The sequence below is a fragment of the Rhodovulum steppense genome (assembly GCF_004339675.1).
Lineage (GTDB): Bacteria > Pseudomonadota > Alphaproteobacteria > Rhodobacterales > Rhodobacteraceae > Rhodovulum > Rhodovulum steppense.
On sequence record NZ_SLVM01000002.1, the window covers coordinates 112,165 to 224,954 of the forward strand.

Annotated in this window: 103 protein-coding genes, 2 tRNA genes, 1 pseudogene, 1 riboswitch and 1 other annotated feature (1 of these 108 running past the window's edge); of the genes and pseudogenes, 65 read left to right on the forward strand and 41 right to left on the reverse strand. The window is 67.8% G+C overall.

Annotation, left to right across the window (positions count from 1 at the left end):
* Positions 1-65: 65 nt before the first annotated feature.
* The 3 genes from phnD to EV216_RS01720 all read right to left on the reverse strand — a co-directional run bounded on the left by phnD (position 66) and on the right by EV216_RS01720 (position 2,921).
* Positions 66-1,013, reverse strand: coding sequence for a phosphate/phosphite/phosphonate ABC transporter substrate-binding protein (gene phnD / locus EV216_RS01710; RefSeq protein WP_132693325.1), 948 nt, complete (start codon positions 1,011-1,013; stop codon positions 66-68).
* A 112-nt stretch (positions 1,014-1,125) separates the two neighbouring features.
* On the reverse strand, positions 1,126-1,704 hold the full coding sequence (locus tag EV216_RS01715; protein ID WP_132693326.1) for a c-type cytochrome: 579 nt from the start codon (positions 1,702-1,704) through the stop codon (positions 1,126-1,128).
* Positions 1,704-2,921, reverse strand: coding sequence for a PQQ-dependent sugar dehydrogenase (locus EV216_RS01720; protein ID WP_243641939.1), 1,218 nt, complete (start codon positions 2,919-2,921; stop codon positions 1,704-1,706). The genes EV216_RS01715 and EV216_RS01720 overlap by 1 nt, the downstream gene beginning before the upstream one ends.
* A 745-nt stretch (positions 2,922-3,666) precedes the next feature.
* Positions 3,667-3,724 (forward strand) — a sequence feature (sul1 is cis-regulatory element that is thought to sense ions involved in sulfur or methionine metabolism; They are found in Alphaproteobacteria).
* Positions 3,725-3,792: 68 nt separating this feature from the next.
* Between EV216_RS01720 and EV216_RS01725 the strand changes: the two genes are divergently transcribed.
* The 3 genes from EV216_RS01725 (at position 3,793) to EV216_RS01735 (ending at position 6,509) form a co-directional block, all read left to right on the forward strand.
* Positions 3,793-5,283 (forward strand): SulP family inorganic anion transporter, encoded by a 1,491-nt coding sequence (locus tag EV216_RS01725; RefSeq protein ID WP_132693328.1) that lies wholly within the window; start codon positions 3,793-3,795, stop codon positions 5,281-5,283.
* Between the two features lie 19 nt (positions 5,284-5,302).
* Positions 5,303-6,157 (forward strand): universal stress protein, encoded by an 855-nt coding sequence (locus EV216_RS01730; protein WP_132693329.1) that lies wholly within the window; start codon positions 5,303-5,305, stop codon positions 6,155-6,157.
* A 64-nt stretch (positions 6,158-6,221) separates the two neighbouring features.
* A complete protein-coding gene (locus tag EV216_RS01735) occupies positions 6,222-6,509 on the forward strand; it encodes a TraR/DksA family transcriptional regulator (protein WP_243641933.1) in 288 nt (95 codons plus the stop codon).
* A 40-nt stretch (positions 6,510-6,549) separates the two neighbouring features.
* On the opposite strand, the gene EV216_RS01740 is transcribed toward EV216_RS01735, so the two are convergent.
* The 3 genes from EV216_RS01740 to EV216_RS01750 are packed head-to-tail and all read right to left on the reverse strand — an operon-like array spanning position 6,550 to position 9,182.
* Positions 6,550-8,121: a hypothetical protein gene (locus EV216_RS01740; RefSeq protein WP_132693331.1), complete on the reverse strand. Its 1,572-nt coding sequence runs from the start codon at positions 8,119-8,121 to the stop codon at positions 6,550-6,552.
* Positions 8,122-8,165: 44 nt separating this feature from the next.
* Positions 8,166-8,882 carry a winged helix-turn-helix domain-containing protein gene (locus EV216_RS01745; protein ID WP_424511160.1) on the reverse strand — a complete coding sequence of 239 codons (717 nt, stop codon included), beginning with the start codon at positions 8,880-8,882 and terminating at the stop codon, positions 8,166-8,168.
* A 6-nt stretch (positions 8,883-8,888) separates the two neighbouring features.
* Entirely contained in the window at positions 8,889-9,182 is a 294-nt protein-coding gene (locus EV216_RS01750) for a hypothetical protein (protein ID WP_132693332.1), read from the reverse strand.
* Positions 9,183-9,380: 198 nt separating this feature from the next.
* On the opposite strand from EV216_RS01750, the gene EV216_RS01755 reads away from it, so the two are divergent.
* The 4 genes from EV216_RS01755 (at position 9,381) to EV216_RS01770 (ending at position 12,579) form a co-directional block, all read left to right on the forward strand.
* On the forward strand, positions 9,381-9,812 hold the full coding sequence (locus EV216_RS01755) for a hypothetical protein (RefSeq protein ID WP_132693333.1): 432 nt from the start codon (positions 9,381-9,383) through the stop codon (positions 9,810-9,812).
* Positions 9,813-9,930: 118 nt separating this feature from the next.
* Positions 9,931-10,581 carry a ribonuclease HII gene (locus EV216_RS01760; protein WP_132693334.1) on the forward strand — a complete coding sequence of 217 codons (651 nt, stop codon included), beginning with the start codon at positions 9,931-9,933 and terminating at the stop codon, positions 10,579-10,581.
* A 98-nt stretch (positions 10,582-10,679) separates the two neighbouring features.
* The gene (locus tag EV216_RS01765) at positions 10,680-11,783 is read left to right on the forward strand and encodes a site-specific DNA-methyltransferase (protein WP_132693335.1); all 1,104 of its coding nucleotides are present in this window, start codon (positions 10,680-10,682) and stop codon (positions 11,781-11,783) included.
* Positions 11,784-11,940: 157 nt separating this feature from the next.
* Entirely contained in the window at positions 11,941-12,579 is a 639-nt protein-coding gene (locus EV216_RS01770; protein ID WP_132693336.1) for an NAD(P)-dependent oxidoreductase, read from the forward strand.
* 165 nt (positions 12,580-12,744) lie between these two features.
* Here the strand turns inward: EV216_RS01770 and mutY are convergent, their stop codons facing one another.
* Positions 12,745-13,806: an A/G-specific adenine glycosylase gene (gene mutY, locus EV216_RS01775; protein WP_132693337.1), complete on the reverse strand. Its 1,062-nt coding sequence runs from the start codon at positions 13,804-13,806 to the stop codon at positions 12,745-12,747.
* Positions 13,807-13,890: 84 nt separating this feature from the next.
* Between mutY and EV216_RS01780 the strand changes: the two genes are divergently transcribed.
* The 3 genes from EV216_RS01780 to EV216_RS01790 are packed head-to-tail and all read left to right on the forward strand — an operon-like array spanning position 13,891 to position 16,246.
* Positions 13,891-14,409, forward strand: coding sequence for a DUF721 domain-containing protein (locus tag EV216_RS01780; RefSeq protein WP_132693338.1), 519 nt, complete (start codon positions 13,891-13,893; stop codon positions 14,407-14,409).
* Positions 14,410-14,422: 13 nt separating this feature from the next.
* A complete protein-coding gene (locus tag EV216_RS01785) occupies positions 14,423-15,085 on the forward strand; it encodes a DsbA family protein (RefSeq protein WP_165899112.1) in 663 nt (220 codons plus the stop codon).
* A gap of 3 nt (positions 15,086-15,088) precedes the next feature.
* Complete coding sequence (locus EV216_RS01790) at positions 15,089-16,246, forward strand: CaiB/BaiF CoA transferase family protein (RefSeq protein ID WP_132693340.1); 1,158 nt, start codon at positions 15,089-15,091, stop codon at positions 16,244-16,246.
* Here EV216_RS01790 and lpxK read toward each other — a convergent pair.
* From lpxK to EV216_RS01820, 6 genes are all read right to left on the reverse strand, one after another.
* On the reverse strand, positions 16,218-17,219 hold the full coding sequence (gene lpxK / locus EV216_RS01795) for a tetraacyldisaccharide 4'-kinase (protein WP_132693341.1): 1,002 nt from the start codon (positions 17,217-17,219) through the stop codon (positions 16,218-16,220). The genes EV216_RS01790 and lpxK overlap by 29 nt on opposite strands.
* Positions 17,219-18,391, reverse strand: a complete 1,173-nt coding sequence (locus EV216_RS01800; protein WP_132693342.1) for a 3-deoxy-D-manno-octulosonic acid transferase — start codon at positions 18,389-18,391, stop codon at positions 17,219-17,221. The genes lpxK and EV216_RS01800 overlap by 1 nt, the downstream gene beginning before the upstream one ends.
* Positions 18,392-18,402: 11 nt before the next feature.
* Positions 18,403-18,648, reverse strand: a complete 246-nt coding sequence (locus EV216_RS01805; protein WP_132693343.1) for a DUF4170 domain-containing protein — start codon at positions 18,646-18,648, stop codon at positions 18,403-18,405.
* Positions 18,649-18,729: 81 nt separating this feature from the next.
* Entirely contained in the window at positions 18,730-19,503 is a 774-nt protein-coding gene (locus tag EV216_RS01810; RefSeq protein ID WP_132693344.1) for a 3'(2'),5'-bisphosphate nucleotidase CysQ, read from the reverse strand.
* Positions 19,490-20,836, reverse strand: a complete 1,347-nt coding sequence (locus EV216_RS01815) for a TldD/PmbA family protein (RefSeq protein ID WP_132693345.1) — start codon at positions 20,834-20,836, stop codon at positions 19,490-19,492. Before EV216_RS01815 ends, EV216_RS01810 begins: the two co-directional genes overlap by 14 nt.
* An 82-nt stretch (positions 20,837-20,918) precedes the next feature.
* Positions 20,919-22,421 carry a DUF2125 domain-containing protein gene (locus tag EV216_RS01820; RefSeq protein ID WP_132693346.1) on the reverse strand — a complete coding sequence of 501 codons (1,503 nt, stop codon included), beginning with the start codon at positions 22,419-22,421 and terminating at the stop codon, positions 20,919-20,921.
* Between the two features lie 139 nt (positions 22,422-22,560).
* On the opposite strand from EV216_RS01820, the gene EV216_RS01825 reads away from it, so the two are divergent.
* Together EV216_RS01825 and EV216_RS01830 are read left to right on the forward strand one after the other, a co-directional pair.
* Positions 22,561-23,316 (forward strand): SDR family oxidoreductase, encoded by a 756-nt coding sequence (locus EV216_RS01825; protein ID WP_132693347.1) that lies wholly within the window; start codon positions 22,561-22,563, stop codon positions 23,314-23,316.
* Entirely contained in the window at positions 23,313-23,927 is a 615-nt protein-coding gene (locus EV216_RS01830; RefSeq protein WP_132693348.1) for an enoyl-CoA hydratase/isomerase family protein, read from the forward strand. Before EV216_RS01825 ends, EV216_RS01830 begins: the two co-directional genes overlap by 4 nt.
* Positions 23,928-23,983: 56 nt before the next feature.
* On the opposite strand, the gene EV216_RS01835 is transcribed toward EV216_RS01830, so the two are convergent.
* Together EV216_RS01835 and EV216_RS01840 are read right to left on the reverse strand one after the other, a co-directional pair.
* Positions 23,984-24,613 (reverse strand): VPLPA-CTERM sorting domain-containing protein, encoded by a 630-nt coding sequence (locus EV216_RS01835; RefSeq protein WP_132693349.1) that lies wholly within the window; start codon positions 24,611-24,613, stop codon positions 23,984-23,986.
* A 202-nt stretch (positions 24,614-24,815) separates the two neighbouring features.
* Entirely contained in the window at positions 24,816-25,682 is an 867-nt protein-coding gene (locus EV216_RS01840; protein ID WP_132693350.1) for a branched-chain amino acid aminotransferase, read from the reverse strand.
* Positions 25,683-25,868: 186 nt separating this feature from the next.
* Between EV216_RS01840 and EV216_RS01845 the strand changes: the two genes are divergently transcribed.
* The 6 genes from EV216_RS01845 to dxs are packed head-to-tail and all read left to right on the forward strand — an operon-like array spanning position 25,869 to position 31,129.
* Positions 25,869-26,384 carry a MarR family winged helix-turn-helix transcriptional regulator gene (locus EV216_RS01845; protein WP_132693351.1) on the forward strand — a complete coding sequence of 172 codons (516 nt, stop codon included), beginning with the start codon at positions 25,869-25,871 and terminating at the stop codon, positions 26,382-26,384.
* Complete coding sequence (locus tag EV216_RS01850) at positions 26,381-27,085, forward strand: response regulator (protein ID WP_424511161.1); 705 nt, start codon at positions 26,381-26,383, stop codon at positions 27,083-27,085. Before EV216_RS01845 ends, EV216_RS01850 begins: the two co-directional genes overlap by 4 nt.
* 39 nt (positions 27,086-27,124) lie before the next feature.
* Positions 27,125-28,060: a histone deacetylase family protein gene (locus EV216_RS01855; RefSeq protein WP_132693353.1), complete on the forward strand. Its 936-nt coding sequence runs from the start codon at positions 27,125-27,127 to the stop codon at positions 28,058-28,060.
* The gene (locus tag EV216_RS01860; protein ID WP_132693354.1) at positions 28,057-28,299 is read left to right on the forward strand and encodes an exodeoxyribonuclease VII small subunit; all 243 of its coding nucleotides are present in this window, start codon (positions 28,057-28,059) and stop codon (positions 28,297-28,299) included. Before EV216_RS01855 ends, EV216_RS01860 begins: the two co-directional genes overlap by 4 nt.
* A complete protein-coding gene (locus tag EV216_RS01865) occupies positions 28,299-29,168 on the forward strand; it encodes a polyprenyl synthetase family protein (RefSeq protein WP_132693355.1) in 870 nt (289 codons plus the stop codon). The genes EV216_RS01860 and EV216_RS01865 overlap by 1 nt, the downstream gene beginning before the upstream one ends.
* 26 nt (positions 29,169-29,194) lie before the next feature.
* Entirely contained in the window at positions 29,195-31,129 is a 1,935-nt protein-coding gene (dxs, locus tag EV216_RS01870; RefSeq protein WP_132693356.1) for a 1-deoxy-D-xylulose-5-phosphate synthase, read from the forward strand.
* On the opposite strand, the gene aroC is transcribed toward dxs, so the two are convergent.
* A complete protein-coding gene (aroC, locus tag EV216_RS01875) occupies positions 31,126-32,229 on the reverse strand; it encodes a chorismate synthase (protein ID WP_132693357.1) in 1,104 nt (367 codons plus the stop codon). The genes dxs and aroC overlap by 4 nt on opposite strands.
* A 93-nt stretch (positions 32,230-32,322) precedes the next feature.
* Positions 32,323-32,430: riboswitch (TPP riboswitch) on the forward strand.
* 38 nt (positions 32,431-32,468) lie between these two features.
* Here aroC and thiB point away from each other — a divergent pair.
* The 3 genes from thiB to EV216_RS01890 are packed head-to-tail and all read left to right on the forward strand — an operon-like array spanning position 32,469 to position 35,684.
* Positions 32,469-33,458: a thiamine ABC transporter substrate binding subunit gene (gene thiB / locus EV216_RS01880; protein WP_132693358.1), complete on the forward strand. Its 990-nt coding sequence runs from the start codon at positions 32,469-32,471 to the stop codon at positions 33,456-33,458.
* Positions 33,434-35,005 carry a thiamine/thiamine pyrophosphate ABC transporter permease ThiP gene (locus EV216_RS01885; protein ID WP_132693359.1) on the forward strand — a complete coding sequence of 524 codons (1,572 nt, stop codon included), beginning with the start codon at positions 33,434-33,436 and terminating at the stop codon, positions 35,003-35,005. The genes thiB and EV216_RS01885 overlap by 25 nt, the downstream gene beginning before the upstream one ends.
* Positions 34,992-35,684 (forward strand): thiamine ABC transporter ATP-binding protein, encoded by a 693-nt coding sequence (locus EV216_RS01890; protein ID WP_132693360.1) that lies wholly within the window; start codon positions 34,992-34,994, stop codon positions 35,682-35,684. The genes EV216_RS01885 and EV216_RS01890 overlap by 14 nt, the downstream gene beginning before the upstream one ends.
* A 134-nt stretch (positions 35,685-35,818) precedes the next feature.
* Here the strand turns inward: EV216_RS01890 and EV216_RS01895 are convergent, their stop codons facing one another.
* From EV216_RS01895 to dapF, 7 genes are all read right to left on the reverse strand, one after another.
* Complete coding sequence (locus tag EV216_RS01895) at positions 35,819-36,607, reverse strand: cytochrome c1 (RefSeq protein ID WP_132693361.1); 789 nt, start codon at positions 36,605-36,607, stop codon at positions 35,819-35,821.
* Between the two features lie 17 nt (positions 36,608-36,624).
* Complete coding sequence (locus EV216_RS01900) at positions 36,625-37,968, reverse strand: cytochrome b (RefSeq protein ID WP_132693362.1); 1,344 nt, start codon at positions 37,966-37,968, stop codon at positions 36,625-36,627.
* An 11-nt stretch (positions 37,969-37,979) separates the two neighbouring features.
* Positions 37,980-38,537, reverse strand: a complete 558-nt coding sequence (gene petA / locus EV216_RS01905; protein WP_132693363.1) for a ubiquinol-cytochrome c reductase iron-sulfur subunit — start codon at positions 38,535-38,537, stop codon at positions 37,980-37,982.
* A 299-nt stretch (positions 38,538-38,836) separates the two neighbouring features.
* Positions 38,837-39,442, reverse strand: coding sequence for a glutathione S-transferase (locus tag EV216_RS01910; protein WP_132693364.1), 606 nt, complete (start codon positions 39,440-39,442; stop codon positions 38,837-38,839).
* Entirely contained in the window at positions 39,442-39,720 is a 279-nt protein-coding gene (locus EV216_RS01915) for a hypothetical protein (RefSeq protein ID WP_132693365.1), read from the reverse strand. The genes EV216_RS01910 and EV216_RS01915 overlap by 1 nt, the downstream gene beginning before the upstream one ends.
* Before the next feature lie 84 nt (positions 39,721-39,804).
* Positions 39,805-41,070, reverse strand: coding sequence for a tRNA (N(6)-L-threonylcarbamoyladenosine(37)-C(2))-methylthiotransferase MtaB (gene mtaB, locus EV216_RS01920; RefSeq protein WP_132693366.1), 1,266 nt, complete (start codon positions 41,068-41,070; stop codon positions 39,805-39,807).
* Positions 41,071-41,907, reverse strand: a complete 837-nt coding sequence (gene dapF, locus EV216_RS01925) for a diaminopimelate epimerase (RefSeq protein ID WP_132693367.1) — start codon at positions 41,905-41,907, stop codon at positions 41,071-41,073.
* Between the two features lie 110 nt (positions 41,908-42,017).
* Here dapF and EV216_RS01930 point away from each other — a divergent pair.
* Positions 42,018-42,093, forward strand: a tRNA-Lys gene (locus tag EV216_RS01930).
* Positions 42,094-42,252: 159 nt separating this feature from the next.
* On the opposite strand, the pseudogene EV216_RS01935 reads toward EV216_RS01930, so the two are convergent.
* From EV216_RS01935 to cysQ, 3 genes and pseudogenes are all read right to left on the reverse strand, one after another.
* A pseudogene (locus tag EV216_RS01935) lies at positions 42,253-42,492 on the reverse strand (transposase); the annotation flags it as partial.
* 380 nt (positions 42,493-42,872) lie between these two features.
* Positions 42,873-43,673, reverse strand: a complete 801-nt coding sequence (locus EV216_RS01940; protein ID WP_132693368.1) for a 3-deoxy-manno-octulosonate cytidylyltransferase — start codon at positions 43,671-43,673, stop codon at positions 42,873-42,875.
* On the reverse strand, positions 43,673-44,458 hold the full coding sequence (gene cysQ, locus EV216_RS01945; protein WP_165899116.1) for a 3'(2'),5'-bisphosphate nucleotidase CysQ: 786 nt from the start codon (positions 44,456-44,458) through the stop codon (positions 43,673-43,675). The genes EV216_RS01940 and cysQ overlap by 1 nt, the downstream gene beginning before the upstream one ends.
* 118 nt (positions 44,459-44,576) lie before the next feature.
* On the opposite strand from cysQ, the gene EV216_RS01950 reads away from it, so the two are divergent.
* A complete protein-coding gene (locus EV216_RS01950; RefSeq protein ID WP_132693370.1) occupies positions 44,577-45,398 on the forward strand; it encodes an ABC transporter permease in 822 nt (273 codons plus the stop codon).
* A gap of 9 nt (positions 45,399-45,407) precedes the next feature.
* Here EV216_RS01950 and pbpC read toward each other — a convergent pair whose 3' ends face one another.
* Positions 45,408-47,432, reverse strand: a complete 2,025-nt coding sequence (pbpC, locus tag EV216_RS01955) for a penicillin-binding protein 1C (protein ID WP_132693371.1) — start codon at positions 47,430-47,432, stop codon at positions 45,408-45,410.
* Positions 47,429-52,867 (reverse strand): alpha-2-macroglobulin family protein, encoded by a 5,439-nt coding sequence (locus tag EV216_RS01960; protein WP_132693372.1) that lies wholly within the window; start codon positions 52,865-52,867, stop codon positions 47,429-47,431. The genes pbpC and EV216_RS01960 overlap by 4 nt, the downstream gene beginning before the upstream one ends.
* 141 nt (positions 52,868-53,008) lie before the next feature.
* Between EV216_RS01960 and EV216_RS01965 the strand changes: the two genes are divergently transcribed.
* Complete coding sequence (locus EV216_RS01965) at positions 53,009-55,579, forward strand: hybrid sensor histidine kinase/response regulator (RefSeq protein WP_132693373.1); 2,571 nt, start codon at positions 53,009-53,011, stop codon at positions 55,577-55,579.
* Between the two features lie 12 nt (positions 55,580-55,591).
* Here the strand turns inward: EV216_RS01965 and yaaA are convergent, their stop codons facing one another.
* From yaaA to EV216_RS01980, 3 genes are all read right to left on the reverse strand, one after another.
* Entirely contained in the window at positions 55,592-56,368 is a 777-nt protein-coding gene (gene yaaA / locus EV216_RS01970; protein WP_132693374.1) for a peroxide stress protein YaaA, read from the reverse strand.
* A gap of 58 nt (positions 56,369-56,426) precedes the next feature.
* Positions 56,427-58,472 (reverse strand): DNA helicase RecQ, encoded by a 2,046-nt coding sequence (gene recQ / locus EV216_RS01975; RefSeq protein WP_132693375.1) that lies wholly within the window; start codon positions 58,470-58,472, stop codon positions 56,427-56,429.
* 91 nt (positions 58,473-58,563) lie between these two features.
* Positions 58,564-58,854, reverse strand: a complete 291-nt coding sequence (locus EV216_RS01980; protein WP_132693433.1) for a YggT family protein — start codon at positions 58,852-58,854, stop codon at positions 58,564-58,566.
* 138 nt (positions 58,855-58,992) lie between these two features.
* Here EV216_RS01980 and EV216_RS01985 point away from each other — a divergent pair, with 138 nt between their 5' ends.
* From EV216_RS01985 to EV216_RS02045, 13 genes are all read left to right on the forward strand, one after another.
* Positions 58,993-59,526 (forward strand): acyl-CoA thioesterase, encoded by a 534-nt coding sequence (locus EV216_RS01985; RefSeq protein ID WP_132693376.1) that lies wholly within the window; start codon positions 58,993-58,995, stop codon positions 59,524-59,526.
* 76 nt (positions 59,527-59,602) lie between these two features.
* Positions 59,603-60,955, forward strand: a complete 1,353-nt coding sequence (locus EV216_RS01990) for an MFS transporter (RefSeq protein WP_132693377.1) — start codon at positions 59,603-59,605, stop codon at positions 60,953-60,955.
* Entirely contained in the window at positions 60,940-61,833 is an 894-nt protein-coding gene (gene mepA / locus EV216_RS01995) for a penicillin-insensitive murein endopeptidase (RefSeq protein WP_132693378.1), read from the forward strand. The genes EV216_RS01990 and mepA overlap by 16 nt, the downstream gene beginning before the upstream one ends.
* The gene (locus EV216_RS02000) at positions 61,806-62,759 is read left to right on the forward strand and encodes an esterase-like activity of phytase family protein (RefSeq protein ID WP_132693379.1); all 954 of its coding nucleotides are present in this window, start codon (positions 61,806-61,808) and stop codon (positions 62,757-62,759) included. The genes mepA and EV216_RS02000 overlap by 28 nt, the downstream gene beginning before the upstream one ends.
* 67 nt (positions 62,760-62,826) lie before the next feature.
* Entirely contained in the window at positions 62,827-63,447 is a 621-nt protein-coding gene (locus EV216_RS02005; RefSeq protein ID WP_132693380.1) for a queuosine precursor transporter, read from the forward strand.
* A gap of 253 nt (positions 63,448-63,700) precedes the next feature.
* Positions 63,701-64,123 (forward strand): alternative ribosome rescue aminoacyl-tRNA hydrolase ArfB, encoded by a 423-nt coding sequence (arfB, locus tag EV216_RS02010; protein ID WP_132693381.1) that lies wholly within the window; start codon positions 63,701-63,703, stop codon positions 64,121-64,123.
* A 146-nt stretch (positions 64,124-64,269) separates the two neighbouring features.
* Positions 64,270-66,657, forward strand: a complete 2,388-nt coding sequence (locus EV216_RS02015; RefSeq protein ID WP_424511162.1) for a glycogen/starch/alpha-glucan phosphorylase — start codon at positions 64,270-64,272, stop codon at positions 66,655-66,657.
* Between the two features lie 43 nt (positions 66,658-66,700).
* Positions 66,701-68,902 (forward strand): 1,4-alpha-glucan branching protein GlgB, encoded by a 2,202-nt coding sequence (gene glgB, locus EV216_RS02020; RefSeq protein WP_132693383.1) that lies wholly within the window; start codon positions 66,701-66,703, stop codon positions 68,900-68,902.
* Positions 68,903-68,923: 21 nt separating this feature from the next.
* Positions 68,924-70,189 (forward strand): glucose-1-phosphate adenylyltransferase, encoded by a 1,266-nt coding sequence (gene glgC, locus EV216_RS02025; protein ID WP_424511163.1) that lies wholly within the window; start codon positions 68,924-68,926, stop codon positions 70,187-70,189.
* Complete coding sequence (gene glgA / locus EV216_RS02030; RefSeq protein WP_132693384.1) at positions 70,186-71,613, forward strand: glycogen synthase GlgA; 1,428 nt, start codon at positions 70,186-70,188, stop codon at positions 71,611-71,613. Before glgC ends, glgA begins: the two co-directional genes overlap by 4 nt.
* Positions 71,610-73,697: a glycogen debranching protein GlgX gene (gene glgX / locus EV216_RS02035; protein ID WP_132693385.1), complete on the forward strand. Its 2,088-nt coding sequence runs from the start codon at positions 71,610-71,612 to the stop codon at positions 73,695-73,697. The genes glgA and glgX overlap by 4 nt, the downstream gene beginning before the upstream one ends.
* Positions 73,694-75,928 (forward strand): 4-alpha-glucanotransferase, encoded by a 2,235-nt coding sequence (locus tag EV216_RS02040; protein WP_165899113.1) that lies wholly within the window; start codon positions 73,694-73,696, stop codon positions 75,926-75,928. The genes glgX and EV216_RS02040 overlap by 4 nt, the downstream gene beginning before the upstream one ends.
* Positions 75,929-76,070: 142 nt before the next feature.
* On the forward strand, positions 76,071-76,433 hold the full coding sequence (locus EV216_RS02045) for a dihydrodipicolinate reductase (protein WP_132693386.1): 363 nt from the start codon (positions 76,071-76,073) through the stop codon (positions 76,431-76,433).
* Between the two features lie 80 nt (positions 76,434-76,513).
* On the opposite strand, the gene EV216_RS02050 is transcribed toward EV216_RS02045, so the two are convergent.
* Complete coding sequence (locus EV216_RS02050; RefSeq protein ID WP_132693387.1) at positions 76,514-76,693, reverse strand: DUF1674 domain-containing protein; 180 nt, start codon at positions 76,691-76,693, stop codon at positions 76,514-76,516.
* 73 nt (positions 76,694-76,766) lie between these two features.
* Between EV216_RS02050 and EV216_RS02055 the strand changes: the two genes are divergently transcribed.
* From EV216_RS02055 to EV216_RS02100, 10 genes are all read left to right on the forward strand, one after another.
* The gene (locus tag EV216_RS02055; protein WP_132693388.1) at positions 76,767-78,047 is read left to right on the forward strand and encodes an RsmB/NOP family class I SAM-dependent RNA methyltransferase; all 1,281 of its coding nucleotides are present in this window, start codon (positions 76,767-76,769) and stop codon (positions 78,045-78,047) included.
* An 82-nt stretch (positions 78,048-78,129) separates the two neighbouring features.
* Positions 78,130-79,923, forward strand: a complete 1,794-nt coding sequence (locus EV216_RS02060) for a heparinase II/III family protein (RefSeq protein WP_243641935.1) — start codon at positions 78,130-78,132, stop codon at positions 79,921-79,923.
* Between the two features lie 3 nt (positions 79,924-79,926).
* Positions 79,927-81,516, forward strand: a complete 1,590-nt coding sequence (gene purH / locus EV216_RS02065; protein WP_132693389.1) for a bifunctional phosphoribosylaminoimidazolecarboxamide formyltransferase/IMP cyclohydrolase — start codon at positions 79,927-79,929, stop codon at positions 81,514-81,516.
* A 4-nt stretch (positions 81,517-81,520) separates the two neighbouring features.
* Positions 81,521-81,991 carry a signal peptidase II gene (gene lspA, locus EV216_RS02070; RefSeq protein ID WP_132693390.1) on the forward strand — a complete coding sequence of 157 codons (471 nt, stop codon included), beginning with the start codon at positions 81,521-81,523 and terminating at the stop codon, positions 81,989-81,991.
* Positions 81,992-82,044: 53 nt separating this feature from the next.
* Entirely contained in the window at positions 82,045-82,563 is a 519-nt protein-coding gene (locus tag EV216_RS02075; RefSeq protein ID WP_132693391.1) for a DUF3035 domain-containing protein, read from the forward strand.
* 87 nt (positions 82,564-82,650) lie between these two features.
* Positions 82,651-83,997: a M16 family metallopeptidase gene (locus EV216_RS02080; RefSeq protein WP_132693392.1), complete on the forward strand. Its 1,347-nt coding sequence runs from the start codon at positions 82,651-82,653 to the stop codon at positions 83,995-83,997.
* Positions 83,994-85,313 (forward strand): M16 family metallopeptidase, encoded by a 1,320-nt coding sequence (locus EV216_RS02085; protein ID WP_243641936.1) that lies wholly within the window; start codon positions 83,994-83,996, stop codon positions 85,311-85,313. Before EV216_RS02080 ends, EV216_RS02085 begins: the two co-directional genes overlap by 4 nt.
* 42 nt (positions 85,314-85,355) lie before the next feature.
* Positions 85,356-87,188, forward strand: coding sequence for a DNA mismatch repair endonuclease MutL (gene mutL, locus EV216_RS02090; protein ID WP_132693394.1), 1,833 nt, complete (start codon positions 85,356-85,358; stop codon positions 87,186-87,188).
* A gap of 8 nt (positions 87,189-87,196) precedes the next feature.
* A complete protein-coding gene (locus EV216_RS02095; protein WP_132693395.1) occupies positions 87,197-87,475 on the forward strand; it encodes a hypothetical protein in 279 nt (92 codons plus the stop codon).
* The gene (locus EV216_RS02100; protein WP_132693396.1) at positions 87,475-88,644 is read left to right on the forward strand and encodes a DNA recombination protein RmuC; all 1,170 of its coding nucleotides are present in this window, start codon (positions 87,475-87,477) and stop codon (positions 88,642-88,644) included. The genes EV216_RS02095 and EV216_RS02100 overlap by 1 nt, the downstream gene beginning before the upstream one ends.
* 3 nt (positions 88,645-88,647) lie before the next feature.
* Here EV216_RS02100 and EV216_RS02105 read toward each other — a convergent pair whose 3' ends face one another.
* A complete protein-coding gene (locus tag EV216_RS02105) occupies positions 88,648-89,304 on the reverse strand; it encodes a ChrR family anti-sigma-E factor (RefSeq protein ID WP_132693397.1) in 657 nt (218 codons plus the stop codon).
* A 13-nt stretch (positions 89,305-89,317) separates the two neighbouring features.
* Positions 89,318-89,971, reverse strand: coding sequence for a sigma-70 family RNA polymerase sigma factor (locus tag EV216_RS02110; RefSeq protein ID WP_132693398.1), 654 nt, complete (start codon positions 89,969-89,971; stop codon positions 89,318-89,320).
* 154 nt (positions 89,972-90,125) lie between these two features.
* Between EV216_RS02110 and EV216_RS02115 the strand changes: the two genes are divergently transcribed.
* The 6 genes from EV216_RS02115 (at position 90,126) to EV216_RS02140 (ending at position 95,112) form a co-directional block, all read left to right on the forward strand.
* Complete coding sequence (locus tag EV216_RS02115; RefSeq protein ID WP_132693399.1) at positions 90,126-91,424, forward strand: NAD(P)/FAD-dependent oxidoreductase; 1,299 nt, start codon at positions 90,126-90,128, stop codon at positions 91,422-91,424.
* The gene (locus EV216_RS02120; RefSeq protein WP_132693400.1) at positions 91,421-92,185 is read left to right on the forward strand and encodes a DUF1365 domain-containing protein; all 765 of its coding nucleotides are present in this window, start codon (positions 91,421-91,423) and stop codon (positions 92,183-92,185) included. Before EV216_RS02115 ends, EV216_RS02120 begins: the two co-directional genes overlap by 4 nt.
* Positions 92,185-93,417: an MFS transporter gene (locus EV216_RS02125; RefSeq protein ID WP_132693401.1), complete on the forward strand. Its 1,233-nt coding sequence runs from the start codon at positions 92,185-92,187 to the stop codon at positions 93,415-93,417. Before EV216_RS02120 ends, EV216_RS02125 begins: the two co-directional genes overlap by 1 nt.
* Complete coding sequence (locus EV216_RS02130) at positions 93,414-93,977, forward strand: DUF3833 domain-containing protein (RefSeq protein ID WP_132693402.1); 564 nt, start codon at positions 93,414-93,416, stop codon at positions 93,975-93,977. The genes EV216_RS02125 and EV216_RS02130 overlap by 4 nt, the downstream gene beginning before the upstream one ends.
* Positions 93,974-94,714: an SDR family NAD(P)-dependent oxidoreductase gene (locus EV216_RS02135; protein WP_132693403.1), complete on the forward strand. Its 741-nt coding sequence runs from the start codon at positions 93,974-93,976 to the stop codon at positions 94,712-94,714. The genes EV216_RS02130 and EV216_RS02135 overlap by 4 nt, the downstream gene beginning before the upstream one ends.
* Positions 94,715-94,788: 74 nt before the next feature.
* Positions 94,789-95,112 carry a DUF3775 domain-containing protein gene (locus EV216_RS02140; protein WP_132693436.1) on the forward strand — a complete coding sequence of 108 codons (324 nt, stop codon included), beginning with the start codon at positions 94,789-94,791 and terminating at the stop codon, positions 95,110-95,112.
* Between the two features lie 18 nt (positions 95,113-95,130).
* Here the strand turns inward: EV216_RS02140 and EV216_RS02145 are convergent, their stop codons facing one another.
* Entirely contained in the window at positions 95,131-96,198 is a 1,068-nt protein-coding gene (locus EV216_RS02145) for a saccharopine dehydrogenase (RefSeq protein ID WP_132693404.1), read from the reverse strand.
* A 335-nt stretch (positions 96,199-96,533) separates the two neighbouring features.
* Here EV216_RS02145 and EV216_RS02150 point away from each other — a divergent pair, with 335 nt between their 5' ends.
* The gene (locus EV216_RS02150) at positions 96,534-98,696 is read left to right on the forward strand and encodes an AMP-binding protein (RefSeq protein ID WP_243641938.1); all 2,163 of its coding nucleotides are present in this window, start codon (positions 96,534-96,536) and stop codon (positions 98,694-98,696) included.
* Positions 98,697-98,701: 5 nt separating this feature from the next.
* On the opposite strand, the gene EV216_RS18125 is transcribed toward EV216_RS02150, so the two are convergent.
* Positions 98,702-98,872 (reverse strand): hypothetical protein, encoded by a 171-nt coding sequence (locus EV216_RS18125; protein ID WP_165899114.1) that lies wholly within the window; start codon positions 98,870-98,872, stop codon positions 98,702-98,704.
* A 110-nt stretch (positions 98,873-98,982) separates the two neighbouring features.
* Between EV216_RS18125 and EV216_RS02155 the strand changes: the two genes are divergently transcribed.
* From EV216_RS02155 to EV216_RS02185, 7 genes are all read left to right on the forward strand, one after another.
* Positions 98,983-99,801, forward strand: coding sequence for an ABC transporter ATP-binding protein (locus EV216_RS02155; protein ID WP_132693406.1), 819 nt, complete (start codon positions 98,983-98,985; stop codon positions 99,799-99,801).
* 39 nt (positions 99,802-99,840) lie between these two features.
* A complete protein-coding gene (locus EV216_RS02160) occupies positions 99,841-100,836 on the forward strand; it encodes a branched-chain amino acid ABC transporter permease (protein WP_132693407.1) in 996 nt (331 codons plus the stop codon).
* A 2-nt stretch (positions 100,837-100,838) separates the two neighbouring features.
* Positions 100,839-101,084: a hypothetical protein gene (locus EV216_RS02165; protein WP_132693408.1), complete on the forward strand. Its 246-nt coding sequence runs from the start codon at positions 100,839-100,841 to the stop codon at positions 101,082-101,084.
* Position 101,085: 1 nt separating this feature from the next.
* Positions 101,086-102,162 (forward strand): branched-chain amino acid ABC transporter permease, encoded by a 1,077-nt coding sequence (locus EV216_RS02170; RefSeq protein WP_132693409.1) that lies wholly within the window; start codon positions 101,086-101,088, stop codon positions 102,160-102,162.
* 70 nt (positions 102,163-102,232) lie between these two features.
* On the forward strand, positions 102,233-103,513 hold the full coding sequence (locus EV216_RS02175; RefSeq protein ID WP_132693410.1) for an ABC transporter substrate-binding protein: 1,281 nt from the start codon (positions 102,233-102,235) through the stop codon (positions 103,511-103,513).
* 71 nt (positions 103,514-103,584) lie between these two features.
* A complete protein-coding gene (locus tag EV216_RS02180; RefSeq protein WP_132693411.1) occupies positions 103,585-104,409 on the forward strand; it encodes an ABC transporter ATP-binding protein in 825 nt (274 codons plus the stop codon).
* Between the two features lie 61 nt (positions 104,410-104,470).
* Positions 104,471-105,694, forward strand: coding sequence for a phenylacetate--CoA ligase family protein (locus EV216_RS02185; protein ID WP_132693412.1), 1,224 nt, complete (start codon positions 104,471-104,473; stop codon positions 105,692-105,694).
* Positions 105,695-105,763: 69 nt separating this feature from the next.
* Here EV216_RS02185 and EV216_RS02190 read toward each other — a convergent pair whose 3' ends face one another.
* From EV216_RS02190 to EV216_RS02200, 3 genes are all read right to left on the reverse strand, one after another.
* Entirely contained in the window at positions 105,764-107,506 is a 1,743-nt protein-coding gene (locus EV216_RS02190) for a PHA/PHB synthase family protein (protein ID WP_132693413.1), read from the reverse strand.
* Positions 107,507-107,664: 158 nt separating this feature from the next.
* Positions 107,665-107,790, reverse strand: coding sequence for a type B 50S ribosomal protein L36 (gene ykgO / locus EV216_RS02195; protein ID WP_132693414.1), 126 nt, complete (start codon positions 107,788-107,790; stop codon positions 107,665-107,667).
* 74 nt (positions 107,791-107,864) lie between these two features.
* Positions 107,865-107,939: transfer RNA gene (locus EV216_RS02200), tRNA-Val, on the reverse strand.
* A gap of 141 nt (positions 107,940-108,080) precedes the next feature.
* Here EV216_RS02200 and EV216_RS02205 point away from each other — a divergent pair.
* Entirely contained in the window at positions 108,081-108,947 is an 867-nt protein-coding gene (locus EV216_RS02205; RefSeq protein WP_132693415.1) for an N-formylglutamate amidohydrolase, read from the forward strand.
* A 9-nt stretch (positions 108,948-108,956) separates the two neighbouring features.
* Here the strand turns inward: EV216_RS02205 and EV216_RS02210 are convergent, their stop codons facing one another.
* On the reverse strand, positions 108,957-110,210 hold the full coding sequence (locus EV216_RS02210; RefSeq protein ID WP_132693416.1) for a DNA polymerase IV: 1,254 nt from the start codon (positions 110,208-110,210) through the stop codon (positions 108,957-108,959).
* Between the two features lie 153 nt (positions 110,211-110,363).
* Here EV216_RS02210 and EV216_RS02215 point away from each other — a divergent pair, with 153 nt between their 5' ends.
* Together EV216_RS02215 and EV216_RS02220 are read left to right on the forward strand one after the other, a co-directional pair.
* Positions 110,364-111,251 (forward strand): SPFH domain-containing protein, encoded by an 888-nt coding sequence (locus EV216_RS02215; RefSeq protein ID WP_132693417.1) that lies wholly within the window; start codon positions 110,364-110,366, stop codon positions 111,249-111,251.
* Complete coding sequence (locus tag EV216_RS02220; protein WP_132693418.1) at positions 111,251-111,520, forward strand: NfeD family protein; 270 nt, start codon at positions 111,251-111,253, stop codon at positions 111,518-111,520. The genes EV216_RS02215 and EV216_RS02220 overlap by 1 nt, the downstream gene beginning before the upstream one ends.
* A 4-nt stretch (positions 111,521-111,524) precedes the next feature.
* Here EV216_RS02220 and pyrF read toward each other — a convergent pair whose 3' ends face one another.
* The gene (pyrF, locus tag EV216_RS02225; protein ID WP_132693419.1) at positions 111,525-112,214 is read right to left on the reverse strand and encodes an orotidine-5'-phosphate decarboxylase; all 690 of its coding nucleotides are present in this window, start codon (positions 112,212-112,214) and stop codon (positions 111,525-111,527) included.
* A gap of 188 nt (positions 112,215-112,402) precedes the next feature.
* On the opposite strand from pyrF, the gene clpB reads away from it, so the two are divergent.
* On the forward strand, positions 112,403-112,790 hold the start of the coding sequence (clpB, locus tag EV216_RS02230) for an ATP-dependent chaperone ClpB (RefSeq protein WP_132693420.1). 2,228 nt of this gene lie beyond the right edge of the window; 388 of the gene's 2,616 nt are visible here — the first part of the coding sequence; it begins with the start codon at positions 112,403-112,405; its stop codon lies beyond the right edge, outside the window.

Genomic DNA, 112,790 nt, shown 5'->3' on the forward strand with positions numbered 1-112,790 from the left:
GACGGGACCGTCCCGTCGGCGCGATGCCTTGGCCGGGGCAGACCCCGGTCCGTGACATTCTTGTGTCAGTTACAGGTGTACTGCACGCCCATCGCCGCATCAATCTCGCGGATCACCGACCAGTTGTCCTTGAAGGTGATCGGGATGAACTGCGCCTCGCCCGAGCGCTCGAACTCGGCCTGCAGCGTCGTGCCTTCCCAGTCGAAGCTGAAGAACGCCTCGCGCACCTTTTCCTGCAGGTCGGGATGCAGGTTGTAGACCGTGCCGTAGCCGGTGGTGGGGAAGGTGTCGGACTGGTAGATCACGACCAGTTGATCCTCGGTAATCACGCCACGGTCGAGCATCCGCGCCTTCACCGAGTTGGCAATGGCGGCGGCATCGTAATCCTTGTTCGCGACGCCAAGGATCGAGTTGTCATGCGCGCCCGAGAAGGCCGGGGTGAAATCCGCGCCCGCCTCCATGCCATATTGCGCCGCCAGCAGCGCCGAGGGAGCCTTGAACCCCGAGTTCGAGGTCTCGGAGGTAAAGGCCATGGTGCGGCCCTTGATGTCCTCGACCTTCTCGATGCCCGAACCGGGATAGGTGATGAATTCCATCTCGTAGCCGAAGCTGCCATCGGCGGCGGCCATCATCGCAAAGGGACGGAAACCCGCACAGGCCACCGCCAGCGGGTTCGAGCCGGTGTTGAAGCCCGCCACATGCAGACGGCCCGCACGCATCGCCTCGATCTGGGCGGCGTTGGACTGGACCGGGAAGAACTGAACCGGCTTGCCGGTCACGGCCTCCATATGGGTCAGGAAATCCGACCAGGCTTCGGCATAGACGGCCGGATCCTCGACCGGCGTGTAGGCGAAGATCAGAACCGAGGGGTCAATCCACTGGGCGGCATCCTCGGGGATGTCGGCAATGAGGTCGCCATCGGCATCGGTGAATCGCGCATCAAGCTGGAAGGCGGCGGCGGGCAGTGTCAGCACGGCGGACAGGGCGACGGTCGAGAAGAGACGGGCGATCATTGGACGAGACCTCGGAATTGGAAAGGACTGTCCGGCGGGTAGTCTGGCCACATGAAGATCGCCTGACGGTTTTGTTAACTTTTTGTGACAGGCGCCGTCCGACGCGTCCGGCCTATTCGATCGGAGCGATGTCAAGCCGGATGCGCGCATACCAGTCTGCGGCGGCCCGGATTTCCTCGTCGGTCATCTCGGCAGCGATTTCGGACATGATCGCGTGACGGCGCTTGCCGCTGCGGAACGCCTTGAGCTGGGTGTCGATGTAGATGTTGACCTCGCCCGCAAGGTTCGGCGCATTCAGCGCGACCGAAATGCCGTCGACCCCGTGGCAGGACACGCAGGCGACCGGCGCATCGGCGGCGCTGACACCGTCGGGCAGGGTTGCCGTGGCGACATGCGCGGCATACCAGGCCGCCACATCCGAAATCTGCTGCGCCGACAGGCTGGTGGATACGACCGACATGATCTCGTGCTCCCGCGCGCCGGTCTTGAAGGCCATCAGTTGGGCCTCGATATACTCCTTCGGCTCGCCGCCGATATGGGGGGCAATCGGAACCTGCGCATAGCCGTCCAGTCCATGACAGGTCCGGCACATGTTCGCGACCTGCCGTCCGGCCTCCGGATCCTCGGCCAAGGCAGGGCCGCCCCCGGCGAGCGCAAGCCCGCCGAGGACGAAAAGCACCGAAAGCCGCATTACTCGGCCGGTGCCGGGTTGTAGGCGATGCGCCAGATCGCGCCCGCGAAATCGTCGGAGACCAGCATCGAGCCATCGGGCAGGAAGGCGATGTCCATCGGACGGCCGCGATATTCGCCCGTGTCCTCGTTCAGCCAGCCATCGGCAAAGACCTCGGTCCCGGCGGCGTTGCCGTCTTCGTCCAGCGTGGTGAACATCACCCTGGCGCCGATCGGTGTGGTGCGGTTCCACGACCCGTGCTGGGCCGAGAAGATGCCGCCGCGATACTTCTCGGGGAAGGAATTGCCGCGGTAGAAGCTCATGCCCAGATCCGCGGCATGGGCCGGCATCTCGATCTGCGGCTCGATGAACTCGACGCCCTCGGGACGCGGCACGTTCCTGTATTCGGGGATCTCGACCCGCGCATTGGTCCAGGGGAAGCCGAAATGCTGGCCCGCCGCGGTCTGGCGGTTCAGCTCGCCCGGCGGGATGTCGTCGCCCATGCCGTCAACCTGGTTGTCGGTGAACCACAGGTCGCCATTCGCCGGGTTGAAGTCATGGCCGACCGAATTGCGGATGCCGCGGGTATAGACCTCGCGGCCAGAGCCGTCGGTGTTGATCCGGATGATACCGCCGATGCCGATCTGGTCATACATCTCGTGCTTGTCCACCGGCTGCACGTTGTAGGGCTGGCCGAGCGAGATATAGAGCTTGCCATCCGGCCCCACGCGGCAGACCCGGGCAGTGTGGTTGAAGCTTTCCTCCTCGGGCGGGACCAGTTCGCCCTGCGCCACCACGACGCCCACGGCCGGGTCCGGACCCTCGAAGAAGAACTCCGCCGCCGGGAAGACGAGAACGCGGTTGCGTTCCGCGATGTACAGGAACCCGTCGCGCGAGAAGCACGGCCCGTTGGGGATGTCGAAGGTGATCGAGGGCGCGAAATCCATGACCTGATCGGCCACGCGGTCACGGTCGCGGTCGACCACCGACCAGACCTTGTCCTTGCGCGTGCCGACGAAGATGACCGTTCCCTGCGGCGCCACCGCCATCGAGCGGGCATCGGGCACGACCGCGTAAAGGCTGATCTCGAAACCCTCGGGCACGTTGATATGCGGGATGATGTTTCGCAGCGCCGCGGCCCGGTCCCCTTCCTGGTCGATAAAGGTAAAGGTCGCATCCGTGCGCTGCATGTTCGTGAGCTTGTCCATGTTGTCCTGGGCCGCAAGCGGCGTGGTCATCACGGCGCCGAGCAACAGCCCGGACAACACTCTTTTGCTGAGCATTCTTTTCCTCCCGATCTGGTGGATCCCTTGCGATAGGGAATCCCATGTCGCTCCTCCCGCGACAGCCTCAGCTTTGGACACAGCAAGATTTTTTGTCAATTATTATAATTAAAACAATGGTTTGGTCAAAAATGAAGTCACCAGAAAGGGCGCCGGAAAGTAGGCTTCCCGGTCTGGGCGGCGCTGTGCCGTCGTCAGTCGAGGTGATCTGCCCGCGCCCTCGACGCGGTCAGGCGTCCAGCCTCGGAGATTGCCTCGCTTGATTGCCCGTGGTTTCCGTCGACGCGTCTCACATGCCCGAACGGCTCTGCAATCCATCCATGTGCCGGGTTGCCACGCCCGCCGCGCGAACCGCCCGGGACGGCAGGGCGCCGCCCTTGCCGGATTTGCCCCCAGACGATTCATCACGCCGTCATGCGTGCTCTCCGGAATAGGCCCTCCCGCACTCCTTCCCTGTTCGGGGAAAGCTTAGACCCATGCGGGGCTGGCAGTGGTAGTAGCAACCTACTACATGCCGCCCGGGCTTTTCTGGCAGACTGGGTAACCTGGTGCAGCGCGTCACGCGCGGATCAGGGCGGACCTGAGCGTGGCAGAATAGCCGTTTTCCGCGTAATCTGACGGCATGTCCCCATTGCGCCGCATGCAGGGCGCCTTTGCATATTGGCAATCCGGGTCGCGGCGGCTAAGGGCAGGGGCAGAACATGGACCCGGGGGAGGCTCCCGGGTGGCTCTTCCGGCCGCCGATCCGCCGGTCAACCCGAAAAGCCCAAAGACCCCATTCCGGAAGCGGGCTGAACGCCCCGGCCGGTTCCCGACGAGGTTTCCCATGATGACCCTTTCCGCCTACCGCAACCAATGGCTGGGCAATGTCCGCGGCGACGTGCTGTCGGGCCTTGTCGTGGCGCTGGCCCTGATCCCCGAGGCCATCGCCTTTTCCATCATCGCCGGCGTCGACCCCAAGGTGGGGCTTTATGCCAGCTTCTCGATCGCGGTCATCACCGCCATCACCGGCGGCCGGCCGGGCATGATCTCGGCGGCCACGGCGGCGACCGCGGTGCTGATGGTGACGCTGGTCAAGGACCACGGGCTGCAATACCTGCTCGCGGCCACGGTTCTGGCCGGACTGTTGCAGATCGCGGCGGGGTTCCTCAGGCTGGGGCGGGTGATGCGCTTCGTCTCGCGCTCGGTGATGACGGGGTTCGTCAACGCGCTGGCGATCCTGATCTTCATCGCGCAATTGCCCGAGCTTGACCCGACCAGGGTGACATGGCTGACCTATGCGCTGGTCGCCGCCGGCCTGGCGATCATCTACCTGTTGCCGCTGGTCACCAGGGCGGTGCCTTCGCCGCTGGTGACGATCCTGGCGCTGACCGCGCTGACCATCTGGTTCGGCTGGGACGTGCGCACCGTGGGCGACATGGGCGCGCTGCCCGATACGCTGCCGATGTTCCTGATCCCCGACATCCCGCTGACGCTGGAAACGCTCAGGATCATCCTGCCCTATTCGGTGGCGGTGGCGGTCGTGGGCCTTCTGGAAAGCCTGATGACCCAGCAGATCGTCGATGACCTGACCGACACCACCAGCGACCGCAACCAGGAATGTATCGGACAGGGGCTTGCCAACACCGCGACCGGCTTTGTCGGCGGGATGGCGGGCTGCGCGATGATCGGGCAATCCATCATCAACGTGAAATCCGGCGGGCGGGGGCGGCTGTCGACCTTTACCGCGGGGGCGATGCTTCTGTTCTTCTGCGTGGTGCTGGGCGACTGGGTGGGCCAGATCCCGATGGCCGCGCTGGTGGCGATCATGATCATGGTCTCGATCGGGACCTTCTCGTGGTCCTCGATCAAGGCGCTGCGCACCCATCCGGCCTCCAGTTCCATCGTGATGGTCTCGGTGGTGGTCGCGGTCGTCTGGACCCACAACCTCGCCATCGGGGTGCTGCTGGGGGTGCTGTTGTCCGGCATCTTCTTCGCCGCCAAGATCGCGCAGCTGTTCCGCGTGACCTCGACGCTTTCCCCCGACGGCCGGATGCGGACCTATTGCATCGAGGGGCAGCTTTTCTTCGCCTCGACCGAGGATTTCATGCGCTCCTTCGACTTCCGCGAGGCACTGGACCGCGTCGTGATCGATGTCAGCCGCGCCCATATCTGGGACATCTCGTCCGTTGCGGCGCTGGACATGGCCGTGCTGAAGTTCCGCCGCGATGGCGCCAGTGTCGAGATCGTCGGGCTGAACGAGGCGTCGGAAACCATCGTCGACCGGCTTGCCGTCCATGACAAGTCAGATGCGCTGGACAAACTGAGCGCCCATTGAGTCCGAGGGGGACGACACCATGACCGACACGATCATCGCCTTCGTCGACGGCTCGATCTATTCGCACAGCGTCTGCGAACATGCGGCGTGGATTGCAGGGCGCACCGGGGCTGTAATCGAGCTTTTGCACGTTCTGGGTCCGCGTGAGGGGGCGGCCAAGGCCGACCTTTCGGGCTCGATCAAGCTTGGCGCGCGCAGCGCGCTGATGGAGGAATTGGCCAGTCTCGATGAACAGCGGTCCCGTTTGATGGTTCACCGCGGCCGCGCCATCCTCGACGACGCGGTGGCCGTGATCAATGCCGCCGGTATCACCAACGTCAACTCGCATCTGCGCCATGGAGACATCGCCGAAACCGTCGGAGAGCAGGATCTGGCCGCCGCGATGGTACTGATCGGCAAGCGCGGCGAAACCGCCGAAAAGCCGCAGCGCCACCTGGGGCAGAACCTGGAACGGATCGTCCGGTCGAGCCACCGGCCCGTCTTCGTCGCCTCGCGCGCCTTCCGCCCGATCGAGCGGGTTCTGGTCGCCTGGGACGGCGGCCCGTCGGCGATGCGGGCGGTCGATTACATGGCGCGCAACCCCTTGTTCGCCGGGCTCTCGGTGCGGCTTGTCACCGTCGGAAACGCCACGTCCGAGGCAGCCCGCAGCCTGGGCGACGCGGCGGCGATGCTGCGCGCTGCCGGCATCGAGGCTGCAACCGATATCCTGTCGGGTCAGCCCGCCGCCGTGCTGGGCAAGCTGGAGCAGGACGAGGGGTTCGACCTGCTGGTGATGGGCGCCTATGGCCATTCGCGGCTGCGTACCATGATCGTTGGATCGACCACCTCCGAGATGATCCGCACCTGTCGCGCGCCGGTGCTGCTGGTGCGCTGAACCGATGGACGAGCCGTCGCCGGACCAATTGAGGACGAGGTACCTGCCGCGCTTGCGGAACGAGATGGACGGCCTCAGACAAGCCTCGGCAGCGACGGGCGAGGCTCGTCGACCGGTGCAGCTTGACCAGGCCAGCGTCGGTCGCCTGAGTCGGATGGACGCGATGCAGCAGCAATCCATGGCGGCGGCGCAGGAGGCGCGGCGCCAGGCCCGGGGCCGCGCGCTGGAGGCCGCGATCCGCCGGATCGAGTCCGACGAATTCGGCTGGTGCGACCTGTGCGGCGAGTTCATCGGCGAGAAGCGCCTTGATGTCGATCCGACGCTGACGCGCTGCGTCGGCTGCGCGCGCTGAACCAAACCGAGAGGTCGGTGCGAATGACCTGCCCGGGACCTCAATCATGGAAATGCAGCTCCGGCTGCCGCGCGTTCCTGCGGTCCACCCGGTAGCGCGGACCGTCCGCCGGACGCAGATCGTCGAACGCGACGAAGCGCTCGCGCCCATCGGCCCAACGCCGGATCCAGCCCAGTTGTGTTCCGTCGAGGTCATGGCGCGCCTCGTCCGACCATGGCGCGGTCCAGAACAGCACGGGATCGAAACCGACGCCGCGCCCGGCCGCGTCATAGTCGATGGACAGAAGCCGCGGCGCGCCGTCCGGCTCGACCGGGCCATAGCTGCGCCGCTGATGCGCGGGAAAGGCGACGGTGACGAAGCCGGGCGCGCTGTCCTGCGCGCTGTTATGGGCAAAGACGCCGATATCGACGCGCGCATGGCGGCGGCTGTCATACTCGTCGCCACCACCGGGCGCGGGCAATGTCCAGGGGTCGTGCCAGTCGATGACGATACGCGCGCGCCGCCCCTCGGGGTCGAGCGGTTCGATCCTCACCCGCTTGGGATCGCCCGCCAGAAGCCTCCAGTCGAAGCGCAGCGGGCGGCCGTTCGGGTCCGCGGTCTCCTCGGCGCTGACGATCATCTCGCGCTGCCAGTCGAAATCCCGCCAGATCCGCGCGATCGCCGATGGCGTGTCGAACAGCCGTTCATCCAGCCCCGCCAGCCCGGCCTCCTGCCGGAATCCCTCGTCGATCACGCGCAGCCGGACCATGGGCGGGATCTCGTCCGCCCGCATCCCGGCGGCCTGGGCCACCATCCGCCCGATCCGGATCTGGCCGGGTTCGAAGGCGGCGGGATGGGCGCGGCCCGACAGGTAATCATCGCGACTGCCGACCGTGGAGAGGTTACGGCGCAGGATCATCTGGATCGCGGGCGCCACAAGCCCGTGATCGCGTAGCGCGGACATCGTGTCGGCGGGAAAGGCGGCCAGCGTCATCGCAATGGCGATCAGAAAGCGCCGATCAGAGCCTGACGAGCCCTGGCTGGTGATGGTATAGGGCCAGTTGGCGGGAAACAGATCCTCTGCATCATGGTCGCGATGCTCGGGATAGATGTAGATCGCGTTGCGCTGGTAAAGTTCGGCGGCAAGCTGCGGCCCCATCGGTCGGGTCATGGCAAGGCGCACAAGGCTGCGCGGGGCCGGTCCGGCGGTCAGCGCGGTCGAGGAATTGCCCAGCACGACCGCGGGCAGATGGATCTGGCCCGCCAGACCGTAATCGCGCCCCGCCTCGACCAGATCGGCCGCATAGACCAGCCGGGCAAGGCGCGGGAACAGGTCGGGGCGCAGCGTGGAATGGCCGCGGTCGCGGTTGTCGTAAAGGAGGCCGGCAAAGCCGTTGATCCCGCCCCGCCCCGCCAGATGGCGCAACAGCCGGGTGCCGTCCTCGGTGTTCTGGTCGCCGACAATGGGCAGGGTCCGGTCCTCGTCGGGCAGCGGCAGGCCCGGGGCGGACCAGAGCCCCGGCGCGATCTCGGCCAGATCGGCGCGGGACAGGGTCACCTCTCCGGCAGCCGCCGCCAGCGGAAGCAGCAGCGCCACAAGGGCAAGGCGAAGGAACCGGAGAAGGTCGCGCATGGCCCGATCCTGACCCGGCGCGTCGCCTGCGTCCAGCGCAGGCTTCAGGTCATGCGGATCACGTCCTTGTCGATGGCCAGCATGTAGCCCCGCCGGGCGACGTTCTTGATAAGGAGTTCGCTGACCATCTGGTTGCCCAGCGCATCGCGCAGCCGCTTGATCCTTGTGGCGCCCGCCGCCTCGTCGCAATCCTCGGCGCGGCGGCCCGAGATCGTCGCCTCGATCTCGGCGCCCGACAGCATGTCGTCATCCATCCGCGCCTCGGCCAGCACTGACAGCGTCTCGATCGCGGCAGGCGTCAGCTTGAAGGCCATGCCGTTCAGGATCACCGTGTTCTCGGCCCGGTTGACCGTCAGCGACGAGACGCGGATCCCCGCACGCTCGATCTCGGACATCCGCCGGTTCAGGGTGATGATGGTCAGCAGGAACACCAGCGCCGCGATCAGCAGCGCGGTGGAAAAGACCAGCAGTACGAAGATCACCACCCGGTAGGAGGTCAGCACATCCGCGAATGCGGTGCCTGACTGGGCGAGGATCTCCAGCAGCTTGATCTCGGCGCCCGAGGTCAGGTCGTCATTCTCGACGAAGATGCGCTCGACCCGGATGTTGAAGGCGTCGGCATCGGGCAGGCTGAAGAACAGCACCCCCGCCGCGATCAGCAGGATCGCGACGATGGCGACCATGCCCATGACGACCACCCGCCCGGCCTGAAGCGGGCGGGCGGGCGCCTCGGCGTCGCTATCCGCAGGGGCGCGCACCATGTGGCCTCAGAAGCGCAGGAAGAACTGACCGGCGCTTGCCTTGCGCTCGGCCAGCCCGTCCGCGCCGAAGATCGACATCACGTTCAGCAATTGCCAGCCGTTGCGGCCGATCCGGCGGTCGATCTCGCGCGCGGCATCGCCCCGGCTGCCGCAGGCCGAGGCGGGCAGTTCGATCACGCCGTAATGCAGCCGCAGCGGGTTGTCCTGCTTGGCCTTGTAATCGGCATAGCACTGGGCCGAGGCGGCCCCTGCCAGGAAGATCGCCGCCAGCGCGGCCAGGATGAGGTGATGCGTTTTCATGCGGCCGAGCATGGGCCAGCGCGCGGCGCTATTCAATATCACCCATGGCGCAAGGGGCTTCGCGCCGACGGTTATCCGATAACAGGGGGGCGTTATTGCCTGTCAGCGCGCCCCGGCCGGATGGTCGATCCATCGCAAGGCCGGGCGGGCCGCGTTCCCGCCGACTCGCCCCGGCGCCAACAGGAAAGGACCACGACCATGCCACGCTTCTTCCTTGCCCCGCTTCTGGCCGCCGCCGTCGCGCTGACCCCGATTGCCGCCGCGCCCGCCCGCGCCGCCGACGATCTGGCCAGGATCCTGCTGGGTGCCGCGGCGGTCTACGTCATCGTCGACAAGCTGGAGAGCAACCGCCGCGCCGTGAACCGGGTCGAGAAGAGCCAGGCCGCGGGCTGGCAGTCCCCTCGCGGCTACAACCGGCACCAGGTGATTCCGGCAAGCTGCGTGCGCACGATCAACACCCGCCGCGGACCCGAACGCGTCGTCACCGAACGCTGCCTGCGCAACGAAGGCATCCGCCGCCTGCCCGACCGCTGCGAGATCTCGGTGCGCGGCAACCGTGGCAGCGTCGATGCCTACAGGCTGAGCTGTCTGCAGAATGCCGGTTACCGGGTCGAGGGCCGACGCCGCTGAGGCGACGGTTCGAGCAGGGCGCGGGGGGGTGAGGCCCCGCGCCGGGGGGCGGAGGGACGAGCAGCCTCCGCCCCCTTTTCGTGTTGCGGCCCGGCGCGAAGGGCGCTTGTGTCATCCCATGACCCGCGCCACGCCCCGACCGATCCCAGATTTCTCGCTGGAAACCGACGCCCTTGCCCGGGGCGCCCGCATCGTCGTGGGCGTGGACGAGGTCGGGCGCGGCCCGCTGGCAGGCCCGGTCACGGCGGCGGCGGTGCGGCTGGACCCGGCCGCGATCCCGCCCGGGCTGGACGATTCCAAGCGGCTGACCCCCGCCCGCCGCGCCGCGCTGGCCGAGGCGCTGATGGGGTGCGCCGAGGTCAGCATCGCCCACGCCAGCGTCGCCGAGATCGACGCGCTGAACATCCTGCGCGCCAGCCATCTGGCGATGTGCCGCGCCATTGCCGGGCTGTCGGCGCTGCCCGATCTGGCGCTGATCGACGGCAACCTCCTGCCCGTCGACCTGCCCTGCCCGGGCCTTGCCATCGTCAAGGGCGATGCGCGCAGCCTGTCGATCGCGGCCGCCTCGATCGTGGCGAAAGAGGCACGCGACAGGATCATGGTGGAGCTTGCGCAACACTTCCCCGGTTATGGCTGGGACAGGAACGCAGGCTATCCGACCAGGGCGCATGTCCAGGCGCTCCGAGATATTGGGGTCAGCCCACACCATAGGCGTTCGTTCGCGCCGGTGCACAACATATTGTATCAAGAAAATTCCGTAAGTAGCTGATTCAAAAAGGATTTGACGGCGAATCGGGTTTGACTCAAAGTCACCGCCAAGCAGCGACGCCCGCAACAAGGGCGCGCCAAAAGAGGCAGTGACACGAGATGACCAAGGCGAAAGAGGCGGGGACGCTCCCGCTCAATACCATTCTTGCGGGCGATTGCATCGCGGCGATGAACGGCCTGCCCGAGGCCAGCATCGACCTGATCTTTGCCGACCCGCCCTATAACCTGCAATTGCGGGGCGATCTGCATCGGCCCGACAATTCCCGCGTCGATGCGGTCAACGACCACTGGGACCAGTTCGACAGCTTCGCCGCCTATGACCGCTTCACCCGCGACTGGCTGGCCGCCGCGCGCCGCCTGCTGAAGCCCAATGGCGCGATCTGGGTGATCGGCAGCTATCACAACATCTTCCGACTGGGCGCCGAGTTGCAGAACCAGGGCTTCTGGCTGTTGAACGACGTGGTCTGGCGCAAGTCGAACCCGATGCCGAATTTCAAGGGCAAGCGGCTGACCAACGCCCACGAGACGCTGATCTGGGCGTCGAAATCCGAGGGCGCGAAATACACCTTCAACTACGAGGCGCTGAAATCGCTGAACGAGGGCGTGCAGATGCGCAGCGACTGGGTGCTGCCGATCTGCACCGGGCATGAACGGCTGAAGGACGCCAATGGCGACAAGGCCCACCCGACGCAAAAGCCCGAGGCGCTTCTGCATCGCGTGCTGCTGGCCACGACCAATCCCGGCGATGTGGTGCTGGACCCGTTCTTCGGCACCGGCACCACCGGGGCGGTGGCCAGGATGCTGGGCCGCGACTTCATCGGGATCGAGCGCGAGGAAAGCTATCGCAAGGTGGCCGAGGCGCGGCTGGCCCGCGTGCGCAAATATGACCGCGAGGCGCTGATGGTCTCGACCTCGCGCCGGGCCGAACCGCGGGTGGCCTTTGGCGTACTGGTCGAACGCGGGATGCTGCGCCCGGGCGAGGTGCTGGTCTCGCCGCGCGGCAAGACCGCCAAGGTGCGCGCCGACGGCACGCTGGTCGGCCCGGACGTGACCGGCTCGATCCACCAGGTCGGCGCGGCCTTCGAGGGCGCGCCCTCGTGCAATGGCTGGACCTACTGGCACTACCGCCGCGAGGGCCAGATGGTGCCCATCGACGTCCTGCGCCAGCAGATCCGCGCCGAGATGGCCGAACGGCCGAACTAGACCCCATCGCTTACCGCCTGTGCCTGCGGCCTTCGGGCCGCCGCGCACAACCTTGCCCCGCCATTCCCGTGGCGGGGCTTTTTTTCGTCCGGACCGGGCCGGGGGTCTCGGAATCGGCACGCCACGCCCTAATCTCTCAACCAAAAGGAGGTGTCACATGCGATTTCTTGTGATCGGAGCAAGCAGGGGCATCGGGCTTGAGACCGTGCGCTACGCCCTGCAACGCGAACATGACGTGCGCGCCTTTGCGCGCAGTGCGGACCGGATCGGGATCGAGGATGACCGGCTGGAAAAGCTGACCGGCGACGCGCTGAACCCCGAGGAGGTGGCAGCCGCGCTGAAGGGCGTGGATGCGGTGATCGTGGCCCTTGGCATCCCCAAGACGCTGTCGGGGATAGCCGAGCGCACCACGCTGTTTTCCGACGCGACGCGGGTTCTGCTGCCCGCGATGGCGGCGGCGGGGGTGCGGCGGCTTCTGGTCGTCACCGGCTTCGGTGCGGGCGACAGCAAGGACAGGATCAGCACGGTCGAGAAGATCCCGTTCAAGACGCTGCTCGGCCGGGCCTATGCCGACAAGGATGTGCAGGAGGAGATGATCCGCGCCTCGGATCTGGACTGGACCATCGCGCGGCCGGGCATCCTGATGAACCGCCCGCCCAGCCACGCCTACGAGGTGCTTGTCGAGCCCGAGACATGGCGCAACGGCCTGATCTCGCGCGGGGATGTCGCGCATTTCCTGGTCCATGCGGCCGAGGACGGCAGCCATGTCCACCAAGCGCCGGTGCTGATCCGCTAGGAACCGCGGCCGGAAGACCCCGCTCGCCCTGGCCTTTGCGCCGGGGCTTCCGTGCCCGGGCGGGAGGCGGACGCAAAGGTTCCGGATCGCCGTCCGGCGGGCTGGCCTGTGTCTTCCGGGGTGCGGCGCCTTTCCTCTGATTCTTTGCGGGATGCGTTCGTCTAATCAATCGCGACCGATGCTACCGCGGGCAAGGTCGAACGCCTTGCGCATCACGGTCGGCAGGTCCGAGGGACGGAAATCGTGCCGCGCGACGAAAGCGCCGCGCCGGGGTGCGCAGTCTGCGGGCAGGTCGGCCACGCGCAGCGCAAGGCGCAGGTGGAAATGGGTGAATGTGTGGCGCACCTCGGCCCCCGGATCGCGCCAATCGGCATCGGCCGGGGGGGCACAAACAGGCTCTGTTTCGGCCCAATCCGTGCCCGGCCAGCCCAGCATGCCGCCCAGAAGCCCGCTTTCCGGGCGGCGCTCCAGCAACCACGCGCCATCGGTCCGGCGGCCGATATAGGCAATGCCAAGCCGCGTGGGTTTCGGCGGTTTCGCCAGCTTGCGCGGCAGATCGGCCGCGATGCCCTGCGCCCGCGCCGCGCAGGGTGCGCGCAGCGGGCAGATGCCGCAGGCCGGGCGTTTCGGCGTGCAGATCGTGGCGCCGAGATCCATCACCGCCTGGGCATGATCGCCGGGGCGCCGCGTCGGCGTCAGCCGGGCCGCCAGCGCCGTCAGTTCGGGCTTGGCGGTCGGCAGGGGCGTCTGCACCGCGAACAGCCGCGCCATGACCCGTTCCACATTGCCGTCCACCACCGTCTCGGCCCGGTCAAAGGCGATCGCGGCGATCGCGGCGGCGGTGTAGGGGCCGATGCCGGGCAGGGCCAGCAGCCCCTCGCGGCTGTCGGGAAAGCGCCCACCATGGTCCCGCGCCACGGCCCGCGCGCATTTCAACAGGTTGCGCGCCCGCGCGTAATATCCAAGCCCCGCCCATTCGCCCATCACGGCCGCATCCTCGGCCGCGGCCAGCGCCTCGACATCGGGCCAGCGGGCGGTGAAGCGGTGGAAATAGTCGCGCACCGCCGCCACGGTGGTCTGTTGCAGCATCACCTCGGACAGCCAGACCGCGTAGGGGTCGGGCTGCACCCCCGCCGCCCGCGCCGCAGGCCCCACCCGCCAGGGCAGGTCGCGGGCGTGCAGGTCGTACCAGTCCAGGAAGGCCCGGCTTAGCTCCGCGTCACGCAATCTTTATGCCCCCGCCCCGGTCATTTGTCTGGCTGCCCGCTCTCCTGCCGCTTAAGCTAGGCGCAGGCAAGGGAAAGGACAGGCATGGCCAGGCCGGGCGACAGTCACAGCCGACGCAAGCGGGGGTTCGAGCCCGCGGCGGCGCTGCTGGCCAAGCGCATCCGCAGCGCGGGCGAGAAACGCGGATTTGCCGTGTCGCGCGTGCTGACCCATTGGGCCGAGATCGTGGGCGAGGAGACCGCCCGCATCGCCCGTCCGGTCGAGGTGAAATATGGCCGCGAAGGCTTCGGGGCGACGCTGACCATATTGACCACCGGGGCCGTCGCGCCGCTGCTTGAGATGCAGAAGGACGCGATCCGCGAGAAGGTGAACGCCTGCTACGGCTACAACGCCATCGCGCGGATCCGGCTGACCCAGACCGCGCCCACGGGCTTTGCCGAAGGCCATGCGCAATTCGCCCCGGCCCCGAAACCCGCCCCGGCCCGGCCCGATCCGGCCATCGCGACAGAGGCCGCCGCCCTGTCCGGCGACGTGCATGACGAGGGGTTGCGCGCAGCCCTTGCAGCACTTGGCCAAAACGTCCTATCCCGCCCGAAACGCTAGGGAGACCCGTTCCATGATCCGCATTCTTTCGCTCTCGCTCGGTCTTGTGGCGCTGGCTGCCCTGGGCGGACTGTGGCTGACCTCGGCGCCGAGCCAGGCGCCGGGCCTGTCGCTGACGCCGGTTCCGGCCGCCCATGCCGAGACGGCCCCGCAGATCGAGTCCTTCACGCTGGGCGATCCCGATGCGCCGATCAGGCTGGAGGAGTTTGCCTCGTTCACCTGTGGGCATTGCGGCACCTTCCATGACGAGGTCTTCAAGCAGCTCAAGGCGGAGTATATCGACACCGGCAAGGTGCATTTCACCTATCGCGAGGTCTATTGGGACCCTTACGCGATCTGGGCCGGGCTTCTGGCGCGGTGCGGGGGCGAGATGCGGTTCTTCGGGATCGTGTCCACGATCTACCAGAAGCAAAGCGACTGGATCGACCCCAAGGATCCCTCGAAAACCGCCGAGAGCCTGCGCCAGATCGGGCGGACCGCCGGGCTGGGCAACGACCAGCTCGAAGCCTGCCTGAGCGATGCCGCCATGGCCGCCGCGCTGCGCGACCACTCGGCCGAGATGACCGACAAGGCCGGGGTCAACGCGACGCCGTCGATCGTGATCGACGGGCAGCTCTACAAGAACATGCGCTATCGCGACCTGAAGAAGATCCTCGACGAAAAGCTGGCCGGATAGCCCATGGCGGCGCCGCTTGCCGGATTGCGGGTCATAGAACTGGCCCGCATCCTGGCCGGTCCCTGGGCCGGTCAGGTTCTGGCCGATCTGGGCGCCGAGGTCATCAAGGTCGAGGCGCCCGAGGGCGACGATACCCGCCGCTGGGGGCCGCCCTTCGTCGAACGCGAGGGCGACCGCTCGGCCGCCTATTTCCACGCCTGCAACCGGGGCAAGCGGTCGGTCGCCTGCGATTTCCGCACGCCCGAGGGACAGGCGCTGGTGCGCGATCTGGCCGCCGGGGCGGATGTGGTGATCGAGAACTTCAAGGTCGGCGGCCTTGCGAAATACGGGCTTGATTATCAGTCTCTGTCCCGGCTCAATCCGCGTCTGATCTACTGCTCGATCACCGGCTTCGGGCAGGACGGCCCCTATGCCCACCGGCCGGGCTATGATGCGATCATTCAGGGCATGTCGGGGCTGATGTCGATCACCGGCACGCCGGACGGCCAGCCGCAGAAGGTGGGCGTGGCGGTGGCCGACATCTTCACCGGGGTCTATGCCGCGACCGCGATCCTGGCCGCGATTCATCAGCGGCAGGCGACGGGGCAGGGCCAGCAGATCGACATGGCGCTGTTCGACGTGGCCACGGCGATCACCGCGAACCAGGCGATGAACTACCTGACCACCGGGCAGCCGCCGCAGCGGCTGGGCAATGCCCATCCCAACCTCGCGCCCTACCAGGTCTTCGACTGCGCCGACGGGCATATCATCATCGCGGTCGGCAATGACGGGCAATTCGCGCGGCTTTGCGCGCTGCTGGGGCTTTCCGCTCTGGCGGCCGATCCCGCCTTTGCCACCAACCCGGACCGGATCGCGAACCGCGCGGCGCTGATCGACCGGCTTCAGGCCGCGACACGCCGCTTTGCCAGGGACGATCTGCTGACCGCCTGCGAGGCGCAAGGCGTCCCCGCCGGGCCGATCAACGACATGGCCCAGGTTTTCGCCGATCCGCAGATCCTTCACCGCAGGATGGTGGCCCCGCGCGACGGCGTGCCGGGTCTGCGCACGCCCATCGTGTTTTCCGATGCGGAACTGGCGCTGGACCGCGCCGCGCCGAAACTGGACGCGGATGGCGCGGCGATCCGGCAGGAACTCAGCCGCCGCCAAGCCCCAGCCGATTGAAAGCAGTCTCTATCCCGGCCCAATCCGCGATTTCCAGCCGCACCGGAACCGTCAGCACCTTTTGCCGGAACCCGGGCGGCAGGCGCACCGCGTCCTTTTCCGTGGTCACCAGTTGCGCCCCGATCAGCCTTGCCTCGGTTTCCAGCCGTGTCATCAGCGCGGGCGTCAGCGGCTGGTGATCCTCCAGCGCCTCGGCCCGCATCAGCCGCGCGCCCAGCGCCTCGACCGTGGCAAAGAACTTCTCGGGATGACCGATCCCGGCAAATGCCAGAACGCGCAGCCCCGCCCAGTCCATGCCGGTTTCCAGCGGTCTCAGCGCGCCGGTCAGATGGGGCACGGACAACCGCGTGCCCCAGACGGATGCGAAATGGCGCTGGGCCGGGGCCGGGCCGATCGACAGCACCAGATCGGCGCGCGCTAGACCCGCGGCCACCGGCTCGCGCAGCGGTCCCGCGGGGATCACCCGCCCGTTGCCGAACCCCTTGGCGGCATCGACCACGGCGATGGACAGGTCCTTGGCCAGCGCCGGGTTCTGGAACCCGTCATCCATCACGATCGCCTGTGCCCCGGCCGCCACCGCCGCGCGCGCGCCCGCAGCCCGGTCCCGCGCGACCCAGACCGGCGCAAAGGCCGCCAGCAAGAGCGGCTCGTCGCCGACATCCGCGGCGCTGTGACCGCGTTCCTCGACCCTGACCGGGCCTTCCAGCCGCCCGCCATGGCCGCGGCTGACCACATGCGCCGCCACCCCGCGCGCCGCCAGCCGCTGCACCAGCGCGATCACCGTGGGCGTCTTGCCGGTGCCGCCCGCATTGATGTTGCCCACGCAGATCACCGGCACGCCGACCCGTTCGGGCATCCCGCGCCGCAACCGCCGCGCCGTGCCCAGCGCGTAAAGCGCGCCCAGCGGCGCCAGCGCGCGGGCCGCGATCCCCGGCCTCTCGGGCGGATTGAACCAGAACCCGGGCGGGCGCATCAGCCTGCCTCCGCCAGGGCAAGCGCCTCGATCATCCGGCGCATCACGCGCTCGGTCGCCGCCGAGCCCTCGGTCGAGACCTCCCAGGCGGCGCGGGCCATCTCGGCGGCGCGGTCGGGCGACAGCAGATCGGCCACCGCATCGGCGAGACTCTGTTCGTCCCGCACCGGCCGCGCGGCCCTGGCCCCGGAAAGCCAGCGGTAATGCGTCGCGTGCGCGTCGGTGGCCGGGCCATGCACGATGGCCGAGCCCAGCGCCGCGGCATGGTAGGGATCGGGGCCGGGCGCGCCCGCCAGCGTGCCGCCGATAAAGGTCAGTGGCGCAAGCCGCAACCAGAGCCCCAGTTCGCCCTCGGTATCGGCGACATAGATCTGCGTTTCGGTCTCGGGCTCCTCGTCCTCGGAGCGCAGCGATACCTCCCACCCCTCTGCCCGCAGCCGCCGGGCCAGCGCCGGTCCCCTTGCGGGATCGTCCGGCACGAGCAGCAGCAACAGCCGGTGCGCCTGCCGGATCGCGCGGGAATGGGCCGCGACGACGACCGCCTCTTCCTCGGGCCGGATGCAGGCGGCCAGCCAGGCGGGGCGCGCCCCCATCATCCGGGCCAGAACCTCGCGTTCGGTCTCGCTGCAGCGCAGGACCGCACTGCCCTCGGACAGCGGACCACAGGGGATCATCTGGACCGACGATGCGCCCAGCGCGCGCAACTGCTCGGCGCAGGCCCGGCTTTGTGCATAGATGCGATCGAAACGGCGCAGCATCCGCCGCGTCACCCCGCCGCCCAGCCGCCAGCGGCCGCGCCAGCTTTCGGGCAGGTCGCGGGCGATCAGGAACAGCGCAGCGCCGCGGGCATGGGCCTGGGCCAAGGCGGCCATCGGCAGGGTCTGGGGGTAGAAGACGGCGATATCCGGCCGCCAGTCCGCCACGAACTCGGCCGCGGCGCGCTGGCTGTCGCGCGGAGCGGCGGCAAGATGCAGCGCGCCCGGGCGAAGCAGCCCGCCGGTCCAGTCGGGCAGGCCATCCTCGCCGGTCACCAGGACCGCAAGATCCGGACGTTCGGAGTTCAGCATGCGGATCAGTTCGGCGGCGGCAAGCCGTTCCGCAGGTGGCGGCGCATGCAGCCAGACCACCGGGCCATCGGGCCGCGTGCCCGGATCCTGCCCCCCGCCCGCCATCCGCGCCGCTTTCAGGTCCCGAGTTCCTCGGTTGGTCCGGCCTCGGCCTCTTCGTCGCGCAGGCGGTGGATATGGGCGATGAAATAGCGCATATGGGCATTGTCCACGGTGCGCTGGGCCTCGGCCTTCCAGGCCGCATGGGCGCTGGCATAGTCGGGGAACATGCCCACGATATGGATGTCGTCGGTGTTGCGGAACACCGTCCGGCCGGGATCGACCAGTTCGCCGCCAAAGACCAGATGCAGGCGCTGGGTCATCGTCATCCCCCTTGGGTTCTGCCTTGCCGTCAGCCGCACCCTAGACCAAGCAAGGGGACCGTGAAAGGGCGCATCGGGGCGTCAGGCCAGCCGCGCGATCACCTCGTCATGCAGCGGCGGCGGCGCGGCGATCACCCCGCGCGATACCGGGATCGCGGTGTTGAAGGCCAGCGCGGCACCTGCCCGGTCGGTGACCCGCGCGCCCGCCTCGGTGGCGATCAGGCTGCCCGCCGCGGTGTCCCAGTCCCAGCTGTCCCGCAGCGTCAGCATCGCGTCGAACCGCCCCTCGGCCACCAGGCACAGCCGATAGGCCAGCGAGGCGCGCAGCGACCGGTGGACAGAGGGCGGCGGCCCCGACCAGTGCCGCGGTTCGAGCGCCGGGCGCGAGGTCAGCACCGCCGCCCCATCCAGCAGCGCCCGCCCGCTGGCCCGGATCGGCACGCCGTTCAGCGTGGCGCCGCCCCCGGCGGTGGCGGCGTAAAGCTTTTCCAGCATCGGCAGATAGACCGCAGCGGCCACCACCCGCCCCGCCGCGGCCACCGCCAGCGCATGGGCAAAGGACTTGTCGCCTTCCAGAAAGGCCCGGGTGCCGTCCAGCGGATCGACGACGAAGACGCGCTCGGCGCCCAGCCGCGCGGGGCCGTCCTCGGTTTCCTCGGACAGCCAGCCATAGCCCGGCCGCGCCGCCATCAGCCGCTCGCGCAGCATGGCGTCGATTTCCAGATCGGCCTCGGTCACGGGGCCCTGATGGCCGGGCTTGTCCCAGACGCGCAGCTTGCGTCTCCAGTGGCGTTCGGCGATCCGGCCTGCGGCCTCGGCCGCCTCGATCAGCAGCGCAAGGTCAGTCGCCGGCAAGCGTCAGCCCCTCGACCAGCAGGCTTGGCACCCGATGCGACTTGTGATCCCGGGCATCGTTGGCCGGAACGATCCGGCGCAGCATGTCGGGCAGGCTTCCGGCGATGGTGCATTCATTGACCGGCCAGGCGATCTGCCCGTTCTCGACCCAGAAGCCCGCAGCGCCGCGGGAATAGTCGCCCGTGGTCGGGTTGATCGTGCTGCCAATCATCGAGGTCACCACAAGCCCGGTGCCCATCTCGGCGATCAGGTCGCCGCGGGTGCGCGTGCCCGGCGTCAGCGTGACATTGCCCGAGGACGGCGACGGCGGAGAGGACACGCCGCGCGCGGCATTCGCTGTGCTGTCCAGCCCCAGCTTGCGCGCGGTGCCCAGATCCAGCACCCAACTCGCCAGCACCCCGTCCGCGACCAGCGCACGCCGCGCGGTCGCCAGCCCCTCGCCATCGAAGGGGCGCGAGCCTGCGATGCGCGGCCGGTGCGGTTCGGCGATCAGCGACAGCCCCGCGGGCAGCACCGCCTGCCCCATCATATCGCGCGCCCAAGAGGCGCCGCGCACGATGGCGGTGCCGTTGATCGCCGACAGCAGATGCCCGATCAGCGAGGATGCCACCCGCTCGTCGAACAGCACCGGGTAGGCGCCGGTTCGGGGCCGGCGGGGCGCGGCGCGTTCAATGGTTCGTTCCCCGGCAATGCGGCCGATTTCCTCGGGGCCGGGCAGATCGGCCTGGAAGACCCGCGCCTCGTGGCACCAGTCGCGTTCCATGCCCGTGCCCTCGCCGCAGATCGCGACGCAGGATGTCGAGCGGATGGTCCGCTCGTAGCCGCCCGCAAAGCCGTTCGTCGCGGCCAGAAACAGCCGCTGCCGGTCATAGCCCGCGCCCGCCGATTCGATCTGGGTGATGCCGGGAACGGCCCGTGCGGCCGCCTCGGCCCGGCGCGCATCCTCCTCCAGCATGGCGGGTTCGGGTTCGGGCGCGGGATCGGCCAGTTCCAGCGCGGCGATGTCGAGTTCGCGGGCGATCTGGCCGGGATCGGCCAGCCCCACGGTCGGATCCTCGGGCGCCTCGCGCGCCATGGCGACGGCGCGTTCGGCCATCTCGGCCAGCGTCGCGGGCCGCGTGTCCGACGCGGAAACACAGGCCTGCCGCCGCCCGATCAGCACGCGCAGCCCGATCTCGGTGCTTTCGGCGCGCTCGGCCTGTTCCAGCCGCCCGCCGCGCACGTCGATGGACAGCGATGCCTCTGCAACCGCCAGCGCATCCGCCGCGTCGGCACCGGCCTTGAGCGCGGCATCCAGCAGCGCGGCGGTCAGCGTTTCGATTGTGTCGGGCATCGGGCCTCCGGCGATGGATCTGGCGTTCAGGTAGGCCGCCCGCGCCCCCCGCGCAAGCCCGCGCGAGGGGCCATTGCCGCGCTCAGCGCAGCCGCTGGCCGTTCGCCACCACCTGGCCGTCGGGCGTGACTTCGATCTGCGAACTCAGCGTGTCGCCCTCGCCGGTGGGCCGGGCGAACATGCCCAGCATCATGCGCATGCCCATTGCCTGATCCGGCGGGACCAGCCCCATCGCCACCAGCCGGTCAAGCAGCGTGTTCCCGCCCGCAAGCCGCAGCGCGATCCCGCCGGTGGGCCGGGGCATCCCGTCGAACGTGACCTTGTCGGAATTGTCGAAGACGAAGGCCCCGTTGCCGGTCAGTTCCGCCCCGGCAAGGCTGAGCTTCAGATCCTTGACGTTCAGCTCGTGCAGTTCGGCGGGCGCCTCGGGTGACTGGGCGACCGCCGGGTTGGTCAGGTCGGACAGAAGCCGCACCTTGCCCGCCAGGTCGATCACCAGCGTCGCCGGATCGCGCGGCAACTGGCCCGAGGGGTCGAACATGGCCCAGATGCCATCGCTGATCGTCAGCCCGGCAATCCGGGTCAGCAGCCCGAAATCGGAGGGCGCCGCACTCCGGACCATCGGCATGCGGAAGCTGAAGGCGCTGTCGTCAAAGGTGACGTCGATCCGGGGCAGCGGCAGCGTCGAGCCGGAAATCCCGATCTGCCCCCTGGTCGAGCGCACATCATACAGCATGCCGCCATCGGCCAGCGCGAAATCCAGCGTCCCGGGCCCAAGGGTTGCCGCGACATTCGTGCTTTCGCCCGCCTGCGCCATGTCCATGGCATAGGCCATGCCGCCATGGGCGATCTTGCCGGTCGAGGCGAAACCCGCCGCCAGCATCGCGCCCAGATCCGTGGTCTGCATGCCCGCCGGAACCGTGCTGGAGGAGGACACGACCAGATCGGTCATCTCGCCGCCGAACTTGAAACGCGCCCCGTCCTCCGGATTGGTCGCGTTCATGTCCAGCCGCGCGGTGGCGGCGTTCAGGGTGCCGTCGATCCGCCCGGTCGCGCCCTCGGCCATCGTGTAGCCGCCGGAAATCCCCCGCGCCGACATCTCCATCGCCATGTCCATCGGCTGGCCATCGACCAGCATCTGATCGAGGGCAAAGGACGCCTCGGGCGCGGCGAAATCATAGGCGATGGCACCGGCATTGCCGCGGGCGGTCATGCTGAGATCGCGCTGGCGCAGCGTCATCTTCATCTCGACGCGCTCGCCCGTGTCCGATGTCGACGAGACCACCAGCGGGTACTCCGGCGCAAGGCGGATCGACACCGACCCGTCGCGGTTCTCGGTAAAGGCGATGTCGCCCATAGCACCCGAGGCCGAGCCGCTGGCGGTTTCCATCGCCATGGTCACGTCGCGGACGGTCAGGGTGTCGCCCGACTTCGTTTCGCTGCCGGAAATGGTCTGGCCGGACCTCTCGGCCAGCGCCTTCCACGAGGCCCAGACCTCGGCGGCGGTCAGATCGGCCCAGGCCGGCGCGGCGATGGCCAGCGCGGCGACGATGGCCCCGGCAGAGGCCGAGATGCGCAGCAGCATGTGTTCCCTTTCATGGCAGGATGTCAGGCTTGAATGTCGGTGCTTGGCCGGGGGGAGTCAACGCCACGTTGCTCTGGTCTGCCGCCAGAGGCTGGGCTAGGACTTGGCCCGAGGCATTTTGCTGACGATGAGGGGTAACATGGGTGAATTGTCGGGCCAGAGCGTTCTGATCACGGGAGCCAGCCGCGGCATCGGCGCCGCCGCCGCACGCGCCTTTGCCGAAGCCGGGGCAAGGGTGGCGCTGGCCGCGCGCAGCGAACAGGCGATTGCCAGCATCGCGCGCGAGATCGGCGGCGGGGCGATCGCCCTGCGCTGCGACGTGGCCGATTTCGCACAGGTCGCGGACGCGGTGCGCGCCACGGTCCGGGCCTTCGGGCAGATCGACATCCTGGTGAACAACGCCGCCGTGATCGAACCCATCGCGCGCTTGCAGGATGCCGATCCCGGCGAATGGGCGGCGGCAATCGACACCAACCTCAAGGGCGTCTTCCACGGCTTTCGCGCGGCCATGCCGGTGATGGCGGCGGCAGGCGGCGGCACGATCCTGACCATCGGCTCGGGTGCGGCCCATAACGCGATGGAGGGCTGGAGCGCCTATTGCACCGCCAAGGCGGGGGCCGCGATGCTGACCCGCTGCGCCGATCTCGAAGGCCGCGCGCAGGGCATCAGGGCGATCAGCCTGTCGCCCGGCACCGTCGCGACCGACATGCAGAAGACGATCCGCGACAGCGGCGTGAACCCGGTCAGCCGTCTGGACTGGGCCGAGCATGTCCCCCCCGCCTGGCCCGCCCGCGCGCTGGTCTGGATGTGCAGCGCGGATGCCGACGAGTTCCTGGGCCAGGAGGTGTCGCTGCGCGAACGCGCCATCCGCCGCCGCGCGGGGCTGCCCTCGTGATCGGGCTGGACAAGGACGGCGCGCGCTGGGTTGTGACCCTGAACCGGCCCGACAAGGCCAATTCGCTGACCCGCGCCATGCTGGGCGATCTGGACGACATCCTGGCCGAGGCGGCGCGCGCACGCATCGCGGCGCTGGTCATCACCGGCGCGGGCAAGGTATTCAGCGCGGGCGCGGATCTGGACGAGGCGCGCGCGGGACTGGCCACCGATCCGGTCTGGGAAAGCGTCTCGGGCCGGATCGCGGCGCTGGACGCGCTGACGGTGGCGGCGCTGAACGGCACGCTGGCGGGCGGCGCCTTCGGCATGGCGCTGGCCTGCGATCTGCGGCTGGCCGTGCCCGAGGCCAAATTCTTCTATCCGGTGATGAAGCTCGGCTTCCTGCCGCAACCGTCCGATCCCGGGCGGCTGGCGGCGCTGGTCGGCCCGGCGCGGGCCAAGCTGATCCTGATGGGCGGCGCAAGGATCGGCGCGGACGAAGCGCTGTCCTTCGGGCTGGTGGACCGTCTGGTGCCGCAGGATGGGCTGATGGCAGCGGCGGACGATCTCTTGGCCGCTCCGCTCGCCGCGTCGCCTGAACACCGGGCGGCCATCAAGGCGCTTATCGAATAGGGGACGCCCTGAAACAGGGCGCCCGCCTGTGTTATCCGGTCAGGCTGATGACGCCATCATGCAGCCTTGCGGCGGCGGCGCAGCGCGGCCATGCCGCCCAGGCCCGTCAGCAGCAGCAGACCCGCCGCCGGCACCGGCACCGGAGCGACCGCATAGTCCCCAAGGTTGGAGAGGAGCTGGACCTGCGTGACGTTCCCTTCGAAGAACCACATTGTCATGGAATATGTGCCGGCCGGCCCCGCCCAATTCGCGTTGGAGTTGCTGCCTGGCGCACGGATGCCGTTGTACTCGAGGAAGGTATTGCCGTCGATGATCAGGCGGAAGCCGTCATCAGAGGTCACGCTGATGTTGTCGCCAGTGTTCAGTGAAACAAACCCGGTGAAGCGGAACACCGATTCCTGGATGTTTGCCGGGTTGGTCCCGACAATGGACCCTGCGTCGGCTGCAAGGAAATCCGACAGCGAACCGATTGCCCAATTGGCGCCGGCGTTGCCGTAGCTAAGTGCGGTGGACGTGAACGTGGCGGTCGGCGCACCCGCGGCCTGCGCGATCGCTTGGCTGAGGAAGTCCGGTCCGTCGATCGAGTTTGCGGGCGCGTCCCAGAACTCGCCGTTGAAGGTTGCCGCGGACGCTCCGCCAGCGGTCATGCAGCCGATGGTTGCGACTGCGATCAGATATTTACGCATGTCAGATATTCCCCCTTTAAATCAACTCATGAAGCGACCGAGCGCACACCCGGCCTTCGCGTGCCTGTGCACAGAGCGAAGGTTAACAAAAAAACGACACTCTCTCCACGTTTTTCCGCGTCGGCCTGTGCTGCCGGGGGCGTGCCATCGCGTCCCTGGCCGTGCAGGGACGTGGCGATGGGGCTGATCTGCCGGTCCCGCACTACGCACGCACGAGTTTCTCGTAGGCGTCGACCATCTCGCGGGCCAGCGCGCCGACCTCGAAATTGTAATCGCCGATCTGGCCCACCGGCGTCACCTCGGCCGCGGTGCCGGTCAGCCAGCATTGCTGGAAGTCTTCAAGCTCCTCGGGCATGATATGGCGCTCATGGACCTTGATCTGGCGGTCATGCAGCATCCCGATCACGGTCTGCCGCGTGATGCCGTTCAGGAAGCAGTCGGGTTTCGGCGTGTGCACCTCGCCATCCCTGACGAAGAAGATATTGGCCCCGGTCGCCTCGGCGACATAGCCGCGATAGTCGAACATCATCGCATCCGAACAGCCCTTGGCCTCGGCCGCATGCTTGGACATGGTGCAGATCATGTAGAGACCGGCGGCCTTGGCCTGGCTGGGCGCGGTGGCCGGGTCCGGGCGGCGCCATTTCGCGATGTCAAGCTTCGCGCCCTTCATCTTGGCATCGCCGTAATAGGCGCCCCATTCCCAGGCCGCGACCGCCATGCGCACCGGGTTGCGACGCGAGGCGACGCCCATATCCTCGCCCGCGCCGCGCCAGGCAAGCGCGCGCACATAGGCGTCCGTCATGCCGTTGGCCTGCATGACCTGCGCCTTGGCCGCTTCGATCTCGTCGACGCTGTAGGGGATCTCGAAGTCGATCAGGCTGGCCGAGGTCCTCAGCCGCTCGGAATGCTCGCGCGACTTGAAGATCCGGCCGCCATAGGCGCGCTCGCCCTCGAAGACCGACGAGGCATAGTGCAGCGCATGGGTCAGCAGATGCACATTGGCCTCGCGCCAGGGCACCAGTTTGCCGTCCATCCAGATGAAGCCGTCGCGGTCGTCATAGCCAGTCATGGCGCTTCCCCTTCGCTTGCCCTTTCGGGGCGGTGTTTTTCCTAATGTTGCGCGAATTAGGTCCGCTTCGGACATAATATTGCGCGAAATCCACGGCTCGCTACCAGTTGAGTCTTGGAAAGTCAACAAGGCTGACATAAGATCGCCCCGGATCGGTCAGCGGTGAAATCGGACGGGGGTGTGGGTATGTCACAGGGCGCATCCGCGGTTGCACAGAAGAGCGGCGAGAGCCTGCTGTTCCTGACCGACGACCAGATCCGCAAGGGGATCGAGGCGATGTTCTTCGCCTATCGCGGCTTCACCGCCGACCCCGACCGCATCCTTGACGAACATGGCTATGGCCGGGCGCATCACCGCGCGATCCATTTCATCCATCGTTCGCCCGGCACCACGGTCAACAACCTCCTGTCGATCCTTGGCGTCACCAAGCAGTCGCTGAACCGCGTGCTGCGCGCGCTGGTCGAGGACGGGCTGGTCGAGGCCCGCATCGGCCATCGCGACAAGCGCGAGCGGCATCTCTACCTGACCGAGGCGGGGGCCGCGCTGGAACAGAAGCTGTCGGACGCCCAGCGCGAACGCATGCGCGCGGCCTATCGCGCGGCGGGGCCGGTGGCGGTGGCGGGCTTCCGGCAGGTGCTCGAGGCGATGATGGATCCCGAGATGCGGCGCCATTTCGACGGGTTGTCGGACAGTTCGCGATGACGTCCATGCCGGGCATTCACCTTCTCGTGGTCGATGACGATGCGCGGATCCGCGATCTGCTGCGCAAGTTCCTGCTGCGCAACGGCTTTCTGGTCAGCACGGCGCGCGATGCCGGGCATGCGCGGCGGCTGCTGGGGGGGCTCGACTTCGACCTGATCGTGCTGGACGTGATGATGCCGGGCGAGGACGGGGTTTCCTTCACCCGCTCGATCCGGGCCGACATCGCGACGCCGATCCTGCTGTTGACGGCGCGGGGCGAAACCTCGGACCGGATCGCGGGACTTGAGGCAGGCGCCGACGATTACCTGCCCAAGCCCTTCGAACCCAAGGAACTCCTGCTCAGGATCAATGCCATCCTGCGCCGTGTGCCGCAGGTCAGCACCCCGGCCGATCTGCCCAAGGTCCTGCATCTGGGGCTGGTGCGCTATGACGTCGGCCGGGGCGAGCTGTGGGCGGGCGACGAACGGGTGCGCCTGACCGCGACCGAGGCGCAATTGATGCGCATCTTTTCCGCCCGCCCCGGCGAGGCGGTCAGCCGCACCCGGCTGGTCGAGGAGCTGGGCCGCGACGGCGACCAGGCCCAGGAACGCGCGGTCGATGTTCAGATCACCCGCCTGCGCCGCAAGATCGAGGCCGACCCGCGCCAGCCGCGCTATCTGCAGACGGTGCGGGGCGAAGGCTACATGCTGGCGCCCGATTGAGCCTTGCCGGGCCCCGCCCCGCCCCCTAGCCTTCGGGCCATGACAACCGCGCTGATCACCCATCCCGACGCCCTGACCCATGTCACGCCGCCCGGCCATCCCGAACGCGTGGCCCGGATCGAGGCCGTGAACGAGGCGCTGACCGCGCCCGAATTCACCTTCCTGATCCGCGAAGCCGCGCCGCTGGCCGACGCATCGCAGGCGCTGAACGGCCACCCGCAGGGCTATATCGACAAGCTCAGGGCCGCGGTGCCGGTCTCGGGCGAGGTGGCGCTCGACCCCGACACATGGCTGTCGCCCGGTTCCTGGCAGGCGGCGCTGCGCGGCTTGGGCGGGTGCCTGCGGGCGGTTGACATGGTGCTGGGCGGCGAGGCCCGCAATGCCTTCGTCGCGATGCGCCCGCCCGGCCACCATGCCGAGGCGCGGCGCGCGATGGGGTTCTGCCTGCTGTCCAATGCGGCGATCGCGGCGAAATACGCGCTGGACCATCACGGGCTGGCGCGGGTCGCGGTCATGGATTTCGACGTGCATCACGGCAACGGTACGCAGGACATCCTGTGGGACGAGCCGCGCGCGCTGTTCGTCTCGACCCACCAGATGCCGCTTTATCCCGGCACCGGCGCGCCCGACGAACGCGGCGCGCATGACAACATCCTGAACGTGCCCCTGCCGCCCCATTCCGACGGCGCGCGGTTCCGGGCCGAGGTGGAACGGCAGGTCCTGCCCCGGCTGGACGGGTTTGCACCCGACCTGCTGATCGTCTCGGCGGGGTTCGACGCGCACAGGGCCGACCCGCTGGCGCAACTGGACCTCGGGGCAGAGGATTTCGCCTGGGTCACCGAACGGCTCTGCGACATCGCCGACGCCCATTGCGGCGGCAGGGTGGTCTCGACACTGGAGGGCGGCTATGATCTGGATGCGCTGGCCGCGTCCGTCGCGGCGCATGTCAAGGTGCTGATGGAGCGGGGCGCATGACCGACAAGCCGGTGTCCGAGATGAGTTTCGAAGAGGCGATGGCCGCGCTGGAGGCGGCGGTCACGGCGCTGGAACGGGGCGATGTGCCGCTCGAAGAGTCGATCACGCTGTCGGAACAGGCCGCGACGCTGAAACGGCATTGCGAGAAGAAGCTGAAGGAAGCCGAGGAAAAGGTCGCCCAGATCACGCTGGACGGCAACGGCAATCCCACCGGCACCACCCCCGTCGAGGGGATGTGATGTTCCAGTCGCAACTGAAGGACGCCGCCGCCCTGATCGAGGCGCGGCTGATGCGGGCCTTGGCCGATGCCGCCGACCAGCCCGTGACGCACGCGATGCGCTATGCGGTGGCGGGCGGCAAGCGGCTGCGCGGCTTTCTGGTGATCGAGGGGGCGGCGCTTTACGGCGTGTCGGCCGGTCAGGCCGTGCATGCCGCCGCCGCCATCGAGGCGATCCATGCCTATTCGCTGGTCCATGACGACATGCCCTGCATGGATGACGACGACCTGCGCCGGGGCCTGGCCACGGTGCATATCAAATGGGACGAGGGCACCGCGCTCTTGGTGGGCGATGCGTTGCAGACGCTGGCCTTCGGCCTGCTGGCCGATCCCGCCTGCCATCCCGACCCGTCCGTGCGGATCGACCTCGTGGCCTCGCTGGCGCGGGCCGCGGGCATCGACGGCATGGTGCTGGGCCAGGCCCAGGACATCGCGGCGGAAACCGCAGGCCGGGCGCTGAATCTGGCCGAGATCACCGAGTTGCAGGCCAACAAGACCGGCGCGCTGATCCGCTGGTCGGCCGAGGCGGGCGCGCGGCTGGGCGGCGCCGATATCGCGCCCTTGTCATCCTACGCGACCGCGCTGGGGCTGGCCTTCCAGATCGCCGACGACATCCTCGATGTCGAGGGCGACGTGGAAAAGACCGGCAAGCGCGTGCAGAAGGATGCCGATGCGGGCAAGGCGACCTTCGTCTCGCTGCTGGGACTGGATGGCGCCCGGGCAAGGGCGCGCGATCTGGTGGACGAGGCCTGCGCCGCGCTGGACCCCTTCGGCCCAAGGGCCGATGCCTTGCGGGAAACCGCCCGCTTCGTTATTGCGCGCGACACCTGACCCACGCGCCCCAAAGGACCGATCGCTTGACCAACCGTCCCCATACGCCGCTGCTCGACCGCGTCACCAGCCCGACCGACCTCAAGGGCCTGTCCGATGCCGAGCTGATCCAGCTGGCCGATGAATTGCGGCAGGAAACCGTTTCCGCCGTGTCCGAGACCGGCGGGCATCTGGGCGCGGGGCTGGGCGTGGTCGAACTGACCGTGGCGCTGCATGCGGTCTTCGACACGCCGCGCGACCGGCTGATCTGGGATGTCAGCCATCAATGCTATCCGCACAAGATCCTGACCGGACGGCGCGACCGCATCCGCACCCTGCGCCAGAAGGACGGGCTGGCGGGCTTCTGCAAGATGAAGGAAAGCGAATACGACGCCTTCGGCGCGGGCCATTCCTCGACCTCGATCTCGGCCGCGCTGGGCTACGCGGTCTCGCGCGACCTGGGCAGCGCGCCCGAGGCGGGCGTGGGCGACGCCATCGCCGTGATCGGCGACGGGGCGCTGTCGGCGGGCATGGCCTACGAGGCGCTGAACCATGCCGGTCACCTCAAGACGCGGCTGTTCGTGATCCTGAACGACAACGAGATGTCCATCGCGCCGCCGGTGGGGGCGATGTCGACCTACCTCAACCGGCTATACGCAGGCGCACCCTTCCAGGAGTTCAAGTCGCTGGCCAAGGGCGCGGTCGGTTTCCTGCCGCAACCCTTCCAGGAAGGCGCCAAGCGCGCCAAGGACCTGATCAAGCATGTCACCGTCGGCGGCACGCTGTTCGAGGAACTGGGCTTCTCCTATGTCGGCCCGGTCGATGGCCACGATCTGGACCAGCTTCTGCCGATCCTGCGCACGGTCAAGGCCCGCGCCACCGGGCCGATGCTGATCCATGTCATCACGAAAAAGGGCAAGGGCTACGCCCCTGCGGAAAACGCGCCCGATTGCGGGCATGGCGTCTCGAAATTCGACGTGGCGACCGGCGAGCAGGTCAAGACGCCTGCAAACGCGCCCAGCTATACCAAGGTCTTCGCCAACGCCCTGATCGCCGAGGCGCGGACCGATCGCAAGGTCGTCGCCGTGACCGCCGCCATGCCGGACGGCACCGGGCTGAACCTCTTTGCCGAACGCTTCCCCGAACGCAGCTTCGACGTGGGCATCGCCGAACAGCATGCCGTGACCTTCTGCGCCGGGCTGGCGGCGGGCGGGCAGAAACCCTTCTGCGCGATCTACTCGACCTTCCTGCAACGGGGCTATGACCAGATCGTGCATGACGTGGCGATCCAGCGGCTGCCCGTGCGCTTCGCCATCGACCGGGCGGGGCTGGTGGGGGCCGACGGGCCGACCCATGCGGGCGCCTATGACACCGCGTTTCTGGCGAACCTGCCCGGTTTCGTGGTGATGGCCGCCGCGGACGAGGCCGAACTGGTGCATATGGTGGCAACCGCCGTCGCGCATGAAGAGGGGCCGATTTCCTTCCGCTTCCCCCGCGGCGAGGGGGTGGGCGTCGACCTGCCCGAAAAGGGCACCCCGCTGGAGATCGGCAAGGGCCGCATCATCGCCGAGGGCGAGCGCGTGGCGCTGCTGAATTTCGGCGCCCGGCTGAAGGAGGTGCGCGAGGCGGCGCAGGCGCTCTCCGCCCATGGCATCCGCCCCACTATCGCGGATGCCCGCTTCGCCAAGCCGCTGGACGAGGACATGATCCTGCGCCTCGCGCGCGAGCACGAGGCCGTCATCACCATCGAGGAGGGCGCGCTGGGCGGCTTCGGCAGCCATGTCGCGCAGCTTTACGCCGAGAAGGGCGTGTTCGACCGCGGGCTGAAATTCCGCGCGATGATGCTGCCCGACATCTTCATCGACCAGGCCAACCCCGCCGACATGTATGCGGTCGCCCGCCTGAACGCCCGCGATATCGAGACCAGGGTGATCGAGGTTCTGGGCGCCTCCGGGGCGGCGATGCGGCAGGCCGGGGCCTAACCGATAAGGCCACGCACCCCGCCGGTCTGGCCCCGGTCCAGCAGCAGGTGGTCCAGGATCACGCAGGCCATCATCGCCTCGCCCACCGGCACGGCGCGGATGCCGACACAAGGGTCATGGCGGCCCTTGGTGACGATCTGGGTTTCCTCGCCCGCCCGGGTGATCGTGCGCCGCGGCGTCAGGATCGACGAGGTCGGCTTGACGGCAAAGCGCACCACCACGTCCTGCCCGGTCGAGATGCCCCCCAGGATCCCGCCCGCATGGTTCGACGCATAGACCGGCTGGCCATCCGCGCCCGGCGTGATCTCGTCGGCATTCTCGACGCCGGTCAGCGCGGCGGCCGCCATGCCCGCGCCGATCTCGACGCCCTTGACGGCATTGATGCTCATCATCGCGGCGGCCAGATCGCTGTCGAGCTTGCCATAGACCGGCGCGCCCAGACCGGCGGGCACGCCCTGCGCCACCACCTCGACCACCGCACCGACAGAATTGCCCGACTTGCGCATCTCGTCCAGATAGGTGGCCCAGTCCTCGGCCGTCCGGGCATCGGGGCACCAGAACGGATTCGCCTCGATCTCGGCCCAGTCGAATCGTTCGCGGTCGATCAGATGCGGCCCCATCTGCACCATGTAGCCGGTGATCCGAATTTCGGGCGCCAGCACCCCCAGCACCGCGCGCGCCACGCCGCCCGCGGCCACCCGCGCCGCGGTTTCGCGCGCCGAGGACCGCCCCCCGCCACGCGGATCGCGGATGCCGTATTTCTGCCAATAGGTGATGTCCGCGTGTCCCGGTCGGAACGCCTGGGCGATGTCGCCGTAATCCTTCGACCGCTGGTCGGTGTTGCGGATCATCAGCTGGATCGGCGTGCCGGTGGTCCGCCCCTCGAACATGCCCGACAGGATTTCCACCGCATCGGGTTCCTGGCGCTGGGTCGTGAACCGGTTCTGCCCCGGCCTGCGCCGGTCCAGCCAGTGCTGTAGCATCCCCTCGTCCAGCGCCACGCCCGGCGGGCAGCCATCGACGGTCGCCCCCAGCGCGGGCCCGTGGCTTTCGCCCCAGGTGGTGACGCGGAACAGGTGGCCGAAACTGTTCAGGCTCATGCGGGCTCTCCTTCTGGCGCGTCCGGCATAGCGGGCGGGCGCCGCCCCCTCAAGAGCTTTGCCTTGCGGGAAGGGCCGCGGGGCGCTAGCGTCGGGTTTACCTCGGGGTGCCCCGTCATGGGGCTGAGATGCGGAAAGGCCCGCGAACCCGTCGAACCTGACCCGGTTAGAACCGGCGGAGGGAAGGTGACTGGACAACCTCCACCCTTGCCCGACCGCCCCGCAAACGGAGGATGACCATGCGACTGCCGCTCATCGCCGCGGGGATTCTGTGCGCCACGACCGCCGTGGCCGAGACCCCCGTGCTGACCGTCTATACCTATGACAGCTTCATCTCGGACTGGGGGCCCGGTCCGCAGATCGAAACCGCGTTCGAGGCCATCTGCGGCTGCGACCTGCGCCTTGTCGCGGCGGGCGATGGTGCGGCGCTTCTGGCCCGGCTGCGGCTGGAGGGTGCGCGCAGCCCGGCCGACGTGGTGCTGGGGCTCGACACCAACCTGATCGCGGCGGCCGCCGAAACCGGCCTGTTCGCGCCGCACGGGATCGCGCCGCCCGCTCTGGATCTGCCCGTCGAATGGACCGACGCGACCTTCCTGCCCTATGACTGGGGCCATTTCGCCTTCGTCTACGACAAGACCCGCCTGCCCGAACCGCCCGACAGTTTCGAGGCCCTGATCGCCGCCGAAGGCCTCAAGATCGTCATCCAGGACCCGCGCAGTTCCACCCCCGGCCTCGGCCTGCTGATGTGGGTCAAGGCCGCCCATGGCGACCGCGCGCCCCAGATCTGGGCCGGGCTGGCCCCGCGCATCCTGACCGTGACCAAGGGCTGGTCGGAAAGCTACGGGATGTTCCTGGAGGGCGAGGCCGACATGGTGCTCAGCTACACCACCTCGCCCGCCTATCACCTGATCGCCGAGGACGACGACAGCAAGGCCGCCGCGCCCTTTGCCGAAGGCCATTACCTTCAGGTCGAGGTCGCAGGCCGCGTCGCCTCATCGGACCAGCCGGAACTGGCGCAGGATTTCCTGCGCTTCATGCTGTCGGATGCCTTCCAGTCGGTGATCCCGACGACCAACTGGATGTATCCGGCCGTGACGCCCGCGGCCGGGCTGCCCGACGGGTTTCAGACCCTGTTTCGCCCCGAAACCTCGCTTCTGCTTTCCGCGGAAAAGGCCGCGGCGGTCCGCGATACGGCCCTGGCCGAATGGCGCGACGCGCTCAGCCGCTAGGGCGCGCGCTGCCCGCGGGGCTGGCCGCGGCGGGCGCGATGCTGGGGCTGAGCCTCGGCACGCTGGCCGCGGTCGCCTGGCGGGCCGAGGGCACATCGACGCTTGGCCCCGCAGATTGGGCGGCAGTGCGCTTTACGCTGACCCAGGCGCTGCTGTCGGCGGCGCTGAGCGTCGCGCTGGCCGTGCCGGTGGCGCGCGCGCTGGCCCGGCGGCAATTTTCGGGCCGCGCGCTGCTGATCGCCCTGCTCGGCGCGCCCTTCATCCTGCCGGTGATCGTCGCGGTCATCGGGCTTCTGGCGGTGTTCGGGCGCAGCGGGCTGATCTCGCAGGCACTGGCGCCGCTGGGCCTTGGCCCCATCGACATCTACGGGCTGGGCGGCGTGGTGCTGGCGCATGTGTTCTTCAACCTGCCGCTGGCAACGCGGCTGATCCTGCAAGGCTGGCTTGCGATCCCGGCCGAACGGTTCCGGCTGGCGGCCTCGCTTGGCTTTACTGCGCGCGATGTGGCGCGGCGGCTGGAATGGCCGATGCTGCGCAGCGTGCTGCCCGGCGCCTTCCTCGTGATCTTCCTGATCTGCATGACCAGTTTCGCCGTGGCCCTGACACTGGGCGGCGGACCGCGGGCGACGACGGTGGAGCTGGCGATCTACCAGGCGTTCCGGTTCGAATTCGACCTGGGCCGCGCCGCCCTGCTGTCGCTGATCCAGGTCGCGCTTTGCGCAGGCGCGGCCGCGCTGGCCTTTGCGGTGACGGTGCCGGGCGGGTTCGGCGCGGGGCTCGACCGGCCGCTGACGCGCCGGGATGCCGGTGGGCCGGGGCTGCGGCTGCTGGACGGGCTGTGGATCGGGCTTGCCGCGCTGTTCCTGCTGGTGCCGCTGGGAATGATCGTGGCGCGCGGGCTTGCCGGTATCCTCGATCTGCCCCCCTCCGTGTGGCAGGCCGCAGGGCGCTCGCTGGCGGTGGCGCTGGGCTCGGCGGCGCTGACGCTGATTCTGGCCCTGCCGATGGCGCTGGCGGCGGTGCGGCTGGGCGGGCTGCGCGGGGCAGCCTTGCAGGCTGCGGGGCTGATGGCGATTGCCGCCTCGCCGCTGATGATGGGCACCGGGCTGTTCATCCTGCTCTTTCCACTGGCCGATCCGGTCGCGCTGGCGCTGCCGCTGACCGCGCTGGTGAATGCGGCGATGAGCCTGCCCTTCGCCCTGCGCGCCCTGACCCCCGCCGTGGCCGAGGCCGAGGCTGGCTTTGGCCGGCTTGCCGACAGCCTGGGCCTGCGCGGCACCGCCCGGCTGCGGCTGGTGCTGCTGCCCCGGCTGCGGCGGCCCATCGGCTTCACGCTGGGGCTGTCCGCGGCGCTCTCGATGGGCGATCTGGGCGTCATCGCCCTGTTTGCCGATCCGGGCCAGGCCACGCTGCCCTTGCAGCTCTACCGGCTGATGGCCGCCTACCGGATGGAGGCGGCGGCGGGCGCGGCACTTCTGCTGCTGGCGCTCAGCCTGGGGCTGTTCTGGATCTTCGACCGCGGAGGGCGCGTCAATGCTGAGGCTTGAGCGGCTGGGAATCGTTCAGGGCGCGTTCCGCCTCTCGGCCGACCTCGCCATCGAGACCGGCAGGATCATCGCGCTGCTCGGCCCTTCGGGTGCCGGGAAATCCACGCTTCTCGACGTGATTGCGGGCTTCCTGCCGCCGACATCGGGCCGGGTGCTGTGGAATGATGCCGATCTCGCCCCGCTGCCGCCGGGCGCGCGGCCGGTCTCGATGCTGTTCCAGGACAACAACCTCTTTCCGCATCTAAGCGCCGCGCAGAATGTCGGCCTTGGCCTGCGCCCCGACCTGCGGCTGTCCGCCGATCAACGCAGCGCGGTCGATCTGGCATTGACCCGGGTCGGGCTGGAAGGCCTGGGCGCGCGCAAGCCTGCGGAACTGTCGGGCGGACAGCGCAGCCGGGTGGCGCTCGCGCGGATGCTGCTGCGCGGCCGCCCGCTGATGCTGCTGGACGAGCCCTTCGCCGCGCTTGGCCCCGCGCTCAAGGCCGAGATGCTGGGGCTGGTCGCGGAACTGGCCCGGGAAACCGGCGCAACGGTCCTGCTGGTGACGCACGACCCGGCCGATGCAGGCGCCATTGCAGACGAGACCGTTCTTGTTGCCGACGGGATCGCCCATCCCCCGCGCCCGACCCGCGCGCTTCTGGCCGACCCGCCCGCGGCGCTGCGTGCCTATCTGGGCTGACCCTTTCGCTTCTTCTGGCCGGAAATATCCTCGGGGGGTCCGGGGGGCAGACGGCCCCCCGGCCTCCGCCAGGGGGCCAGGCACAACGAAAAACGCGCCCCGGGGGGCGCGTTTTCCTTCCGATCCGGACGGGATCAGATCTGTTTCTTGGGCTTGTAGGGCGCCCAGAGACGCTTGTTCGTCAGGTAGAGCAAAACCGTCAGCACCGTGAGGAACATGACCGAGACGAAACCCGCCTGCTTGCGCGCCATCAGATGCGGCTCTGCCGCCCACATCAGGAAGGCCGCGACGTCCTTTGCCTCCTGACGCATGGTGGCCTCGGTGCCGTCGGCATAGAAGACATCATCCCCATAGAGGATCGGGGCCATGCTGCTCCAGTTGTCGGGGAAGACCTCGTTGTAGTAGAAGAACGACCCCGCCTCTTCCTTCATGTCATCGGTAAAGGATTGCAGGTAGGTGGCGATGTATTCCGCGCCGCCCATGCCCTTGAAGAGCTGGTTGAGCCCGGTGCCATGCGGCCCATGGAACCCAGCACGCGCCTTGGCCATCAGGCTGAGATCGGGCGCGTTGGGATCCATCGACGCGGGGAAATGGTCGGTCGGCTTGGCCGGCCGCCAGTCTTCCAGTTCCTCGTCGAAGACCTCGAAGGTCTCGGCGTAGTCGCGCATCGCCTCGTCGCTGAGGCTTGGACCGCCCGGATCGGCCAGCGTCCGGAAGGCCACCAGTTCCAGCCCGTGGCAGGCCGAGCAGATCTCGGTATAGACCTGCAGGCCGCGTTGCAACTGGGCCTGGTCGTAGCGGCCGAAGGGACCCTCGAACGAGAAGTCGTAATCGGTCACATTGGCCCCGCCGCCGGCGGCGAGGGCGCCGCCCGCCCCAAGCGTCAGGGCGGTCAGCGCGGTGATCGTGAGTTTCTTGAACATTCTTCCGATCCCTTCTCTCACTCGGCCGGGCTGGGGGCGGCCTTGCCGCTGGCCGCGCCATCGCCGTAGTGGGCGTTGAAGTCTTCCTCGATGGTCTCGGGCTGGGGCAGCGGCTTCTCGATCACGCCCAGCACCGGCAGCACCACCAGGAAGAAGGCGAACCAGATGACCGAACCGATCAGTGCGACGGTCGGGTAGATGCCCTCGGCCGGCATGGCCCCCGCCCACATCAGGACGAAGAAGTCGATGAAGAAGATCCAGAAGGCGACCTTGAACATCGGCCGGAACCGCCCCGAGCGCACGTTCGACGTGTCGAGCCAGGGCAGCAGCGCCATGACCAGGATCGAACCGAACATCGCCAGCACGCCGAAGAACTTGGCGTCGATCACGCCGAAGGACATCCAGTCGAGCAGCTGCACGGCCCAGACCTCGCCATCGAAGGCCCGCAGGATCGCGTAGAACGGCAGGAAGTACCATTCGGGCACGATATGGGTCGGCGTCACCAGCGGGTCGGCGGGGATGTAGTTGTCGGGATGGCCCAGATAGTTCGGCATGAAGCCGACGATCGCAAAGAAGATCACCAGCACCACGCCCAGCGCGAACAGGTCCTTGATCACGAAATAGGGCCAGAACGGCAGGGTGTCGCGATCGGCTTCCTCACGCGAGGTCCGGCGCACCTCGACCCCGGTGGGGTTGTTGTTGCCGGTCGTGTGGAAGGCCCAGACATGCACGATGGACAGGCCCAGGATCACGAAGGGCAGCAGGTAGTGCAGCGAGAAGAAGCGCGTCAGCGTCGGGCTGTCCACCGCCGGGCCGCCCTGCAGCCAGATCAGCAGCGGCTCGCCCACCCACGGGATCGCACCGAACAGGCCGGTGATCACCGTCGCGCCCCAGAACGACATCTGCCCCCAGGGCAGAACATAGCCCATGAACGCGGTCGCCATCATCGCCAGGTAGATCAGGATGCCGATGATCCAGGTCAGTTCGCGCGGGCTCTTGTACGAGCCGTAATAGATGCCGCGGAAGATGTGCAGGTAGACCGCGACGAAGAACAGCGAGGCGCCGTTCATGTGCAGGTAGCGGATGAAATCGCCGCCATTGACGTTGCGCATGATGTGCTCGACCGAGGCGAAGGCCATGTCGGCATGCGGCACATAATGCATCGCCAGAACGATACCGGTGATGATCTGCAGCACCAGCGTGAAGAACAGCACGACGCCCCAGATCCACATCCAGTTCAGGTTCTTCGGGGTGGGGATCATCAGGGTATCGTAGAGAAGGCCTACGATCGGCAGGCGCCGATGCAGCCACTTCTCGGAGCCCGATTTCGGCTCGTAGTGATCGTGAGGAATACCGGACATCGGGTGCTCCCTTAACCGAGTTGAATGGTCGTCTCGTCCACGAAGGACGCGACCGGGATGTACAGGTTCTCAGGCGCGGGCCCTCTGCGGATGCGCCCTGCGGAATCGTAGTGCGACCCGTGGCAGGGACAGAACCACCCGCCGTAATCACCCGACTGGTTGCCGATGGGCACACAGCCCAGATGGGTGCAGACGCCGATCATCACCAGCCAGCGCCCCTCGTCGTCCATGGCGCGGTTCTGGTCCGTGGCCTGGCCCGGCTTGTTCGGGTTGCGCGAGTCGGTATCGACCAGATCGCCAAGGGGGATCGAGCGGGCCAGTTCGATATCCTCCTGCGTGCGCAGGCGGATGAACACCGGCTTGCCAAGGAATTTCACCGTCAGCTGCTGGCCTTCGACGACCGAGGACACGTCGACCCGGATCGAGCTGAGCGCCTGGACATCGGCAGAGGGATTCATCTGGTTGATCAGCGGCCAGGTCGCCGCCCCGGCGGTCACGACACCCGCGCCCGCCGTCGCATAGTAAAGGAAATCGCGGCGGGTACCGTCGTGATCTTCTGCGTGCGACACGAGAAATTCTCCTTTCCATGACCGGAGGTCCGGTCGGTTCGCAAACAGGCCGCAGGAAAAGCCCCGGCCTTTTTCCGGACTTACCTAGCCCCCGTTAACACTTGCGTCCAGCGGACATAGTCGCGCAGCAAGGGGGGTGGGCCGGTCGAATTCCGGTCGACTGTCGTATACCCGGCACATCTGGCCTCAGCCAGAAGAATCTGGCTGCTTAGAGCGATTCTGAGACGTTCCACCGCATGCGGGACGCCCCTGCGGACGTTCCGGGCGCCCGTCTCGGCTCACGGCCTTTTTACGAGGCATCAGCCCCCCGGAGCGGTCTGTTCCATCGCCGGGCGCCGGGCGAATCCCGCCTCCCAGGCGGCCAGCGACTCGCGGCCCTGCCGCCAGTCGCGCGCGCCGTGACGGAAATCGAGATAGCCCAGCGCACAGCCCAGCGCGATCTGCCCCATCGTCAGCGGCCCGGCAAGCTGGCTGATCCAGCGCGCCTCGATCGCATCCAGCGCGCGGGTGACCCTGTCCCATTGCCCCTCGATCCAGGGCGCGCTGCGCTCGGCCTCGGGACGGCAGCGGGTTTCGTAGACCATCAGCACGGCGGCATCCATGATGCCATCGGCGGTCGCCTCCAGCGTCAGCACCTCCCACAACCGGCTTTCGGGATAAAGCCCGCCCCCCGCCCGCGCATCCAGATAGCGGCAGATCACCCGGCTGTCGTATAGCGCCGGTCCCTCGGGGCGGGTCAGGACGGGGATCTTGCCCAGCGGGTTCTCGGCCAGCGGCATCTGTCCGGGGTCCAGCGCGGTGCCCGCCGCAGGCAGGACCTCGACCGCGTCGATCTGGCCGGTCTCGATCAGCACCACCCGCACCTTGCGGCAGAAGGGCGAGGCCGGATTGTCGTAAAGCTGCATCATACCCGGCGGAAACGGATGCGGCCCAGCGCGCTCGCGTCGATCTCGATGCCGGGACCGGCCGGGCCCACGCGGATCGTGCGTTTCATTCGTGCGCCGCCATTGACCTGTTCGCTGTCGCGGCGGAACTGCACGCCCTCGTGCAGCTCGTCCATCGCATCCTCGCTGCGCTGGTCGCGGCGCAGCGGCGTGCTGTAGCGGGTGATGGCATAGGCCGCCAGCGCCAGCGCACCATAGCGCAGCGCCACACCGGCAATCGGGGCAATCGGCAGAGGCATCGCGGTTCCTCCCTCGGTCGGCGAAAGGATAGGCGAAGGCGGGGCGGCTGTCCATTCACGCATGGCTGCGGGCAGGTTCAGACCCTATTCCGCCTGAAGTCGCCCGTCTGCCTGCCCGGTGACGGTCACGGTCACGATCCGCCCCTCGGGCCGGTCGCTGGCCAGATCGACCTCGGCGAACTGCTCGGTCCGGCCCATCCGCGGGCTTTCCATCAGGACGCGATGGCTGCGCCCCACCTGCGCGGCCAGATGCGCGGCGGCGGCCCGATCGCCCGCAGCACGCAGCCGCGCAGCCCGGTCGCGGATCGCGGCGCCGTCGACCTGGGGCATCCGGGCCGCGGGCGTGCCGGGCCGCGGCGAATAGGGGAAGACATGCAGCCAGGTCAGGCCGCATTCCTCGACCAGCGCCAGCGAGTTCGCGAACATCGCCTCGGTCTCGGTCGGGAAACCGGCGATGATGTCGGCACCAAAGGTCATGTCCGGGCGCAGCGCGCGCGCCTCCCGGCAGAAGCGGATGGCGTCGGCGCGGGAATGCCGCCGCTTCATCCGCTTCAGGATCAGGTCATCCCCCGCCTGCAAGGACAGGTGCAGATGCGGCATCAGCCGGTCTTCCCCGGCGATGGCCCGCATCAGCGCCGGATCCGCCTCGATGGAATCGATCGACGAAATCCGCAGCCGCGCCAGCCCCGGCACCAGCCGCAGTATGCGCGCCACCAGATCGCCCAGCCGCGGCGCCCCGGGCAGATCCGCGCCCCAGCTCGTCAGGTCGACCCCGGTCAGCACCACCTCGTTATAGCCGCGCTCCACCAGCCGGGCGATCTGGTCCACCACGACGCCCGCGGGCACCGACCGCGAATTGCCCCGGCCAAAGGGGATGATGCAGAAGGTGCAGCGATGGTCACACCCGTTCTGCACCTGCACATAGGCGCGGGATCGCGTGCCGAAGCCGTCGATCAGGTGGCCCGCCGTCTCGCGCACCGACATGATGTCGTCGACCATGACCCGCTCGGTCTGGCCGATGAAATCGGGGCCTGCGAGTCGCGCCCAGGTCTCGGGGCGCATCTTCTCGGCATTGCCGAGCACCAGATCCACCTCGTCCATCGCGGCAAAGGTCTCGGGCTCGGTCTGGGCGGCGCAGCCCGTCACCACGATCCTCGCCCGCGGATTGTCGCGGCGCAGGCGGCGGATTTCCTGCCGCGCCTTGCGCACGGCCTCCGATGTGACGGCGCAGGTGTTCACGATCACCGCGTCGTCCAGCCCCGCGCGGGCGGCCAGCTCCTTCATCGCCTCGGTCTCGTAGGCGTTCAGCCGACAGCCAAGCGTGGTGAACCGGGGGGCGGCGCGATCCATCTAGAGCGCCCCCAGAAAGGCCGGGGTCAGCATCCCGTCAAAGACATGCGCCGTCGGCCCGGTCATCCAGACGCCATCCGCGCGCCAGTCGACCTGCAATTCGCCGCCATCCAGATCGACCGTGACGCGGCGCCCGGTCAGCCCCCGCCGGGCCGCCGCCACCGCAACCGCGCAAGAGGACGACCCCGAGGCCAGCGTGATCCCCGCGCCCCGCTCCCACACCCGCATCCGCAGCCGGTCGGGGCCGGTGACCTGCACCACCTGAACATTGGTGCGGGCAGGGAACAGCGGGTGGTGTTCATGCGCGGCGCCAAAACCCGCCAGATCCACCGCCGCCACATCCGGCACGAAAAAGGTGCAATGCGGGTTGCCCATCCCCGTCGCCACCGGATCGCCCGGGATCGGCAGATGCAGGCTGTCCATCGGCTCGGCCAGCGGAATGTCGGCCCAGTCGAGCAGGGGCGCCCCCATATTGACCGAGGTCAGCCCGCCCCCGGCATCGCAGGCCGCCAGCATCCCGCGTTCGGTGACCAGCCGCAGCGCCGCCTTGCCGGTTTCGTCCATCAACCGGCGCGCGATGCAGCGGGTCGCGTTGCCGCAGGTGGCCGAGGCCGACCCATCGGCATTGAAGAACACCAGCCGCGCATCGGCCCCCTCGGCAGGCTCGATCACCGCCAACTGGTCGAAGCCCACGCCCCGGTGCCGATCGGCAATGGCCGCGACAAGGCCGGGCGTCAGCGGCACCCCGCCCCCCCGCGCGTCGATCACGACGAAATCATTGCCCAGCCCGTGCATCTTGGCGAAGGGCAGACCGTTGCTATGAAGCGTTTCGACCATGGGGCCGCCCTATACTCCCCCCGCCGCGCCGAATCCAGCGGCACCGTGCAAGGCGGCCGTTTTTGCCCTTGACCGCCTGCCGCGCATTTCCTACAGAGCGGGCCTCAAGTGGGCCGTTAGCTCAGTTGGTAGAGCAACTGACTTTTAATCAGTGGGTCGCAGGTTCGAATCCTGCACGGCTCACCACTTGTCACGATCATCCTTGGTGTCCGGCGCCGTCGGCGGATCCCGCGGGCCTTTCCGGATGGTTCGCCACGTCTTGTTCGCCGTTTGGCCGTGCGATCAGCGTCTCGAAGGCTGAATCGTCCAGCCCCTGGCGGACCGGGCTTCGGTGTAGAACTGCACCAGCCCCTCCATCATCCGGGCAAAGCCCCCCATGTCGCCCCACCGTTTCCAGCGGTTGTAGGGGGTCTTCGCCGGACCATATTCCCTCGGCGCATCGCACCGCCGCAAGCCATTGCGATTGATGAAGGTTATCCCGTTCAGCACGCGCGGGTCATCGACCCACGGCTTGCCATGGCTCCTGGGAAAGAACGGCCACAGCCGCGCCATCTGCTCCTCGGTCAGCCAGAAAAGGTTGCTCATCATCACCCCCGTCAGTTCGGGAGCTTGGAGCACGCAGGCCAACCGCACTCAAGCAGATCAATGGCTCCTGAACCTAGCTTGCGTGCAGGCCGTGGCAGAGCATTGACGGCGTCGGGCCGGGAAATGATCGGCCTGCGCTGGCGTTCCGGCGGTGATCGCGCCGGGTCCCTGCGCGATCGTGCTGATTTTTCGGGCTGATGACAGCGAGCCCCGCGCCGATCCTTTTCCCTCGTGCACGCCTGTGGGGGGCAGTCGAGGACCAGAAGAACCGATGAAACGATCTCAGGCCGGAATCGTCTCCATCAGCCACCGAAATCCGGCCAGTTCGGCCATCCCCTTGATGTTGCAGCCGAGCAAGGCAAGGGTCGGGTCTGGCGTGTTCAGTCCAGCCCCATCCGGGCCATCATCGCCTCGATCCGCGGCACGTCCTCGGGGTTGTTCAACTCCCAGAACTCGCGGCCGCGCGACTCGACCTCGACGCACAGCACCGGGCGCCCGCGTTCGAGGAAGCGCAACTGCTCCAGCCCCTCAAGCCCTTCCAGCGGGCCGGGCTGCCATTGCGGATAGGCGGCCAGCGCCGCGGGCCGGTAGGCATAGACGCCGACATGGTGGAAGACGGGGGTCGGGTCGTCCTCGCCATAGCTCTGGCCGGTGAAGGGAATCACCTCCTTCGAGAAATAGAGCGCATGGCCCCGCTTGCCGAAGACGGCGGTGGTGCCGCCTACCCGGCCCGCGCGGCGGTCGGCCAGAAGGGCCGCAAGCGCGCGCCCGTCGCAGCGCAGGACCGGCGTCGCGATCTCGGCCTCGGGATCGGCGGCAAGCCCGGCGACCAGCGCCTCGATGAACCAGGGCGGGGTCAGCGGCGCATCGCCTTGCAGGTTGACCACGATCTCGAACCCGCCGCCCAGTGCCGCGACTGCCTCGGCCACCCGTTCGGTGCCGTTGGCGCAGCTTTCCGAGGTCATCACCACCTCGGCGTCGAATCCCTCGGCTGCATCGCGGATGCGCGCGTCATCGGTTGCCACCACCACCCGATCGACACCCGAAACGGCCTGGGCAGCCCGCCAGGACCGTTCGATCAGCATGCGGCTTTCGCCCGAGGCGCCCCTGAGCGCGACAAGAGGCTTGCCGGGATAGCGGCTGGAGGAAAAGCGCGCGGGGATGACGACGAGAACCGGCATCAGGCAGGCCGCAGCGCCACGCCCGGCGCAAAGGCGATGAAGAAGGGGTTCGCGTAGCCCTGCTTGCCATAGGTCAGCGGCGCGTGATCGTCAAAGCGCACCACCTGCCCGCCCGCACCCGCCAGAACCGCATGACCCGCGGCGGTGTCCCATTCCATCGTGCGCCCGAGCCGCGGGTAAAGATCGGCCTCGCCACAGGCCACAAGGCAGAATTTCAGCGACGATCCCGCGCTGGTCATGTCCTTGACGGCGTAATGGGCGATATAGTCGTCGGTCGCCTGGTCGCGATGGGATTTCGAGGCGACCACGATCAGCGCATCATTGTCGGGCGTTGCAACCGAAAGGGGTGTGAGCGGTCCCGGCGCGTCAAGGTCAAGCGCGCCGGTCTCCTCGACCGCAGTGCCATCGGCGCGGGTGTAGAACAACCGCCCCTTGGCCGGGGCATAGACCACGCCGCGCACCGGAACGCCGTTCTCGACCCAGGCAATGTTGACGGTGAAATCGCCGCGGCGCTGGACGAATTCCTTGGTCCCGTCCAGCGGATCGACGATCAGGAAATCGCGCGCCGTCTCGGCATGGCTTGCGGCCTGTTCCTCGGTGACGATCAGCACGTCGGGAAACGCCTCGGCCAGCGCGGCCGAGATCAGCGCGTCGGCGGCCTCGTCGGCCTCGGTCACGGGGCTGGAGTCGGACTTGGACCGCACCTCGAAATCCTCGGAGCCGTAGATCTCCATGATCTGAGCCCCGGCAAGAAGCGCGGTCCGCCGCATCACGGCTTCGAGCATCTGATAGTCCAAATCGGGTCTCCTTAGGCTCGGATTGTAATGAATTGGCAAGGCTCTTATGCTTGCCTGCCTGCGCAACGGCAAGGGCGACGAATGCCCCGGCCAAACGGACGGGCCAATGTTTCAGGACAGGACACCGCGAACAAGGACCATGGGCGGACTGCGCCTGCTGGTGCTGATCTATCACGGCAGCGTGCGCCATGTGCGCAAGGGGCACGGTAACGCAGTCGTCGGCCTCTTGATGAACATCATGCAGACGGTGATCTTCCTTGCCGCTTTCTTCCTGATGTTCGAACTGCTGGGGCTGCGCGGCGCGGCCATCAGGGGCGACTTCCTGCTCTACCTGATGACCGGGATCTTCCTTTTCCTGACCTTCAACAAGACGATGTCGGCGGTGATCGCGTCCGAGGGGCCGGCCTCGCCGCTGATGCAGCATGCGCCCATGAACACGATCATCGCGATCGGTTCGGCGGCGTTCGGGACGCTTTACGTCCAGTTGCTGTCGATGTTCGTGGTGGGCTTCGTCTATCACGCGGCGATCACGCCGATCACGATCCACGATCCGGTCGGCGCAATGGCCATGGTGCTGCTGTCCTGGTTCTCGGGGCTGGCGATCGGGATGGTCTTCCTGGCGGCGAAGCCATGGGCGCCGGGCGTCGTCGGGCTTGCCTCGACGATCTTCCAGCGGCTGAACATGATCGCGTCGGGCAAGATGTTCGTGGCCAACATGCTGCCCGGCTACATGCTGGCGCTGTTCGACTGGAACCCGCTGTTCCATTGCATCGACCAGGCGCGCGGTTTCACCTTCATCAACTACAGCCCGCATTTCACCTCGATCAGCTATCCGTTTTTCGTCAGCCTGGCGCTGATCATGCTGGGGCTGATGGGGGAGTTCTATACGCGAAAATTCGCCTCGGCGAGCTGGTACGCCCGCCGCTGAAGGCGCGGCTCAGGGCGCCAGACGGATGTCGGCGCGTGCGCCCTGACCGGTGGCGTCGATCACCGACAGGGTTGAAAAGCCTGGGCCGGGGGCAGGCAGATGCGTTTCCCGCACCCGCAATCCGGTCGCGACCGGGGCACCGTCCAGAAGCAGGGTGAAGGGTGGCGTGCCGCCGTCCAGCCGCACCGGCAGCAGGCCGAGCCCCGGCGCCAGCGTGGCGCCATCCGGCGGAAAGGCCAGCCGCGGCCCGGTGGCTTGCGCGGACGCAAAGCGGCGCAGTGGCTGGGGCAGGTCGGCAGTGGCCGCGATCAGCGTGCCGGGCGGCGGGGGGGGCAGCGGAAGGGGGGCGGGTTTCAGCCGCGCGAAGGCCTCGAACAGCAGCGGTGCCGCGCTGTCGGCACCAAAGGCCCCCGGCACCGACGTCCCGTCCGGGCGGCCGATCCAGACCGCGATCACATGCGCGCCGTCGAAGCCCACCGCCCAGGCATCGCGGTGGCCATAGGAGGTGCCGGTCTTGAAGGCGATCCGCCCCTGGGCTGCGGCAGGCGGCGCAGCCGTGCCGCGCAGGATGTCGGCCACCTGCCAGGCGGCTTCGGGCGGCAGGATGGCGGGGCCGGGGTTGGTCTGTGCGTCTGTGGTCTGCCAGTGCAGCCTGACCGCGCGCCCGCCATTCGCGATCCCCGCATAGAGACGGGCAAGGTCTTCGAGTGTCACGCCCAGCCCGCCCAGCGCCACGGCAAGACCCGGCACCCCGCCGGGAATCGCGGGCTTGATCCCGGCGCGTTCCAGCCCGGCGACCAGCCGTGCAGGCCCCAGCGCCTCGACCAGCGCCACGACGGGGATGTTGCGCGAGGATTGCAGCGCCGCGCGCGCCGTGATCGTGCCGCGGAAGGTGCCGTCGAAATTGGACGGGCGGTAGCTGCCGAAGGCCGTCGGGCGATCCTCGATCAGCGTTTCGGGATGGGCCTGCCCCTCGGCGAAGGCAAGGCCATAGACCAGCGGTTTCAGCGTCGAGCCGGGCGAGCGGGGCGCGATGGTCATGTCGACATAGCCCGCCCGCGCGCTGTCGGTGAAATCGGGGCTGCCGAGATGGGCCAGGATCTCGCCCGTGCGGTGGTCGGCGACGATCAGCGCAGCCGAGACATCGGGGCCAAGCGGGGCGACCGTCTGGCGTAACAGCGGCTCCAGCCGCGCCTGCAACCCGGCCTCCAGCGTCAGTTGGTGCAGCGCCGCGCCCGGCTCGGCGGCGCGGGCACGGTCGGCAAGATGCGGGGCCAGTGCGGGGAAGGGGTGGCGGGCCTCGGGCACCGGGGCGCGGATGGCGGCGGCCAGATCCCCGGCCCCCAGCAGGCCCGCCTGTGCCATCCGCGCCAGCACCCGGTCGCGCCCGGCGCGCGCGGCGGCAGGATTGCGGTCGGGGCGGCGGGCCTCGGGCGCCTGGGGCAGCGCGACCAGCAGCGCGGCCTCGGCCGGTGTCAGCCGCCGCGGCGGCTTGCCGAACCAGGCCAGGCTGCCCGCGCGCAGCCCTTCGAGATTGCCACCGAAGGGCGCGCGGTTCAGGTAAAGCGTCAGGATCTCGTCCTTGCCCAGCCGCCGTTCCAGCGCAAGCGCCACCCGCATCTGGCGCAGCTTGCCGCCCCAATGCCCGGTGCCGCTGTCTTCCAGCAGCCGCGCGACCTGCATCGTCAGCGTCGAGCCGCCCGAGACGACGCGGCCATGGCGCAGCGCCTGCCCCGCCGCGCGCGCCAGCGCCAGCGGATCGATGCCCGGATGGCTGTAGAAACGCCGATCCTCGCGCGCGATCAACATGGCCAGATAGCCCGGGTCAACGGCATCGAGGCTGGTCGCCAGCCGCCAGCGCCCATCGGCCACGGTATAGGCACGCAGAAGCGTCCCGTTGCGGTCCAGCACTTCGGCCGAGCTTTCGGCCACCACCACCGGCAGATCAGTTGCCGCGATCCAGCGATCCGCCGCATCCCGCGCCGCCGCGCCGATGAACAGCGCCGCGACAAGGACCAGCGGCAGCCGCCTCATTCGCTGACCGAGGCGCGGCCCGTATCGGTCCAGGCGCGGCGGTCGGGGCGATACATGTCCTCGACGCTGGCGGCGGGGTGGCGATAGCTGCCCGGCGCGGTCGCGCGCAGGATATAGGCCAGCCGGATCGGGGCCTCCGATCGCAGATCGACCGCGGCCAGGAACCGGTCCTGCCGCGCCTCGGTATGGGCGGCGTCTTCGGTCACGTCCAGCCAGTCGAGCGCCCGGATATCGCCCGCGCGGATCAGGTTCGGGTTGTCGATCTCGAAGCCTGCGGGCAGCGGGTCGGCCACCATCAGCCGCGCCTCGGTCGGGGTGAAGGGCGTGACCTCGATCACCGTGACCAGCCGGGTTCCGGCGGGCACCGCATCCAGCGTCGCGGGCGCGCCATCAAGCATGTAGTGGCGGCGGGTGATGGCGAATCCGTTGCCGCCCGCGGGCTCGGGCGTGTCCGGCACGCCGAACGCGGTCAGCGTCAGGACCTCATCCGCGCCGCTGCCGTTTCCGATCACCGCCGGGGCATCGCCGTCGCGCAAGAGCCGCACCAGCGGCCCGTCAAGCGGCGTGCCGTTCAGGGTGAAGCCCGCCGCCCCCGGCCGGTCGATCAGCGCATGCGCGGCCAGAAGCGTCCAGACCGCCTCCTGGGTCGAGCGTGCCCGGCCCGGCACGGCGACGTAATCGGCCAGCATTGTGCGGTTGACCGCCGCGCTGCCCGCCTCTGCCGCCAGCGCAAGAAGCCCGGCGGCATCGCGCAGGTCGGTGCCGTAATCGGCACGCCAGAGCGGTGGTTCCTCGGCCCCAATGCGCACCCCCATCCGGCCCGCGGCATGGGTGAACATCGCCTCGGCCCGCACCGGATCGCCATAGGCGGCAAGCGCAGCACCCAGTTGTCCGGCGGCCAGCGGGGTTGCAAAGGCGCGGCCCTTGACATCGGCGTAATAGCGCAGGTCCGCCATCGCCGCCGCCCCCTCGCGCGCCAGGACCATCAGCGCATAGGCGATATCCTCGCCGCCCTCGTCGAAATCGGGGGCATAGGCGATGCGGTTGCGCAGGTTGTCCAGCGCCGCGCGGAAGGCATGGGCGGGAACCGCAAAGCCCTGCGCGCGCGCCCGGCTCAGGAAATCGGTGACATAGGCATCCAGCCAGAAATCCCCCGCGTCCGGCCGCCAGAGCCCGAAACTGCCATTCGGCGCCTGATTGGCCAGCACCGCGGCGATGGCCTGATCCACGCGGGCGCGCAGGTCGTCGCGTGTCCCCAGCCCCATCGCGACCGCGATCTCGTCCAGATAGACAAGCGGCAGCGCGGCCGAGGCCAGTTGTTCCGTGCAGCCATAGGGATAGCGGTCAAGCGCGGCCAGAAGCCCCGGCGCATCCAGCCGCGCGATGGGGCCGATGGCCAGCGTCGCGCGCCCCGTGCCGGGCTGAAAGCCGGTGAATATCGCCTGATCGGCGGTGAAACGGTCGCCATCGGCCAGCGTGAAGCGCGAGCTTCGCAGCAGCTCGGGGTCGGTCACCTCGACCGGCAGCGCCAGCCGCCGGGTCAGTGCCTGACCATCGGGGGTGGTCAGCGTCACGTCGATCCCGGCAAGTCCGGGGTCGCCCGCGATCACGGGGATCGACAGCGTGGCCTTGCCCCCCTCGGCCAGATCAAGCTCCGGCGGGATCGCCGCCGCATCAAGCGCCACGCCCGAGCCCGTCACCGACAGCCCCATCCGCCCCGCCGGACCGGTGGCATGCACGATTTCCAGCAGTAACCGGCTACGGTCGCCGGGGGCGAGGAAGCGCGGCAGGCTGGCGGTCACCACGACCGGATCGCGCACAAGGATATCGGCCTCGGCCTGCCCCAGCCCGGTCTTCGACCACACCACCGCCATCAGCCGCACGGTGCCATTGAAGGCGGGCAGATCGAAGCGGGCGCGGGCATACCCGTCCGGCCCCACCTGAACCGGCCCCTCGAACAGCGCGACCAGATCCTCGGTCGGCGGCGGCGCCTGCATCCGCAGACCAGCCCCCGCATCACCTCCCGAGCGGACGCGGCCCATCTCGCCGCTCATCCCGTCGATCAGGCGGCCATAGACATCGCGCAGGCCCATCCCCAGCCGCCGCTGGCCGAAATAATGGCCATCGGGATCGGGGCTGGCAAAGCCCGTCAGGTTCAGGATGCCCAGATCGACGGCGGCAATCGTGGCATGGGCGGTTTCGCCCGGCTGGATGCCCTCGACTTTCAGCGCGACATCCAGCGGCGCGCGGGGCTGGGCCTCGGCTGCCATTTCGAAGCCCGCGCGCAACCGCCGTGGGCCGGGATCGACCGTGGCATGGGCCAGACCCAGCGCCCGGGCAGGGTTCTGGCCTGCCTCGGCGTCCATTGGCCGGATCAGCGTCGCCGCGACATAGGCCCCTGCCCCCCACTCGTCCGTCACGGGCAGGGCAACGGTATTTTCGCCCGCGACCAGATCGACGGGCTGCATGTGGATCAGCCGGTTCGACATGACCGTGACCAGCCCCTTGCCCGGCGCGCGCGGCACGATCCTCAGCGTCGCGGTCTCGCCCGGGGCATAGGCCGGTTTGTCCAGCGCGACCTCAAGCATGTCGGGGGTTCGGCTGGTGTCGGCGGGGGCATACCAGCCAGCGTCGAACGCTACCGACGTTTTGGCAAAGGGGGCGTCCGCGCGCGTGACGACCAGTTCGTAGCGGCCCCACTGGACCGGGAGATCCAGCGAGAGCCGCCCGCCTGCCAGCACCGCCGCGCCGCTGGTGACGCGGCTGCGGGTGGTCACCGGCTCCCACGCCCAGTCGCCATGCATTTGATACCATTGATAGCGGGTCTCGACCCGGTTCAGCGCCCAGTCGATGCGCATCTCCTGCGGTTCCCCGTCCGGGCCGAGGCCGAGCAACTCGAACCCGGCCTCTGTCCCCTCGCCCACGACGCCGTCGAAAAGCGGCCTGATGCCGATCAGCGGGGCGTCGGGCGCCAGGGCGCGGGTCAGGCGGCGTTCGACCGGGCGGGCCGAGCCCTCGGCCAGCCGCACCACGATCTCGGCCTCCAGCGGCTTGCCCTCTGCCTCGATCCCGGGAAAGGCCAGCGGCAGGGCGGCGCGGCCCCCGGCATCGGTGCGGGGCGCGTTCTCGATCACGGCAAGCTGCGGCGCGATGCGGCTGTCATGGCGGCCGAAGCGGAAACCGGGATGGGCGGGCAGGCTGTCCACCGCCGCCAGCCGCACCTCGCCCTCGATGGCCAGATCGGCCCCCACCGCGCCGAAAAGATAGCGCGCCGCGATGCCCAGAACCGGCCGGTCCGACAGGCGCAGCGGCCCCTCGGCCAGCGACAGCTCGAAGTCGATCCGCTCGGGCAGGAAATCCTCGACCAGCAGCTTGTGCGTGGCCAGCGGCGGCGCGTCGGGCTCGGCATGAACTGCCAGCGTCCAGGTGCCGCGCGGGGCGGTCGCCGCGATGCCAAGCGCAAAGACATGCCCGCCCGCCACGCCGCCCGACGACAGCGCGCGGGTGTGTTCCACCCCGTCGGGCCGGGTCAGGATCGCGGTCAGCGGCAGCCCCTCGACCGCCTCGGCCCGCCCGTCGCGGGCCAATGCGGTGGCGCGCACGGTTTCGCCCGCGCGATAGGCGCCGCGCTCGGTCGTCAGGAAGACGTCTATGGGCGGCGCGGGCGGGCGCCCCTCTACGCCGCGGTCGGACAGGTCGAATTCGGGCTCGGTCAGCGACAGGAAGGCCAGATCGCCCTCGCCCTCCTGCACGGTCACCAGCGCGGGCGCCGCCCCGGCCTGCCCGCGCATCAGTCCCGCCGGGAATTGCGCATGGCCTGCCGCGTCGGTCTGCGCCGTTCCCAGGACACGGTTCGCGCGCGACATCAGCGACACCGTGACCCCCGCCTTGGGCTTGGCGCTTGCCAGCGACCGGACGAAGACATGCAGCCCGTCCGTTCCCGCCATCGTGGCCAGCCCCAGATCGGACAGCACGAACCATTGCGTGGCGGCCGGACGGTCATAGGGATCGGCCCCCGGGATCGCCGCGTGCAGCGCATAGATGCCCGCGGGCAGCCCGGCGATGGCCTCGGCCAGCGGCAGGCGCGTGGTGACATCGCGGTTCAACTCCATCCCCACCTCGCCGGTGCCGGTCCAGACCTGTTCGGCCATGTCGGCCGAGAACGCATCCTCCTGCCAGGGCGAAAGCGGGCGGCCGAAATAGCCGTCCTGGATCGCGCGCAGCAGGTTGCGGTCGGACATCCGGTGCAGCCGCAAGTCCAGCCGGTCGGTGTTCACGGTGACCACGGGCAGCGCCGCCTCGCCCGTGCGGGGCAGCACATAGGCGCGGCCGGGGAAGCGGACCGAAGGGCGGCGGTCGCGAACATACTGGGTCAGTTCCACGGGGCGGGCCAGAACCTCGCCGCTTTGGGCGGGCAGGCCCGGGCGCAGCGTCAGCCGGTAGCTTTCGCCATGGCGCAGGCCCGCGACGCAGAGCCGGTCATCCTCGGCCGTGACGGCAAGCCCGGACTGCGGAAGCTGCACGAAGGGCGCGAAATCGGCGCCGCGGGCGAGCGGTTCGGAAAAGCGGGTGCAGATGCGCGGGCTGGGCGCGTCGCTTTCCACATCGGTCTCGACCACGCGGAAACCGTGCTTCGCGATCGCCGCGTCCAGCCGTTCGGCGATGTCCTCGCGCGGGGCCAGCGCCTGGGCCAGCCGCAGCGCCGGAACCGTTTCGCGCCCGCGGTCCACGGCCTCCAGCGCCTCGGCCATCACGACCAGCGCCTGCGCGCGCGTCGCTGGGGCGGCGCTGCGCAGATGGGCGTTGATCGCGGCCGACAGCGCGCGGGTCTGCGCGTTGCGCCGCGCCTCGGCGTTCTGGATGGGCTGGGCGAGCGTGAGGCTGGCATATTCGGCCCAGAGCGCGCCGGTATCGGCCAGCACCAGCGCCGCGCCGGTAAAGCCCAGCGCCTCGGCGATCTGGCCTGCGGCGCGCGCCTCGGTGGCGGCCTGAAGCCAGTTTTCCAGCGGTCGTTCATTCACATGATGGCGCCGCGACAGGGCCTCGGCCGCGGTTCGTGCGGCTGACAGATCCTCGGGCCGCAGGAAATCCAGTTCGGCCACCCGCGCGGCCACGCCGTCCAGAACCGTCGGATCGGTGCGCAGCACGCGGGCCGACAGGGCCCCCTGATAGGGCACGCTGGCATTGGCGGCCGCCTTGGGAAAACAGGCATTCGAGCGGGTGTTGAAGGTCAGCGCCGTGCAGGCGGGATCGGTCAGGCAGGCCCGCGCGCAGGCCTCGAAATCCGAATCGAACAGGTTGCGCAGATCGTCGCCGGGGAAATCCACATCGCGCGAGATCGCCAGCCGCGTTTCGGGAACCGGGCCGGGCATGGGCTGGGCCAGCGCGGGAAGGGCAAGGAAGATCAGACAGAAAAGGGCGACAAACCGGCGCATCGCGGTCTCCTTCTGCAATTCGCATCGCCGCAGGATGCTGGCACGGGCTTGCCGCGTATGGAAACGATTCCTCCGCGGGCGTTAATCGGCTGTTCACCCTGATCCGACCAGACTGCGCGAAACCCCGTGGAGACTCCGCGCATGGACATGACCGAGAGACTGGCGACCGAGCGGCGCAAGCGCCTTGCCGCCGAACGCCTGCTCGACCAGAAAAGCCGCGAGCTGTTCGAGGCGAACCGTCGGCTGTCCAAGCATGCGCTCCACCTTTCCGAAGAAATCACGGAGACGCGCCAGACCGCCGAGGATCTGCGCGGCCAGAACACCCAGGTCCTGACCGAACTTGCCGAGGTCTCGCTCGAGGCCGATGTCGTGAAGCAGCGACTCTGGGATTCGCTGGAAACCGTCAAGGACGGCTTTGCGCTGTTCGATGCCCAGGACCGGCTGGTGATCGCCAACCGCGCCTATCTGTCGGTCTTCGACGGGCTGGAAGCGGTGGCGCCCGGCGTGCGATATGACGAGATCGTGCGCCTGGGCGTCGAGGAAGGGATCGTCGATATCGGCGAGCAAGACCCGCCGGGCTGGATCGAGGAGTTCCTGGCGCGTTGGCATCAGAACCCGGTGCCGACCCGTGTGATCCGGCTGTGGAGCGGCGACTACATCAAGCTGGTGGACCGGCGCACGCCCTCGGGGGATATGGTGTGCCTGTCGATGAACATCACCGAAATGATGCGCATGTGGGCCGCGGTCGAGGCGATCCCCGACGGCTTCGTGCTGTATGACCATGACGATCGGCTGGTGATGTGCAACGACCGCTATCGCGAGTTCTACGCGCAGAGCGCCCCTGTCATGGAGCCCGGTACAAGGTTCGAGGACATCCTGCGCTACGGGCTGGAATACGGCCAGTATCCCGAGGCACAGGGCCGCGAGGAGGACTGGCTGACCGAGCGGATGAATCGCCACCAGCGCCCCGAAGGCATGATCGAGCAGCGCCTGGACGATGGCCGCTGGCTGCGCATCCTCGAGGAACGCACCCCCGATGGCGGGCTGGTCGGGCTGCGCGTCGACATCACCGAGCAGAAGCGCCAGCAAGAGGCGCTGGACCGCGCCCGCGTCGCCGCCGAGGCCGCCAACCGCGCCAAGTCCGCTTTCCTCGCCAACATGAGCCACGAGCTGCGCACGCCGATGAACGGCGTGGTCGGCATGGCGGAACTGTTGTGCGAGACGGAGCTTTCCGAGGAACAGCGGCTTTACGCGCAGACGATCCGGGAATCCGGCGAGGCGCTTCTGAGCCTGCTGAACGATGTGCTGGACTATTCCAAGATCGAGGCCGACAAGCTGCAACTGCATCCCGAGCCCTTCGATCTGGAACGCACGATTTACGAGATCGTCATGCTGTTGCAGGCTCCCGCGCGCGACAAGCATCTCGATGTCCTGATCGACTACGACATCTTCCTGCCCACACGCTTCATCGGCGATCGCGGACGCATCCGGCAGGTGCTGACCAATCTCGTTGGAAACGCGATCAAGTTCACCGAAGCGGGCCATGTCCTCATTCGGGTCGTCGGCTTCGAGGAGGGGGAGGACGCCCTTCAGCATGTTCATGTCACGGTTGAGGACACCGGTATCGGTATCGCCCTGGACATGCAGGAACATATATTCGGCGAGTTCAACCAGGTCGAGGACCAGCAGAATCGCAAGTTCGAGGGCACCGGGCTGGGGCTGGCGATCACAAGGCGCTTGATCGAGATGATGGGCGGGGAGGTGTGGCTGGAGTCGGAAAAGGGTGAGGGCTCGTGCTTCGGTTTCCGTCTGCCGCTGCCCGTCGCCGAACCGAACGAAGTGCTGCCCGCGCCAGAAACGGCCGAGGTGCGTCATGTCCTTGTGGTGGACGATCAGGAAGTGAACCGCACGATCTTGGAGCGGCAGATGTCGCAACTCGGTCTGGACGTGACCTGCCATGTAACGGCAGAATCTGCTCTGGGCGCAGCTGCAGCGGCAGATCTGATCATTACCGATCACCGGATGCCAGGAATGGACGGCTATGCCTTTGCCCGCGCGCTGCGCAAGTCGGGCCATGCCGGGCCGATCCTGATGCTGACCTCGAACCCGGCCTGCCTGGGCCAAACCGGCGAGAATGCCGAGTCCGGCGTCGATCTCGTGCTTCAGAAGCCGGTGCTGCGCCGGGCGCTTTACGAGGCGATCTCGACTCTGGCGCCCTCGGTGCAGTGCGTGGCCGGGCGCAGGCCTGCGCCAGTGTCCCGCCCGATGCGCGTCCTCGCGGCCGAGGACAACCGGACGAACCGGCTGGTGCTGGGCAAGATGGTCGCGGGGCTGAATGTCGAGATACGCTTTGCCACCAACGGCCACGAGGCGGTGGCCGCCTTTCGCGAGTCGCGGCCTGATCTGATCCTCATGGATATCTCCATGCCCGAATGCGACGGCAAGGAGGCTACCGGCAGGATCCGCCGGATCGAGGCCGAGAACGGCGATCTGCCCGTGCCCATCGTCGCGCTGACCGCGCATGCGCTTAAGGGCGATGCCGAGGATATCCTGGCCGCCGGGCTCGATGCGTGCCTGACCAAGCCGTTGCGCAAGAGTGACATCCTTGCCGCGATCACGGCGCATCACCCCGCAGATTGCGCGCCGCTCGATCCCGCCGGTTCCGTTCCGGGCGACGAGCCGGAGACCTTGCCGCGGCTGCGCGCGATCTGACCGGCCGACGCGTCAGTCCTCGGCGCCGCCGCGCAGGAAGACGGGGCGATACGGTTCGGACAGATCGGGGATGTGGCGATAGCCGCCCGTGTCGAATTCCAGGAGTGCCTCGGGATCGGTCAGCCGCCGTTCGACGATGAAGCGGGCCATCGCGCCGCGGGCCTTCTTGGCGAAGAAGCTGACGATCTTCGGCCCGCCCGGCCGGTCCTCGAGGAAGACGGGCGTGATGACCCGCAGGCGCAGCGCCGCTGGATCGACCGCGCCGAAATATTCCTGGCTGGCGCAGTTCACCAGAATGTCGGTGCCCGCCACCTGCGCGGCCTCGTTCAAGGCGCGGGCCAGCCGGTGGCCCCAATAGGCATAGAGGGTTTCGCCCCTGTCGGTCCTGAGCCGGCTGCCCATTTCCAGCCGGTGCGGCTGGATCGCATCAAGCGGGCGCAACAGACCGTAAAGCCCCGACAGGATGCGCAGCCGGTCCTGGGCAAAGCGCAGATCGTCCGCGTCCAGCGAGGCGGCCTCGAACCCCGCATAGGTATCGCCCGCGAACAGCAGAACAGCAGGCTTGACCGCTTCGGGCGCGGGCGCGGCGGCGAAATCGCGGAAACGGTCGGCGTTCAGGCGCGCGAGCTTGTCGCTGATATGCATCAGTTTCGTCAGCTCCGCCGGGCTCAGCGCAGATGCAACAGCGGCCAGATGCACCGCGTCCTCCTGAAAGGCGGGCGCCGTGGGGTTGATGCCCCCGACCGGCGCAGGGTCCAGCCGTTTCGCGGGCGATATGACGACGAGCATGAGAAGCCTTTTCCGAAACCGGCAGCACAGATAGCAGACGGGCCCGTGCCGTCCAGCCTTACTCCCCGGCCAGCACCTGAAGGAAGGCGGGGCCGAAGCGGTCGGCCTTGGCCGGTCCCATGCCGGGCAGGCGGGCCATGTCCTCGATGCTGGCGGGGCGGCGTTCGGCGATGTGGCGCAGCGTGGTGTGGGGGCAGGACAGGAATTTCCCGGTGCCGTCCGCGCCGCGGCTCAGATCGCGCTGAACCTCCATCAGCCGGTCGAAGATTTCGCCCGCTTCGCGCCCCGCCAGCCGCAGCCGTGCCGGATGGGGCCGTTCGGCCGCCCCGGCGATCACCTCAAGGAATGCCGCGCCGTAGCGGTCGAGCTTGGTTGCTCCCACGCCGCCGATCCGCGCCATCGCGTCCAGCGTTTCGGGGCGTTTCTCGGCCATCTCGATCAGGGTGCGGTCGGTGAAGATGATATAGGCGGGCACGCCTGCGGCCTCGGCCAGCGCGCGGCGCTTGGCCTTGAGCGCGGACAGAAGCGGCGCGTCCTCGTCGGAGACCAGCGCCTTGACCACGGGGCGCGACTTCTCGGCGGCGATGGTGTCGCGGCGCAGCTCGATCGCGGCCTCGCCCTTCAGGATCGGGCGGGCGGCGTCCATCATGCGCAGCGCGCCGTGGCGGTCGGGATCGGGGCGGACCAGATCGCGGCCCATCATCTGGCGGAACACCGCCTGCCAGCCGCGCCGGTCGAACTCGCGCCCCACGCCGAAGGTGGGCAGCCGGTCATGTCCGCGGGTGCGGATCTTGTCGGTTGCGGTCCCTGTCAGGATGTCGACCAGGTGCTGGGTGCCGAAGCTTTCGCCCGTGCGCAGCATCGCCGACAGCGCCTTGCGCACGGCCTCGGTGGCGTCGAACCGCTCGGGCGGGCTGTCGCAGAGGTCGCAATGGCCGCAGGGTTCAAGCGCGGCCTCGCCGAAATAGCGCAGCAGCGTCTGGCGGCGGCAGAACGGTGCCTCGGCCAGACCCAGAAGCGCGTTCAGCCGGGCGTGATCGGCGGCGCGGCGTTCGGGCGGCGCGGGGCTTTCGTCGATCTGGGTGCGGCGCAGGCGGATGTCGTCGGCGCCATACAGCGTCAGCGTCTCGGCCGGGGCGCCGTCGCGGCCCGCGCGGCCGATTTCCTGGTAGTAGGATTCGATGGATTTCGGCAGGTCGGCATGGGCCACCCAGCGGATATCGGGCTTGTCGATACCCATGCCGAAGGCGACGGTGGCCACCACGATCAGCCCGTCCTCGGTCTGGAACCGCGCCTCGACATCCCGGCGCGGCCCGGCCTCCATCCCGCCGTGATAGGCGCAGGCGGCATGCCCCGCCTGCGCCAGCGCGGCGGCCAGGCTTTCGGTCTTGGCGCGGGTCGCGCAATAGACGATGCCCGACTGGCCGCGGCGGGCGGCGGCAAAGGCCAGGATCTGGCGGCGCGGCTGGTCCTTGGGGGCAAAGGCAAGGTGGATGTTCGGCCGGTCGAAGCCGCGCAGGAAGGTTTGCGGCGCGACCCCGTCGAACAGCCGGGCCACGATCTCGTCGCGGGTTTCGGCATCCGCCGTCGCGGTAAAGGCGGCCAGCGGCACGCCCAGCGCGCGGCGCAACTCGCCGATGCGCAGGTAGTCGGGGCGGAAATCATGGCCCCACTGGCTGACGCAATGCGCCTCGTCCACCGCGATCAGGCCGACGCCGATGCGGCGCAACAGGTTGACCGTGCCGACCGAGGCCAGCCGCTCGGGCGCCATGTAGAGAAGCTTCAGCGCCCCGGCATCCAGCGCGGCGAAGACCTCGCGGGTTTCGTCCTCGGTATTGCCGGAGGTCAGCGCGCCCGCGGCCACGCCCGCCTCGGCCAGCCCGCGCACCTGGTCGCGCATCAGCGCGATCAGCGGCGAGATGACGACCGTCACACCCTCGCGCAGCAGCGCGGGCAACTGGAAGCAGAGCGACTTGCCCCCGCCGGTCGGCATGATCGCCAGCGTGTTCCGCCCCGCCGCGACGGCGGCCACGATCTCTTGCTGGCCCGGCCGGAAGGCGTCGAATCCGAACACGGACGACAGAAGGTCGTGGGCTGAGGCCATTGTCCCCTTGGGATGCTCGGATTACCGCTCGGTTTTGCCCGACCTTCCCATAGCGGGGCGGCCGGGACAAGCCCAAGGGCGCGGCGCGGCCTTAATAGAAGGCCGAGGCGAGCGTGGGCAGAAGGATGTCGCGCAGCGCGATCACGATCACGAAGACGACCAGCGGCGACAGGTCGAGCGCGCCGGTATTGGGCAGGATCCGCCGGATCGGGCCATAGACCGGTTCAAGCAGGCGCGACAGCCCGTCCCAGATCTGCATCACCACCGGCTGGCGCGTGTTGAGCACCTGAAACGAGATCAGCCAGCTGAGGATGATGTGGACGATCATGATGAAGAACACGACGTCCAGGATCAGTTTCAACAACGCAAAGATCGCCATCACCATGTCAGGGCCTTCCGGATCGGGTTTTCCGACAGGTAATCCGGGCGGGCGCCCGGCGCAACCGCCATGACGCCGCGTTTTCCCTTGACGCCCGGCGCCCGCCGCGCGAGGCAACCCCCGCCCGACCGGAGCCTGCCGATGTATCCTTTCCTGCGTCTTGCCAAGGAATTCCACGTCCACCGCAACGCCGCGCCGCTGCCGCTGACGGGCACCCATGTCTCGCATCACATGTGCTGGCCCTGGGATCTGGACCTGTGGATGGAGTTGAACAACGGGCGCACGCTGACGCTGCTGGATCTGGGGCGGCTGCCGCTGGCGAAACGGGTGGGGCTGATCGGGGCGCTGCGGGAACAGGGCTGGGGGCTGACCATGGCGGGGGTGACGGTGCGCTACCGGCGGCGCGTCCGGATCTTCGACCGCTTCCAGATCCGCAGCCGCTGCGTCGGCTGGGATGCGCGGTTCATCTATATCGAACAGGGCATGTGGCGCGGCGAGGAGTGTTGCAATCACGCGCTTTACCGCTCGGCCGTGACGGATGCGAACGGCATCGTGGCGCCCGCGCGCGTGATGGAGGCGATGGGGCGGGCGACCGCCTCGCCGCCGCTGCCGGGCTGGGTGGCCGAGTGGATCACCGCCGAGGCGCACCGCCCCTGGCCGCCGATGGCGGACTGAGGCAACCCACAGCAGAGTTGCACCAGCGTAAATTCCCCTGTCATATGGGCAAAACCGCAGGACGGGGGCAGGCAGGATGGATGGCGCGGCAAGGCGGCGGATCTGGGGCTGGTGGTTCTTCGACTGGGCGTCGCAGCCCTATGCGACGCTGCTGCTGACCTTCATCTTTGCGCCCTATGTCAAGGAATTGCTGGGCGACGGCAGCGCGGCACAGGCGGCCTGGGGCTATGGCGTCGGCGCGGCGGGCATCGTGATCGCGGTGCTGGCCCCGATCCTGGGCGCGGTCGCCGACAAGAGCGGGCACCGGATGGCATGGATCGTGCTGTTCTCGGCCTGTTATGTCCTGGGCGCGGGGGGGCTGTGGTTGGCCCATCCCGAAACGTTCAGCCTGCCCCTGATCCTGTTCCTGTTCGGTCTTGGCCTGGTGGGGATGGAGTTCGCGACGATCTTCACCAACGCGTTGCTGCCCGATCTGGGGCCGCGCAAGCAGCTTGGCCGCATCTCGGGCACCGGCTGGGCGTTCGGCTATGTCGGCGGGCTGCTTGCGCTGGTCGCGATGCTGGCGCTGTTCGCCGAGAATGCCGAGGGCAGGACGCTGCTGGGGCAGGCGCCCATCCTGGGGCTTGATCCCGAGACGCGCGAGGGCACGCGCTTTGTCGGGCCGTTCGTGGCGCTGTGGTATGCCCTGTTCATGGTGCCGTTCTTCCTGTGGGTCCGGGTGCCGCGCACGCCGCCTGTGGCCACGCTGCGCGAATCGCTGGCCAGCTGCCTGCCCGAGTTGCGCAGGACGCTGATGCACCTGCCACGCACGCCCAGCCTTCTGGCCTATCTGGGTTCGTCTATGTTCTATCGCGACGCGCTGAACGGCATCTATGTCTTTGGCGGCATCTATGCGGCGGGTGTGCTGGGCTGGTCGGTGGTCGATGTCGGGATCTTCGGCATCCTGGCCGTGATCTCGGCGGCGGTGTTTTCGTGGGTGGCGGGCGTTGCCGATCAACGCTTCGGCCCGAAACCCGTGATCGGTTTCAACGTGATCCTGCTGACGCTGGTCGCGATCGGGGTGATTCTGATCTCGCGCGAGAGCGTCTTCGGCATTGCCGTGCCGCCCGGCTCGAACCTGCCCGACATCGCCTTCTATGTTCTGGGGGCGATCATCGGGGCCGCGGGCGGGGCCTTGCAGACGGCCAGCCGCACGATGATGGTTCTTCAGGCGAATCCGGCCCGCATGACCGAGTCCTTCGGCCTTTACGCGCTGGCGGGCAAGGCGACGGCCTTTGTCGCGCCGCTGGCCATCGGGATCACGACGGATCTGACCGGAAGCCAGCAGGCGGGCATTACACCCCTGGTTGTGCTTTTCCTGATCGGCCTTGGTCTGCTAGTCTTCGTGCGGGCAGATGGCGAACGGGAGGACAGATGGCACGCATCCTGACCGGGCTGATCCTGGGGCTGGGTCTGGCAGCCCCGGCCGCAGCCGAGCCCACTGCAAGCGCGCTGTTCGGCGCAAAGGCGCGCCCTTCGGCGCAGCAGCCCGCCGCGATCGGCAGCTATGCGCGGGGCTGTGCGGCCGGGCTGGTCGAACTGCCCGAGACCGGGCCCACATGGCAGGCGATGCGGCTGTCGCGCAACCGCAACTGGGGCCATCCCGACGCCATCGCCTTTGTCCGCCGGTTCAGCGCCGAGGTCACGCGCCATGGCTGGCCCGGGCTCTATATCGGCGATATCAGCCAGCCGCGCGGGGGGCCGATGACATCGGGCCATTCCTCGCACCAGATCGGGCTGGATATCGACATCTGGATGCTGCCGCCCCAGCGACTGAACCTGAGCCGGGCCGAGCGCGAGAAGATATCCTCGATCTCGGTGCGCAGCCAGGATCAGCGCAGGGTCAGCGGCAACTATACCCGCGCACATGCCGCGATCCTGCGGGCCGCGGCGATGGATCCGGCGGTGGACCGCATCTTCGTGACGCCCCCCGTCAAGATCGAGCTGTGCAAGACCGCCACCCGGGCCGATACCCCATGGCTCCAGAAGATCCGGCCGCTATACGGGCATGACACCCATTTCCATGTCCGCCTGAAATGTCCCGCGGGGGATCGGCATTGCGAAGCCCAGCGCCCCACGGTCGCGGACCTGTCCAGGGGCGGGAACGGGTGCGACGAGACGCTGACATGGTGGGTGACAGAGTATCTCGACCCGCCCAAGGTGCGCCCCGGCACGAAACCGCCCCCCGCGCCGAAAGAGCGGCATCCGCGGGAATTCACCTTGGCCGACCTGCCCGCCCAGTGCCGAAACGTTCTGGCCGCGAACTGAGCCTGGCGCTGCTGCTCGCGCTGGGCATTGCGGCGCAGGCGGCGGCGGATCAGGCGTTGCATTTGGCAACCCTTCCCATCCCCAAGGCTGCCGAGTTTCACGGTCTGTCGGGGATCGACCTTTCGCCGGACGGCGAGCGGTTCATCGCAATCTCGGACCGAGGCTGGTTCCTGACCGGCCGCATCGCCCGCGAGGACGGCCGACCGGTGGCATTCGATCCGGATCGGACCCGGATTCACATGCTGAATATGCAGGGCCATCGCACGCGGAACCACGAGCGCGACGCCGAGGGGCTGGCGGTCGCACCCGACGGGCGGATCTTCGTCTCGTTCGAGGTCTATCACAGGGTCCGGGTCTGGCGCGACATCAAGGGGTCCGCGGCCTGGATGCCCGACTTGCCGGATGTCGACCAGTTGCGGCCGAATGCCGGGATCGAGGCGCTGGCGCTGGGGCCTGACGGTGCGCTTTATGCCCTGCCAGAGGAGCTTGTCGATGTGGAGGGCGTGCCGGTCTATCGCTTTCCGCTGCCGCCAACGCGGATCAGGGCAGATGGCAGCCGGGCCGGTCACTACGTCAGAAGCCAATGGTCCCGGGCCTTCAGCCTGCCTGTGCGGGGACGGTTCAAACCGGTCGGTGCCGATTTCGGACCCGATGGGTTGTTCTATCTCCTAGAACGGGACTTCGTGCCGCCCATCGGATTCCGCAGCCGGGTACGCCGTTTCGAGTTCGGACCGGACGGACCGCGCGACGAGACGGTGTTGCTGGAAACCCCGGTCGGGCTGCACGGCAATCTCGAGGGGATCTCGGTCTGGCAGGACGACGCGGGTGCGATCCGGCTGACGATGGTGACCGACGACAACGGCCTTGCCCTGCAGCGCAACGAGATCGTCGAATACCGGATTGTCAGCGCGCCGGAAGAGGGCTAGGAAACCGCGTCCGCCGCAGACCGGCGGGCCAAGTCTCCGCGACCTTGCCAAAACGGAACACATGCCAATGACCCGCCTGCTTCCCGGCATCCTTGCCATGGCCGCCATCGTGGTGGCCTCGAACATCCTCGTGCAATTCCTGTTCGGCCAATGGCTGACCTGGGGTGCGTTCACCTATCCGCTGGCTTTCCTTGTCACCGATGTGATGAACCGCGTCTACGGGGTGGCGGCGGCGCGGCGCGTGGTGTTCACGGGATTCGTCGTGGGGGTGGCCTGTTCGTTTGTCGGCACCCAGATCACCGGCGAGTTCGGCCCGCTGGTGACGCTGCGCATCGCGCTGGGCTCGGGGCTGGCCTTCCTGACCGCGCAACTTCTGGACGTGGCGGTGTTCGACCGGCTGCGCGAGGGGCGCTGGTGGCGTGCGCCGCTGGCCTCGACGCTGATCGGCTCGACCGTGGACACGGCGCTGTTCTTCACAATCGCCTTCTCGGCCTGGCTGAGCGTGATCGAGCCCGCGAACGATGTCGGCTGGGCGAACGAGGCGCTGCCGCTGCTGGGGCTTGGGCCAGTCGTTCCGCTCTGGATGTCGCTTGCGGTGGCGGATTGGGCTGTCAAACTTGCCCTCGCCTTGATCGCATTGGTCCCGTTCCGCCTTATTGTTGGGCGGCTGACGGCACAGGTTGCGTGAATTAACTGGACATACACCAAATCTGTGGCAGGCTGGTCTCGACGGCAACAGCAGAAAGGAGGTGGTCCAGTGTCTAGAGTGAGATTGGAGAGAGGTGTTGGAACAGTCGGGAGGGCCGTGGCCTGAGGGCAGCCCCGAAGGCCGGACGCTTCCGGTTGGGCCTGTCGCTCTAACCGGCCCATCTCCTTGACTCTCGGGGCCGCCTGCAAGGGCGGCCCTTTCCAATTCCGGGGATCTGCCCCACTCTTGCCGCATGCTGCGCATCACCGACGAGATCGAGATCGAGGATTGGGAACTGACCGAGGTCTTTTCCCGTTCCTCCGGGCCGGGCGGGCAGAACGTGAACAAGGTCTCGACCGCGGTCGATCTGCGCTTCGAGGCGGCACGTTCGCCGAACCTGCCCGATCCGGTCAAGGCGCGGCTGAAGCGGCTGGCCGGGCGGCGCTGGACGCTGGAGGGTGCTGTGCTGATCCGGGTGGAAGAGACCCGCAGCCAGGCGCGCAACCGCGAGATTGCCCGCGAGCGGCTGGCCGATCTGATCCGCAAGGCATTGGACCCTCCGAAACGCCGGTTGCCGACACGGCCCAGCCTGGGGGCGAAGCGTCGGCGCGTGAAGACCAAGAAGGAACGTGGCGAGGTCAAGGCTCTTCGCGGTCGGATCATCCCGGACAGTTAGGGACTTTGCCGATAAGTTGAGCGGGTTCGCGTCCCGAATGCCACCGCATGCCGCAGATGCGGTTTCCGTGGTCATGTGCCCTTGAAGCCGACGCGATTCCACGCCCTTATCTTCGCGACTGAGTGTTTCGCCCCCCAACTTCCTGGATGTGCTCAATGACCGATTCCGGTTTCCGTCACGGCATCCCCAAGCATCTGATTTATTCGCTGGGCATGGATCCGCAGAACGCCACGCTCAGCGACTGGCGCATCGCGCTTTCGCTGGCGGTTCGCGATCGGCTGGTGGATGCTTGGCATACCTCTGCGCGGGCGGAACGAAGGGCAGGGGCGAAGCGGGTCTATTACCTGTCGATGGAATTCCTGATCGGCCGCCTGCTGGAAGACGCGATCATCAATCTGCGGCTCGAGGACGAGGTGCGCGCGGCGCTTGCCTCGCTTGGGCTGTCCGCCGACGAGGTGATCGCGGACGAGCCCGATGCCGCGCTGGGCAATGGCGGTCTGGGGCGGCTGGCGGCGTGTTTCATGGAATCGCTGGCCACGCTGGGCGTTCCGGCCTTCGGCTATGGCATCCGCTACGAGCATGGGCTGTTCCGTCAGAGCTTTGTCGAGGGGCGGCAGGTCGAGGAGCCTGAGGACTGGCTGACGCAGGTCCATGCGTGGGAATTCCGGCGCCGCGATGTGCGGCTGCGGCTGTGCTTTGGCGGCGAGGTGGTCGAGGAGGGGGGCAGGCCGGTCTGGCATGGCGCCGAGGCGGTGATGGCGCAGGCCTATGACACGCCGATGATCGGCTGGCAGGGGAAATGGGCCAATGCGCTGCGGCTTTGGTCGGCCGAGCCCCTGCATGGCTTTGATCTCGACCGGTTCAACCGGGGCGATTATGCCGCCGCGGCCGAACCCGAGGCGCTGGCGCGCACGATCAGCCGCGTCCTTTATCCCGACGACACGACCGAGCGGGGCAAGGAATTGCGGCTGAAGCAGGAATATTTCTTCACCGCCGCCAGCCTTCGGGACATCCTGCGCCGGTTCGAGGCCGAGGGCGGTGCGCTGGCCGATCTGCCGAAAAAGGCGGCGATCCAGTTGAACGACACGCATCCCGCGATTGCCGGGCCGGAACTGGTGCGGCTTTTGCATGACGAGCGCGGGATGGCGCTGGATCAGGCGATCGAGACTGCGCGCGGCTGTCTGTCCTATACCAACCACACGCTGTTGCCCGAGGCGCTGGAACGCTGGTCCGAGGATCTGATGACCCGCCTTTTGCCGCGCCACATGCAATTGATCGAACGGATCGACGCGGCGCATGCCGCCGAGAACCCGGACCGCAAGGTTGCGCTGGTGCAGGAGGGCGAGGTGCGGATGGGCGAGTTGGCCTTCGTCATGGCACACAAGGTCAATGGTGTCTCGGCGCTGCATACCGGCCTGATGAAGCAGACGGTTTTCGAGGAACTGCACCGCCTGCATCCCGACCGGATCGTGAACCAGACCAACGGCGTCACCCCGCGCCGCTGGCTGTTCTCGGCCAATCCGCGGCTGAGCCGGTTGATCACCGACACCATCGGCGAGGGCTGGGTCTGCGATCTGGAACGGCTCTGCGAGCTTGAACCGCAGCTTGACGATGCGGCTTTCCTTGACGCCTATGCTGGGGCCAAGCGGGCGAACAAGGCGGATCTGGCGGGCTGGATGGCGGCCGAGCACGGTGTGCAGATCGATCCCGAGGCGCTGTTCGATGTGCAGATAAAGCGCATCCACGAATACAAGCGCCAGCATCTGAACATCCTGGAAACCATTGCGCTCTGGCAGGAGATCAAGGCGAACCCGAACGGGAACTGGGTGCCGCGGGTCAAGATCTTTGCCGGCAAGGCCGCGCCCGGCTATGTCTTCGCCAAGGAGATCATCCGGCTGATCAACGATGTCGCCGCGGTGGTCAATGCCGACCCCGAGACCAACCGGTTCCTCAAGGTCGTGTTCCTGCCGAACTACAATGTCAGCCTTGCCGAGCGGCTGATCCCGGCCTCGGACCTGTCCGAACAGATCTCGACCGCGGGCAAGGAGGCGTCGGGCACCGGCAACATGAAATTCGCGCTGAACGGGGCGCCGACCATCGGCACGCTGGACGGTGCCAACGTGGAAATCCGCGACCGGGTGGGTGAGAAGAATTTCTTCCTGTTCGGCATGACCACCGACGAGGTCGTTGCCCGCCGCGCCGTGCCCGATCATGCCCGGCAGGCGATCACGGCCGACAAGCGGCTGGGCGGCGCGCTCAAGGCGGTGTCTCAGGGCGTCTTTTCGCCGCGCGACCGGCACCGGTATCGCGGTTTCGTCGGCAACCTGACGGGGCATGACTACTTCCTCGTCTGCTCGGATTTCACCGCCTACTGGGACGCCCAGCGCCGCGTCGATGCGGCTTTTGCCGACCCTGCGGTCTGGTGGCCCATGGCCGCGCGCAACACCGCACGCACCGGCTGGTTCTCGTCCGACCGGACGATCCGGGGCTACATGGCCGATATCTGGAGGGCGGTTCCGGTTGACCCGGCGTGACGGGATGCTTTGCAACGCGCCGCGCGCGGCATAGGCTGCCGACATGACCCGCGCCGAGCCCAGCGATATCACGCCTCTGCCCTCGCCCGAGGATGCGCGGCGCTTGCAGGCCGGTACCCATGACGACCCTTTTGCCGTGCTGGGGCGGCATGGCGATTGCGTGGCCGCATTTCATCCCGGCATCGCCTCGCTGGAGATCTGCATCGGGCAGGCCGTCCACCCGCTTGCGCGTCATCCCGAGGCGCCCGACCTGTTCGTCGGCGTGGTGCCGGAGAATGGCCCCTACCGGTTTCGTGCGACAGACGGGGCGGGTCAGAGCTGGGAATTCGACGACCCCTATCGTTTTGGCCCCGTTCTGGGAGAGATCGACGAATTCCTGCTTGGCGAAGGCACCCACCGGCGGCTGTGGCATGTTCTGGGCGCCCATGTCCGCACGCGTGAGGGCGCAGAGGGCACGCATTTCGCGGTCTGGGCGCCCAATGCCCGGCGGGTGTCGGTCGTGGGGCCGTTCAACGGCTGGGACGGACGTCGCCACCCGATGCGACGCCGTGGCGCGACCGGGGTGTGGGAAATCTTCCTGCCCGGCATCGCCGAGGGCGAGGTCTACAAATACGAGATCCTCGGGGCCGAGGGCCAGGTCCTGCCGCTCAAGGCCGACCCGGTCGGCTTCGGTTCCGAACATCCGCCGGCCACCGCCAGCGTCGTCCGCGAGATCGCTGGCTATGGCTGGCATGACGGGGACTGGATGGCGGGGCGCGCCGGTCGCAACGCCCGTTCCGCCCCCATTTCGATTTACGAGGTGCATCTGGGCTCGTGGCGGCGCAGGATCGAGGAGGGCAACCGCCCGCTTTCCTATCGCGAGGCCGCCGAGGAACTGGTGGATTACGCCCATGACATGGGCTTTACCCATCTGGAATTCCTGCCGCTGTCCGAACACCCGTTCGACGGCTCCTGGGGTTACCAGCCGGTCGGGCTTTTCGCGCCCACCATCCGCCACGGCCCCCCGCACGAGTTCCGCGACCTGATCGACGCGGCGCATCGCAAGGGGCTGGGCGTGATCCTTGACTGGGTGCCCGCGCATTTCCCGACCGATGCGCATGGGCTGGGCCGGTTCGACGGCACCGCGCTTTACGAACATGCCGACCCGCGCGAGGGGTTCCACCACGACTGGCAGACGCTGATCTACAATTTCGGCCGTGTAGAGGTCGCCAATTTCCTGTTCTCCAACGCGCTCTACTGGCTTGAGGAATTTCACGTCGACGGGCTGCGCGTGGATGCCGTGGCCTCGATGCTGTATCGCGATTATTCCCGCAAGGACGGCGAATGGATCCCGAACATCCATGACGGGCGCGAGAACCTTGAAGCCATCGCCATGCTGCAACGGATGAACAGCCTCGCCTATGGCGAGGTGCCGGGCATCCTGACCGTGGCCGAGGAAAGCACCTCCTTTCCCGGGGTGTCGCAGCCGGTGGATGCCGGGGGGCTGGGCTTCGGCTACAAGTGGAACATGGGCTGGATGAACGACACGCTCGACTATTTCGGGCGCGCGCCGGTGCATCGGAAATATCACCATCACCAACTGACCTTCGGCCTGCTTTACGCGTTCTCCGAGAATTTCGTCCTGCCGATCAGCCATGACGAGGTGGTGCATGGCAAGGGCAGCATGCTGTCGAAGATGCCCGGCACCGATTGGGAGAAATTCGCCAACCTGCGGGCCTATTACGGTTTCATGTGGGGGCATCCGGGCAAGAAGCTGCTGTTCATGGGGCAGGAATTCGCCCAGCGGGCGGAATGGAACCATGCCGGGCAACTGGATTGGGGTGTTCTGGGCGCGGAATGGCATGCGGGCGTGCAACGGCTGGTGCGGGACCTGAACGCGCTTTACCGCGCCACGCCCGCGCTGCATCTCAAGGATTGCGAGGCCGAGGGGTTCCGCTGGATCGAGGCGAATGCGGCCGAGATCTCGGTCTATGCCTGGCTGCGCCTTGGCGCCCCCGGCGATCCGCCCGTGGCGGTTATCTGCAACCTGACCCCGGTCGAGCGGACAGGCGTCAGGCTGGGTCTGCCGCAGGCAGGGCGGTGGCGCGAAGTGCTGAATACCGATGCGTCTGCCTATGGTGGCGGCAATCGCGGCAATCTTGGCGGCGTTCTTGCGCTTGACCGGCCGCATCACGGGCTGCCCGCCTCGGCGGAATTGACGCTGCCGCCGCTGAGCGTGCTCTATCTGATGCCGGACGGGGTGTGATTGACGAGGGGGGATTTGACGATGGAGATGCGCTACAGCCGATTGTCCAGCCGGACGATGGCCTTTGTTCTGGCGGGCGGGCGCGGCAGCCGGTTGATGGAACTGACCGACAACCGCGCGAAACCGGCCGTCTATTTCGGCGGCAAGACGCGCATCATCGACTTTGCGCTGTCCAACGCGCTGAATTCCGGCATCCGCAAGATGGCCGTGGCGACGCAATACAAGGCCCATTCCCTGATCCGCCATTGCCAGCGCGGCTGGAACTTCTTCCGGGCCGAGCGGAACGAATATCTCGACATCCTGCCCGCCAGCCAGCGGGTCGACGAACATACCTGGTATCTGGGCACTGCCGATGCCGTAACCCAGAACATCGACATCGTGGACAGCTATGGTGTTGATTACGTTCTGATCCTGGCGGGCGATCACGTCTACAAGATGGATTACGAGATCATGCTGCGCCAGCATGTCGCCAGAGGGGCGGATGTGACCGTGGGCTGCCTGACCGTGCCGAAATCCGAGGCCAGCGCCTTCGGCGTGATGCAGGTGGATGCGACCGACCGGATCACCGCCTTTGTCGAGAAACCCGCCGATCCGCCCACGCTGCCGGGCGATCCGACGACCTGCCTGGCCTCGATGGGGATCTATGTCTTCGACTGGAAATTCCTGCGCGATCTTCTGATCCGCGATGCCGAGGATACGAATTCCAGCCATGATTTCGGCAAGGACCTGATCCCCCAGATCGTGAAGACCGGCAAGGCGATGGCGCATCGCTTCGCCGAATCCTGCGTGCGCGATCATCCCGAGGCCAATGCCTATTGGCGCGACGTGGGCACGGTGGATGCGTTCTGGAAGTCGAATATCGACCTGACCGATTTCACGCCCGAACTGAACCTGTGGGACCGCAACTGGCCGATCTGGACCTATTCCGAAAGCGTGCCGCCCGCGAAATTCGTCCATGACGAGGAAGACCGGCGCGGTACGGCGGTGTCGTCGATGGTCTCGGGGGGCTGCGTCATCTCGGGGACCGAGGTGCGCAACTCGCTTCTGTTCACGATGGTGCATACCAATTCCTACTCGGTGCTCGATCACGCGGTCGTGCTGCCCTATGTCGTCGTGGGCCGACATGCGCGGCTGAAGAATGTCGTGATCGACCGCGGCGTGGTCATCCCCAACGGGTTGATCGTCGGCGAGGATCCGGACGAGGACGCGCGCTGGTTCCGGGTGACCGAGGGGGGCGTGACGCTGATCACCCAGCCGATGCTGGACCGCAGGGCCGCTGCCGCATGATCCGGGTCCTGTCCGTCGCCTCGGAATGCGTGCCGCTGGTCAAGACCGGCGGGCTGGCCGATGTGGTCGGCGCGCTGCCTGCGGCGCTGGCGGCCGAGAGGGTCGAGATGCGGGTGCTGCTGCCGGGCTATCGGCCCGTGCTGGCCGCGCTGCCCAAGGCCGAACCCGTCTGGCAGGCCGATGACCTGTTCGGCGGGCCGGTACGCCTGTTGCAGGGGACGACGGCGGGGCTGTCGCTGTTCGTCCTCGACGCGCCGCATCTCTATGACCGCCCCGGCGGCCCCTATCTGGACGAGGCCGGGCAGGACTGGCCCGACAACGACATGCGCTTTGCCGCGCTCTCGTGGATGGCCGCGCGGATCGGGGCCGAGGGTGCGGGCGAGTGGCGGCCCGATCTGGTCCATTGCCACGACTGGCAGGCGGGGCTGGCGCCGATTTATCTCAAGGCGCGCGGGATCGATCTGCCCAGCGTGATGACGGTGCACAACATGGCCTTTCGCGGGTTGATCCCGCCTGACCGGCTGGCCGCGCTTGCCTTGCCCGGCTGGGCGTTTCAGCCCGATGGAATGGAATTCTACGGCCAGATCTCGGCTCTGAAGGCGGGGCTGGTCTATGGCTGGAAGGTGACGACCGTCAGCCCCACCTATGCCCGCGAACTGGCCGGCCCGGATTTCGGCGCGGGGCTTGACGGCGTGATCCGTGCGCGCGGGGCGGATGTGTCGGGCATCCTGAACGGCATCGACGAGGCCATGTGGAACCCCGCCACCGACCCCCATGTCTCGCCCTACAAGGCCCCGCGCGGCAAGGCAAAGGCCCGCGCCGCGCTGATCGGGGAAATGGGCCTGCCCGAGGGCGATGGCCCGCTTTGCGTCGTCGTTTCCCGTCTGAGCGAACAGAAGGGGCTGGACCTGCTTCTGGAGGCGCTGCCGCGACTGATCGCGCGGGGCGGGCGGCTGGCGCTGCTGGGCTCGGGCGATCCGGTGCTCGAGACGGCATGGCACGACGCGGCCGAGGCGCTTCCGGGCGTCGCCGTGCGCATCGGCTATGACGAGGCGCTGTCGCACCGGATGATCGCGGGGGGCGATGCGATCCTTGTGCCCTCGCGCTTTGAACCCTGCGGGCTGACGCAGCTTTACGGGTTGCGCTATGGCACCGTGCCGGTTGTCGCGCGCACCGGGGGGCTGGCCGATACGGTGATCGACGCCAACCCCGCGGCGCTGGCGGCGGGCGTTGCGACGGGCGTGCAGTTCGCCCCTGTCACGGCCGGGGCGCTGGCCACCGCGCTGGACCGGCTGTGCGATCTTCATGCCGATCCCGCGACCTTCCAGAAGATCCAGCGCAACGGCATGCGCGCGCCGGTCGGCTGGGGAGTGTCGGCCGCCGCCTATGCCGCGCTTTACCGGGAGATCGCGCCCCCCCGATGACGCTGCCCACGACGATCACCGCCGGCTGCCCGGACCCGCTCGGCGCCCATTTCGATGGCGAGGGCGTCAATTTCGCGCTGTTCTCGGAACATGCCAGCCGCGTCACGCTGTGCATTTTCGACGAGAACGGCCGCAACGAGATCGCCAATATCGACCTGCCGGAATGCACGCACCATGTCTGGCACGGCCATATCGTCGGGCTGATGCCGGGCCAGCATTACGGCTATCGCGTCCACGGCCCCTATCGACCCGACCAGGGGCACCGCTTCAATCCCTACAAGCTGCTGATCGACCCCTATGCGCGGCGGCTGTCGGGGCATCCGATCTGGAACGACGCGCTGATGGGCTACGAGGTCGGCGCCCCGCGTTCCGATCTGAGCTTTGACAAGCGCGACAGTGCGCCCTACATGCCGCGCTCCATCGTGGTGGCCGACAGTTTCGACTGGGGCGCGGATGCCCCGCCCCGCACCCCGTTGACCGAAACGGTGATCTACGAGGCCCATGTCCGCGGCCTGACCATGCGCCATCCCCGCGTTCACGCGCCGGGCAAGTTCCGCGCGCTGGCCTCTGACCAGATGCTGGACCATTACGCGCGCCTCGGGATCACGGCGGTCGAACTGTTGCCCGTGCATGCCTTCCTGAACGACCGCTTCCTGGTGGAAAAGGGGCTGCGGAACTACTGGGGCTACCAGACGCTGGGCTATTTCGCGCCCGAGCCGCGCTACATGGAAAGCGGCGATATCGCCGAGTTCCAGCGCATGGTCGCCCGCCTGCATGCCGCCGGGATCGAGGTGATCCTGGATGTCGTCTACAACCACACCTGCGAGGGCAACGCGCTTGGCCCGACCCTTGCCTTTCGCGGTATCGACAATGCCAGCTATTACCGTCTGGCCGAGGATCGGCGCCGTTACATCGACGACACGGGCTGCGGCAACACGCTGAACATCGACCATCCGATGGTGCTGCGGATGGTGATGGACAGTTTGCGCTACTGGGTCGAGGTGATGCATGTCGACGGCTTCCGGTTTGACCTTGCGGCGGCGCTGGGCCGGGGGCCGGACGGGTTCGATGCGCGTGCGGCGATCTTTCAGGCGATCCGGCAGGATCCGGTCCTGTCCCGCGTCAAGCTGATCGCTGAGCCCTGGGATATCGGCCCTGGCGGCTACCGGCTGGGCGGCTTTCCGGCGCCGTTCCTGGAATGGAATGACGGGTTCCGCGACGGCGTGCGCAGCTTCTGGCGGGGCGATCCGGGGCGGGCGCCGGATCTGGCCGGGCGGCTTACGGGGTCGGCCGCGCAGTTCGATCACTCGGGGCGGCCTGCCACCTCGTCGGTCAACATGATAACCGCCCATGACGGCTTCACGCTGGCCGATGTGGTCAGCTATGCCACCCGCCACAACCTTGCCAATGGCGAGGAGGGGCGCGACGGCCATTCGGCGAATTACTCGGACAATCTCGGCGTCGAGGGGGCGACCGACGATCCCGCGATCCTTGCGGCACGGGCGCAGCGGCGGCGCAACATGATGGCGACGCTGCTGCTGGCGCAGGGCACGCCGATGATCCTGGCGGGCGACGAGCTGGGCCACACCCAGCAGGGCAACAACAACGCCTATTGCCAGGACAACGCGATTTCATGGCTCGACTGGCACGGGGCCGATCACGCATTCCTGCGCTTTACCGCCCGGATGATCGCCTTTCGCAAGGCGCATCCGATCCTGCGCCAGAAGCTGTTCCTGCATTCCCGCGAACGCGCCATCGACGGGATCGAAGATCTGTTCTGGCGCCGCGCCGATGGTGCGCCGATGACCCGCGCGGATTGGGAGGATCCGGAGTTGCGGCTGATCGCGGTCGAGCTGCGCACCGCGGCCGGAACGCCCGAATATGCCGCGCAGGAACACGCGATCTTCGCCGTGCTGAACGCAGGCGGCGCCGTCGCGGTGACTGTGCCCGAGGCGCCACGCGGTCAGCGCTGGAGCCTGCATCTGGACAGCTCGCGCCCCGATCTTGCGCCCGCCCCCGTCGCCGGGGCGCTTGCCATGCCCGCCGAGGCCGTGGCCGTGCTGGTGCTGGAGCCCGCGTCTTGAGCCCCGCATTGGCGGCGCTGGCGGCGCGGGCGGGCATCCTGCCGCGCTATGTCGATCTTGCAGGGGCGACGCATGACACCGGGCCCGAGACCGCGCAGGCGCTGCTAGCCGCGATGGGGCTTGCCGCCGCGTCCGAGGCCGAGGCGGCCCGGACGCTTGCCGCGCTGGACGCCACCGATGCCGCCCGGCCGCTGCCCGACTGGATCGTGGTCGAGGCCGGGACCGCGCCTGTCCTGCACCCGCGCCACGCCGGGGCGTGGCAACTGTCGCTTGAGGACGGCACCTGCTACGCGGGCCGGGCACAGGAGGCCCTGTCGCTGCCGCCCCTGCCGCCGGGTCTGCATGATCTGACCATCGCGGGCCACCGCACGACGCTGTTATCCGCGCCGCCCCGCCTGCCGCTGCCGCCGCGTGGTTGGGGGGTGACGGTGCCGCTCTATGGTCTGCGGGATGCAGAGACCGGCGGGCTGGGGGATTACGCCGATCTTTGCGCGGTCGTCGCCGGGATCGGGGCGCTGGGCGCGGGTTTCGTGGGTATCAACCCGATCCATGCGGGCTTTCCGGGCGATCCGCAGGCGATCAGCCCCTATTCGCCCTCCAGCCGACGGCGGTTCAGCACCGCGCATCTGGCCTGTCCGGGCGAGGTTCGAATGTCAGGCGGGGCGCTGGTGGATTACGCGCCCGCCATTGCCGCACGGCTGACCTGCCTGCGCGCTGCTTTTGCCGCGATCGGCCCCGGCGAAAGGGCGGCAAAGGCAGGGTTTCGCGCGGCCGAGGGGGCGGATCTCGACCGGTTCGCCCTGCATCAGGCCCTGTCGGACCGCTTCGGCCCCTACTGGTCCGACTGGCCCGAAGCGTATCGCGCGCCCGATACCCCCGAGGTCCGCGCCTTTGCCGCCGAGAACCTGGACGCCATCGCCTTTCACGCCTGGCTGCAATTCCGCGCGGAACGCCAGCTTGGCGATATCCGCGCAGCGGCCCGGGATGCGGGGATGGCGCATGGGCTTTACCTAGATCTGGCGGTCGGCACGCATCCGGCGGGGGCCGAGACATGGGCCGATCCGGGGCTGTTCGCCCGCGGCGCCACGCTGGGCGCACCGCCCGATCCTTTTGCGCCGCAGGGCCAGAACTGGTCGTTGGCGCCGATGATCCCGCAGGCGCTGGCCGCCCGCGGTTTCCGCCCGCTGGCCGAGATCCTGCGCGCGCAGTTGCGCTTTGCCGGGCTCTTGCGGATCGACCATATCCTGGGCTTCGAGCGCGCCTTCTGGGTGCCCGGCGACGGACCCGGCGCCTATGTCGCCATGCCCAAACCCGCCCTGCTGGCCGTCGCCCGGATCGAGGCGGCGCGGGCGGGCGCGGTGATCGTCGGCGAGGATCTGGGCGTGGTCCCCGAGGGCTTGCGCGCCGATCTGGCCGCGTCGGGCATCCTCGGCTGCCGTCTTGCGATGTTCGAGCCGCATCCCGAAACCTGGCCCGAGGCGGTCATGGCCAGTTTCGGCACCCATGACCTTCCCCCATTCGCGGGCTGGCGGCAGGGTTTGGATATCGATTGGCACGCCCGGCTTGGCCATGTCGCGCCCGGGAGTTTGGCCGAACTGCGCCGTTGCCGGGCAGACGCGGTCGCCGATCTGGCCCGGCGCGCGGGGGGTGAGGATGTCGAGGCGCTGCATGGCTATCTCGGCGCAACCCCCGCCCGTCTGGTCGCGCTTCAGATCGAGGACCTGCTGGGCCGGACCGATCAGGCGAACCTGCCCGGCACCGTCGAAACCCATCCGAACTGGCGCCGCCGGATCGGACCGGGGTCAGCAAGGCTTGCGCAAGAGCCCATGCTTTCGCGCGCCGCGGCAGCGATGCGCCGATCGGGGCGGCAGGGTGCCGGGGGGCTGCCGAGCGGGGCTTTGAATACAGGCGCGGATCCTTCACCGAATGCCTGTCATGCAACCGTTACGATTCCCGTAACAGCATCTGCGGACGGGTCGCTGCGCCTGCCCGGACAAGGCACGTCGCAGGTCACGAGCGGAGGAAATGCCATGGCAAAGGGAAAACCCGAAGACGACCGAATCCAGGAGGCCGCCTATCACATCTGGAACCGGGAGGGACGGCCAGAGGGCAAGGAAGAGGAACATTGGTTCCGGGCGATCGAGGAATTGCAGGGCGCGACCGAGACCGAGACGCCCGCTCGCGCCAAGCCTGCCCGCAAGAAGACGACCACCAAGCCGAAAAAGTTCTGATCCGGATCCTTGTGTTCCGAAAACCGGACCGGTGCGCCTGCCGCGCGGTCGGCAAGGCCGTGCTCGACGATTCATCCGTTGGCAATAGTTCTGCGTAACAGTGCTGGCACCGAGCCAGTCAGAACGACACCGGAGAGACGCGATGAAATGCGCAACCTTGCTCGCCGCCGCAGCCCTAGCGATTACGGCTGCCGCACCTGCCTCTGCCGAGGGGTTCCGCGCGGTCGAAAGCCGCTCGGGATTCGTCAGCCTCGTGGACGGCAAAAGCCTCAAACGTCTTGGAATAAACCTCGCAGTGACGCCCGGCGGTGAAATCCGCGGTCAGGCCTTTGGCCAGCGCGTCACCGGGGCCTGGCGTTGGGATGGCAGGTATTTCTGCCGCGACCTCAAGTTCGGAACGCGTGACCTTGGCCCGAATTGCCAGCTCGTTCTGGTGAATGGCCGCACCGTGCGATTCGTCGCCGACAAGGGCACGGGCGAGCATGCTGATCTGAGGATCGAATAGTTGCGCCAAAGGCGCACCCGGCACCGCGGCCCCGCCTGCCCGAACTGGTTGGCGGGGCGCTCTGCTCGCGGTCGGCGCGGTCAGAAATCGACCGCGATGCCCTTCTTCTCCCAGTCGCCATAACGCACCGGTTCGGGTCCGTCCCGGCCGCCTAGCTCGGGCGGCAGGTCCGGTGCCTGCGCCGCCTTGCGCCGCGCTTCGGCCTCCTGCAGCGCGCGGATCGCCGCGGGTGGCAGGTCCTTGCAGGATGTCTCGGTCATCGCATGGTCTCCTTGCCGGGTCGTGCCCCTTGATATACCCCGGCCCGGGTAGTGAACAAGCAGGGCCGAGGCGATGGGCGAGACCGGAGAAAACGCACGATCCGCGGCCTTGCGGCTTCTGGCGGGGGTGTTGGACGAACGCCGCACGATGGCCGAACTGGTCGCGCCCGACGGGCTTCTGGGCGCGCTTGGCCCCGGCGACCGGGCGCGGGCGCAGCGGCTTGCGATGGCCACGCTGCGCCATCTGGAACGGGCGGACCGGGTGCTTAAGCCGCATCTGCGAAAGCCTCCGCCCCCTGCGCTGCGCCACATCCTGCGTCTGGCCACGGTCGAGATTCTGGAGGAGGGCGCCGCCCCCCATGGTGCGGTCAACGCGGCCGTGACGCTGGCCCGCTCTGGGCAGCGCACGCAGGCGATGGCGGGGCTGGTCAATGCGGTGCTGCGCAATGTGGCCGACACGCCGCCCGCCGAATGGCAGGCGCAGCCGCCGCAACGCCTGCCCGGCTGGCTGCGCGGTCGTCTGGACAGCGCCTGGGGACGGGCGGCCGTCACCGGGATCGAGGCGGCGCATGCCGCAGGCGCGCCGCTCGATCTGACGCCGAAGGATGGCGATGCGGCCGCGCTGGCCGGGCTCATGGGGGCTGTCGCGCTGCCCACCGGGTCGGTGCGGTTGGCGACACCGGGGCAGGTTTCGGCCCTGCCCGGCTACGCAACCGGCGCGTGGTGGGTGCAGGATGCCGCCGCGGCGCTGCCCGCGAAGATCCTCGCTCCGCGCCTTGGCGAGCGGGTTCTCGACCTGTGCGCCGCGCCGGGGGGCAAGACGCTGCAACTGGCTGCCGCAGGCGCACAGGTGACGGCGGTGGACGTTTCCGCGGCGCGGATGGCGCGGGTGGCCGAGAACCTGGAGCGCACCGGGCTGACGGCCGAGCTTGTGACCGCCGACCTGCTGGACTGGACCCCGCCCGCCCCCGCCCAGGCGATCCTGCTGGATGCGCCCTGTTCGGCCACCGGCACGATCCGCCGCCATCCCGACCTGCCCTTTGCCAAGGATGCCGCCACGATCAAGCCGCTGTTCGCGATGCAGGCGCAGATGATCGACCGGGCGCTTTCCATGCTTGCACCCGGGGGGCGGCTGGTCTTCTGCACCTGCTCGCTTCTGCCCGAGGAAGGCGAGGTGCAGATCGAGGCCGCGCTGGCGCGTCACCCCGGGATTGCGGCCCGCCCGCCCGAGGCGCCCTGGATCGAGCCGCATTGGCGCACCGCCCATGGCGCGCTGCGATTGCGTCCCGATTTCTGGGCCGAGCGCGGCGGGATGGACGGGTTCTATATCGCCTGTCTTGTCCGGATCGGCTGAGAGGGTTTTCGCCGATGACAGCGCAGGCGCCCGCCGGTATTGTCCCGCCGCAGGCCCAAGGCCCAAGAGCAGACCCCAACCGATGGCAGACGCCCTGAAAAGCGACCCCCCGCCCCGGCGGCGCGGCGAGACGATGAACCGCCTTCAGGCGCGGCTGTGTTCGCTGTCGCGTGCGGCGGCGGGCATCGCGCTGCAACCCGAGCCGCGCTCGATCGGCAGTTTCGCGCGCGGGCGGCAACTTTGCGCGGGCACGTTCCTGTTCGCGGGCGGTCTGGTCGAGGCGCCCGACACCCCGATCTGGGATATTGCCATGCCGTCGGCGCGCTTTGCCGAGGCTGTGCATGGCTTTGCCTGGCTCGACGATCTGGCCGCCGCGGGCGACGGGACGGCACGCAGGCGGGCGCAGGACTGGACGCTTGCCTGGATCGACCGGTTCGGTCGTGGACGGGGTCCGGGCTGGGCGCCCGACCTGGCCGGGCGGCGGCTGATCCGGTGGCTGCACCACGCGCTGATGCTGCTGAACGGTCTGGACCCGGCCCGGTCGGGGGCCGTGTTCCGGTCGCTTGCCCAGCAGACGCGGTTCCTTGCCCGCCGCTGGAAAAGCGCCGATCCCGGCCTGCCGCGGTTCGAGGCGCTGACGGGGCTGGTCTATGCCGGGCTTTCGCTGAAGGGGATGGAAAGCCATCTGGCCCTCGCGCTGAAGGCGCTGGAACGGGAATGTGACCGCGAGATCGGCGAGGGCGGGGGGCTTGCCTCGCGCAATCCCGAGGAATTGCTTAAGGTCTTTACGCTGTTGACCTGGGCCGGGGCCGCGCTGACCGCTGCCGGGCGCGAACCTCTGCCCGGCCATCGCGGTGCGATCGCCCGCATTGCGCCGACGCTTCGGGCGCTGCGCCATGCCGATGGCGGGCTGGCGCGGTTTCATGGCGGCGGGCGCGGGGCCGAGGGACGGCTTGACCAGGCGCTGGCCGAGGCAGGCGTCAAGCCGCGCCCGGTGCGCGGGCTGGCGATGGGCTATGCACGGCTGTCCGCGGGACGGACCACGGTGATCGTGGACGCCGCCCCACCGCCCGTCACGGCAGGGGCGCATGCCTCGACGCTGGGTTTCGAACTGACCTCGGGCCGTCGGCCGGTCATCGTCAATTGCGGCTCGGGCGCCGATCTGGGGGCCGAGTGGCGCCGGGCCGGGCGGGCGACGGCCTCGCATTCGACGCTTGCGGTGCGGGGCTTTTCGTCCTCACGCCTTGCGCCGGGGACCCGGGGCGGCAGCCCTGCACCGCTGGCCGAGATTCCCAGGACCGTCGAGTTCCGCGCCGAAAGCGGGACCACGGTGCACAACCTGACCGCCTGGCATGATGGCTATGGTCCGACCCACGGGCTGACCCATGTGCGCCAGCTCATGCTGGCCTATGACGGGCGGGCGCTGTCGGGCGAGGACACGCTTGCGGCCTTTACCGATGCCGAGCGCGCGGCCTTCGACCGAATGATAGGCCGCAGCGGCGGCGAGGGCATCGCGTTCGACATCCGCTTCCATATCCATCCTGATGTCGATGTCGAGATCGACATGGGCGGCGCGGCGGTGTCGCTGGCCCCGAAAAGCGGCGAGATCTGGGTGTTCCGCCATGACGGGGCGGCCGAGTTGCAGCTTGTGCCCAGCGTCTATCTGGAAAAGGGCCGCGCGGGGCCGCGCGCGACGAAACAAATCGTTCTCTCTGCCCGCGTGATGGATTATGCGAGCCTCATCACATGGACCCTGGCCAAGGCCCAGGACGGCAGCACCGCGCCCGCTCCGCGCGACCTCGGGCAAGAGGACGAGGCAGAGCAGGACTGGGTGCTGCCATGGGCGCGGCGGGACCGACCTGACCACGAAGGATAGACCATGACCGATCTGGTGCCCCTGCGCCGCGCGCTGATTTCCGTTTCCGACAAGGCGGGCCTTGTCGAACTTGGCCGGGCGCTGGCCGCGCGGGGGGTGGAACTGCTGTCCACCGGCGGCACCGCGCGCAGCCTGCGCGAGGCGGGGTTGGGGGTGATCGACGTTGCCGACGTGACCGGCTTTCCCGAGATGATGGATGGCCGGGTCAAGACCCTGCACCCGATGGTGCATGGCGGGCTTCTGGCGCTGCGCGACAACCCCGCCCATGTCGCCGCGATGGAAAGCCACGGGATCGGCGCGATCGACCTTCTGGTGGTCAACCTCTACCCGTTCGAGGAAACCGTGGCCGCGGGCGGCGATTATGCCGAATGCATCGAGAATATCGACATCGGCGGCCCGGCGATGATCCGGGCGGCGGCAAAGAACCACGCCTTTGTCAACGTGGTCGTGGATACCGAGGATTACGCCCCGCTGCTGGCCGAGCTTGAGGCGCAGGGCGGTGCGACCACGCTGGCCTTCCGGCAGGCGCTGGCGCAGCGGGCCTATGCGCGGACGGCGGCCTATGATGCGGCCGTGTCCAACTGGATGGCGGGCGCGCTGGGCGAGACCGCGCCGCGGCGGCGTGCCTTTGCCGGGACGCTGGCCCAGACGCTGCGCTATGGCGAGAACCCGCACCAGCGGGCGGCCTTCTATGTCGACGGCTCTGACCGGCCGGGCGTTGCCACCGCGACCCAGTGGCAGGGCAAGGAGTTGAGCTACAACAACATCAACGACACCGATGCCGCGTTCGAACTGGTCAGCGAGTTCCTGCCCGCCGACGGCCCGGCCTGCGCGATCATCAAGCATGCCAACCCCTGCGGCGTGGCCCGTGGCGCGACGCTGGAAGACGCCTATCGCCGCGCCTTCGACTGCGACCGGACCTCGGCCTTTGGCGGGATCGTGGCGCTGAACAGCCGCCTTGATGTGGTGACCGCGCAGGCGATCTGCGAGATCTTCACCGAGGTCGTGATCGCGCCTGCCGCCGACGATGCGGCCAAGGAGATCTTTGCCGCCAAGAAGAACCTGCGCCTGCTGACCACCGGGGGGCTTGCGAACCCGGCCGCGCCGGGGCTGGCGTTCCGGCAGGTTTCGGGCGGGTTTCTGGTGCAGGACCGCGATAATGGTCGGCTTTCCCGCGCGGATCTGAAGGTGGTGACGAAACGCCCGCCGTCCGAGGCCGAGATCGCCGACATGCTGTTCGCCTGGACGGTCGCCAAGCATGTGAAGTCGAACGCCATCGTCTATGTCAGGGACGGCGCGACGGTGGGCGTCGGCGCTGGCCAGATGAGCCGGGTGGACAGCACCCGCATCGCCGCGCGCAAGGCGCAGGACATGGCCGAGGTGCTCGGGCTTGCGGCGCCGCTGACGCGCGGATCGGTTGTTGCGTCGGATGCGTTCTTCCCCTTCCCGGACGGTCTTCTGACGGCGGCCGAGGCGGGGGCAACGGCGGTGATCCAGCCCGGCGGGTCGATGCGCGACGACGAGGTGATCGCGGCCGCGGACGAGGCGGGGCTGGCGATGGTCTTTACCGGCATGCGCCACTTCCTGCACTGACGCGATGCGATTGCTTGCGATCATCACGGCGCTGGTCTTCGTGCTGGACCAGGCGACCAAGTTCCATGTCGTGCACGTTCTGGGCCTGGCCGAACGGCTGCGGATCGACGTTTTCCCGCCCTATCTGAACCTGCGCATGGCGTGGAATCGCGGGATGAATTTCGGCCTTTTGTCGAATGACGCCGAACTTGGCCGGTGGCTGCTGATCGCGGTGGCACTGGCGATCTCGGCCGGGGTGACATTCTGGCTGGCGCGGGGGCCGCAGCGGCCCGTCGCGCTGGTCTCGGGCGGGTTGCTGGTGGGCGGCGCGCTGGGAAATGTGGTGGACCGGCTGGTCTATGGGGCGGTCGCGGATTTCCTGAACATGTCCTGCTGCGGTATCGACAACCCCTATGCGTTCAACGTCGCCGATATCGCGATCTTCGCAGGGGCGCTGGGACTTGTGGTCTTTACCGGCCGCGACAAGACCCCGTGACGTCGCCCGAGCCTTGCGCTAAAGAGGGCGGGACCGGACGGAGGGAAAGGCGTATGCGATCCGCGCGCATCATGGTTCTTGGGGTGCTGATGGCCACGATGCTGGCCGCGTGCAGCCGTGACAAGACGCCTGAACTGATGAACCTGCGCACGTCGAACCGTGGCCCGGACGAGTTCGCGATCCTGCCCGGCAAGCCGCTGGAAATGCCGCAGGACTTCGCCCAGTTGCCGCCGCCGACCCCGGGCGGGCCGTCGCGCACCGATCCCACGCCCGAGGCCGACGCGATCGCCGCGCTTGGCGGCAACGCCGCGCGGGCCACGCCCGCCGACAGCGGGTTGATGGCCCATGTCACGCGATATGGCGTCAGCCCCACGATCCGCCAGACGCTGGCCGCCGAGGATCTGGAATATCGCCGTCAGAATGACGGCCGCCTTCTGGAGCGGGTGTTCAACGTCAACGTCTATTACAAGGCCTACCGCAAGCAATCGCTCGACCAGCATGCCGAACTGGAACGCTGGCGGGCCGCAGGTGCGCGAAACGTCGGCGCCCCGCCCGAAGGCGTGACGCGCTAGCGCGTGTCACAACTGCGTGCCGCCTGCTTGAAAATGTCGGCGCTCCGCGTAGCTTGACCGGAACCTTTCGCGCAAGGACGGGAGACGATGCACGCGATCCGACTGGCGTTTCTTGCCTTTCTGCTGATGGCCCTGCCCACCCGGGCCGAGAATGTGGCGGCCTTTACCCTTGAGAACGGCCTTGAGGTCGTGGTGATCGAGGATCATCGCGCCCCGGTGGTCGTGCAGATGGTCTGGTATCGCGTGGGGGCCGCGGACGAGCCGCCCGGCAAGTCCGGCATCGCGCATTTTCTGGAACATCTGATGTTCAAGGGCACCGAGACGCTGGCCCCCGGCGAATTCTCGGCCATCGTGCAGGCCAATGGCGGGTCCGACAACGCCTTTACCTCGTGGGATTACACCGCCTATTTCCAGCGCGTCGCGGCCGACCGGCTGGGCCTGATGATGCAGATCGAGGCGGACCGGATGGCCAATCTGCGCCTTGCCGCAGAGGATGTGCTGACCGAGCGCGACGTGGTTCTTGAAGAACGCAACCAGCGCACCGAGAACGACCCCGGCGCACTGTTTTCCGAACAGCGCCGCGCCGCGCAATACCAGAACCACCCCTATGGCATCCCCATCATCGGCTGGCGCCACGAGATAGAGGGGCTGAGCAAGGCCGATGCGCTGGACTTCTACGAAACCTACTACGCGCCGAACAACGCGATCCTTGTCGTGGCGGGCGATGTGACGGCCGACGCGGTGCGCGCGCTGGCCGAAGAACATTACGGCACGCTTGCCCCCTCTCAGGCCCTGCCCGAACGCATCCGCCCGCAGGAACCGCCGCAACGGGCCGAACGGCGCCTGACATTCGCCGATCCGCGCGTGGGCCAGCCCTATGTCCTGCGCACCTATCTGGCACCTGAACGTGACCCCGGTGCGCAGGAAACCGCCGCGGCGCTGACCTATCTGGCCGAGATACTGGGCGGCGAGGGGGCGAATTCGGTTCTGGGCGACAAGCTGCAATTCGACGCGCAGACCGCGATCCACAGCTCTGCCTTTTATGACGGGCTGTCGCTGGACGCGACGACCTTCGGGCTGGTCGTGGTGCCCGCGCCGGGCGTGACGCTGGCCGAGGCCGAGGCGGCGCTGGATGCCGCGCTGGCCGAGTTCCTGGAGGAAGGCATCGATCCCACCCTGTTCGAAACGCTCAAGATGCGCATGCGGGCGGCCGAGATCTATGCGCTGGACAGCGTGCAGGGCCGCGCGCGGCGCTATGGGGCGGCGCTGGCCTCGGGGCTGACGGTGCAGGATGTGCAGGACTGGCCCGCGATCCTTCAGGCGGTGACGCCTGAGGATGTGATGGCCGCCGCTCACGCCGTTCTGGACCGCGCCAACGCGGTGACCGGCTGGCTGGAACGCCCGGCCGAAAGCCGCAGCGAGGTAAGCCAATGAGCATGTTCCGCCTCATCGCCCTTGCCGGGCTGGTGCTGTGGCTGGCGCTGCCCGCCCGCGCGGCCATCGAGATCCGCGAGGTCACTTCGCCCGGGGGGATCGGTGCCTGGCTGGTCGAAAGCCACGATATCCCCTTTGTCGCTCTGGAAATCCGGTTCCGCGGCGGCACCAGTCTGGATGCGCCGGGCAAGCGCGGGGCGGTCAACCTGATGACCGCGCTGCTTGAGGAGGGCGCGGGCGAGATGGATGCGCGCGCCTTCGTGCGGGCGCGCGATGCGCTGGCGGCCTCGTTCCGCTTCGGGTCAAGCAGCGATTCGCTGTCGGTCTCGGCCCGGATGCTGACCGAGAACCGCGATCAGGCAGTAGCCTTGCTGCGGCAGGCGCTGCACGAACCGCGATTCGATGCCGATGCGGTCGAGCGGGTGCGCGGGCAGGTTCTGGCCTCGATCCGGTCGGATGCGACCGATCCGGGCAGGATCGCGGCGCGCACCTTCGACCGGTTGGCCTTTGGCGATCACCCCTATGGCAGCGCGCCGGATGGTACCGAGGACAGCGTCTCGGCCCTGAGCCGCGACGATCTGATCGAGGCCCATGCCCGCACCATCGCCCGCGACCGCATCTATGTCGCCGCCGCCGGTGACATCACCGCCGAGGAACTGGGCGCCCTGCTGGATGTGCTGTTCGACGGGTTGCCCGAGACCGGCGCGCCGCTGCCCGGGCGGGCCGAATACGGGCTTGGGGGTGGCGTGACCGTCGTTTCCTTCGACACGCCGCAATCGGTGGCCGTTTTCGGCCATGAGGGGATGGACCGCGACCATCCCGATTTCTTTGCGGCCTATGTGATGAACGAGGTTCTGGGCGCAGGCGGCTTCGAATCGCGCCTGATGAAAGAGGTTCGCGGCAAGCGCGGGCTGACTTATGGCGTCTATTCCTATCTTTACCCGATGGATTACGCCGCGCTTCTGCTGGGGCAGGTAGCGTCGGCGAATGACCGCATCGCTCAGGCGATCACGGTGATCCGCGACGAATGGGTGCGGATGGCGGCAGAGGGCGTCACCGAGCAGGAGCTTGAGGACGTCAAGACCTATCTGACCGGCGCCTATCCGCTGCGTTTCGACGGCAACGCGCCCATCGCGCGCATCCTTGTCGGCATGCAGATGGAAGGGCTGGAGCCCGATTACGTCAACACCCGCAACGACAGGATCATGGCCGTGACGCTGGAGGATGTGCGGCGCGTGGCGGGCGAGTTGCTGCAACCCGACCGGCTGCATTTCGTCGTGGTGGGCCAGCCCGAGGGGCTTGAGACGACCAACTGATCGCGGTGGCAGAATCGGGGTGGGCGTGCTAACCCTTGTGGCATGAACTCGCCCAACCCCAATATAAGCGCCGATCTTCCCCGGATTCGCCAGCTTGACGAGGCCGCGATCAACCGTATCGCGGCGGGCGAGGTGGTCGAGCGCCCCGCCTCCGCGGTCAAGGAACTGGTCGAGAATGCGCTGGACGCGGGCGCGCGGCGGATCGAGGTGGCGGTTGCCCATGGCGGCAAGGGCCTGATCCGCGTCACCGATGACGGCCACGGCATCCGCGCAGGCGATCTGCCGCTGGCGCTGGCCCGGCATGCGACCTCCAAGATCGACGGAACGGACCTTTTGAACATCGCAAGCTTCGGCTTTCGTGGCGAGGCGCTGCCCTCGCTGGGGGCGGTCGGGCGGTTGAGCATCACCAGCCGCGCGCCGGGCGAGGCGGCCGCGCGGATCGAGGTTGCGGGCGGGCGCATGGGGCCGGTCACGCCCGCGGCGCTGACCCGCGGAACGGTGGTCGAGTTGCGCGACCTGTTCTTCGCCACTCCCGCCCGGCTGAAATTCCTGCGTTCCGACCGCGCCGAGGGGCAGGCGATTGCCGATGTGATCCGGCGATTGGCCATGGCAGAGCCCTTTGTGGCCTTCGTGCTGCGCGACGTTTCCGACGGGGGCGAAGGGCGCGTGATCTTTCGCGCCGATGCCGAGACGGGCGATCTGTTCGACGCGATGCGCGGGCGGCTGGCGCGGGTGCTGGGGGCCGATTTCGCCGAGAACGCGCTGCGCATCGACGCGGAACGCGAGGGCGTGTCGCTTCTGGGCTATGCCGCGCTGCCGACCTATTCGCGTGGGGCGGCCGTGGCGCAATACCTGTTCGTGAATGGCCGCCCGGTGCGGGACAAGCTGCTGATCGGGGCCTTGCGGGCCGCCTATGCCGATTTCCTGTCGCGCGACCGCCACCCGGCGGCCGCGCTGTTCGTAGAATGCGATCCGACCTTCGTCGATGTGAACGTCCACCCCGCCAAGGCGGAGGTCCGCTTTCGCGAGCCGGGTCTGGTGCGCGGGCTGATCGTGTCCGCCCTGCGCCATGCGTTGGCCGAGGCCGGGCACCGGGCCTCCAGCACGGTTGCGGGGGCGACGCTGGGCGCGCTGCGGCCCGAAACGGCAGCGCCGCGGGCCTATCAGATGGACCGCCCCGGCCCCCGCGCAATCGCCGCCGCCTATGCCGCGCAGGCGCCCGCGCCGCTCTCGCCCGGGCTATGCGAACCCTCGGCCCGGTTCGAGGCGACCGAGCCCGCGCCGGAGGCCGAGGTCCTGCCGCTGGGTGCTGCGCGGGCACAGCTTCACGAGAATTACATCATCGCCCAGACCGAAACCGGGTTTGTCATCGTCGATCAGCATGCCGCGCATGAACGGCTGGTCTACGAAAAGCTCAAACGCCAGATGGCCGAGAACGGCGTCGCCGCACAGGCGCTCCTGATCCCCGAAATCGTCGAGCTGTCCGAAGCCGACGCCGCCCGCCTGCTGGACCACGCCGACGCGCTGGCCCGTCTCGGCCTCGGCGTCGAACCCTTCGGCCCCGGCGCCGTGGCGGTGCGTGAAACCCCGGCCCTGCTGGGCAAGGTGGACGCCACCGCCCTGATCCGCGATATCCTCGACGAACTGGCCGATCTCGGCGACAGCCAGACCCTGCAAGCCCGGATCGAGGCGATCCTCAGCCGCGTCGCCTGCCATGGCTCGATCCGTTCGGGCCGGCGGATGCGGGTGGACGAGATGAACGCGCTGCTGCGTGAGATGGAGGCGACGCCGCATTCTGGCCAATGCAACCATGGGCGGCCGACTTACGTGGAACTCAAGCTGTCGGATATCGAAAAGTTATTTGGAAGAAGATAGGAGAGCCAATGAAACGGACACGGGGCGAACACGCGGGAAAAAGAGCAGAGCTTCATACTTACCCCGACGGATCATGCCATGTCATGATCTCACTCTCTCCAAGTGATGCAAAGCGGTTGACCGCGGACGCAGTCGACGCCGGTGGTGCCGTAGAAATCGAACTGAACTACGGCGCTCAGAAGTTCAAAGGCCAAGCCATAGAAGCCCGCATGAACACTATTTCACCTGAAGGAGAAAAGCTTACTGGACCCGGTGTGATTGGGTTCGCCTATCTCGAACGATCCTGATGATCACGGTTTTAGACAATACGTATGCCTGGAACGACCCGCGGGTGATCGGGGCGGGGATCGTCGCCGCGCTGGTGATCCTTGTCGTCACGCTTCTGATCCTTGCCGTGCGCCGGGCCGGGCAGTCGGCGGCGCTGGCCGAACCGCTGATCTACCAGATGGACCAGTTGACCCGCCGGGTCGAGGCGCTGGGCGAAGGCCAGCACCGGCTGGCGGGTGGCTTGACCCATGTCTCCGAGGCGCAGGCGGCGAGCCAGGCCAACATGCTGCGGCTGATGGAGGCGCGGCTGGCCCATGTCACCGAGCAGATGAACCTGAACCTCGAAGGCGCCTCTCGCCGAACGGCGCTAAGCCTTGGGGAATTGCAGCAGCGGCTGGTGACCATCGACAGGGCGCAGGCGAATATCGAGAAGCTGTCGGGCGATGTCCTGTCCCTGCAGGACATCCTGTCGAACAAGCAGACCCGCGGTGCATTTGGCGAGATCCAGTTGCACGACATCGTCGGCAAGGCGCTGCCCAAGGACAGTTACGGGATGCAGGTCACGCTGTCGAACGGCAAGCGGGCGGATTGCCTGATCCACCTGCCCAACCCGCCCGGCCCCATCGTGATCGATTCGAAATTCCCGCTGGAAGCCTATGAGGCGCTGCGCCGGGCGGGAACGCAGTGGGAGTTGAACGAGGCGGCGAAACAGCTGCGCACCTCGGTCCGGGCGCATATACGGGCGATTTCCGAGAAATACATCCTCGAGGGCGAAACCGCCGATGGCGCGCTGATGTTCCTGCCCTCCGAGGCGGTCTATGCGGAACTGCACGCCAATTTCCCGGAACTTGTCCGCGACGGGTTCGAGGCGCGGGTCTGGATCGTTTCGCCCACCACCTGCATGGCGACGCTGAACACGATGCGCGCGATCCTGAAAGACGCGCGGATGCGCGAACAGGCCGGCGCGATCCGCAAGACACTGAAGCAGTTGCACCGGGATGTGGAACTGGTTGTCGAACGGGTGGACAAACTGAACACCCATTTCGGACAGGCGCGGGCCGATCTGGAAAGCATCGGAACCGCAGCCGAGCGGGCGGGCAAGCGCGCCGCCCGGCTGGACAATTTCGACTTCGAGGATCTCGAGGACGAGGCGCCCCGTGTCGTCGCGCTGGGCAAGCCCGCCGAGTGAGCCTCAGATCCCGATGAAGGGCTGGGCTATGCGCGGCAGCAGGCCCGAGAACTTCAGCGGAGCGTCGGTCGCCACGATGCAGATGCAATCGGCGCCGGGGGCCGCGACGGGGGTGTGCTTGAGCTCCTCGTTCGCCACCTCGACATCGCCCCGGCCGAAATGCCCATCGTCATCGTCGAAGGCGCCTTGCAGCACCATCGTCAATTCCATCCCTGCGTGGCCGTGATCGGGCATGGCCACACCGGCAGGGATGTAAAGCAGCCGAACCGTAGCGTCGGCCGAGGTCGGCAGCACCGCCTGACGCACCTTTCCGCCCAGCGAGCGCCACTGCACCGCGTCGACATCGCCGCCCACATAGTCGCGCAGGGGCTTGGGGAACAGGCCCTTGACGCTCTCGTCCTCGGCCTCGATCCGGGTTTCGGTCGGCATCTGCGCGATCAATCGCATCGTCGCGGCAAAGCTGTCCTCCTCCATCGCACAAGCGGGCGCCTCGTCCAGCACCGCGCCCCCGACAGCCTCGAAACCGGCAAGCCGCGCGCGGCATTCGTCGCACAGGGAAATATGCGTCGCCACGACCAGACTGAACGCCTCGGGCAGGCTGCCCGTGGCATAGGACATCAGCAAGTCATCGGTCAGGTGGTGGTTGATCGTGCTGGTCATGGGTACCGTCTTCTCATTTCATCTCCTGGCGCAAACGCTCAAGCGCCAGACGTATCCTCGACTTGATCGTGCCAAGCGGAAGTCCCGTCTCGGCGGCGATCTCGCTGTGCGAAAGTTCCCCGAAATAGGCTCTTTCGATAAGCACTCTCTGGTTCTGGGGCAGGGCGGCAAGCGCCCGGCCCAGTTGTTTGCTCTCCTGTTGCAGGGCGATGGTTTCGGACTGATCGGGCTCGTGCTCGGGTCCCCAGGTCAGATCCTCGGGCTCCGGGCGGCGCTGTTTTCTCAGCGCGTCGATCCGCCGGTTCCGGGCGATGGTAAAGACCCAGGTCGCCACGCTCGCCCGTTCCGGGTCGAAGAGTTGCGCCTTGTGCCAGACCGTCGCCATCACCTCCTGCGCACATTCCTCCGCGAGGGACGAATCCGCCCCCGATTTCATCAGGAACGCCTTCACGCGTGGGGCGAAATGGGCAAACAACTCTCCGAAAGCTGCCTGGTCCTTGTCGGACCGAACCCGCTCAACCAGCCGCACCCAGCGCGCATCTGACGTATGTCTTTCGTTCAAGACCCTCGCCTCGACAGATCGGACCGCCCCATTTCGGTCGGCAGGATAGGCCCTGATTGCAAGGGCTGCATCCGATTCCTCGAAGGCACAAGCGCCGTTCAACATAGAGTGAATACGGCGTTGGGGTCCGACCGGATCACCGGATTGCCGAAAAAAGCGTCGGAATGCGTGTTGCTCCTGCCCGAGCGGGGCGTGGGACGCTGGACAGCAGGGCACCCGGGGCCATATCCAACCAACGAACAGAGCAGGAGCAGGACATATGCCTTTCGAAACCGCAGCGGGCGCACCCCGCCGCATTGCCGTGATCGGTGCCGGGATCTCGGGTCTTGGCGCGGCGCATTTGCTGGCTGCGGATCACCGCATCACCCTGTTCGAGGCCGAGCCGCGGCTGGGCGGGCATGCGCGCACGGTGCTGGCGGGCAAACGGGGCGATCAGCCGGTCGATACCGGCTTCATCGTGTTCAATTATGTAAATTACCCGATGATGGCGCGGCTGTTCGACGAGCTTCAGGTGCCGGTGGCGAAATCCGACATGAGCTTTGGCGCCTCGCTCGATGGCGGGGCGTTCGAATACGGGCTCAAGAACCTCAAGGCCGTCTTTGCCCAGCCTTCGAACGCGCTGAACCCGCAATTCCTGAACATGCTGCGCGACGTGATGAAGTTCAACGCCAACGCGCTCAAGGTTGCGCGCGCCCATCCCGACGCGACCATCGGTGAGTTCCTGACAGCGCTGGGCACCGGCGAATGGTTCCGCGACCGCTACCTGCTGCCGCTTTCGGGCGCGATCTGGTCGACGCCGGTGCAGGGCATCCTCGATTTCCCGGCGCATGCGATGATCCGCTTCTTCGAGAACCACGCGCTGCTCAGCCACAAGGGCCAGCACCAGTGGTACACGGTGCGCGGCGGGTCCATCGAATATGTCCGCAGGCTGGAAGCCGCGCTGGCGGGCCAGGGCGTCGAGATTCGCACCGGCGCCCCGGTCGAAGCGGTGCGCCGCGTCGAGGGCGGGGTCGAGATCCGCGCCAGGGGGGCCGAATGGGCGGCCTTCGACGAAGTCGTTTTCGCCACCCATTCCGACGACACGCTGGCGATGCTGGCCGATCCCAGCCCCGAGGAACGCGCGACCCTTGGTGCGGTGCGTTACCAGCCCAACGATGCGGTGCTGCATTCCGATACCGGCCTGATGCCAAGGCGGCGCGGGGCCTGGGCCAGCTGGGTCTATACCGAGGAGCGCGGCCAGCGCGCCGACCGGATCGACCTGACCTACTGGATGAACTCGTTGCAGCCGATCCCCGAAAGCGATCCGCTTTTCGTGACGCTGAACACCCGCCGGACGATCCGCCAGGAACTGATCCACGATCAGGTCACCTTCCGCCATCCGGTCTATGATCTGGCCGCGCTTGCGGCGCAGGGCCGGATCCGCGAGACCAACGGGACGAACCGCACCTGGTTCTGCGGCGCCTGGATGCGCAACGGCTTCCACGAGGACGGGCTGGCCAGCGCGCATGCCGTCGTCGAGGCGATGAAGCGGCGCGAACGCGAGACGGTGGCGGCATGACCCCAATTGTCGAACATGTCCGCGGCACGACCTTTCACCAGCGGCGCGGCAAGGTGGATCACAAGCTGCGCCATTCGGTCGATTACGTCCTTTACGATGCCGAGGCCCCTGCGCCGAAGCGTCCGCGCCTGTTCTCGCTGAACCGCCGCAACATCATGTCGGTCTGGGACCGTGACCATGGCGGGCCCTGGGGGCAGGGGCGCGGCGCGGAATGGGTGCGCGAGGTGCTCAAGGCGCATGACCTGTTCTCGGCCAAGGGGCGGATCGAGCTTCTGACCCTGCCGCGCGTTCTGGGGGCCGAGTTCAACCCGGTCAGTTTCTGGCTGTGCTACGGCAAGGACGAGACGCTGCGCGCGGTGATCGCCGAGGTGAACAATCCCTGGCGAGACCGCCATTCCTACCTGTGCCGCCATGCCGACCAGCGCCCGATCGAGCCGTCGGACATCCTGACGGCGGTCAAGCTGTTCCATGTCTCGCCCTTCCTGCCGATCGAGGGGGGCTATCGCTTTCGCTTCGACATCCGGCCCGACAAGGTCGGGATCTGGATCGACTATTCCGCGAATGGCGAGGAAGGACTTTACGCCACGCTGACGGGGCCGCGCCGACCGCTGAGAAACCGGCATATCCTGACGGGCCTGATCCGGCGGCCCTTTGGCTCGATCCGGGTTCTGAGCCTGATCTACTGGCACGCGCTGCGGCTGAAGCTGAAGGGCGCGCGCTACCGCACCCGCCCCGAGCCCCCGGCCAAAGAGGTCAGTTGATGGCCAAGGCCGCGCCGCTTTCGGGCTATGCGGTGTTTGCCGCGCTTCTGGCCTCGGCGGGGCTGCCGATCTACATCCACGCGCCCAAGTTCTATGTCGATGAATATGGCGTCAGCCTTGCGGCGCTGGGCGCGGTGCTGTTCGGGCTGCGGCTGTTCGATGTGGTGCAGGATCCGGCGCTGGGCTGGCTGTCGGAACGGCTGCGACGGGCCCGGGGCCTGGCGGTCGCGGGCGCCGTGGCGCTGCTGGCGGGCTCGATGTGGGCGCTGTTCGCGGTGACGCCGCCCGTCGCGCCGCTGCTGTGGTTCGGTCTGACGCTGACCGGGCTGTTCACCGCGTTCAGCTTTCTGACCATCACCTTCTACGCGCAGGGCGTGTCGCGGGCCGGGCAACTGGGGGAGGGCGGGCATGTCCGCATCGCCGCCTGGCGCGAAACCGGCGCGCTGCTGGGGGTCAGCGCGGCGGCGGTGGCGCCGACCCTGCTGATCGGGACCGGTGCGCCCTTTGCGGCCTTTGCGGCGGGCTTTGCCGGGCTCGCACTGGTTGCCGCGCTCGCGATGCGCCGCGAATGGCGCCTGCCCGCCGCGGTGCAGGAGGGCGGTTTCCGCGAGGTGCTGTCCGATCCCATCGCGCGGCGCTTGCTGATCGTGGCACTGGTCAATGCCACACCTGTTGCCGTGACCTCGACGCTGTTCCTGTTCTTCGTCGAAAGCCGGTTGGCCGCCCCGGGATGGGAGGGGCCGCTTCTGCTGCTGTTCTTCCTGTCGGCGGCGGCCTCTGCCCCCCTCTGGGGCCGGGCCGCGCGCATCTGGGGCGAGAAGCGCACGCTGATCGGGGGCATGGTGCTGTCGATCCTTGCCTTCGCCTATGCCGCCTTTCTGGGCGCGGGCGACATCCTGCCCTTTGCGCTTATCTGCATCGCCTCGGGCGCGGCGCTGGGCGCGGACATGACGCTTTTGCCCGCGATCTTTGCCGGGCGCATGGCCCATGTGGCGCCGAATGCGGGCCGGGCCTTCGGGCTCTGGACCTTCGTCTCGAAATTCACCCTGGCCTTTGCGGCGGTGACGCTCTTGCCGCTGTTGCAGCGTGCGGGCTTTGCCGCCGGGGCCGACAACCCGCCGGGCGCGCTGGTGATGCTGAGCGTGCTTTACGCCCTTGTGCCCTGCGCCCTGAAACTTCTGGCGATCGCGCTTCTGGCCGCGACGCCCCTGACCCGGGAGACGGACCGATGAGTTTTTTCCTGGCCTTCGTTCTTGGCGCGCTGGCCGTTCTGGCGCTGGCGATCCTGCGCGGGCGGATGCTGGCCTTTCCCGCCCAGAAGGCCGGGGATTATGCAGCCAAGACCCCCGAATTCGACATCCGCCGCCATATCAACGGCCCCATCCTGTGCGAGGGCGTGATCTACGGGCCGACGGGCCGCGTCGCCTCGCGTTTCGTGGCCGATTTCGAGGCGCGGTGGGAGGGCAATGCCGGCACCATGACCGAGGAATTCCGCTATGACAGCGGCGCGACGCAAAGTCGGCGCTGGGCGTTCACGCTGGGCGATGACGGGCATATCCGCGCGCAAGCGCCCGATGTGGTCGGCGATGGCGAGGGCTGGCAAAGGGGATCGGCGGTGCATCTGCGCTATCGTATCCGCCTGCCCGAGGATGCGGGCGGGCATGTGCTGGACGTGATCGACTGGATGTATCTGATGGAGAACGGCACGATCATGAACCGCAGTCAGTTCCGCAAGTTCGGCATTCCCGTTGGCGAACTGGTCGCGACCATGCGTCCCAAAGGTGCCGCATGAGCGAGTGGGCGGGCAGACGCTACTGGATCGTCGGCGCAAGCGAGGGGCTGGGCCGTGCGCTTGCCGAACAACTGAGCGCGCTGGGGGTGGAACTGGTCCTCAGCGCCCGGACTGCGGGGCGGCTGGACGCGCTGGCCGCATCGCTGCCCGCCCGCGCCGAAGTGGTGACGATGGATGTTTCCGACAGCCAGTCCGTGCGCGATGCCTTTGCGCAGGTCGGCGATATCGACGGCATGGTGTTTCTGGCCGGTGTCTACTGGCCGCAGCCTGCGCAGGACTGGAACGCCGACGAGGTCGAGGCGATGTGCGACATCAATTTCACCGGTGCGGCGCGGGTGCTGGGGCAGGTCGTGCCGCATTTCGTCGCGCGCGGGCGCGGCCATATCGTGCTGACCGGCAGCCTGTCCGGCTTTCGCGGCCTGCCCGGCGCCATCGGCTATTGCGCGTCCAAGGCGGGGCTGATGTCGCTGGCCGAAAGCATGTATGCCGATCTGCGCGGCAGCGGCATCAAGGTGCAACTGGTCAATCCGGGCTTCATCCGCACGCGCCTGACCGACAAGAACGATTTCGCGATGCCCTTCATCATGGACCCGGATCCGGCGGCGCGGATCATGGTCGAACACATGATGACCGACAGGTTCTCGCGCAGCTTTCCCACACTGTTTTCCTGGCTGTTCCGGCTGTCGCAATTCCTGCCCGAGGGGCTTTATTACCGGATTTTCGCGCCCAGACGCTGAGCAAGGCTTGTGCATCGGGCGGGGGCGGGCGAAACTGGCGGCAAGTTCGGAGGAGACAGCCCGTGATCAACGACCTGCTTGAGATAAGCCCGCGCAAGGTGGTGCAGGTTATCTTCTACGCCCGCGAAAAACGCATGGCCGAGGCCGAATTGCGCGCCTTCATCGGGGCGATGAACGAGGACGAAAAGGCCAGCCTGGTCGCGCTGACCTGGATCGGGCGCGAGACCTTCGATCCCGAGGATCTGGCCGAGGCGGTCGAGACCGCCAAGGCAGAGGCGACCACGCCCACCGAGGATTACCTGGTCAACATGCCGCTGTTTGCCGATTACCTCGAGGCCGGACTGGACGCGCTGGGCATCAATCCGACCGATCTCGAAGAGGAGTTCTTCGACCGCTGAGCGGTTTCGAGGGGATCGTCAGGGGCCATCATCGCGAGGTCTGCCGCCGATATGCCGGTCGAACTCGGCTCTGGCCCGGCCCCAGGAGCCGCCGTCAAGATCGTGCAGGGCCAGCAGCGAGGGCAGAAGCTGCGCGGCATAGTCCTGCGAGGATTCGACCGGCAGCAGCGAGGGCAGATTGTCGATGGCGGTCACATCGAGCGGCGGCGCGTCATGGACCCGGATCGCGGGTTCCTGCCAGTCGGTCGCGCGGTCATAGACCTTGATCGGCGAGAAATCCGAGCCTGGATCGCAGGCGATGTCGCCGATCACGGACAGGCGGCGTGGGGCCTGTGGCGCGTCGTCGGGCACGAAGACCGGCGTGCCGGGCATCGCAAGGATGCAGTTGAGAAAGATCTCGTGGTCGAGGATCTCGGGGAAGGGGCCGCCATGGGCGGTTTCAGCAATGTCCCAGGACGTGACCTCGACCCCCATCGCGCGGCACAGGTCGCTGGCGCCGGTGCCGACCCGGCCCAGCGCGCCGATCACGATGGCGCGCGGGCGGCCAAGGCCCGCCAGCGTCCCGTCAAGTGCCGCGCGCAGGTCTGCGGAACTGGCGTGCCTCCCCACGGGCCCGGCGATTCCGCTCCGCTGTTGCGCGGCCCAGCAGATCAAGCTGACCGCCGCACCCGCATAGCCCGCCCAGTAGCCGAAGGCCGCCACCCGCCGCCCGGTTTCGTCCACCAGGTATTCCAGGTCGTAAAGCGTGCCGCCCCCCGCCGCGAAGCGGTCCAGCAGCACGCGGCCCGCCGTCTGGCCCTTGAAGGCATGGCCGAACATGATGTGGCGGTGGGGCAGGGGCGTGCCGTCCTCGGGCAATTCCTTGAGGCCGAAGATGATGGCATCGTCCGGCGCGTCAGGCCAGGAATGGGCGGCGACGATCTCGCAGCCCGCCGCCGCGTAGTCCTCGATGGGGATGGCGCGGACCGGGCATTGCTCGATGCTGACGCGGATGCCGACCTCGACCAGCGCGCGCGCGCCCTCGGGCATCAGCCCCACCCGTTCCTCGTTCGGCCGCTGTTCGGCCCTGACCCAAAGATGCGTCATCGGTCCCCCGTTCGGTTCGCCGCCGGTCTAGGCCATGGCGCGGGCCGGGCCAAGGGGGCGTGCTGTTACGGCAGGCTTGCGCAATCTGTCGCGGCGGCGTGCATCCTGCGCAATTTCCTAACCTTTTGCTTGACCGGAATCCGACCTTGGGCAAATGTTCCCACGACCCCGGTGCGGAGAGGGCTGGTGCGGCCAGGTGAGCCGGGGTCAAGCGAGGAAATTCGGGCGGTTCAGGCCGCCTCAAGGGTCGGAATACCGGCCACGCCCGGGGGGATGGGGGATCCGCGATGCAAGCGCGGTCAGCCCGATTTCCGGGTGAAGGGGAGGAGACATTCTTGGCACCACATGGCACGTCTGCGGACGAGCTCTGTTCTGTTCCTGCGCTGCTCGCGCGGAACGTGCAGCTTTATGGCGACAAGCCCGCCTATCGCGAAAAGGAATTCGGCATCTGGCAATGCTGGACCTGGGCAGAGGCGAATGAGGAAATTCGGGCCATCGCGTTGGGCCTGCTCGCGCTCGGGATCGAGCGGGGCGAGTATGTGGCGATCATCGGCCGCAACCGCCCGGCGCATTACTGGTCGATGGTGGCCGCGCAGATGTGCGGCGCGATCCCGGTGCCGCTGTACCAGGACGCCGTGGCCGAGGAGATGGCCTATGTGCTGGACCATTGCGGCGCGCGGTTCGTGGTCTGCGGCGACCAGGAACAGGTCGACAAGGTCATCGAGGTCCAGGACCGCATCCACCACATCGAGCATGTCCTTTACAACGACAAGCGGGGCATGCGCAAATACGACCACACGCAACTGAACTGGCTGGCCGATATCGAGGCCGAGGGCCGCGCGGCCCGCGTCCGTCTGGAACCCGAGCTTGAGGCGCGGATCGCGGAACTCACCTGGGATTCGACCTGCGTGATGCTCTATACCTCGGGCACGACCGGCAAGCCCAAGGGCGTGGTGCTGTCGAACCGCAACATCATCGAAACCGCCAAGGCGTCGGTGGCCTTCGACCATCTGGGCCAGGACGAGGAAGTGCTGGCCTATCTGCCGATGGCCTGGGTGGGCGATTTCATCTTCTCCATCGGGCAGGCGATGGTCGCGGGCTTCTGCGTGAACTGCCCCGAAAGCCCCGAGACGATGATGACCGACCTGCGCGAGATCGGGCCGACCTATTTCTTCGCGCCGCCGCGCATCTTCGAGACGATGCTGACCAATGTCATGATCCGGATGGAGGATGCGGGCGATCTGAAACATGCGATGTTCAAGCATTTCATGGAGTTCGCCAAGACCACCGGCGAGACCTACGGGATGCCGCGCTATCGCAACAAGCAGTCGAAACCGACGCTGCGCCGCCGGGTGCGCTGGGCCTATCGCTACGCGATGGGGATCGGCTTCGCCGTCGAGACCATCATCGAGAACGCTGTGCGCGGTTTCTTCGTGCGGCTGCGCCACCCCATCGAGGCGCGGAAATACTTCAAGGCGCGGGGGCCGCTTCTGAACCTCTATCCGCAGCCGCTGCGCGATTATTTCAACTACCGCACGGGCGACGTGCTGATCTACGGGCCGCTCAAGAACACGCTGGGGCTGTCGCGCATCCGCGTCGCCTATACGGCCGGCGAGGCGATCGGCCCCGAGATCTTCGATTTCTACCGCTCGCTGGGGATCAACCTCAAGCAGCTCTACGGCCAGACCGAAGCGTCGGTCTTCATCACGCAGCAGCCCGACGGGCAGGTGCGGTCGGATACGGTGGGCGTGCCCTCGCCCGGTGTCGAGGTCAGGATCGCCGAGAATGGCGAGGTGTTCTATCGAAGCCCCGGGACCTTTGTCGAATATTACAAGAATGCCGAGTCGACCGCCTCGACCAAGGATCCCGAGGGCTGGGTGGCGACGGGGGATGCGGGTTTCTTCGAGGAAGGCACCGGGCATCTGCGGATCATCGACCGGGCCAAGGATGTGGGCAAGATGGCCGATGGCCGACTGTTCGCGCCGAAATACGTGGAAAACAAGCTGAAATTCTATCCCGACATCCTTGAGGCGGTCGTGTTCGGCGCGGGCCGCGACCGCTGCACCGCCTTCATCAACATCGACCTGACCGCGGTCGGCAACTGGGCAGAGCGCAACAACATCGCCTATGCCAGCTATCAGGAACTTGCCGGGCATCCGCGCGTGCTGGACACGATCCAGGCCCATGTCGAGGAGGTGAACCGCTCGGTTGCGGCGGATCCGATGCTGTCGGGCTGCCAGATCCACCGCTTCTTGATCCTGCACAAGGAACTGGATGCCGACGATGGCGAACTGACCCGCACCCGCAAGGTGCGCCGCAACATCATCGCCGAGAAGTTCGACGATCTGGTGACCGCGCTCTATGACGGGTCGGACAGCGTCTATACCGAGACCGAAGTCACCTACGAGGACGGCCGCAAGGGCAAGATCCGGGCTACGCTGGAAATCCGTGATGCCGAGGTGGTGACGCCGAAGCCCGAAGGGCAGGTGGCGGCATGATTGGCTTAGGAATGCCATACGGCGATCAGCCGAAGCTTAAGTTCTTCCAAATCTCCAATCTCCGCAACGACATAGGGGTCTTTTCCAAGCGCTTCAAAGATTTCGTTGGGCTGGCGCCCCTGTTTAAGGAGAGCCCTTGCCCAGCCCTCGACGAAGAGATCTGCTTGGTTTGTCATCTTCGGAGCCTCTTGAGAGTGCGTCGTGCGACGCCGCTGGAGGGAGGCTATGAGGAAGGCGCGGACCTGTGCGGCAAACTTACTTCCGCACCTTGGGGGGAACTGTCGGCATGAGGGATACCGTCGAGCCCTACGTCACCGAGGACGGCCGCACCATCGGCGGCGTGGTGATGGAACTGAAGAACATCACGCTGCGCTTCGGCGGCGTGGTGGCGATCAAGGATATCAGCTTCGACATCCGCGAGGGCGAGATCCGCGCGATCATCGGCCCGAACGGGGCGGGCAAGTCCTCGATGCTGAACGTCATCTCGGGCTTCTACACGCCCACCGAGGGCGAGGTCTGGTTCGAGGGCAAGCCACGTCCGAAGATGCGCCCCTATCAGGTGGCGCAACAGGGCATCGCGCGGACGTTCCAGAACATCGCGCTGTTCGCGGGCATGTCGACGCTGGACAACATCATGACCGGCCGCATCACGCGGATGAAGTCGGGCCTGTTCAGCCAGGCGCTGTGGATGGGCAAGGCCGAGCGCGAGGAGACCGAGCATCGCGCGGCGGTCGAGAAGATCATCGACTTCCTTGAAATCCAGCACATCCGCAAGACGCCGGTGGGCCGCCTGCCCTATGGCTTGCAGAAGCGGGTGGAACTTGGGCGCGCGCTGGCGGCCGAGCCGCGGCTTCTGCTGCTGGACGAGCCGATGGCGGGCATGAATGTCGAGGAGAAGGAGGACATGTCCCGCTTCATCCTGGACGTGAACGACGAATTCGGCACCACCATCGTCCTGATCGAGCATGACATGGGCGTGGTGATGGACCTGTCCGACCGGGTCGTGGTCATGGATTACGGCAAGAAGATCGGGGATGGCCCGCCCGCCGAGGTCCGCAACAACAAGGAAGTGATCGACGCATATCTGGGGGTGTCCCATGACTGAGCGCATGACCCTCGCGCCCTGCCGAAAGGAGACCCGCTGATGCCGGATCAGTTTCTTTTTGCCGTCGAGGTGATGATCAACGGCCTGATGGCCGGCGTGCTTTATGCGCTGGTGGCGCTGGGCTTCGTGCTGATCTTCAAGGCCTCGGGCATCTTCAACTATGCCCAGGGGGTGCTGGCGCTGTTCGCGGCGCTGACGCTGGTGGGCCTGCAGAAGGGGCAGATACCCTTTGCGCATCTGATCAACGCGGCGTTCGGCACGAAGGTGCATTACTTCGGCTGGACGATGCCGACCTTCCTGGCGATCGCCCTGACGATTGGCGTGATGATCCTGCTGGCCATCGCGATCGAGAGGTTCATTCTCAAGCATCTGGTCAACCAGGAACCGATCATCCTGTTCATGGCAACCATCGGTCTGGCCTATTTCCTTGAGGGGCTGGGCGACGTGATGTGGGGCGCCGACGTCAAGACGCTGGATGTGGGCCTGCCGCAGGGGGCCAGCGAATGGATCGAGGACCGATCCGCGGTGCTGGGGGGCGATGGCTTCTACGGCTTCTTCATCGACAAACTGGACATCGTGGCCGCGCTGGTGGCGGCGGTGCTGGTGATCTCGCTGACGCTGTTCTCGCAATACTCCAAGCAGGGCCGGGCGCTGCGCGCGGTGGCCGACGATCACCAGGCGGCGCTGTCGGTCGGCATCTCGCTGCGGTTCATCTGGGTGCTGGTGTGGTCCATCGCGGGCATTGTCGCGCTGGTCGCGGGCATCATGTGGGGCGCGAAATCCGGCGTGCAGTTCTCGCTGTCGCTGATCGCGCTCAAGGCGCTGCCGGTGCTGATGTTGGGCGGCTTCACCTCGATCCCGGGCGCCATCGTCGGCGGGCTGATCATCGGGGTCGGTGAGAAGCTGTTCGAGTTCACCATCGGCTCGATGATCGGCGGTGCGACCGAGAACTGGTTCGCCTATGTCCTTGCCCTCGTCTTCCTCGTGTTCAGGCCGCAGGGCCTGTTCGGCGAGAAGATCATCGAAAGGGTCTGACCATGCAGAAGTTCTTTGCCATTGCCTGCGTCATCGGGTGGGGGTTCTTCTACGTCTTTTCGTTCCTGGCCGTGGGGTCGCTGAACGACGCGGCCTGGATGCCCGCAACCTATGCGCTGCTCGCCTTTGGCGGCTTCCTGACGGGGATGCTGTGCTGGGTGCGCATCGTAGGTTTGCGCCGCGAGGGCGTGCGCCGCGTGGTGCTGCACGCACCGCGCCGCGGCCGGTTCACGAGGGAGATCGTCTGACATGTTCTATCGCGAGGCCGGCGACTTCAAGACGTCCTACCGGGACGACAGTCAGACCTTTCCGATCAAGTTCGACCGCTTCCGGTACTATGCCGTGCTCTTGGTCGCGCTGGCGATCGTGCCCTTCTTCATCGACAGCTACTGGGCCAACGCGCTGCTGGTGCCATTTCTGATCTATGCCATCGCGGCGATCGGGCTGAACATCCTGACCGGCTATTGCGGGCAGGTCAGCTTGGGCACCGGCGGATTCATGGCGGTGGGGGCCTATGCCTGCTACAAGCTGATGACCGCCTTTCCGGACGTTAACATCGTGCTCCACATCATCGCGGCGGGCGGGATCACGGCCGCGGTGGGGGTGCTGTTCGGTCTGCCCTCGCTCAGGATCAAGGGGTTTTACCTCGCGGTGGCGACGCTGGCGGCGCAGTTCTTTCTTATCTGGCTCTTCAACAAGGTGCCGTGGTTCTACAACTATTCGGCCTCGGGCCAGATCTCGGCTCCAGAACGCACCGTCTTCGGCATCGCGGTCACCGGTCCCCATACCGAAGCCTGGGCGAAATACCTGGTCTGCCTGCTGTTCGTTGCGGTGCTGGCCTGGGTGGCCCGCAACCTGACGCGCGGTTCGATCGGTCGGTCCTGGATGGCGATCCGCGACATGGACATCGCCGCCGAGATCATCGGGGTGAACCCGCTCAAGGCCAAGCTGACCGCCTTTGCGGTGTCGTCCTTCTATATCGGCATCGCGGGGGCGCTGTTCTTCGCGGTCTATCTGGGCGCGGTCGAGGTCGGCGAAGCGTTCGGCATCCAGAAATCGTTCCTGATCCTGTTCATGATCATCATCGGCGGGCTGGGCTCGATCTTTGGCAGCTTCGCGGGTGCGGCGTTCCTGGTGCTGTTGCCGGTCCTGCTGAAGAACGTGCTGGTCGGCACGCTGGGCTGGCCCACGGATCTGGCGGCCCATATCGAGCTGATGATCGTGGGGGCGCTGATCATCGTGTTCCTGATTGCCGAGCCGCACGGGATCGCCCAGCTCTGGCGGATCGCCAAGGAAAAACTCAGGCTATGGCCGTTCCCGCATTAGCGCGGGGGCGGGGAAACGCGCGAGGACCGGGGCAACCCGGCAACGGACTGAACCAATGGGAGGAGACGACATGAAACTGAAACTGGCATCCGCCGCCATCGGCGCGCTGCTGGCCGCGAGCCCGGCTCTGGCCGATCTCGTGTTCCCCGATCTCAGCTACCGCACCGGGCCTTTCGCGGCGGGCGGCATCCCGTTCTCGGACGGCTACCAGGACTATTTCACCCTGGTGAACGAGCGTGACGGCGGGATCGGGGGCGTCAAGGCGCGCGTGATCGAGTGCGAAACCGCCTACAACACCGAAAAGGGCGTGGAGTGCTACGAGGCGACCAAGGGCGAAGGCGCCCTGATCTACCAGCCGCTCTCGACCGGCATTACCTACCAGCTGATCCCGAAGGTCTCGGCCGACAAGATCCCGCTGCACACGATGGGCTATGGCCGGACCTCGGCGACGAATGGCAGGGTGTTCGAATGGGTGTTCAACTACCCTGCGAACTATTGGGACGCCGCCTCTGTGGCGATCAACTACCTGCTGGACGAGAATGGCGGCAGCCTCGAGGGCAAGAAGATCGCGCTTCTCTACCACAACTCCGCCTATGGCAAGGAGCCGATCCCGACGCTCGAGGCGCTGGCCGCCAAGCATGGCTACAGCCTGTCGCTGCTTCCGGTGGACAGCCCCGGACAGGAGCAGAAGTCGCAATGGCTGCAGATCCGCCGCGAACGGCCCGATGTCGTTCTGATGTGGGGCTGGGGCGTGATGAACCAGGTCGCCGTGCAGGAAGCCGCCAATATCCGCTTCCCGATGGAGAACTTCATCGGCAACTGGTGGGCGGGCGCCGAACATGACGTGACCCCGGCAGGCATGGCAGCCAACGGCTACAAGTCGCTGAACATGAACCGGATCGCCGATTTCCCCGTGTTCGAGGACATCCGCACCCATGTCCATGGCAAGGGTCTGGCTGCGGGCGACGGCTCGAACGTGGGCAAGGTGCTCTACACCCGCGGCATGTATGCCGCGATGCTGGCGGTCGAGGCGGCGAAGAAGGCGCAGGAGATCCACGGCACCGCCAACATCACCGCCGCGATGATGCGCGACGGGATGGAGGCGCTGGAAATGACCAGCGAGATGATGGAGGCGCTGGGCGCCCCCGGAATCGGCCCGGAATTCAGCGTTTCCTGCGAAGCTCATGGCGGCTCGGGCATGGGCATCGTGCAGCAATGGAACGCCGCCGAGGGCAGATGGATCGCGCTGACCGACTACATCGCGCCCGATCAGGACGTGATCGCCCCGCTCGTCGAACAGGACTCGATGGCCTATGCCAGCGAGAACAACCTGTCGCTGCGCTGCGAGTGACGTGACACCTTCCCGGCGCGGGCCATGCCGCCTGCGCCGGGCCATCGGCAAATGACAAGGACCGCCCGGGGATGCTCGACGCAGGCCGCACGCAAGAGACGCTTCTCGAAGTCAACAATATCGAGGTGATCTACAACCATGTGATCCTCGTCCTGAAGGGCGTGTCGCTCACTGTGCCCAAGGGCGGGATCACCGCGCTGCTCGGGGGCAACGGGGCGGGCAAGACCACCACGCTCAAGGCCATCTCGAACCTTCTGCGCTCGGAACGGGGCGAGGTGACCAAGGGCACCATCCACTATCGCGGCGAGCGGGTGCAGGACCTCAGCCCCTCCGATCTGGTCAAGAAGGGCGTGATCCAGGTGATGGAAGGGCGCCATTGCTTCGAGCACCTGACGGTCGAGGAAAACCTGATGACCGGCGCCTATACCCGTACCGACGGCAAGGCCGCCATCGCCGCCGATCTGGAAATGGTCTACACCTACTTCCCGCGGCTCAAGGAGCGGCGGAAATCCCAGGCGGGCTATACCTCGGGCGGCGAACAGCAGATGACCGCCATCGGCCGCGCGCTGATGTCCCGCCCCGAAACGGTCCTGCTGGACGAGCCCTCTATGGGGCTTGCGCCGCAACTCGTGGAACAGATCTTCGAGATCGTGAAATCGGTGAACGAGAACGAGGGCGTGACCTTCCTCCTGGCCGAGCAGAACACCAATGTCGCGCTCCGCTATGCCCATTACGGCTATATCCTGGAATCGGGGCGCATCGTGATGGACGGCCCCGCGGCCGACCTGCGCGAGAACCCGGACGTCAAGGAATTCTACCTCGGCATGTCCGACACCGGCCGCAAGAGCTTCCGCGACGTGCGCTCTTACCGGCGACGCAAGCGGTGGCTGAGTTGACTTCGTCCCCGGTCCGACGCCGCCTCGCGCCGACCGTCTCCAGCGACCCGAAGGACCTGCCATGACCGCCCATTTCGACGATCTCGAAACCCGTTCCGCCGATGCGCGCGCCGCCTCTCTCGCCGAGTGCCTGCCCGCGCAGATCGCCGCGGCGAAGGCCCTGCCGGGCTATGCCGCGGCCTTGGCCGAGGTCGACCCGGATGCGATCCGCGACCGGGCGGCGCTGGCCCGGCTGCCGGTCCTGCGCAAGTCGGCGCTCAGCGGTGCACAATCCGCACATCCGCCCTTCGGCGGCTATACCGTCTGGCCGGCGTCGGGCTTTGACCATGTGTTCCAGTCGCCGGGACCGATCTACGAACCCGGCTGCGTCTCGACCAACTGGTGGCGGCTGGGCCGGTTCCTGCATGCCTGCGGGATCGGCGAGGGCGACATCGTGCAGAACTGCTTCGGCTATCACCTGACGCCCGCGGGCATGATGTTCGAGAACGGCGCCCGGGCGGTCGGGGCGGCCGTGCTGCCCGCCGGCACCGGCCAGACCGAACTTCAGGCCCGCGCCGCCCATGACGTCGGCGTGACCGCCTATGCCGGGACGCCCGATTACCTCAAGGTGATCCTCGACAAGGCCGACGAGTTGGGGCTGGACCTCTCGCGCATCCGCCGCGCGGCGGTGTCGGGCGGCGCGCTGTTCCCGTCGCTGCGCCAGGAATACTCGGATCGCGGCATCGCCTGCCTGCAATGCTACGCCACCGCCGATCTGGGCAATGTCGCCTATGAAAGCCCCGCAATGGAGGGCATGATCGTCGACGAGGGCGTGATCGTGGAAATCGTCCGCCCCGGCACCGGCGATCCGGTTCCCGATGGCGAGGTGGGCGAGGTCGTCGTGACCTCGCTGAACCCCGATTACCCGCTGATCCGCTTCGCCACCGGCGATCTGTCGGCCGTCCTGCCGGGCGTCTCGCCCTGCGGGCGCACCAACATGCGCATCAAGGGCTGGATGGGGCGCGCGGACCAGACCACCAAGATCAAGGGCATGTTCGTCCGCCCCGAACAGGTTGCCGACCTTGTGGCCCGCCACCCCGAAATCGCGCGCGCGCGCGTGATCGCCGGGCGCGAGGGCGAGATGGACACGATGACCGTGCAGATCGAAACCCCGGCGACCGACCCCGCCCCCTACGAGGCCAGCGTCATGGCGGTGCTCAAGCTCAGGGGCAAGGTGGAACTCGTCGGCCCGGGCAGCCTGCCGAATGATGGCAAGGTGATCGACGACCGGCGCAGCTACGGGTGATCCCGCCGCCGCGCCCTGTCCTTCTTCTGGCCCGAAATATCTTCGGGGGTCCGGGGGTGAAACCCCCGGCTATGTCTGGAACACATAGCTTCCGGGCGCGGGACCCAGCAGCGGCAGACCCGCATCGGGTGCGCCCATTGCGGGGGGCGGCACCTGTTCGGCCGTGCTCCTGGCGGCCAGCCAGGCCACCCATTCCGGCCACCACGACCCTTCCTGCAAGGCATGGTTCTTGAACCAGTTGTCGGGGTCCATATAGCTCTTGTCCCGGGTGCGGTGTCCGATCCGGTAATGTCGTCCCTTGTGGCCGGGTTCGGACAGGATGCCGCCATTATGCCCGCCGCCGGTCAGCGCGAAGGTCAATTCGTTCTCGGTGAACAGCGTGGCCTTGTAGACCGAATGCCAGGGCGCGATATGGTCCTTCTCTGTGCCCAGGACGAACATCGGCGCAGCGATGTCCTTGAGCGCGATCACCCGGCCCTCGACCGCGAACCGCCCCGCGGTCAGGCGGTTTTCCATGAACAGGGCACGCAGATAGTCCGAATGCATCCGCGCGGGCATCCGCGTCGCGTCGGCGTTCCAGACCGAGATATCGAATTGCGGCTCGTCCTCGCCCAGAAGGTAGCGGCGCACCGCATGCGACCAGATCAGTTCCTCGGACCTTAGCGCGCGGAAGGCTCCCGCCATCTGGCCCTGGTCCAGATAGCCCTGGTCCCACATCATGTCCTCGAGATAGGCGACCTGGCTTTCGTCGAGGAACAGCATGATCTCGCCGGGTTCGGTGAAATCGGTCTGCGCCGCCAGCAGCGTGATCGAGGCCAGCCGGTCATCCGCCTCGCGCGCCATGGTCGCGGCGGCGATGGCCAGGATCGTCCCGCCCAGGCAATAGCCGCAGGCATGCAGGCGGGTCTGCGGCACGATCCGGCCGACCGCCTCGATCGCGGCCATGACGCCGAGGCGCCGGTAATCGTCGAGCGAGACATTGCGATGCGCCGCGGTCGGGTTGACCCATGACATCGCGAAGACGGTGAAACCCTGGCCGACAAGATAGCGGATCAGCGAATTCTCGGGCGACAGGTCGAGGATGTAGTATTTCATGATCCAGGCGGGCACGATCAGCACCGGCTCGGGATGCACGCTGCCGGTCTGGGGCGTGTACTGGATCAGTTCGAACAGATCGTTGCGATAGACCACCTCGCCCGGCGTGCAGGCAAGGTTCCGGCCGACCTCGTAACCGCTGTCGGGCAGCGGCGTCTCGCCCGTCACCAATGCAGCGGCATCCCCGGCAAAGCGCGCCGCGCCAAGCACCAGGTTCGTTCCGGTGCTTTCGATGGTCTTTTGCAGAATCTCGGGATTGGTCAGAACCCCGTTCGAGGGCGAAAACAGGTCCAACGTCTGCCGCGCCATGAAAGCCATGCGCTCGGCGTTATGACGTGTCGTGCCCCGTGCCGGTTCTGTGGCGTGGTCCCACCAGTCCTGCCAGGCCAGAAAGCCCTGTTTCCAGAGGTTGAAGGGCGCAAGTCCCCAGGCCGGGTGCTCGAACCGCCGATCGCCCGGTCTGGGCGCGAACGGCGGAGCGTTCGGGCTGAGGCCCGCGGCATGAACGGCGAGTTTCGTCGCGGCCCGGACCCCGTGCTCGGCCAGTTCCAGCTGCCGCCCCGGCGCCCGCGCGAGATGGCTGGCCCAGTCTGCCCAGGCCGTCAGGGCCGCCGTCGGAGAGGTGCCGCCCGTAAGCCGCGCCGACAGCGCCCGGCTTGCCCGGTCAAGCGTGTCATAGGGGTGATGACGTTCGCCATGCCCGTTCGGTGCCTTCATCGCCTGCCTCCGCCTTTGCCTGTACCGGTCAGGTGTCCCAGACCGTCATGACAGTTTTGCGATAGCAGCCGGGGCGACCGGGGTAAATGTGACGCAGGAAGAAAACCGCCCCGGCCATGGGCCGGGGCGGTTTTCGTGGTCTTGCTGTCTCTCGCCGGTCAGCCCTGGCGGGCCTTGTAGCGGCGCTGGGTCTTGTTGATCACATAAACCCGGCCCTTGCGGCGCACAACGCGGCAATCGCGGTGACGCTCTTTCAGCGAGCGGAGCGAGTTGCGAACCTTCATCGGCTCTCTCCTCATGTCGCGGCGCGTCGGTGCGCCTTGTGGTTGCGTTACCTGCCCGGAGGCAGCGAATTCGATGGTGGGCGGTACTGGGATCGAACCAGTGACCCCTACGATGTCAACGTAGTGCTCTACCGCTGAGCTAACCGCCCCTTCCGTCCCGATCCCGCACGCCCAGACAAACAGGACGCGGGCGGGTTCGCGTTGGTCCGCAGGTCTATAAAAGGAGTCGGAGCGCGGTTCAAGGGCTTTCGGTGCGCGCGGAATCGCCGCTATAAATGATCCGAAGGAGGATGCGTGATTTGTGCGCCTACAGGTTGTTCCAGCCCGACCGGGTGTCCACGAGCGTGGTGTTTTCCTCGCCCCATAGCGGGCGCGACTACCCTTGGACATTCCTTCGCCAGACGGTGCTTGACGAACGTGCGATCCGCTCCTCCGAGGATGCCTTCGTCGATCTTCTGTTTGCCGACGCGCCCGTCCATGGCGCGCCCCTTATCGCGGCCGAGGCGCCGCGTGCCTATGTCGATCTGAACCGCGCAGCCGAGGAGCTTGACCCCGCCGTGATCGAGGGTGCACGGCTGGCCGGGCATAACCCACGGATCAGTTCGGGGCTGGGGGTGATCCCGCGGGTGGTGGCGAACGGACGCGCGATCTACCGTGGCAAGATCGGCCTTGTCGAGGCCGAGACCCGCATAGCGACCTTCTGGCGGCCTTATCATGAGTGCCTTCGGACGCTTTTGGACGAGGCTCAGGTCCGATTCGGCGAGGCGATCCTCGTCGACTGCCACTCGATGCCGCGCGAGGCGATCGAAAGTATTTCTCCAGCGGGCAAGCGCCGTCCCGATGTTGTGCTGGGCGACCGGTTCGGCGCCTCGGCCTCTCCCGATGTGGTCGAGCGGGTCGAGGCGGCCTTTGCCGCGGCCGGCCTGCGGGTCGGGCGGAACGCCCCGTTTGCCGGGGCCTATATCACCCAGCGCTACGGCCGTCCCGCGCGGCGTGTGCATGCAGTTCAGGTCGAGATCGACCGCTCGCTTTACATGGACGAGGCCGAGGTGCGACCGAATAACGATTTCGAGGATTTTCGCCGCCTGATGGTTTCGATCGTCGCCGACCTTGCCGAGATCGGCCGCACCGGTGAGGTGCCTCTCGCCGCCGAGTAAAGCGCGCCGCTACCGCAGCGCCCGGCCCTTGAGGATCGCCTGCGCACCAAAGCGCGCGCGAATCGCATCGCTCGCCCGTTCCGCCCCCGCCCGGACCGCCGCCTGCGGGTCGAACAGATCACCCGACAGCTCGGCCCCCTTGGCCGGAACGATGTCGGACAGGCCCACGCCCACCAGCCGGAACGGTCCCGCTGCGCCCGTCTGATCGTAAAGCACGCGCGCCTCGCGATAGATGCGGTCGGCGATCTGGGTGGGTTCGGGCAGTGCGTGGCGGCGGGTCAGCAGGCGGTGATCGGCGCGTTTCAGCTTCAGCGCCACGACGCGACCCGCCCTTCCCCTGGCCTTGGCGCGGTCGGCGACCTTTTCGGCAAGGCGCCAGATATGGCCGTCCAGCAGGTCCGGATCCGCGATGTCCTCGGCAAAGGTCGTCTCGTTCGAGATGCTTTTCACCGGCGCGTTGGGCGAGACACGGCGGTGATCCTGCCCGCGCGCCAGATGCCAGAGCCGGTCGCCCATCGACCCGAAGCGCGCGGCAAGCTCGCGCCGCTCCCATCGCTGAAGATCGGCGAAACTGCGCACGCCCGCACGTTCCAGCGCGGCGCGACCCGTAGCACCCACCCCCCAGATCAGCCCCACGGGCCGGTCGACCAGGAAATCCAGTGTTTCGGCCTGGCCGATCACCGCAAAGCCGCGCGGCTTGTCGAGGTCGGAGGCGAGCTTGGCGAGGAACTTGTTGTGCGACAGTCCGATCGAGCCCGACAGGCCCAGCTCGTCCTCCATCCGCCTGACCAGCCGCGCCAGCAAGAGCGCGGGTGGTGCGCCGTGCAGCCGTTCCGTGCCCGTAAGGTCCAGAAACGCCTCGTCCAGCGACAGCGGCTCGACCGCGGGGCTCAACTCCTCCATCATCGTGCGGATGGCCCGCGATGCCTCGGCATAGGCCGCGCCGCGGGGTTTCACCACTGCCGCGTCGGGGCAAAGCTGCAGCGCCTTGAACATCGGCATGGCGGACCGCACGCCGCGGATGCGGGCAAGGTAACAGGCGGTGGACACCACACCGCGCCGCCCGCCGCCGACGATCACCGGCCTGTCGCGCAGCGCGGGGTTGTCGCGTTTCTCGACGGCCGCATAGAAGGCATCGCAATCCATATGCGCGATCGACAGCTCGAACAGCTCGGGATGCGCGATCACGCGCGGCCGTCCGCAGGCGGGACAGCGGGTGCCGGTCTCGAAGGTGGTCAGGCAGTCGCGGCAGAGGGCGGGCATCTCTACGGTCCCGTCGGTGACACGGGTGTTGCATATTTCCGGCACGTTTGCCCGCCATGATGCGCGCGGCCAAGGGCCGGGGGCAAGGGCTTCCGCACCGTGCCCGCGCGGCGCATACTGACAAGGGAAACATACGAGGACGGGCAGACCATGATGGACGATTCCCTTGACGCGCTGATCGGCGGCAATCTCGTCGTTCTGCTTTTCGCAGCCTTCCTCATCCTTTGCATCGTGCTGGGGGTGCGGATCGTGCCGCAATCCGAAAAGCATGTAATCGAGCGTTTCGGCCGGTTGCGCGCGGTGCTGGGGCCGGGGATCAACTTCATCGTGCCCTTCCTGGACAAGGTGGCGCACAGGATCTCGATCCTGGAACGCCAGTTGCCCAATGCCAGCCAGGACGCGATCACCGCCGACAACGTGCTGGTTCAGGTGGAAACCAGTGTGTTCTATCGCATCATCGAGCCGGAAAAGACGGTCTACAGGATCCGCGACGTGGATGCCGCCATCGCGACCACGGTCACCGGCATCGTCCGGGCCGAGATCGGCAAGATGGAACTTGACGAGGTGCAGTCGAACCGCGCGCAACTGATCTCGACGATCAAGGCCAGCGTGGCTGACGCGGTGGACGACTGGGGGATCGAGGTGACGCGGGCCGAGATCCTCGACGTCAATCTCGACACGGCGACGCGCGAGGCGATGCTTCAGCAATTGAACGCCGAACGCGCCCGCCGTGCCGCCGTGACCGAGGCCGAGGGCCGCAAGCGGGCGGTGGAACTGGCGGCGGATGCCGAGCTCTACGCCGCCGAGCAGGAAGCCAAGGCCCGCCGCATAACCGCCGAGGCAGAGGCTTACGCCACCCAGATCGTGGCCCAGGCGCTGGCCGAGAACGGGATCGAGGCGGCGCAATATCAGGTGGCGCTGAAACAGGTCGAGGCGTTGACCGCCGTGGGGCAGGGGCCGGGCAAGCAGACGATCATCCTGCCCGCGCAGGCGATGGATGCCTTTGCCGATGCGTTCAAGATGCTCAAGGGGCGGGGCTGATGCTGGCGACGACCTGGTGGGTCTGGCTCACGGCCGCGGTTCTGCTGGCGATCCTCGAGGTGCTGGCGCCGGGCTATGTGTTTGTCGGTTTCGCCATCGGGGCGGCGGCGGTGGGGCTTGGCCTGTGGCTGGGGCTGTCGGCGGGCTGGCCCTGGCTGGTGCTGATCTTTGCGCTGGTCTCGCTGGCCGCATGGCTGGGGCTGCGGGCCGTGCTGGGTGTGCGCAAGGGGCAGGTCAAGGTCTGGGACCGCGACATCAACGAGGATTGAGCGCTCAGGGCAGCTCTGCCTGAACCGCCAGCGCGGCGGCGCGGGGATCGGCGGCCTGCCAGATCGGGCGGCCGACCACGATATGATCCGCGCCATCGGCAATCGCCCGGGCCGGGGTCGCCACCCGCTTCTGGTCGCCCGGATCGGCGCCCGCGGGCCGCACGCCCGGCGTCACGATCAGCCGCCCCGCCGCACCCGGCAGCGCGCGGATCATCGCGGCCTCCTGCGGGCTGGCGATCACGCCATCGGCCCCCGCCGCAAAGGCCCGCGCCGCGCGCTCGGCCACGATCTCGGGCAGATCGCCCGGACGGATCAGGCTGGCATCCAGATCGGCGCGGTCCAGCGAGGTCAGGATCGTGACCGCCAGAATCTTCATGCCGGACCCGCCCGCCCCCTCGCGCGCGGCGCGCACCACATGGGGGTCGCCATGCACGGTCAGGAAATCCAGATCGAACCGCGCCAGCCCGCGCACCGCCGCCTCGACGGTCGCGCCGATATCGAACAGCTTCATGTCCAGGAAGATGCGCTTGCCATGCTCGTCCTTGAGTTCCCGCGCCAGCGCCAGCCCGCCGCCCGTCAGCATCCCCAGCCCGATCTTGTAGAAATCGGCCGCGTCGCCGATCCGGTTGGCAAGCTCCAGCCCCGAATGGGCGTCGGGCACGTCAAGGGCAACGATCAGGCGGTCATCGGGCATGTCGGATCCTCCGTCGGGGTCGTGCCTTGCTAGGCTACCGGTCGCGACAGGTCCAGCGCGGCAATGCGCTGTGGCGCCCTTGCAACGGGTTGGGCCATCTCCCACATCTGCGGTCGAGGCCCGCGACGAAGGGTGTGCTGCCGGTCAGGCACCGCGAGCGACGGGCGCTTTGGCAAAGGAGAGAACCGATGAACCTGGAAAAGTTCACGGAACGGTCGCGCGGATTCCTGCAAGCCGCCCAGACCATCGCGATGCGCGAAAGCCACCAGCGGCTTGCCCCCGAACATCTGCTCAAGGCACTGCTGGATGATCCCGAGGGGATGGCCTCCAACCTGATCCGCCGGTCGGGCGGCGCGCCCGAGCGCGTGGTCGAGGCGGTCGATGTCGCGCTGGCCAGGATGCCCAAGGTCTCGGGCGATGCGGGCCAGACCTATCTGGACCAGACCACCGGCCGCGTGCTGGACGAGGCCGAGAAGCTTGCGAAAAAGGCGGGCGACAGTTTCGTGCCGGTCGAGCGCATCCTGATGGCGCTGGCCATGGTGTCGTCCAAGGCCAAGGACGCGCTGGATGCAGGCG

What these genes read in the sequence shown, in the direction of transcription:
- EV216_RS01825 (WP_132693347.1), top strand. Translation starts at nt 22,561, where the DNA reads ATGGGTGAATTGTCGGGCCAGAGCGTTCTGATCACGGGAGCCAGCCGC.
- EV216_RS02155 (WP_132693406.1), top strand. Translation starts at nt 98,983, where the DNA reads ATGAGGGATACCGTCGAGCCCTACGTCACCGAGGACGGCCGCACCATC.
- EV216_RS01800 (WP_132693342.1), bottom strand. Translation starts at nt 18,391, where the DNA reads ATGGCGGGCGGGGGGCAGGATCCGGGCACGCGGCCCGATGGCCCGGTG.
- EV216_RS01720 (WP_243641939.1), bottom strand. Translation starts at nt 2,921, where the DNA reads ATGACCACGCCGCTTGCGGCCCAGGACAACATGGACAAGCTCACGAAC.
- EV216_RS02095 (WP_132693395.1), top strand. Translation starts at nt 87,197, where the DNA reads ATGAAACGGACACGGGGCGAACACGCGGGAAAAAGAGCAGAGCTTCAT.
- lspA (WP_132693390.1), top strand. Translation starts at nt 81,521, where the DNA reads ATGCGATTGCTTGCGATCATCACGGCGCTGGTCTTCGTGCTGGACCAG.
- EV216_RS02170 (WP_132693409.1), top strand. Translation starts at nt 101,086, where the DNA reads ATGTTCTATCGCGAGGCCGGCGACTTCAAGACGTCCTACCGGGACGAC.
- EV216_RS01865 (WP_132693355.1), top strand. Translation starts at nt 28,299, where the DNA reads ATGTTCCAGTCGCAACTGAAGGACGCCGCCGCCCTGATCGAGGCGCGG.
- EV216_RS01985 (WP_132693376.1), top strand. Translation starts at nt 58,993, where the DNA reads ATGTATCCTTTCCTGCGTCTTGCCAAGGAATTCCACGTCCACCGCAAC.
- thiB (WP_132693358.1), top strand. Translation starts at nt 32,469, where the DNA reads ATGCGACTGCCGCTCATCGCCGCGGGGATTCTGTGCGCCACGACCGCC.
- EV216_RS02175 (WP_132693410.1), top strand. Translation starts at nt 102,233, where the DNA reads ATGAAACTGAAACTGGCATCCGCCGCCATCGGCGCGCTGCTGGCCGCG.
- EV216_RS01845 (WP_132693351.1), top strand. Translation starts at nt 25,869, where the DNA reads ATGTCACAGGGCGCATCCGCGGTTGCACAGAAGAGCGGCGAGAGCCTG.
- EV216_RS01965 (WP_132693373.1), top strand. Translation starts at nt 53,009, where the DNA reads ATGGACATGACCGAGAGACTGGCGACCGAGCGGCGCAAGCGCCTTGCC.
- EV216_RS18125 (WP_165899114.1), bottom strand. Translation starts at nt 98,872, where the DNA reads ATGACAAACCAAGCAGATCTCTTCGTCGAGGGCTGGGCAAGGGCTCTC.
- EV216_RS01770 (WP_132693336.1), top strand. Translation starts at nt 11,941, where the DNA reads ATGCGATTTCTTGTGATCGGAGCAAGCAGGGGCATCGGGCTTGAGACC.
- EV216_RS02105 (WP_132693397.1), bottom strand. Translation starts at nt 89,304, where the DNA reads ATGACCAGCACGATCAACCACCACCTGACCGATGACTTGCTGATGTCC.
- EV216_RS02015 (WP_424511162.1), top strand. Translation starts at nt 64,270, where the DNA reads ATGTGCTCAATGACCGATTCCGGTTTCCGTCACGGCATCCCCAAGCAT.
- EV216_RS01910 (WP_132693364.1), bottom strand. Translation starts at nt 39,442, where the DNA reads ATGCAGCTTTACGACAATCCGGCCTCGCCCTTCTGCCGCAAGGTGCGG.
- ykgO (WP_132693414.1), bottom strand. Translation starts at nt 107,790, where the DNA reads ATGAAGGTTCGCAACTCGCTCCGCTCGCTGAAAGAGCGTCACCGCGAT.
- EV216_RS01735 (WP_243641933.1), top strand. Translation starts at nt 6,222, where the DNA reads ATGGACGGCCTCAGACAAGCCTCGGCAGCGACGGGCGAGGCTCGTCGA.
- EV216_RS02075 (WP_132693391.1), top strand. Translation starts at nt 82,045, where the DNA reads ATGCGATCCGCGCGCATCATGGTTCTTGGGGTGCTGATGGCCACGATG.
- EV216_RS01750 (WP_132693332.1), bottom strand. Translation starts at nt 9,182, where the DNA reads ATGAAAACGCATCACCTCATCCTGGCCGCGCTGGCGGCGATCTTCCTG.
- EV216_RS02110 (WP_132693398.1), bottom strand. Translation starts at nt 89,971, where the DNA reads ATGTTGAACGGCGCTTGTGCCTTCGAGGAATCGGATGCAGCCCTTGCA.
- EV216_RS01855 (WP_132693353.1), top strand. Translation starts at nt 27,125, where the DNA reads ATGACAACCGCGCTGATCACCCATCCCGACGCCCTGACCCATGTCACG.
- EV216_RS02220 (WP_132693418.1), top strand. Translation starts at nt 111,251, where the DNA reads ATGCTGGCGACGACCTGGTGGGTCTGGCTCACGGCCGCGGTTCTGCTG.
- mutL (WP_132693394.1), top strand. Translation starts at nt 85,356, where the DNA reads ATGAACTCGCCCAACCCCAATATAAGCGCCGATCTTCCCCGGATTCGC.
- EV216_RS01960 (WP_132693372.1), bottom strand. Translation starts at nt 52,867, where the DNA reads ATGCGCCGGTTTGTCGCCCTTTTCTGTCTGATCTTCCTTGCCCTTCCC.
- glgB (WP_132693383.1), top strand. Translation starts at nt 66,701, where the DNA reads ATGACCCGCGCCGAGCCCAGCGATATCACGCCTCTGCCCTCGCCCGAG.
- EV216_RS01730 (WP_132693329.1), top strand. Translation starts at nt 5,303, where the DNA reads ATGACCGACACGATCATCGCCTTCGTCGACGGCTCGATCTATTCGCAC.
- EV216_RS02100 (WP_132693396.1), top strand. Translation starts at nt 87,475, where the DNA reads ATGATCACGGTTTTAGACAATACGTATGCCTGGAACGACCCGCGGGTG.
- mepA (WP_132693378.1), top strand. Translation starts at nt 60,940, where the DNA reads ATGGCACGCATCCTGACCGGGCTGATCCTGGGGCTGGGTCTGGCAGCC.
- EV216_RS01950 (WP_132693370.1), top strand. Translation starts at nt 44,577, where the DNA reads ATGTTTCAGGACAGGACACCGCGAACAAGGACCATGGGCGGACTGCGC.
- EV216_RS02180 (WP_132693411.1), top strand. Translation starts at nt 103,585, where the DNA reads ATGCTCGACGCAGGCCGCACGCAAGAGACGCTTCTCGAAGTCAACAAT.
- EV216_RS01895 (WP_132693361.1), bottom strand. Translation starts at nt 36,607, where the DNA reads ATGTTCAAGAAACTCACGATCACCGCGCTGACCGCCCTGACGCTTGGG.
- EV216_RS02135 (WP_132693403.1), top strand. Translation starts at nt 93,974, where the DNA reads ATGAGCGAGTGGGCGGGCAGACGCTACTGGATCGTCGGCGCAAGCGAG.
- EV216_RS01885 (WP_132693359.1), top strand. Translation starts at nt 33,434, where the DNA reads ATGGCGCGACGCGCTCAGCCGCTAGGGCGCGCGCTGCCCGCGGGGCTG.
- cysQ (WP_165899116.1), bottom strand. Translation starts at nt 44,458, where the DNA reads ATGCTCGAAGCCGTGATGCGGCGGACCGCGCTTCTTGCCGGGGCTCAG.
- EV216_RS02115 (WP_132693399.1), top strand. Translation starts at nt 90,126, where the DNA reads ATGCCTTTCGAAACCGCAGCGGGCGCACCCCGCCGCATTGCCGTGATC.
- EV216_RS01760 (WP_132693334.1), top strand. Translation starts at nt 9,931, where the DNA reads ATGACCCGCGCCACGCCCCGACCGATCCCAGATTTCTCGCTGGAAACC.
- EV216_RS02145 (WP_132693404.1), bottom strand. Translation starts at nt 96,198, where the DNA reads ATGACGCATCTTTGGGTCAGGGCCGAACAGCGGCCGAACGAGGAACGG.
- aroC (WP_132693357.1), bottom strand. Translation starts at nt 32,229, where the DNA reads ATGAGCCTGAACAGTTTCGGCCACCTGTTCCGCGTCACCACCTGGGGC.
- EV216_RS01745 (WP_424511160.1), bottom strand. Translation starts at nt 8,882, where the DNA reads ATGGTGCGCGCCCCTGCGGATAGCGACGCCGAGGCGCCCGCCCGCCCG.
- lpxK (WP_132693341.1), bottom strand. Translation starts at nt 17,219, where the DNA reads ATGCGCCCGCCCGGGTTCTGGTTCAATCCGCCCGAGAGGCCGGGGATC.
- EV216_RS02205 (WP_132693415.1), top strand. Translation starts at nt 108,081, where the DNA reads ATGCGTGATTTGTGCGCCTACAGGTTGTTCCAGCCCGACCGGGTGTCC.
- EV216_RS02060 (WP_243641935.1), top strand. Translation starts at nt 78,130, where the DNA reads ATGGCAGACGCCCTGAAAAGCGACCCCCCGCCCCGGCGGCGCGGCGAG.
- EV216_RS02055 (WP_132693388.1), top strand. Translation starts at nt 76,767, where the DNA reads ATGGGCGAGACCGGAGAAAACGCACGATCCGCGGCCTTGCGGCTTCTG.
- phnD (WP_132693325.1), bottom strand. Translation starts at nt 1,013, where the DNA reads ATGATCGCCCGTCTCTTCTCGACCGTCGCCCTGTCCGCCGTGCTGACA.
- EV216_RS02080 (WP_132693392.1), top strand. Translation starts at nt 82,651, where the DNA reads ATGCACGCGATCCGACTGGCGTTTCTTGCCTTTCTGCTGATGGCCCTG.
- EV216_RS02050 (WP_132693387.1), bottom strand. Translation starts at nt 76,693, where the DNA reads ATGACCGAGACATCCTGCAAGGACCTGCCACCCGCGGCGATCCGCGCG.
- purH (WP_132693389.1), top strand. Translation starts at nt 79,927, where the DNA reads ATGACCGATCTGGTGCCCCTGCGCCGCGCGCTGATTTCCGTTTCCGAC.
- yaaA (WP_132693374.1), bottom strand. Translation starts at nt 56,368, where the DNA reads ATGCTCGTCGTCATATCGCCCGCGAAACGGCTGGACCCTGCGCCGGTC.
- EV216_RS02215 (WP_132693417.1), top strand. Translation starts at nt 110,364, where the DNA reads ATGGACGATTCCCTTGACGCGCTGATCGGCGGCAATCTCGTCGTTCTG.
- EV216_RS01725 (WP_132693328.1), top strand. Translation starts at nt 3,793, where the DNA reads ATGATGACCCTTTCCGCCTACCGCAACCAATGGCTGGGCAATGTCCGC.
- EV216_RS01765 (WP_132693335.1), top strand. Translation starts at nt 10,680, where the DNA reads ATGACCAAGGCGAAAGAGGCGGGGACGCTCCCGCTCAATACCATTCTT.
- EV216_RS01990 (WP_132693377.1), top strand. Translation starts at nt 59,603, where the DNA reads ATGGATGGCGCGGCAAGGCGGCGGATCTGGGGCTGGTGGTTCTTCGAC.
- pyrF (WP_132693419.1), bottom strand. Translation starts at nt 112,214, where the DNA reads ATGCCCGATGACCGCCTGATCGTTGCCCTTGACGTGCCCGACGCCCAT.
- EV216_RS01900 (WP_132693362.1), bottom strand. Translation starts at nt 37,968, where the DNA reads ATGTCCGGTATTCCTCACGATCACTACGAGCCGAAATCGGGCTCCGAG.
- EV216_RS02120 (WP_132693400.1), top strand. Translation starts at nt 91,421, where the DNA reads ATGACCCCAATTGTCGAACATGTCCGCGGCACGACCTTTCACCAGCGG.
- EV216_RS01805 (WP_132693343.1), bottom strand. Translation starts at nt 18,648, where the DNA reads ATGACCCAGCGCCTGCATCTGGTCTTTGGCGGCGAACTGGTCGATCCC.
- EV216_RS01785 (WP_165899112.1), top strand. Translation starts at nt 14,423, where the DNA reads ATGATCCGCATTCTTTCGCTCTCGCTCGGTCTTGTGGCGCTGGCTGCC.
- EV216_RS02125 (WP_132693401.1), top strand. Translation starts at nt 92,185, where the DNA reads ATGGCCAAGGCCGCGCCGCTTTCGGGCTATGCGGTGTTTGCCGCGCTT.
- EV216_RS01915 (WP_132693365.1), bottom strand. Translation starts at nt 39,720, where the DNA reads ATGCCTCTGCCGATTGCCCCGATTGCCGGTGTGGCGCTGCGCTATGGT.
- EV216_RS02045 (WP_132693386.1), top strand. Translation starts at nt 76,071, where the DNA reads ATGAAATGCGCAACCTTGCTCGCCGCCGCAGCCCTAGCGATTACGGCT.
- mtaB (WP_132693366.1), bottom strand. Translation starts at nt 41,070, where the DNA reads ATGGATCGCGCCGCCCCCCGGTTCACCACGCTTGGCTGTCGGCTGAAC.
- glgX (WP_132693385.1), top strand. Translation starts at nt 71,610, where the DNA reads ATGACGCTGCCCACGACGATCACCGCCGGCTGCCCGGACCCGCTCGGC.
- EV216_RS01790 (WP_132693340.1), top strand. Translation starts at nt 15,089, where the DNA reads ATGGCGGCGCCGCTTGCCGGATTGCGGGTCATAGAACTGGCCCGCATC.
- EV216_RS02165 (WP_132693408.1), top strand. Translation starts at nt 100,839, where the DNA reads ATGCAGAAGTTCTTTGCCATTGCCTGCGTCATCGGGTGGGGGTTCTTC.
- EV216_RS01815 (WP_132693345.1), bottom strand. Translation starts at nt 20,836, where the DNA reads ATGCCCGACACAATCGAAACGCTGACCGCCGCGCTGCTGGATGCCGCG.
- glgA (WP_132693384.1), top strand. Translation starts at nt 70,186, where the DNA reads ATGATCCGGGTCCTGTCCGTCGCCTCGGAATGCGTGCCGCTGGTCAAG.
- EV216_RS01890 (WP_132693360.1), top strand. Translation starts at nt 34,992, where the DNA reads ATGCTGAGGCTTGAGCGGCTGGGAATCGTTCAGGGCGCGTTCCGCCTC.
- EV216_RS02005 (WP_132693380.1), top strand. Translation starts at nt 62,827, where the DNA reads ATGACCCGCCTGCTTCCCGGCATCCTTGCCATGGCCGCCATCGTGGTG.
- EV216_RS01835 (WP_132693349.1), bottom strand. Translation starts at nt 24,613, where the DNA reads ATGCGTAAATATCTGATCGCAGTCGCAACCATCGGCTGCATGACCGCT.
- EV216_RS01740 (WP_132693331.1), bottom strand. Translation starts at nt 8,121, where the DNA reads ATGCGCGACCTTCTCCGGTTCCTTCGCCTTGCCCTTGTGGCGCTGCTG.
- recQ (WP_132693375.1), bottom strand. Translation starts at nt 58,472, where the DNA reads ATGGCCTCAGCCCACGACCTTCTGTCGTCCGTGTTCGGATTCGACGCC.
- EV216_RS01820 (WP_132693346.1), bottom strand. Translation starts at nt 22,421, where the DNA reads ATGCTGCTGCGCATCTCGGCCTCTGCCGGGGCCATCGTCGCCGCGCTG.
- EV216_RS01780 (WP_132693338.1), top strand. Translation starts at nt 13,891, where the DNA reads ATGGCCAGGCCGGGCGACAGTCACAGCCGACGCAAGCGGGGGTTCGAG.
- EV216_RS02210 (WP_132693416.1), bottom strand. Translation starts at nt 110,210, where the DNA reads ATGCCCGCCCTCTGCCGCGACTGCCTGACCACCTTCGAGACCGGCACC.
- dapF (WP_132693367.1), bottom strand. Translation starts at nt 41,907, where the DNA reads ATGGTCGAAACGCTTCATAGCAACGGTCTGCCCTTCGCCAAGATGCAC.
- pbpC (WP_132693371.1), bottom strand. Translation starts at nt 47,432, where the DNA reads ATGAGGCGGCTGCCGCTGGTCCTTGTCGCGGCGCTGTTCATCGGCGCG.
- EV216_RS02185 (WP_132693412.1), top strand. Translation starts at nt 104,471, where the DNA reads ATGACCGCCCATTTCGACGATCTCGAAACCCGTTCCGCCGATGCGCGC.
- EV216_RS01840 (WP_132693350.1), bottom strand. Translation starts at nt 25,682, where the DNA reads ATGACTGGCTATGACGACCGCGACGGCTTCATCTGGATGGACGGCAAA.
- EV216_RS01850 (WP_424511161.1), top strand. Translation starts at nt 26,381, where the DNA reads ATGACGTCCATGCCGGGCATTCACCTTCTCGTGGTCGATGACGATGCG.
- arfB (WP_132693381.1), top strand. Translation starts at nt 63,701, where the DNA reads ATGCTGCGCATCACCGACGAGATCGAGATCGAGGATTGGGAACTGACC.
- EV216_RS01755 (WP_132693333.1), top strand. Translation starts at nt 9,381, where the DNA reads ATGCCACGCTTCTTCCTTGCCCCGCTTCTGGCCGCCGCCGTCGCGCTG.
- glgC (WP_424511163.1), top strand. Translation starts at nt 68,924, where the DNA reads ATGGAGATGCGCTACAGCCGATTGTCCAGCCGGACGATGGCCTTTGTT.
- EV216_RS02160 (WP_132693407.1), top strand. Translation starts at nt 99,841, where the DNA reads ATGCCGGATCAGTTTCTTTTTGCCGTCGAGGTGATGATCAACGGCCTG.
- EV216_RS01940 (WP_132693368.1), bottom strand. Translation starts at nt 43,673, where the DNA reads ATGCCGGTTCTCGTCGTCATCCCCGCGCGCTTTTCCTCCAGCCGCTAT.
- EV216_RS02085 (WP_243641936.1), top strand. Translation starts at nt 83,994, where the DNA reads ATGAGCATGTTCCGCCTCATCGCCCTTGCCGGGCTGGTGCTGTGGCTG.
- EV216_RS02130 (WP_132693402.1), top strand. Translation starts at nt 93,414, where the DNA reads ATGAGTTTTTTCCTGGCCTTCGTTCTTGGCGCGCTGGCCGTTCTGGCG.
- EV216_RS02190 (WP_132693413.1), bottom strand. Translation starts at nt 107,506, where the DNA reads ATGAAGGCACCGAACGGGCATGGCGAACGTCATCACCCCTATGACACG.
- EV216_RS01860 (WP_132693354.1), top strand. Translation starts at nt 28,057, where the DNA reads ATGACCGACAAGCCGGTGTCCGAGATGAGTTTCGAAGAGGCGATGGCC.
- EV216_RS01715 (WP_132693326.1), bottom strand. Translation starts at nt 1,704, where the DNA reads ATGCGGCTTTCGGTGCTTTTCGTCCTCGGCGGGCTTGCGCTCGCCGGG.